Raw genomic sequence first — 115,343 nt, 5'->3', positions numbered from 1 at the left:
CAATGCACTTATAAACAAAAAAGAACGAGTCCTGAAAAGGAAATTCGTTCTTTTTTAAATATACTATTTGAAAATATTTATTGTACTTTTGCTTTTTTGAAACCATCATAAATATTAATAGCGGCAGTAATTATTAAAATAATAATTGCACCCCCTATTAGCCACATATTGAATTGCTCTTTCGTAATCGTAAACAGATTAGTTATATAAACAACGAATTCTTCGCTCAAAAAATTAGGCTTTATTAAAATATTAATGAAAACAATCGTTGAAATTACTTCAAGTACTGTATTTCCAATAGCCATTCTTTTTGTCCATTGTTCCTTCAATAACTTATAAAGAGCAAATGCAACTTCCAAACCAGCAATAATAAGAACGACTAATCCATATTGTTGTAAAACATCCTGATTTAATGCGGGCATTATAAATTCTAATCGATCGCCTCCCCCTTCATATACGCCGATAATCTGGTTAGCGTAAAAGTAAAGGGTCACCCAAATAGCCGTCCACATTAAACTTCCGAAAACCTCTAACTTAGAAATAGATTTTTTCTTAGAAATATATGCAACATTTTTCAGATCCTCTGCGGTCCATTTTTGCAGCCCTGAAGTTAATGGAAGTTGTTCCTTATCTTTATCAAATCTTTCTAATAAAGCAAAAGTGACTGTTACCCAGAAAAAGACTTGGATTCCTACTTCAATCATTGTCCCAATTCCTTCTCCGATAAGGGATAAAATGCTATTTAATAACGCCTCTTCACCACTGAAACCAATGAAATATTTTGTGATAATTGTTATTAATGAAACGACAGCTGCTATTGGTACAATCATTTTTAATAATGACAAATACACATCAAAATAGCGTGGGCCTATTAAATGCATCGGCTGGTCCTTATATCCGTTTGCCAATACCGCTGGATTACCTAGCTGATTAATCACATCTTTAACATCCTCCTCGTTATGATGGTTAGGCAGCATATCCTCAATCGTTGAACGTAATTCAAGCGCAATATCTGAACGCATTTTTTCAGGTAGCCTTCTAGTGACTTCTTGAATATAAACTTCAATTAAATTCGTTTTCATCCTCATCTCCCTCTCCCAATAAAGAATACAGTTCCTTAGAATTATTAATCCACTCTTCTTTCAATTCTAAAAAAATCTCCAAGCCAAATTCACTTAAAACATAATATTTTCGAGGTCTACTCTCTGATGTGTCCCAACTACTTGAAACGAGTTCTTGCTTTTCCAATCTACGTAGTAAAGGGTACAAAGTACTTTGATCAATGGAAATTCCGGCTCCTTCCAATGATTGAACTAATGAATATCCATACTGTGGAGTTCTTAATTGACTAAGGACCGCTAATGTCAAAGTCCCTCTTCTAAGCTCTATTTTTAAGGAATTTAATAAATTGCTCACTAATACACCTCACTCCATAATAATGTATGTCATACAGTATTATTATATACTATGTATCATACAGTATTATTGTGAATAACACTACTATAAATTGGTAATTAAACAAAATTAAACTCCTGTGGACTGGTTAAGGTCCACAGGAGTTTAATTTTGTTCTTATTCTTTGACTTTGTTTATTTCAAAATTATTCAGCAGTTCACGTACTTCATCCGTTGATTTTGTGTTCATTAATTGATTTCTTAACTCACCTGCACCACGGAAGCCTTTAACATAAATTTTGAAAAAGCGGTGTAAACCTGACATAGAACGTGGCAGCATTTCCTCATATTTATCCTGTAAATCAAGTTGAAGCTTTAAAAGATCAAGGTATTCCTCAGGGCTATGCTCTTTCGGCTCTTTTTCAAAAGCAAAAGGATTTTTGAAAATACCACGGCCGATCATTACCCCATCAATACCGTACTTTTCAGCGAGCTCTAAACCAACTTGTCGATCTGGAATATCACCATTGATTGTCAATAATGTTTGTGGCGCAATTTCATCTCTTAATTTTTTTATTTCCGGTATTAGCTCCCAGTGAGCATCAACCGCACTCATTTCTTTTCTCGTACGCAAATGAATCGATAGGTTAGCGATATCCTGTTTTAAAATATGTGTCAGCCATTCCTTCCATTCTTCTACATCTTTATAGCCAAGACGAGTCTTTACACTGACAGGTAATCCACCAGCTTTTGCTGCTTCAATCAGCTCTGCCGCAACATCGGGACGAAGAATCAGACCGCTTCCTTTCCCTCTTTGTGCAACGTTTGGTACAGGACATCCCATATTTAAATCAATACCTTTAAATCCTTTTTCGGCCATACCTATACTCATTTGACGGAAAAATTCTGGGTTATCTCCCCAAATATGTGCAACAAGGGGTTGTTCATCTTCCGTAAAATGCAAACGACCTCTTACACTTTTTTCTCCCTCTGGATGGCAGTAGCTATCAGAATTTGTAAACTCTGTGAAAAATACATCCGGTCTGCCTGCTTTCGCTACAACATGACGAAAAACAGTATCCGTCACGTCTTCCATAGGTGCAAGAACGAAAAACGGTTTCGGTAAATCGTTCCAAAAATTTTCTTTCATACTATTTCAAGTCCTCTCAAAATGGGATTTTGCTTTACTCATCCCTTAAGTTAAGCTCATTAATAGAGCATAATTGTCATCAGTTACTTTAAAACTATCGTAAGCCTCAAAAACACTTTTTTATTTTATACTTTTCAAACGTTTCCTTCTACAATATTGCCTATATATCTAAAGATTAAGGACAACATTTCACGTTTAAAACACTATCCACCTATTCTAATCTTCCCGTTCATCCTCTTTAGTGTTCCTAAAATACTCATAGCAGCTAAATAGCTCGTTTTTGGATTTTCCGGCAATGGATTATTTTTAATCGTAAATGTTGCTTCCCCAAACTCTCCTGTTATTTCAACATGATGAATGTTTTTATTAATATGTGGATCCGCAATTAAAGTTACTTTAGTATTTTCCATACCAATCCCGGCCAGTGCAAGGACAATGGAAACATTCATATTTTTAGGAAATCGCTCGATTGCATCTGCTGCTTTTCCTTCGAATACGACTTGAGCTTCCTCAATTTCCTCAGTAATTAACGAACTTGCTGGCTTACGAGTAGTGAGTGAAACATAAGTAACTTTACCGAGGGCATGTGCATTTTGTAAAATGTCCAAGCCCCCAATTGCTCCTGAAGGTAAATGAATATCATTATTATACTTGTTTGCAAGATGACCAATTTTGGTTACTAGTTCCATATCTGCAAATGCACCGACGCTGATTACCACAACATCTTTTTGAGTTATAATGTCTGGTACTAGATCTTTCACAGCATTTATATTCGCCGCTTCCACTACAACGTCAATACCCGAACTTAGAAAATCAGTGAGATCCGTAAATAATTCAACCTCGAATTGCGATGCAACTGTTTCATACTTTCTCTTATCCTTTACGAATACACTTTTAATTCGTAAATCATTATGGTCCTTTTGGTTAATTTCCTTTAATAAAAAATGAGCGATTGCACCCGCCCCAACTATACCAATATTCATTTTAAGTCTCCTTATTTGCTTTTATTACTTTCCACCATAACATATCTTCGTCCTACTTCATCCTTACAATTAGTTTCCTTTAAAATCTCCATTACTTTAGGTAGTATTAGTTTATAGTGAAAATAATAGGAGGGATAGGAATGGAACTGACAGTATATCTTGCAGGACAGATTCATGACAATTGGCGGGAAGAAGTAGCAGAAAAGGCAAAGGAAAATAATCTCCCACTACGCTTCGTAGCTCCACAAACAAACCATGATCGTTCTGATAATATTGGGGAAGAAATTTTAGGGGAGCAGCCTTCTAACTTCCATAAAGATAATGCAGCATCGGATATTAATAATTTCAGAACACAAGTATTAATGCAAAAAGCGGATATCGTCATTGCCTTATTCGGCGAAAAGTATAAACAGTGGAATACCGCAATGGATGCAAGTACGGCTATTGCTATGAACAAGCCAACTATTATTATTCGACCAGAGTCATTGATTCACCCTTTAAAGGAGCTTTCCAATAAAGCAAATGTAACCGTTGAAACTGTTGACCAAGCAATAGATGTAATTCGTTATATTTTTGATTAATGAAAAGTATATGTAATTCATCTATTTAGTTTTGAATGCACAAAAAGAGAGATTGCAGGTTGCAACCTCTCTTTTTTAGAATAAAAAATTAAATACGCTTTAATGCACCATTAGGATTTGGTAACTCTTGAGCTGATATTTTATTGATTTTGCAGAAGTAATCAAAAAATTGTTGTGCCAGCTCTTGTTCCTGTGGATCAGTTTTAAGCGATACTATGTCGCGTAAAATTTGTGCCATCCAAAGGTTATTGAAGTAACGGTGTTTACCTGTATTCCAAGTCATTTTATGAGTAAACTTTTCATTTACATAGTAATTCCAGAAGAGCATTTTATTCGCTTCCTCTTCTGTAAGTTTTAATCTGAACTTTGAATGGGCAGGAATATTACCATCTTGGCTAAGCTTTCCGATAAAATCTTCCTTCACCATATAAACACCTAAAATACGTCTTTCTTTTTCTGACGAGTTAGGATCTACTGCAGTTAATAAGACCGCACTATTTTCAAACAATCGTATCGGTTTATTTGGTTTCCCTTTGTTAACGCCACTTTTAGCAACCCCAGAGAAAACTTTCCACTCCGAAAATGCCGTACTTTGCTCTTCTTCATCACACCAAAAAACCATCTGGGATTCGGGATGAAGTTTATGGTTTTTCATAAGTTTTTCATGTTGTTGACGAAGATCCTGATTTTTACGCAAAAGTTTTAATTCTTCTTCTCTTTGCCATTCTTCTTCTCTTCGCTCTAGCTCTCTTTTTTCAATAATTTTTTCAAGTGAACTCGCATCACCTTTATCATGAAGTTTCAGGTGTTTTTCAAATACATCAGGGAAAACAAATTTTTTCTTTTCCGTTTCAAAATGTATTTCAATACTTGAATCATTATGTTTAACAACACTTCCCATACCAAACAGCTTATGGGTAACTTTCTTATTAATTAAATTCATTATTATAGTCCTCCTTCACATTTTTACAGGTAAATTTATTATTAAATTAAATAACTTCTAATAAACCACACACAATTGTTTAAATTTTTACCTTAATTTTGAAAAAGACTATTAAAAAACGTATTCCAAATTCTCTCTGCATTTACAGCAGAATTCGAAATACCACAATTGTAAGTCTATTATAACATTTCTTAAATAAAAATACAATTTATTTGTTGACAACGCATTTTAAGTTAGGTTAAAATGAAATATTTATTTTCTATAAGACTTTTTATTTTATAAACCAACACTTTAAAAGCCTACGTTAATCCATATAATTACTATATAAATAGACAGCCTTTACTTTTTTCCTCAAACAATTTTCGCAACCGTCAAAATCAATCCTTCAGCCGTAACAAATAATTAATCAACCATCATATACAGTATACCCATTGAATAGTAATATTATTTAGAAAATTGTAATTATAATGCATTTTGCCCTCAAAGAAGTAATTTCTATGGACATAAGTCCTATACGTATATATAATTTTATCCAGATAAACTTTCTACTTTTCGGTGTAAAAGTAAATATTTAGATAAAAGAAAGACGTGAAACAAGTGAATTTTTTTAAAAACCTTACATTAAAGGCGAAGTGGATGATGTATATATCTTTTGCTATCGTTTTAGCAGTCGGTATAACTGTAATTTTTAGCCAGTGGAATGTGCGTAACATTCTTGAGGAGGAAAATCATCAAACCTCTTCTGATAATGCAAAGAATGCAGTTAATCAAGTATCTTTAGGCTTACTGAATTATGAATCGGCTATTCTACAATTTAGTCAGGTAGTAGAAGCAATCTTAACAAATGATGAAAAAGATTATACCCAAATTGATAAAATTACAAAAACGCTTCAAGAACAGAATAGTGATTATTTAGCGGTGTATTTCATGGACTTTAAAACTGGCAATTTACATGTGACACCGGAAATTACATACGATTGGGATGTTCGTGACTCTCAAACATTCGCAAAGTTAAATAGTAATCCAAACCTACAATGGATGGATATCTATTTGGACACTGGCGTAAATCAATTAATGACTTCCGTTATTGCTCCAATATTTAATAGTGGTGAGTTAGTTGGTGCAGTCGGCTTTGATATTGACTTTTCAACAATCGGTTCAATACGAGAAAGCATTGAAGAAGGCACCTCTTCCAAATTGATGATTGTTGATCCAAACGGTCTTATTGTTTCTTCATTTATTGAAGATGGAGACGGAAAAAATATTAATGCTGATAATTCCGGTAAAGTTGAGGGTGTTTCCGATTTATTACCCCCTAGTGAATTAGCAACGGAATTTAGCTGGCTTTTAAATAATTCAAATACAAATAATCAAATTGAACAATTTAATTGGGCTGGTGTTGATTATTCGGGTGAAATACAGACAATAGAAAAAAACAATTGGAAGATTGTCTCTGTTATAGATAAAGATAATTTTGCTGAAAAATTAAAGGAGTTTACAATTAACGGTTGGATATCACTCATTATTGGATTAGTCATTGGTTGTTTATTCGCTTATTTCATGTCAATTAAACTAATTCAGATTTTTAGTAATTTAAAAAAAGTATTTGAAAGAACAGCAAGTGGTGATTTTATTTCTCGCTTTGAAACGAATTCTAATGATGAAATTGCTGATTTGGCAAACCATTACAATCAAATGCTGGATGGTGTTCATCATTTAGTTCTTCAAGTAAATGAAAATACTAATGCAATTCGTAATTCTTCTAACAGTTTAGCTATTATTGCTCAAGAAAATGAACAAGCATTAAATAATGTTTCAACTAGTATTGAAGAAATTGCTATGAGCAGTAGTAAACAGGCTGAAAAAATGCAAGATGGTTCTAATGCTCTCCATGTATTAGCAGAGGGTATTGAGACAATTGAATTACAATCAAAACAAGTAGCCGATGATGCGGCAGAAGCGCTCATTGAAGCTAATACAACTATTCATAAAGTTGATCAGTTGGAAGAAACATACACAAATTTAGAAAGAGCATTCCAGGAAGTAACGGTTGTAGCAAGCAATCTGGATGATAAAACAAAATCAATTTCACAAGTAACAAAATTAATTGCTCAAATTACAGAACAAACAAATTTACTTGCACTAAATGCATCCATTGAAGCTGCTAGAGCAGGCGAACATGGTAAAGGGTTTGCTGTTGTGGCTGATGAGGTAAGGAAATTAGCCGAGAATTCAAAAGCAGCAACTACGAACATTCAGGAAATTATTAAAAGTATATTGGAAGATACAGAGCAACTTGTTCAAGTAATGCAGCAAACAAATGAGATTAGCAATAATCAAAAAGTAGCTGTTGATACTGTTAATAATGCAATTAAACAGCTATCCGATACTTTGGAAAATATGAAAGAATCCATTACTAGAACAATGGAAGATGTATCGACAATGCAACAGCAAAAAAATGTTGTGCTATCTTCCATGTTAGTAGTCCATGAAATGACAACAGAGGTAACAGCTGAAACACAAGAAATTGCAAGTTCGATTGAAGAACAAACTTCGGCCACTACCGAAGTAACAATTCATGCCACTCATTTAAATGAGCAAGTCGAAAATTTATCGGATTCTGTTTCAAAATTCAAGTTATAATTAGCATAAGTTAAAACAGATGGACTTAGAGGTAGCTGTAAAGCACTTCTAAGTCCATCTGTTTTTCTAATCTATAGTCTGTTTACGTACTATAGTGACACCATTTACATCATTGACATATGTTGCGTATATAAAGAATTTTAATTTGTTGCTTTACATCAAGTGACCTAGCTCTATATTTCCATGAAATTTAAGGAGTGAATACATGGGTGCTATAAATGGAGAATTTTATATTAATCGACTAAATCAATTAAATAATGAAGTTTGGTTTGATGGGGAAAAGGTGGAAGGGTTACTTTCTGAACACCCCGCTTTCAAAGGTCTTATTAAAACAAAAGCTTCTCTTTATGACCTACAGCATAATCCTAAAATAAAAGATGAAATGACCTTTATCTCACCAAAATCAGGTGAACCTCTTGGACTTTCCTTTTTACAGCCAAAAACAAAAAACGATTTGTTGAAAAGAAGGAAAATGATTGAACATTGGGCTAGACATACTTATGGTGTTTTAGGAAGAAGCCCTGACTATTTGAACTCCGTTTTAATGAGCTTTGCCTCTTCAGTAAAAATATTGGAGGGACAGGAAAACTGTTTCCCTGAAAATATTCAGGCTTTTTTTGAATTAGTCAGAGAAAATGATTTATCACTTACGCATACATTCATTACACCACAAGTAAATCGGTCTCAAAGTTATTTCGAACGAACAAATGAGCCGATTTCCGCGAAGGTTGTAGAAGAAAATGAACAGGGTCTTGTAATAAAGGGTGCACGTTTATTGGCTACACAAGGTGGTTTGACCGATGAAGTGTTAGTATTTGGGGCCGGTAAAGCTGTATTCGCAGAAGATGAAGCTTTTGCTTTTGCCATTCCCTCTAATACGAAAGGTGTTAAATTTATTTGCCGAGATACATTTGTTGGAGGGGATTCCCCCTTTGATCATCCGCTAAGCTCCCGGTTTGAAGAGATCGATTCCCTTATAGTTTTTGATAATGTATTAGTGCCGTGGGAGCGAGTATTTTTTTATAATAATTTTGAAATTGCCGGAAAGTTTCTTATGGAAAGTTCATTTCATCACTTCGCTAAATATCAGGTGACGATAAGGCAGATTGTCAAAACAGAATTTATACTAGGTATTGCGGAGCTTCTTGTAGATACAATTAAAGTCCGTGAATATCAGCATATTCAAGAAAAGCTATCAGAAATCATCGTTGGGTTAGAAACAATGAAAGCCCTTTTGGAAAAATCGGAGAATAATGCAGTACTAGATGATTGGGGCTATTTACGCCCAGCAATTTTCCCATTGAAAATTGCCGGTAATATTTTTTCGAAACTTTACCCTCGCTACATCGAAATAATTCAGCTCATAGGCGCAAGTGGCATGATTACGCTACCTACCGAAAAAGCATTCCATTCTGATATAAGAGCAGATTTAGATCAGTATCTTCAAGGCGCTACTAAAACAGCAGAGGAACGCGTAAAAATATTCCGTTTAGCTTGGGATTTAACAATGAGCTCATTCGGTACGAGGCAAATGCAATATGAACGATTCTTTTTTGGCGATTCAATCCGCGCAGCGAGCGAATTATATTTTACTTATCCAAAGAAAGAGTATGTTGAAGTAGTCATTGATTTTCTTAAGCAGAAGGAAAATTTATAACTCAATCTGAATACTACCTTCACCCTTTTCAAAAGGACTGCAATATTTCCTTTCATAATTAGTCGACCTTTAGACAAACTAATCCTAAAAAGAAAAGAAGGTGATAGGATGCTTAATCTTACCGATGCTTCGTGCTTAATGCAGATTATCATCACTGAGGATAATCATGAATAAACCGTTTATGCCCCAGCTTGTTTATTTTGAACCGAATGCTTTAGATTATCCACTTGGAAAAGAGCTGAAAGAAAAATTTGAAGGATTAGGTATTGAAATTCGCTATACTACTTCACATAATCAGATTCGGGACCTTCCTGGAGACAATGATTTACAAAAGTACCGGATTGCAAAATCTACCCTCGTTGTAGGCATTCGTAAAACACTGAAGTTTGACACGTCTAAACCATCCGCTGAATATGCCATCCCTCTCGCTACCGGTTGTATGGGACATTGTCATTACTGCTATTTGCAAACAACTATGGGGAGTAAACCGTATATTCGGGTATATGTGAATGTCGATGAAATATTTGAAGCCGCTGATCATTATATAGAAGAACGCGCTCCTGAGATTACGCGTTTTGAAGCTGCTTGTACCTCTGATATTGTAGGGATCGACCACTTAACCCACTCATTAAAAAAAGCAATTGAACATTTTGGGCAAACAGAGTTAGGCAGATTACGGTTTGTGACTAAATTTCATCATGTTGATCATTTGCTTGATGTAAAACATAACGGCCATACAAGATTCCGATTTAGCATAAATGCCGACTATGTCATTAAAAATTTTGAACCCGGTACTTCTCCTCTTGCAAAACGTATTGAAGCTGCTGGTAAAGTCGCAAGGGCTGGTTATCCTCTTGGTTTTATTGTCGCACCAATTTATCTTCATGATGGATGGCAAGAAGGATACTATCATATGTTTGAGCGTCTTGATGCAGAATTACCGCGGGATGCTCGCGATGATATAACGTTTGAATTTATTCAGCACAGATTCACTAAGAAAGCTAAAAATGTCATTGAGAAAAATTATCCAAAAACTAAATTACAGCTGGATGAATCTACAAGACGTGTTAAATGGGGCAAGTATGGAATCGGTAAATTTATTTATCAAAAAGACGAAGAAGATGAAATGAAAGAGCAGTTATATAGCTATATGGAAAAGTTCTTTCCGAATGCAAAACTTGAATATTTCACGTAACGCAAAAGCAGCCGGTCTTAAAATCGGCTGCTTTTGTTTATGATTATGTCTTCATACCCCTCATTACCAAGCGGTCTATCCTTTTTTTAAGCAAACGGGTTGCTTTCTAATAAAATTTCACTTGTTTGATTGGTGGGCTACGGCAAGACAGCGCTAAAACCACGTGATACGTGTTTTTATCACTGCCTTTATTGCCGTTTGCGAGGCCCACCAATCCCAAAATTTCGCCCTCGTTATAAGGTGAAAAACAACCAATCAGCCGCTTGCGCTATCGCGAGGCGGCGGAGAGCGGAAAGGCTATGTTTTATAATCTTCATTTTTGCAGAAATTCACTTAATGCCAAAGCAGAGTGACGTGGAGCGAAGGGTGAGCCTCCAAAACACTTGCTTCAACGCGTTTTCCCCGTAGCGTAGCAGAACGGACTTAATTAGAAGATATTATTTTTCAATTTTGTCATCCCCAACTTATGGTGATGAACCAACTATTTTTAAAAAGAAAAAAACGAACCCTTTAACAAGGATTCGTTCGTATAAAGAATGAGTATTGATCAAATAACATATATTACGAAACGAGGTGCCAATTTTCCTCTTAAAGCCGGACAATAGGCATTGAACAACATCGGAATGAGCCGCCTGACTTGATGATTTCTGAAAAATCTACTTCCAATACATCATAACCATGCTGTCTCATCTGATAATTAACGTCTCGATTCATTGGTAAACTTAATACCCGCTTCTGACCAATAGATAATACATTTGTGCCCATTGTAAACTGCTCGCTTTCACTTACTTCGATTAAATTGTACATACTCGCTAAAAATTCTACAGTTTTCGGGTCGAACGCATCTGGATAAATTAATGCTTCTTCTGAGGAAAGAATATTGAATACACAGTCTAAATGTAAATATTTTGGGTTGAATTGAATTGGCAGTATTTTAAATTCAGGCAATTCTTTCTGTAAAGATTGAATTGCACTTTTACACGTTCGGTGACTGATTCCAATGAAGACGTGTTGGCCGTCGACAATGACATCGCCACCTTCTATCGAATCAGTTGAGAGCTTTTTATATGCAATATTATGCTTGTTCATCCAGTGGGCTAATACTTTCTCTTCACCTTGACGAATCGGATTCGCCATTTCAGAAATAAATAAACGATTTCCTAATGTAAAGCCAATATCTCTTGTAAAGACTTGCTCAGGGTGATCTTTACTAGGTTTTAGTTTAATCACTTCCACACCCGCAGATTTTAAAGTTTGTTCAAAATTACGGTGTTGTGCTATAGCTAGTTCTTGGTCAATATTCTCATGCTTATATTGTTTTTGGACATTATTAATTACTTCTCTAATCTCCATGTATTGCGGTTCACATAAAACTACTTTTTTTAGTGTTCCGTATTCATTTTCACAATTTATTTGATCACGTTTTGTAATTGTATCACCCATTAAGACATCCTCCAGATTCTTGATTCAACTCTCACTTATTATTTTCATTTCCTTCATTTACATTCAGTAAACATTTCTGAATTTTTAATCTATTTGGTTGCCATTGTTTCAAGAATTTTAGGATGGGGTAATGATTGGCTATATAGTAATAATTGGATAATGATAACGGAGGGGTTTGTATGATTACGAAAGGGCATACTTTATTAACAAAGGAAGATTTCCAAACTAGAACCGACTTGCCAAAATGGCTTTATAAAGAATACGAAACCTTTCATAACACGGTAACAGATAAAACGTTTCCATGTTTTTTCGGCATGAGTGGTGAGCTCAAAGGTGAGCTTCGCTATGCCTATATTAATCAGGATGACTGGAGCAATCTTCCTGCCGCAGTAGGACATTTCCTTGATTTATTTAAGCTACCTAACTACAAAAGACACGGACTGTTTGTCTTTGTGGAACCATTTGAGCAAGAGGGCTCTCTTGAAGATTACCGAAAACAATTTTGGGATATACTACAATACTTGCATAAAGAAGATGAAGTAGAATGGCCAGTAGATAGTCCTCGTGACCCTGAACATTATTTGTGGGATTTTCATTTTGCCGGAGAGCCAATTTTTGTATTCGGAAATGCACCTGCATATAAAAAGCGAAAAACACGTCATTTAGGAAATGCAATGGTTCTTGGATTTCAACCTCGGAAAATTTTCGAAGGGTTAGAAGGAACTGAAAAAGGCGGAATCATGTCTCGTGAAAAGGTCCGGAAACGTGTAGAGGTTTGGGATCAGCTACCTAAACATCCGGATATTGGTCATTACGGTGATCCAACTCATAATGAGTGGAAGCAATCATTTATTGGTGATGATATTGTACCAATTCAAGGCAAATGCCCTTTCCAACATAAGTCTCTAATATAAAACTAAATCTCGTGAAAAATAAACGGTTAAAAAAAGCTGTGCTAAAATTTTATTTTTAGCACAGCTTTTGATGTCTATGTTAATTTACCTTTTGGATTGAGTTTTATTTTTCTATCCCAGCTATCCCAAAGCCTCCTGGTCCTGCATGTGTAGAGATCATTGCACCAGCTTGCATCCATGTTACATGTTCAAATCCAAATTCCTTCGCGAGTTCTTCCATCTGCTCTTTAATACTTTCATCAAGCCCGATAGAATAAATTAAATACAGCTGTTTTCTATCAATATCGTATTCGTCTAAATAGTCTCGTAAAAGCTTTTCAGCAACGATATTCATTTTCCCTCGATATTTCCTTGTTGAAACAAGCTTCCCTTCCTTTAATTCGATGCATGGTTTAATTTTTAATAAAGCTCCTCCTATATAGGCCAGGTTACTTACCCTACCGCCCGCTTTCAGAAAATCCAAACTGCCGGGCAGGAAAGCGAGTCTTGTTTTAGGAACTACGGATTCTATTTTCTCTATTAAACGGACATGGTCAATGGAAGGTTCCTCCTCGAGCAATGAAGCTGCATACATAACTATAGCACCTAATCCACCAGTTACATTTAACGTATCAACTAAAAAAAGATTATCAAAATTCTCCGCTGCGATTAATGCACTTTGAAATGATGCCGATGCTTTAGACGTATAACCAATATGAATGATGATGCTGTCAGGATATTCTGTTCTAATTTTAGTAAACAAATCCTCATATTCGTGTATGTTTGTTGCTGCCGTGGAAGGAATTTTTTTTGTACGACTATGAAAATCAAAAACTTCTTCTACAGATAACTGACCATCTAAATAATCTTTCCCCTCCATAATAACATGCATCGGTACTACTTGAATTTGATGTTTCTCAACTAGATCTTTCGGTAAATCCGCTCCACTCTCAGTCGATAAAATTATCCTTTTCATTGTATACCCCTTCCAAATTACATTCAGGTTTTTATTTTTGATTTAATCTAAATATACACTAAGAGGTTAAATTATCCAGTAAATAATCAGAAAATTAAAACGTTCAGTCAAATGTATCCTCTATATAAAATGCCTGCTTAAACTCTTTAATCTGTAGCCAATGCCGTAATGACAGCCCCCAACGCTTGGATCCAAGAGCCAACTGCGTTTAACACTTCGCCTTCACTTGTATCTGGATCTGCAAAGACTTGTATTACATTTCCTATAAACTGAATGATATTTCCTGTATTTGCGATAGTTTGTAAAAGCGTCAATTCTCCTTCCGGATTTATCGTAATACCTACTCCCACCACTTGGAGTAAGGTACCTTGTTTTTCTAATAGTTGACCTGACTGTTCATTTTCAGATAGTATTCCAGCAACAACAGCCAAATTGCCTATAGCAGAAATTTGACCACCTACCACATCTAATAATGCTTCTTCCGCCTCGACCCCAATTGCGCTTCCGCCAGCCTGCAAAATATTACCGATAACATTGAAGTCAGTAAGTGTTTGCTGGGAAAAAATAGTTGATGGCGTACTTCCAATAGCAGATATAATTGTTCCTACAGCAGCAATCCAGTTCCCTGCCACAGCGGTAATATTTGATTCATTTGAGTTATTGTTCGTACTATTATTTTTCGAGATATTCTGTTTCCCACTTTTATAATGGAACATCAAATTATTCCATTTATCCATGGAGATACTTTGCTTCTTTTTATTATTGCGGTCATTTGGCTTATTATGATTCATCACTTTTCTCCACCTACTATTCATTAATAAGTAATGCCCTGTACCAAGAGAGGTTGTACATTCCTACCTCCAAAAATCTACATATTGTAGTTTATGAAAATATTAACTAATGAGTTGGACCTGAATTAACAAATAGTAAGGGGAGATAAAATAATAATAATAATAATAATAATAATAATAATAGTGGCTTTGAATATTGGAGCAGTTTTTTATTGTAAAGTGGGAGGAGATTCGTATGGACTTGTCTTAGAAAATTCAAGGGAAGCGAATCCAATGACTTCCCTCGAACTTATTAAAAATATTAAAAAGTTTTGGTTTTAGAATTATAATTGTTCCAGGCGTTCACTAAATTTGTTGCTGCTTGCTTTGGATTTTCAGCCTCCGTTACAGCTGAAACGACAAAGAAACCGTCTACACCAGTTTTTGCTAGGGTAGGAATATCCGCGAGTTTTACCCCCCCACCTACGACTACGGGAATTGAACTAAGCTCAGCAACTTTCGTAATATCGGCAATACTTCTCGTAATCACCTTTCCGTCTTCCCCAATTCCGCAATCAGGTTTTGTTGGGGTTTCATGCAACGGCCCTACACCAAAATAATCAAGTTGAGAGACATCCTCTGTTTTAATATAGTCAAATAATTGATCAGCTCGAGCAGATAAACCTATAATGAGGTCTTCCCCTAAATATTCACGACAAACTTTCACTGGAATATCTTTTTGGCCTACATGAATGCCATCCACTTTAATCCCTTGTGATCTAGCCGCTAAAACAACATCAAGACGGTCATTTACTAGGAGTGCAACCTCATCGGATTTTCCAGCCTCTTCAATGACCTCTGCTGCTTGACGTGTTAATTGAATCAATTCTCTTGCAGAAGCAACTTTGGAACGTATTTGGATGCAAGTAAAGCCCGCACTTACTGCCTCTTTAATAATCGTTGCGACTGGACGGCCTTTTGTATTTTCAGGACCTATAACTAAATAGGCTGAAATATCAAGCTTTTTGATATTACCCATATTACCCTCCTAAAATATCATTTATTTTATCTATTTTTGTATTAATCGTATTCGTATATCCCGGACGGATATCAGCTTTTAACACCACTTCTGTTCGAATTCCTTTTTCTGCAAGTATAAAAGTCGCTTCTTTTACTACTTTCATCACTTCATCCCATTCTCCCTCAATTTCTGTAAACATTGATGTAGTTCGACTCGGTAACCCCGAATCTCGAATGACTTTCACAACCTCGGCGATTTCCTGTCCCAATTCATCCCCTACACCAAAAGGCGCAATTGCTACTGCTATTAATGTATTCATAAATTAATCTCCTCCAAATCAAATGAGTTGTTTGCAATTTCTTCTGCTGTTGCTTTATATAATTCATCCAAAAACTGCGCTTGGAAACTTCCTGGACCATCTACTTTTAACTCAGCGCGTTTTCCAGCTACATTGTATACTGCACTAGCAGTGAGTGCTGCAATAAACGGGGTGGTCACCGTTGCATACACAGCGGCAACTCCGCCTAACGAGCAACCAGCTCCGGTAATCTTCTCCATAAAATGAGAGCCCCCATAAGAGATAGCTATAATAGAGCCATCTGTTATTAAATCCGTTTCTCCTGATACAGCAACTGCACCACCCGTCCACTTTGCAAGAGCAATCGCTGCTCTTTTAGCCTCATGTACAGAATCTGTAGCATCCACACCTCGTACCCTTGATTCCTCTGCTCCTCCATCTAATGCCCATAAACCTGCCAATGCTATAATTTCTGATGCATTTCCTCTAATAATGGTCGGTTTAAATGCCTTAAATTTCTGTAGCAGATCTGTCCTTAGTGAACCAATGCCTACAGCGACAGGGTCCAATACCCATGGTTTTCCTGTTTCATGCAATATCTTTGCTACATGAGGTAATGTCTCTTCATAAATGGGTAATAGCGTACCCACATTTATATAGGTTGCTCCCCCTGCCTTAGCCAAAAATTCTGCTTCATCTGGTAAATACACCATAGCGGCAGAACCTCCAACAGCAAGCTGTGCATTTGCAACGAAATTAATCGTGACAGTGTTTGTAATGGAACCTGCCATCGGATTCCCTTTCTTTACTGTTTCTACAGCCTGGATAATTCTATTTTGCATCTCCTGCTTAGTAGCCATTTCCATCACCTTTCCATAATCATTCTTCATATGAACGAATAGATTCACTAGACGGGTCTTACAAGTAGAAATTCACTTAGCCTAAACAAAAAAGTGCTCTCCCTAAATAAATGGGAAAGCACAATTCAAATTATTGCTTATAAATATAATGAATCGCTTCCCTACACCAGTGTTAACTGACAGGTTCAAAGAGTCAGGTTTTAACCTTCTCAACTCCAAAGAGTCCCCCCGCAATATATGCTATTTTGTTTGTTCCTTCATATTATCAACAGGTATGTTGAATGTCAAATTCATACATTTTGATCGCTCGTTCATTCTAAGCTACATCCACATTTTAAAGGTTCAATAATACATCGAATTAAAGTATGAATTGCATATTATTTGGAAAAAATAAAACAATAAACTTATTACATCATTTGAACAGGAGTTAAGAAAATGGTCCAATCTTCAAATGAAAAAAACAATAGTCGCCAATATCTCGATGGCCAATTAGATGAAAATATTGCAGTAATAAAAAAAATACTTGGAAATTCTGCAGATCTTATTATCCGAAAAAGCAGAATTGGCCGGTTGAACCATCCTTTTGCTTTAATTTATATAAAAGGGCTTATAAACGAGGATTTATTAAATAAAAATATATTAAAAATTCTTGAATTAAACAGAAAACATATTCACTCGAATTTGTTTGATCATGTCTATGAAGAAATAATTGCCATTGCTGAGATCAACAGATCAAAGGAAATGAAGCAGGTAATTAAGACGCTTTTAGCCGGCGATACAGTTTTCTTACTGGAAGGTGAAAGTGAAGCCGCTCTTATCGGAACGAGCGGAATGGAATATCGCGCGCTTGAGGAACCGCAATCTGAATCAGTAATTCGAGGGTCCAGAGTAGGGTTTATAGAGAATTTTAAAATTAACCTCTCGCTCATTCGCCAGGAAATCAAAGACCCCAATCTTCGAGTCGATATGATGGAAGTTGGCACACATTCCAACCAGAAAATTGCCATTTGTTATATTGATGGGGTTGTAAGAGAAGACCTTTTACAGGAAGTTTTGCGTCGCGTTAAAACAATTGATATTGATTTCGCACCGGATTCTGGATTTATTGAACAGTGGATTGAAGATAATCTTCTGTCACCCTTTCCACAAATTTTAGATACAGAAAGACCGGATAGGGTGGCTTTCAATATATTGAGAGGTAAAATAGCCATTATTGTTGAAGGGTCACCCTTTGCTCTCTTAATGCCTATCACTTTCGGGGATTCATTAAAGTCAATAGAAGACTATAACCAACGTTGGTTAATAAGTTCATTACTACGATTATTGCGCTTATTCTCTTTCTACATGACTATATTTTTACCAGCCCTATATGTTGCATTAATTTCATACCATCCAGAATTAATTCCGGCTCAGCTATTATTTACGATAACTGCCGCTAGGGAAGGGATTCCATTTCCGTCCTTAATTGAAGCTTTAATCCTCGTCTTTTTTTATGAAGTATTGCAGGAGGCTGGAACAAGACTCCCCTATAAAATCAGTCAAACAATTGGGATTGTAGGCGGTATAGTTATTGGTCAACTTGCCGTTATGGCGGGGATTGTAACTCCCATCATGGTTATAGTTATTTCTCTAACAGCCATTTGTGCATTCACAATACCCAATTACAGCTTTGCGATTGGCTTGCGAATAGTTCGTCTCGCTACTATATTTGCTGCTGCAATTTTAGGACTATACGGAATTATTTTAGTATTTATTATGATTTATGTTCATCTTGCCAACTTAAAAAGTATTGGTGTTCCATATACACAATCTTTTTCTCCCGGCAACTTATGGACCCTTGAAAATATTGTCGTAAGGGCTCCGATTACAGTATTGTCAAAACGCTCATTTCAGCCATTCCTGAAATCGAATAGAAAAAAGAAAGACGGAGGATCAGTGAAGTAATGAAACTTTATAAAAACAATCAATCGATTCAAGATAAAGACATTATGTTTGCTGTTGCTTCGAATACGATTAGTATTACAATTCTATTTTTGCCTCGGTATATAACCGAACATACTGTATCTTCTGATGGCTGGATGGCAATTTTATTCGGTGGGTTGATCGCGATTCTTTTAGGATGGATTTTAGCAAAAATAGCGGTATCCTTCCCAAATGAACCCTTTTTCTCTTTTGCTTCCTATTTAGTATCAAAACCAGTGGCAGTCATACTATGCTTTATTTTTGTTTTTCAATATATTATTATCTCTTCGTTTCAAATGAGGGAAATGGCTACCTTGTCTCAGGAGTACTTTTTTGATCGTACCCCATTGGAAGTTGTCTGTTTAGCGTTTATCCTTGTCGTTATATATGCAGTATCTGGCTCGAGGGTGGCCATTTTCAAATTAAACATTCTTTTTTTCCCTTTTGTTGTCGGCGGGTTAATTTTATTAATTATTGCTCCGATGTGGGCTATTAAGCTTGAAAATTTACTTCCTGTGTTTCAAACCGATTTTAAAGGACTTCAGTCTGGAACAATATCCAGTTTAAACGCATTTTTGGGATTTGGTATCGTGTTATTTTATATTTCACTTATTAAGAAACCCGAAAAAGCCCCAAAAATGACGGTCTTAGGCATATTATTTCCATTTACCTTCTATATCATTATTTTTATTATTTGTGTTGGCGTCTTTGGGAATGCAACGGTCAAAAATCTTTATTATCCTGTATTCGAGCTTTCAAAAATAATATCGATTCCAGGAATTTTCTTCGAACGCTTTGATTCGATTTTATTTATCATCTGGACAATTATTGTATTTACAACCTGCTTAATGGCATTTGATATTGCAGTAATGCTCATTAACCAGCTAATTCCTAAATTAGCCAAACAAACGATTATTTTTATTTTGTCACCCATCATTTTCTTTTTAGCCATGATACCTAAAAACTTTATTCAAATTAATAACATTGCAAAATATATGGCCTATTTAGAGATAGTTTATATGGTATTCGTCATATTTCTACTAGGAACTATGCTATTAATAAGAGGTAGGAAAACCCATGATTCCTTATAAAAAACTAATATTTTTAATTTGTTGTCTCCCATTTACAGCCGGTTGCTGGGATAATCTTGAAGTAGAAGATCGAAGTTTTGTAACAGGGATTGCGATAGACCTAGCTAATAATAAACCAGCTCCCTCAGAAGAGAGTGGGGCTGCTAGGGACTCACAAGGTCAACAGCAGCAGAACTCACAGCAGCAAAATAATCAACCATCATCAGGGCAAGAACGTATAAAACAAAATCAAAATGAATCTTCATTACAAACCGATGAAAGAGTTTTAAATTATGAAAAAGATGAGGATTATGAACAAAATGAAAATAATAAATTCAAATTAACACAACAGCTTTTAAATCCTTCTACCTTTAGCTCACAACAAAACACTACCAATTCAAACGCCACTTCATTTCGTAACCTATCACAAACAGGTGACACCATTATTGAAATGAACCGCGATATGATAAAACAGGCTGGAAGTAGGACAAACGTGACACATTTAAATATTGTCCTTTTTTCGGAAGCCCTTGCAAAAGAAGAGTATTTATTTGCTGATCTAATGGATATTTTCCTTCGAGAAAAAGAAATGTTACGGAGCGTGAAAATCGCCATTACGGAGGAGCAATCAAGCGATTATTTATCAATTCTCCCTGAAAACGAGAAAATACCAAGTAAATATTTATCCAAAGTTTTGGAAAATAAGTCGACCTTAGATATTGCCCAACCTTTAACTGTGGGAAATGTTCAATCCTATTTGTTAATGAATCGAAGTTTTATTATTCCTTTTATTAGTCAGGTAAATTCAACGACAGTTAATTATGATGGAGTTTCGGTATACAGCGGTATTAAGAATAAAGTTGTTGGTAATTTAATTGGAGATGAAGCAAAAGGAGTAAATTTTATTCAATCCAAAAATCAGACAGGGACGATTAACACAAAACTTGATGATCACGATGTCACCTTCGAAATCTTAAACATCCAAAGTAAAATATCACTGAAAGATAAGAAAATGCCATTAAAATTCAATATTAAAATCGACGTTACTAGCGGAGTTGCTGAACAGTATGGCCAACTTGATGTTATGAAGGAAGAAAATTACGAAAAGCTAAAAAGCATTTTAGAAAAAGAAATTAAAGAAATAACGGAACATACCATTTCTATTTTACAGAATGAGTTATATACAGACGTTATCGGATTAAACACTTATTTATATGAAAAGCATTACCCGCTTTGGAAATCCATTAAAGAAGAATGGGAAGAGGGTCAGCATTATTTCATGAAGAGTGATATACAAGTTGATGTCAACGCAACTATTGAAAAGCCAGGCAACATTATAAAATCACACTAAAGGTGGAATTTTTTTGTGGAATAGTCTTATGGAACATTTTACTGATATACCTACTATGCTTTGTACCTTCCTGTCATTTTTTATTCCATATACAGTTTCCAAAATATATAACAATTTTTCCCACCATACAAATCCTCCTTGGAAGAACGAAGAAAATTAGCATGCTCGTATCCTTTACAATACGAAAAACCATGAGTAGAATAAAGTTAGTTTTAGAATAATACTTGATTTATTTTTGGTGAAAAAGCACGATCCAGTTTGAGGATATCGATTTCTTTATTTCGCTATAATAAATCAATCTTATTTAAAGGAGCAAAAAAGATGCAAACAATTACAGGAAAAGTGGCATTAATCACTGGAGCAGGGCGTGGAATTGGAAAAGCAACAGCAATCGCTTTTGCTAAAGAAGGAATTCACGTAGGTCTTGTCGGACGTTCACTTGAAAATTTACAGCAAGTGGCAGAGGAACTTAAACAATATGACGTTAAGGTAGCTATTGCTTCGGCAAATGTGGCAGATTTAGACTCTATAACTACAGCAGTTGAGTCAATTCGAAGCGAACTTGGAGCAATCGATATTTTAGTAAATAATGCTGGTATTTCAAAATTCGGCGGTTTCATGGACTTAACACCTGAAGAATGGACAAATATCATCGATGTTAACGTAAAAGGTGTATACTATACAACACGTGCAGTATTACCCGAAATGATTGAGCGCAATACAGGCGATATCATCAATATCTCATCTACAGCTGGTCAAAAAGGGGCACCAGTTACAAGTGCATACTCAGCTTCTAAGGCTGCAGTAATCGGATTAAGTGAGTCGTTAATGCTTGAAGTACGTAAGAAAAATATTCGCGTTACAACTTTAACACCAAGTACGGTTGCAACTGACATGGCGGTTGAGCTGAACTTAACAGACGGCAACCCAGAAAAAGTTATGCAAGCAGAAGATTTAGCAGACTTAATGGTTGCACAATTAAAGCTTCATCCACGTGTTGTATTAAAGCATGCTGGACTTTGGTCAACTAACCCATAATAGAACCGATCAAAAATAAGGCGCTATCCAATGTATTTTGGATAGCGCCATTTATTTTTTAACATTTAAAAGCGTTCCATCGTAAGATCAGTATTTACGGAAACTGCAGCTTTATTACCCTTTGCTGCTGAAATCATTAGCGAGGAAGGTCTGTTTCTTTCAGTTTCTCCCGCAATATATATGTTCTTCTCACTTGTTCTGCCAACGCCATCTGTTTTAACTTTTCCGTCTTCATCCAACTCACAGCCAAGTTTTTCAGCAAATTGATTCGTGCGATAATAAATTGGTGCCACAAATCCACCTGACCTTAAAAGCGTTTCCCCGGTTTCAAACTCGATTTTCTGTAAATAACCATCTTCCCCTATTAAATTCTTTATTGGATCAGATATTATTTTGATATTACGTCTTTGTAACTCTGCAGCACCTTCTGGAGAGAGTGTTATTCCATTCGTTAAAACAACTAAATCCTCCGACCAATTATATATAACTTTAGTCAGATGGAGTGCATGCTTTTCTTTTTCAGCAATGACAACCAATGGCTTATCTCTTTGCTCCCAGCCATCGCAATACGGACAACTAAATAAGCTTTTCCCGTAAAATTCCCTTATCCCTTGTATAGAAAATACTTCTTGAATACCGGTAGCTAATATAATCTTTTCAGTAACATACTCCTGTCCATTGGATGCTTTGACAAAAAATTTCTCATTACCTTTATCCTTAATTATTTCAGTAACGGTTGCATGAGCGAACGAGACAGAAGGATATTTCTCCAGTTCTTTTAAACCCAGTTCTTTAAACTCTTGAGGCTTTATACCATCTCGAGTGATAAATCCATGCGATTCTTGCGTCATTGTATTCCTGTTTGTATCATCATCAAACAACATAATTTTTCTTCTAGCTCTACCTAAAATCAAACTTGCACTTAACCCCGATGGTCCACCGCCTATAACGATGCAATCTAGGACATTCATTTTTTACCTCCCCACTGAGCTGGTTATTATTTTAAACGGGATATTCCCATTAAAGATCAAATTCATTTATACCCTCTCTTGTTTATTTTGAACCAAAAGCCTTAGAGTATCCTTAAAAGTGAAATGTTTATAGCTTCTCCATTTCTATTTGGTGAACTCTTCCTGCAAACAAGAAAATTGTAGCTATTTAGAGGATTATCCGTAAATTTATCGAAGTTATTGTGTTATATCAAGGGGGAGAATTATAGATGAATAAACTAATTGCAAAGCAAATACCTCATACGTTTGAACTGCATGGAGACGTTCGGCATGATGAATATTATTGGATGAAGGATAAATCCAATCCTGAAGTAATCGCTTATTTAGAACAGGAAAACATGTATTATGATGAGGTTATGAAACCATTGGAGACTTTAACTTCTGAGCTTTATGAAGCAATGATAGCACGTATTCCTGCTTCAGAGAGCCAGGTACCTGTTCAAAAGGGACCTTACTTTTATTACTATCGTTCAGAAAAGGAAAAACAATATCCTATATATGCTCGTAAACGTGCAGAGAATCGTATGGCATTAGCATCTTCTGAAGAAGAAATTACAATAGATGAAAATGCTCTTGCTCACAATGATGACTATTTAAGTGTTACTGAGCAGCGTTATTCAACAGATCACCGCTATGTTGCCTATTTGGAAAATCGTGACGGAACAGATAGCTATACTCTATTTATAAAAGATTTACATACTGGTGATTTGCTAGAAGATAAAATTCCAAACGTTTATATTTACAGTAGTGTTGAATGGAGTAACTGTGGACAATACATTTTTTATGTGAAACTAAACGAATTACAAAGACCCTATCAAGTATGGCGTCATGAAATAGGTACTAAAAATACAGCGGATGTCCTTTTATTTGAAGAATCCAACGTAACATTTAATTTATACATTAACAAATCAAGAAGTAATCGCTTTATTTTTATTGTTTCGCAATCCACTACAACATCAGAAATACAATTAATTGATGGGGATTCGCCATTAGTAGCCCCACAATTATTTGAAGCACGCCGTGAAGGTATTGAATACGACTTGGAGCATTGGGAAGACGATCTTTTAGTACTAACGAATGAAAATGCTCTAAACTTCAAACTGCTTCGTTGTCCATTAGATAACTTTAATGAGCGTACCTCCGTTGTTCCTTATGATGAAAAGCGGTTTATGGAAAATATTTATCCATTTAAACGTCACGTATATGTAACAGGTCGTGAAAATGGTTTAAAGCAGGTTTGGCGTATCGAAGGGGATTCTCTTGTTCAGTTAGAATGGAAGGAAGATATTTATTCAGTATCGCTAGTTTCGGATCAAGACTACAAAGCTACGGAGGTGTTAGTTCAATACGAATCATTTTTAACTCCTAAGACGACAATCCGTATTGATATTGAATCGGGAGAAAGAGAAGTTTTACAAGAGGCGCCTGTTACAGGTGAATATGACCGAGAGCAATTTGTACAGCAGCAAGTTTGGGCAACAGCAGCTGATGGAGTAAAGGTTCCAATACTTCTTCATTATCGAAAAGATGTCCTTAACAACGGACCCGCACCGCTTATTTTAAATGCTTACGGTTCATATGGTTATAGTAGTGACCCGTTTTTCAGCGCCTATCGCCTGCCTATCCTTAATAAAGGGGTAATAATTGCAATTGCGCAAGTACGTGGTGGTTCAGAGCTAGGACGCACGTGGTACTTTAATGGCAAAATGCAGAAAAAGCGCAATAGTTTCACAGACTTTATCGATGCCGCAGACTCTTTAATCGAGCAAGAATTTACAACAACTGAACTTATCGCAGCTCGTGGCGGAAGTGCTGGTGGATTGTTAGTAGGAGCAGTAGCTAATATGGCAGGTAACAGATTTAAAGTCATTGTTCCGGAAGTACCGTTTGTCGATATTGTCACTACCATGCTTGACGATTCAATTCCATTAACGACTTTGGAGTGGGACGAATGGGGCAACCCGCAAAATGAAGACGATTATTTCTACATGAAATCTTATAGTCCGTACGACAATGTAGAAGCAAAACCTTACCCGCATATGTATATCACGACAGGATTAAATGACCCGCGCGTCGGTTATTGGGAGCCGGCCAAATGGGTAGCCCGTCTCCGTGAATTAAAAACAGATGACAATACCCTTGTTCTAAAAACAAACATGGGTGCTGGTCACTTTGGCGCATCCGGACGTTTCAACCAGCTACGTGAACTTGCTGAAGGATATTCGTTTATTTTGAGTAAGTTTGGATTTTAGACAAATTTGAATTCCATAACAAAACGCATCCTCTCAAATGAAGATGCGTTTTGTTTTACTTACCTTACTTAATTAAATTAATTACTATCACTAATTCCTACTTTTCACAATATTTTTAAAGCCTACATACGTTGCATAAAAGTATCCTCCGTATATTATGAGAAGTGCTGATATAATTATGAACATGGAACTTCCTATTATACTTTGGCTGTAAGTCTTGAAAACTTCGTTAACCATACTAATTCCGACGATGGAATGAATAATAGCTAACCCTAAAGGTATCGCAAAATAAATCAGGTTTTGAATTAAAATCGCTTTGTTAATTAATTTTTCTGTGACGCCAATTCTCCGTAAAGATTGATAGCGTTCCAAGCTGTCGCTAGCATCAGATAACTGTTGCAATGCCATTACTGCAGCACTCGATATTAGAAAGATAAGCCCTAAATAAATGCCCAGAAAAACAATTGTAGCTGATAATCCATGTACTCTTGTATTTACCTGGTCAATTGTATTCCCAAGCACTAAATAATTAATACCATCTACAGTACTATCATTCCAAAGACTAGTAAATAAATCAGTAAATTTTTCCTCTGACTTTTTAGGATCGATACCTTCAAACATTACATTAAAGCCTGTTTTATCTAATATCAGCTCACCGGAAAAATCGTCCGGAACGATGAGATAAAAGAAGGATAGAGCCGTGGCAGTAGTCAATATATTTTCTGCAATAGGTATATCATTTTTAATCGTATAGTCTTTGCCTTCAATGTTGATGATGTCTTCATTATCCATAAACTTATCCAATGCCTTATTCATATGGCCATAATTCGATACGATCAATACTTCGTTACCCTTTAACTCAATAGGCTTCTGCCCTTTAAGCTGGACACTGGAATTATAATCCGATATTTTAACAGCAGATAAGGCACCCATCATATAGTTTTTCTGAAAATCTAGCAGTTCCTGCTCACTCAAATAATTTGTTAACAGATCCTCTAAAGTAAGCGTTAGTTTATACTCACTAAAAAAAGTATGTTTTTCATCCGCTTGAAATTTAAAGTCAATTTTTTCTAAAAAGTTCTCTATCTCGTTCTCTTCTTCTTGATGTTTATCATTGGCAATGAGCACCGATGAAGCATCAAAAGAAGTATTTCCTTCGACCATTTTATCGTTGGTACTTTTAAAACTAAACATAGTAAATAAAAGGGTAATCGTTAAAAAAAGCATCAGACATATTACAGTCATTGAGACGAAGTTCGTATTAATTTTGTTATTGATCTGTCTTAAAATAAAGATATTTAAATCCTTTAAATATAATTTCTTATTCTTTTGTACAATATGAATCATGAAGTTGGATAGGCTGAAAAAGAATAGCAACGTTCCAATAACGCCCATCAAAAGAGCTGCTATCAATAAAATCCCTTCAGAATTCATCCCATTTTCTAGTATAAGTGCATATGCAATTGCCAAAACAATTAAAGATATAAGAAAGGTAAAAATGGAGACATATGCATTCTTTAGTTTTACTACTTCATTTTTCTTCGCTGCATTCAGCATGTCGATCAATTTATATTTCGAAATTGTCACTTGATTGAAGATCATGACAAGAAGATAAATAATGCCAAAATAAACAGCAGTTTTAATGACTGCTCCAAATGAAACAACAAATTTATATTGACTCATTTCAACGGCCAATAGTTGGGCTGTAATTACTGACAAGCCTTGTGAAACAATAATTCCAAGTGCAGTCCCTACTACTAGGGATATAAGACCAATCAATAAAGTTTCAAATATTAGGATTCTAGAAATTTTACCTTTTGACATTCCGAGGGTCATATATATGCCCAATTCTTTTTTTCGTTTTTTAATTAAGAAATTGTTGGCATAAGTAATCAATCCACCAAGAATAAAAGAGACAAATATTGATGTTCCAGCGATTAGTTTATTAAAAGTTAACATATATTCCGAGGTACTTTTGCCCATTTCCAGCATGGCTGTCTGTTCTTCAAAGGAATTGAAGCTGTAAAATATGCAGACGGCAATGGTTAATGTTAAAAAATAGATGGAATAATCCCGAAAGCTTCTTTTCACATTATTTAGCGCAATTTTATAAAACATTCCCCGCATCCCCTCCAAGTAAAGTTACAACTTCAATGATCTTATTGAAGAATTCCTTTCTCGTATCGTCTCCACGTATCAGTTCATTAAAAATACGTCCATCTTTAATAAAGAGAATTCGGTGAGCATAGCTAGCTGTAAAGGCGTCATGAGTAACCATAAGTATTGTAGACTCGAATTCTTTGTTCAGCTTTTCAAATGTATCTAAAAGCAGTCTTGCAGATTTAGAATCAAGAGCCCCTGTTGGTTCATCCGCCAAAATGAGTGAAGGCTCTGTAACTAATGCCCTTGCTGAGGCTACTCGCTGCTTTTGCCCTCCCGACAATTGGTAAGGAAACTTATTTAATAGCTCAGCAATTTCAAGTTTCTTAGCAACATCTTTAATCAAACGATCAATTTCTCTAGTCCCTCTATTTTGTATTGTAAGAGCTAATGCGATATTTTCGTAGGCAGTCAGTGTATCCAGCAGGTTGAAATCTTGGAAGATGAAACCTAACTCATCGCGTCTGAAATTTTCCAAAGCTTTTCGCTTAAGAACTGTAATATCCTTATTATTGATATTAATATGACCTGTTGTAATCGTATCAATAGTAGAAATACAATTTAAAAGGGTCGTCTTGCCACTACCTGACGGACCCATAATTCCTACAAACTCTCCCTTTTCTACTTGAAAGCTAATATTGTCGATTGCTTTTGTTACATTTCCTTTATGCCCAAAATATTTTTCGATTTTTTCAACGGTTAATATACTGTTCATTGCTTTCCCTCCACACTCCTGATTCATAAAGCACTCTATTTTTTCACGTAAAATTCAGCGGTAGTTTCGCTAATTGGGCTACCCTTTACAAATATCGTTACCATGTAACGGCCTTCTTTGGCATTATCGGGAATCGTTAGCTTAGCAGTAAAATACCCTGCATCATTTAAAACTATATTTTCTTCAACATGCAATCTATTTGATGTTTTGACTTGATCTTTATACCATATGACCTTTGCTTCTTTTATCCAAAATCGGTTAACTTCTGCAGAGAAATATACTGTATCTCCATGTGAAAATTTGTTTGTAAAATCTATTGGATTACCTTTTCCATCGACACTTCCTGAAGTAACACCATCTACAATTTTTGGACCATTATAGTAATTATACCCGTTATAAGTCCCTATCAATAAAACAGCAACGATTGCTATTACTGCAATAACCAATTTATTCATTTTAATTTCCTCCTGTTCACTTCTTGTCATTATCATAACAAGGTTACTTAGCGCTACATATCGGTTTATCTTTTAATAAAGTTACATTTTTGCAAGATTGGAAATAAAAAAACGGATGTCCGACTTATTAGTCAGGCATCCGTTTTTTTAATGATTCAATTCAGTAAATTTACACTTCCAATCGGAAAGACAATGCTAACCTTTGTTCCTTCACCTGCTTTAGAAGTTAAGGTAAGTCCTAAACCAAGCTGCTCTGAAAGTTTTTTGCATAAGTAAAGGCCAATCCCAGTAGACTGTCCATACTTTCGGCCATTCTCTCCTGTAAACCCTTTTTCGAAAACTCTATTTAAATCCTTATCTATAATACCAATACCATTATCCTCTATAGTAAGTATAATGTTATTTTCATTTTTAATTGTACTGATTGTTACTTTCCCATCCCGTCGCGCAATATATTTAGTTGCATTTCCAACCAGTTGGTTCACTATGAATTCCAGCCATTTGGCGTCACTGTATATCACACCATCTACCGCATTAATATCGAGGGCGATTCCTTTGCTAATAAAATCTCTCGAATTTCTCTTTATTACCCTTTTGACAAGATCAGGTAAAGACACCTCTTTAATTATATAATCCTTACTGACATTATTGCTTCTTGAATAATATAGAACCTGTTCAATGTATTCTTCAACCTTTTTTATTTCATCATGAATATTTCGGGTAGTGTCACTTGGATTGTTTTCTATTATTAAGCGAGTTGATGCAATCGGAGTTTTTATCTCATGTACCCATGTTTCTATATATTCTCTATACTCATTTTCCCGGTCTCTGTACTTCTTTACATGCTCATGCATATCCTTATTTGCCAGACGCAATATATCATATAGAAGTTTACCTTCAATGTTTTCTGGTTCGGTCATAATCTCGGACAACAAATATTTTTTATCCAAGGTGTCTATAATGCCGGTTAACTCGTTATATAACATTTTCTGTTTAATAAATTCTAAAATTATATAGGAAAGTATAGGGAAAAACCAAATACAGAAAGTCAATAATATGAGGTTCCAGCTACTGTTAATCAGTAGCATAATCCCACCTATTATGGTGAATAGTATAAAATTCAGCACCAAAAACAGCGTTCTCTCTTTTAAATATTCTTTAAATTTCATGGCAGAATATAACCTAATCCGCGTCTAGTTTCGATATTATCTTGCATCCCTATTCCTTCAAGCTTCTTCCTTAGTCTAGTCACATTAACAGATAAGTTATTATCATCGACAAAAATATCCGCATTCCACATAAAATCCATTAAATCATCCCTTGAAACAATTTTCCCCTTACTTTTAATTAAGCAGGAAAGTATTTTAAGTTCATTTTTCGTTAATTCTGCTGTATTTTCGTTATATGTCACAGATCCATTTAATAAGTTCAACTTTAGATCGTTATACGTAATAATATCCTGAATGTGGCTTCCATGAACTCTTCTTAATATCGATTCTATTCTTGCCAAGAGTATTTGAGTATTGAATGGCTTTGTTATAAAATCATCCGCACCTAAATTTATACTCATAAGTTCGTCCATTTCATAATCCCTGCTTGTCACTACAATTATTGGTACATCGGATTTTTTTCTTATTTCTCTGCATATATAGTATCCATCTGTCACAGGCAGATTGATGTCCAATAGTATAAGTTCTGGTTCTTCTGTTAGTGTATCATTTATGATATTTTCAAAGTTCGTTAAGGCAACTACTTCATAGCCATACCTAATTAAAAAGTTTTTTAGTTCTTCTCTTATCGTTTCGGTGTCTTCTATAATAATAATCTTTGCCATAGATTCACTCCCTTTATCGAAATTTTACACTCTATACATTTAATACTAGTAATTATAAAGAAATAGAATTACAGTTAATAAAAATACCGGGATCCCAATTACAAGTGACAGAACCGATATGGCACTATGCACCCGCTCTTTCGTTTTGAACATTACTTTTATTACTAGGTAAATACTAATCCCAATTAATCCACCCATTGTATTTAACAATAAATCATCAATATCACTTACTCCGCGCTTAAAAATGTATTGGAATACTTCAATTCCCAAGCTTGCGCCAATAACTACCCACATTGCTTTCCAGAAATTAAATTTTTTCAAAAAATTTGCAGCATAGAGACCTAGCGGAATAAACATAAGAATATTCCCCCATACATTTAATGTAAAGCCCTCGTCTGTTATCATATCAAATGGAACTAAATTAACGCTTCGTCTCGCATCCCGCGCAAAAAATACCGTTTCTATTAATAAATAAGCATAGAATAATAATACAATCCAAAATGCTACTTTTAAAATTTTTTTCATAAGCTTGCCTCCTAAAACTCCTTCATTTATCATAGCCTGTAAATCTTAAGATAAAACTATTAAAATTCTTAAGATTGCTCCTCCCTTTAAAAAGCAGAAAAAAAAGAGGCTGGGACATAAGTAGAAATTTCTTTGTAAAAGGGAAATACTCTTATGAAGAAATTGATATTATATGAATTGATTGGAGTGAAGGGGCGACTCCTGGGGGAACAGCGAAATTTATTTTGCGACGAGTAACCGCAGGAGCACCGACGCCTGAGACGTTCGTGTAAGGCCGTGCCCCCGGAAAGCGTCCCCGTAACGGAAATCAATTCTGGCAGAAGCAGAAAAACATCCATTTTTTTCTTGAAAAAATGGATGTTTTTCGTTTTGTCCCAGGCTCGAATAATTTTATTTATAGATCAGAAATCATACCGCCATCTACTACAAATTGACTTCCTGTCGAATAGCTTGAATCATCAGATGCAAGATATACAACTAAATTAGAAACTTCTACTACTTCTGCTCTTCTTCTTAAAGGAATATCCTTTTCAAGTTGCTTAAGATATTCTTCCACATCTGGTTGATCTGCCATAGGTGTTTTAATAATTCCCGGGTGTACAGAGTTTACACGAATGTTATATTGCCCAAGCTCTGCAGCCGCACCCTTCGTCATACCAGTTACAGCATGTTTAGAGGCACTGTACGCAATAGCTGTAGGCGCACTGACCAAGCCATCTACAGAGGAAATATTAATAATAGAACCGATGCCCGCTTTTTTCATAGAAGGAAGAACTTTTTGCATCCCTAAAAATACGCCAAGCTCATCTACTTTAAATGTTAATTCAAAATCTTTTACAGTTAGTTCTTCTAATGTTTTGAAAATCCCAATTCCCGCATTGTTAACTAACACGTTTATAGGACCGAATGTTTCTTCAGTTTTTGCTACAACCTCTATCCAATTTTCTTCACTTGCCACATCTAATTTAAGAGCGATTACATTTTCTCCTACTTCATCCGCTAGTTTTTTCGCACCGTCAAAGTTAAGGTCAGTAATTGCTACTTTTGCACCTTCCTCCACAAATTTTCGAACGTGCATGGCACCCATACCTTGTGCTGCTCCTGTTATTATCGCTACTTTACCATCTAATTTCCCCATATTTTCCTCCAATTTATAATAAAATTTTGCTTACTGTCTCACAATATTATTTGTAAATGTACTCTTTTTATCCATGTCAAAAAAAAGAAAAATGCTTAGTTCATATCTAAGCATTTTTCATATACCAATTTTCTTGCCAATTAATTATAAAAGTTACTCTTTGGGGAATCATAATGTCCAGGGATCGGCAGTAAATCTCCGTGGTACTCCTCTGGCCAAGGAAGCATAAGCTGCTTTTTCATAACATCTTCCCTTTTTACTTCTATAGGTACTAATTCTCGTTGCGTCATCTGAACTAATTGCATTTTTCCTAATTCAATAAGTCTTTTAGTCATTTCACCGCCAATTTTACCGTTCACTCTAGATGGCAGTTCACCTTTATCGATTAAATCGTAGTTATCAATTCCAAACTCGGCTGCTATTTCAAGTTTCATTTGTTCCAGTTTATTTTGTATCTGGGTCATTATCGCACCTCCCTTTTCCATTAATATAAGCAGGTTTTAAAATAATATCCTCAGCTAGTATATGAGATAAATGAGTAACTTTGGTAATGGGAATTTATAATCCATGCCTCATTTCAAGTTTTCCTAATCTTTGTAAATATATTACCCTTTTTTTATATTTCCCACTTTTAATCTTTAACCATAGTTGCTAACAATGTTCTCTCGATTAAATCTCAATCCTAACTCAGTCTTTTAAATTTACATTCATCAATTATTTATTTTAATTGACGTTAATTTAACATTTCAAAAGAATTATACATATGCTATTAGTCATATTATATTTAAAATATTAAAAAGTAGAATTAACTATAGTAAAATTCTCACTAAAATTAGGCATAAAAGATATAACCCACGAGTATAATATGGTAATTACTACTAATTTGAATTGTAGTATACAAATAATATTATTGGGGGAATTATTTAATGGGTTATTTTTCAGGGAAAGCACTAATTTTAGCAGGCACTTTACTTACATCAGCATCATTAACAGTTGTTGCGTATGATGGTTCTGAAACATTAAATGCAATTAAAAGCAAAATTTCTATTCAAACGGATCAAGTAGTAAAATACGATCAAAATCAACAAGCCTTAATCAATAAAGTTCAGGAACTTCAAAAGGATGCTAACGCTAAAATTAAAAAAGCTAATAATTTTATAGCTAGTCAGAAGGTTACTATTACCAATCTTAAAGGCGACGTTGTAAAGCTTAATGGCAAGATTTCCGAATTGCAAACAACAATTGATAAAAAAGATAAGCAAATATCTGGACTAGTGAAAAGTCTAGAAGAAGTTGGTAATAACTTCAAAGCTTTAGAGTTGAGTTACAATCAACTGCTTGCTTCTAATACAGCTACTTTAAAAGAGTTAGAAGATACTAAACTTAAACTTGATGAAGCTACTACATTTATAAAAGACTTGAAAGCTCGGATTGCAGAATTGGAAGCAGAATTAGATAAAGCTAACGCTGACCTTAAAGAAACTACAGAAAAGCTAAATCACACGCAAGCTCAACTTGAAGAACAAACTGCTAAGTATAATGAGGCTGTTAAACAAAGAGACCAGCTTCAAACTGAATTAGATGCAGCGGTAGCTAAAGCTAAAAAAGATGCAGCATTAATAGAAGATTTAAATAATACAGTCACAGAATTTAAAGATACTGTGTATGATTTAAAAGAAGAGGGAGATGAAGAAATTAACAAGGCTAATGGCGAAATTACTAAAGCTGAGGGAATAATTGAAACGGCTAATACTGAGTTAAAAGATGCTAATGATGCTCAGGATGCCGCGAACGCAGAAGTAAAGGAAGCTAATGCAGATGTAGAGAATTTTGGTAACGAAGTTAATGAAATTATGAATAAAGCTAAGGATTTAAAAGCAAAAGATATTCAAGATGTATTAAATCTTAAGATAGATGATGTAGTGACAAATGGTAAATTTGATTAATTATTAAAATCGATTCCTCTAGCTGAGGAATTTTCAGAACCCGGAATTTTTATAATTCCGGGTTTTTCTATTTTAATTGTTTATTTAATAAGTTTTAATTATCCAAAAATGAAAGTAATACTTTTACATTGAGATTGGAATGATCTTTTGTACCACACCTCATATCTTATTTTTATAAAATATTTAAAGTCGTAATATTAAACGCTCGAAATGGAAACGTTGTCTATAGAGATAATCTATTTTTCAAGTAAATATTGGAAGATTGAGGTGCGTACATGCTTGACTTTATAAAAGATATTCTTATTGTCTTGGCAAGAATACTAACTATTTTACCCTTGCTGTTGTTTACTACCCTATTCATGGGCAAACGGGCAATTGGGGAAATACCCGTATTTGATTTTTTGATTGTAATTATACTAGGAGCAGTCGTAGGAGCTGATATTGCTGACCCAAACATTGAACACGCACCAACTTTTATAGCAATCATTTTTATTGGACTATTTCAAAGAGTTGTGGCAAACTGGAAAATTTCAAATCGGAAAGTTGGTAAGCTTTTAACACTTGAACCTACTGTTGTGATACAAGATGGGAAATTTATTACGAATAACCTTAAGAGTATCCGATACTCAATTGATAACATTCTTCAAATGCTTAGAGAAAAGGATGTATTTGATATTAGTGAAGTTGAAACTGCTATTATAGAACCGAGTGGATCTTTAAGTGTATTAAAAAAGCCTGAGAAAACTACTGTGACTAGAGAAGATTTGAATTTAGGGTCATTTAAGTCCTCTATGGCCTTTCCAGTTATTATAGAAGGAACTATCTATTCGGAGGTTCTAAGAGAGATAAATCTTAACGAAGCATGGTTAATACAGCAATTATCCGAACAAGGGATTAATGAGCTAAGCGATGTATTTTTTGCCTCTATAAACCGTAATCTTGAACTGCACGTCTCTATAAAAGATGAATGGAATACAGCCCCACCAATAAAACACTGATGTGGTTAAATTGCTATTCAGAGTATTGAAAAACGACTTATCCTCTAGTAGGATAAGCCGTTTTTTCTATTTAGAAGAGACAAGGATTTTAATCTGATCTTTATCATTTACTAATGTTTCGAAGCCTTCCGTAACAACCTCGTCCAATGTAATTCGTTTTGTAACTAATTTGTCCGCCGGGAAGTAGCCTTTTGTCATCAGGTGCATAACAGCCGGGAAAATATCACGGTACGCGATAATCCCTTTTACGTTACGTTCTGATAATACGATGTTGTTTGGCTGAATAGATGCTTCTTTTTCCCAAATCGACACGATGATTGTTTCACCTTCGAATGAAGTGGAATCAATTGCTTGTTGCAATACGATTGGTACACCTGTAACCTCGAATGCTACGTCTGCGCCACCGTTTGTCAACTCCTGAATTTTACCTGCTACATCAGCTTCTTCAGCAGGATTAATAACGGCTGTTGCACCTAGTTCTAACGCTTTCGCTCCGCGCTCTTCCGATAATTCTACAGCATAAATTTCCGATGCACCCGCTACTTTCAATGCCTCAATTACCAATAAACCAATTGGACCTACACCAAAGACAACAGCTTTATCGCCTGCTTTTAATTTACTCATACGAATCGAGTGTAATGCGACTGCTGCCGGCTCTACTAAAGCACCCTGCTCTAAAGATAATCCTTCTGGCATTTTATGTACCCAGCGCTCATCAACCACTGTAAATTCGGATAAACCGCCTCCGCCACCCGATAAACCATGGAATCCTAAGTGTTTACAAACATTATATTTCCCTTTTAAACAGGCGGCACATTTGCCACATGCTAAAATCGGTTCAACTACAACTAAATCACCAATATTTACGCTTGTAACACCCTCCCCCACTTCTACAACTGTACCAGAAAATTCATGGCCCATGACAATTGGTGCCACTTCTTTACTTACTGCGTGTGGTGCATCTACTGGAACGAAAATTGGTCCTGCTACATATTCATGAAGATCACTACCGCAAATACCTGTCCATGCGACTTGAATTTTGACACGCCCTGCTGTCACCTGAGGCTCTTCAATCTGCTCAACCCGAATATCCTTTGCTTTATACCAACGTGCTGCTTTCATGATTATCACTCCATTAAAAGTAATTACTACGTGTGTAGTATTACTTCAAGTATACAGAGCCCAACGAATAAACTTTTTGAATATAATGTTAATTTTTGTTATTTATTGACACAGAATTGTTATAGATAGAACTGATTATTCATGTTGTCGGGACAATTATTAAGCACAATATAATATTCTAAAAGGATTAAAAAAGAACGAATTCCTTTTCTGGAGTTCGTTCTCTACCAAAAAACATTGTTAGTCATCCCCTAATAATTGAAGAATCCACTTTTTCACATCGACAAGGCGATTGGGTAGCGGAGATTCATTCGTACCTGTAACAATCATCGGAACAATAGAATCTGCTCTATGAAGAGAGCCATGTGCACCGCCACCTGCATGATCATGACTATGCTTTTCTATAAATTCATAGGAAGGTTTGGCATCCACGATAATGACACGCCCAAGTTGTGAGTGAAGCGCGCCATGTAGCCTTGCAAGCGCATCCGGATAATCTTGATACTGAATGTGTCCTTCATTAGTCAGCTGCAAATCCAGGATAGAAGTATTCCCGGCAATCTGCCATGATTGCTCATAGTCATCCACATACTTGCCATTTGGTGAAAATGTTAATTCCTCATCACTGACTGAGTTTACAACATAGTTTGTTTGATCATCTTTCCACGCAATAAAGCCAATACGTTCTTCACCTTTTAAATTTCTCACCACTTCTAAAATTTTGACCTGCGGATCTTTCACATAAATGTATGCCATCCGCTCATTAACTGCTATTGCTAATTGACCATCATTCTTTTTCCCTTCCCAAAAAGTATAATTGTTCAATAATTTATTTAAATCGATTAAAGAATGATCCTTATCTTTGCCCACGGAAGATTGGCCACTGTCCCCCAGTACAACCCATGTTGCCTTTTGAATAGCTTCCTCCCAGGACGGGAAGCTACTTAATATTTCTTGAAGTGCCTGATCTGCTTTTTCAATGCCCTTTAAATCCTCTGGTCCATGTTTATGGATAGAGGCATCCGCATCCGGTAAATAAGCAAGTGTAAAGGGTGGTAACTTCTTTTGTTCGATTAAGTATTTTACTTCCTGAGCTGTAAATTTGTTATTAACACCCAGGCGGTTCCATACATATTTATGACGGTTATTTTCTGGGCTATATTGTGAAAGTGCTCCAAGTGAAAATAAGGAGGGTCCATTTACTTTAACTTCTTTTGGTAAGAGTTTAGTCATTGTTATGAGCCTCGGAACGTTTAGTCGATGTTCAAAACTTCCACGGTATAATAGACCATTTATCGAAGCTGATGGCAGTTTACGAATTGCCATCTCTTCATGAATCGTTTGGACATTTTTACTTAAATGATTCTCATTGAGATGAATGACACTGTCCCGGACAACATTTCTTACCCCATTATTCCATATTTCACCGATTCCGCTTCCATAACTAATCATCCGATTTTCGTCTTCTTTGAACCAAATCAGCCCCGGTATGTTATGTTGGTCCGAATAAGTGCCTGTGAGTAATGTACTATCAATAGTGACCGACATCGTCGGGTAAGAGCTTATGATTTCCCGATTATAATGTCCATTGTTAATCAAAAATTCAAAGGCTGGTGCTTTTCCTTCTTGAATTGCTTTTTGTAACGGATCACTCATTAATGAATCTACAGCGATTAAAATAATGGGTTTATCGCTTGAGTTTACTGAAACATCATCCAAATCTTTGATAGGAGATACAGAAACTGCTAGTACAAGAACGGTACAGATAAACATTAAAAAAATTAACGTAATTATTATTTTACGTTTCATGAATTCACCTACAATTTAATTTATCAGTTTAGTATGGGTTGAATTATTTATTCCATTCAGAGGCAGGTTAGTTTATTTAATCAACCACCCCCTTCTTTTTCAAGCAAAAAAACACCCAAAATCGCATAAACGACTTTGGATGCTTCTTAAAAACTAACTTACTTTTATTCTGCTGCAGGAGGAGGAGTGATACCAGGAAGAAGGTCAGGAACTACTGATACAACGCCACCACCAGGCACGTTAATTTGTTGAACTTGTAATACTTTTAAAGTAAGGTCAAGTACAATTTTTTCACGCAATGTGTGGAAAGATCCATCATGATAAGTGGAGTGCGGTGAAAAATCAAGTTCAAAGAAGTTGGCAGCAAGTAACTCACCGTATGGTTGCTCATTGTATCTCACAAGGTTTTGGAAGAAGTATTTATCCAAACGAGCATCCATTTGAGTTTTTTCATTAACGAAATTAGATTCTGCATTTTCTGATACACCAAAGATAGGTGGATTTATGAAATCACCAGCTGTTAACTCTGCAAAACCTGAGAATCGAACATTTGCGATTCGATCTTGTAGTGGTGCATTGTAATCTGCTGAAGCATATTCAATATTTTTACGAATATGTCCTCCTACAAATAATTTCGCTCTTGTAACTGTGAAAAAGCCAGTTGTACCAATTGGTGCGAATTCTACTGGTACTAATTTAACTTGATCTAAAAATACATGTTTTTTAACTCTTTTAATCTCCGTAGCTGGCGGATAAAGTGAAATATCTGATTCTACGACAATTTGAAGAGTTCGCTCTGCAAGTACTACTGGAACTTTAAAAGTAGGTGTTGGTAGTGGAGATGTAACTAAAGTTACGTCGGAATCAGTTACAGGAATTTGTTGATTTGATTTGACCCCAAGATCCTCCCCTTTGCTTTGACCTTTTCCGTGTTTTGGATAGCTATCCTTCATTGGAAAGCCATCATTACTTGAATAATGTTGATCTGTCATTATCTAAACCCCTTTCAATTTTGTTAGAGTTATTCACTCTACATTCCTAACATATGAACGGATGATTTTAGGACGTAGGCCAGTCAAATAGTCAGATGATTCAATTTTGGAAAACTTTTAGTAATTCATTAAACTTAAGGTCAATCTTTTTCACTCTAATTTTGATTCTAGAAATAAGCTCTTATGGTCTGTAATGAATTATACTTAACTGAAATTCCAAGCTTTTAATGTGTCAAATTAACACATTTTTATGTAAAAAAAGCCTGTCCTCCTTCCCCCATAAAAAAAGCTACTCAATGTCATTTCGAGTAGCAATCCAGTTCTATATATTGTTCCTGCACAAAATCAATAGACAATTGAGCAACACCATTCACTTGAAGATGCTTATCTTTTGAATTTAATTCTTGGTGCCAAACAAAATCAGTTTGTTTTAAATGACTATGAATAGGTTCTGAAAATTTATGGTGAGATTCATAATGGAAACTGGATGTATGTTCATTATGAGATTGGAACTGAAATTCATTTTGGCTACTATGAGGGTAATCCGGGACGGCTAACCAATTAATACTTGATGTTTTGGACCATGGAATAGAGACTTTAATTGATTGTATTCTACTTCCCAATCCTTTGTTGCTAAATTCAATATCTGCGACGAATTCACCTTTTAGAAAGACTGTTTTTGAAGGTAATACAACTTTACAATCAAGAGATTGTATGGACCATTCAACTTTTCCTATATTTTCAATTGGCCTTAACAATTTAACTGTTTCGACAATATCTATTTCTGTTTCCAATCTAGACAGTAATACTTTCATCTTTACAGTTGCTGTATTTCTCTTATCAATATTATTAATAAAATGGATGTCCCTAAAATTTGATAAAGCTTCTTTTTCACCAGATTTTTTCTCTTCCAAGCTTGGAAATAAACTGTCTTGCTTTTCTTCTTGCAGCTCATCGCTTTCTGTAAGCATAGTAAAATATTCATCTTCAATAGTTTCAGTAGTTTCATTCAATTCACTAATATCTTCTTCATTCATTTGATTGTCTTGCTTTTTTTCAAGTAATTCATCGCTCTTTTTCCCCTGCAATTCATCACTTTCTGTAAGCATGGTGAGAAATTTTTCTTCAATAAGGTCGGCAGTTTCATTCAATTCATCAACCTCTTCTTCAAACATGGTGATGTCCTGATTTTCTTCCTGCAATTCATCATTTTCTGAAAGCATAGTTAGGAATTTTTCTTCAATAGGATCGGTAATTTCATTTAACGCATCCATATTTTCTTCATTCCTATCACTATACAAGTCTTCTTCTTGCATCTCATCATTTTCTAAAAACATGAGGAGCACTTTTTCATCAATAGTGTCTTTATTATTGAATGATTTATTATTCTCCTCTTCAGATATTAAATCATTGTTACGCTTATCTAGCATCGAATGAAATTCAGCAAATAGCATTCTGGAATTTTCGTTTTTTGTTTGAACACTGTTTTCAGTATCCGCATTATTGTTATCAACAGCTAATTTATTTTCAGGCATAGATGTGCTTTCCTGCGTAATTAATGCAGTATCATTATCAAATGGATTTTCCTGATTAGTTGTAAATTCTTCTTGTATAGAAGGATTATCTTCAAGCATATTAGAAAATTCCTCGAATAAATCGGAAACTACATCTTTCTTGTCCATTTTTTCATTTTCTGTTTTTTTATTTTGATTATTATTAACTATTAACTTATCTACAGGATCTTCATTTAAAGGGTTTTGTATGGAGTCAACTTTAGGTGGTGAAAACATAACCGGTTTTGGGTCCGTTATGCTTTCTAATTGATTATTTATATAGATGGCATTTTTTAGGATTTTATCAGCTTGTTTATTTTTTCGACTATGCTGGGTTTTCCGCTCTTCGAATTCTCCCTGATTGTTAAAAGAGAAATGAATGTCCTGGGGAATAGTTTGATTTTTATAATTATCATAAACCTTATTTTGAAATGAGTCGGGGTCTACATATGGATTTCGAAAATTATTCATCGCTTAATGGAAGGAATGCTCATAAACATTCCCTCCTTTCCCCTCCTTTAGAAAGACTAAAATCCCTTTTACTCCATTAAATATACAGTAGTGAAATTTAAAAATTCATATTGCTGGAGTAAGTGCTTAACAATAGTCATCACAATCATCGTTTGTTGTTGAGGACACCCGAATTTGCTGATTTTGAAGTACTTTTAACGTTATATCAACGACCATCTTTTCTTCAACTTGAGTAAAGACCCCTTCACCAATAGGAGCATTCTTTGGCAAGGGAGACCGATTAATTGCCTCATCCCATTCAATAATATTACTTGAAACTAACTCGCAAAATGGTAATTCATTGTAATATTGAGTGGAGTTTTGATGAAATTGAGATAAATCACTTGATAGAAATTCATCTTTTTCCGGAAAACCACTTGGCAATGAATCCGAAATCAAAAAGTCGAATTCACTCCGTTTGTTGACTGCAGGCTGAACAGGTTTTCTCAAATAATGTTTGATTTCAGTTACACAGCTAAAAGGAATATCCACCGTTAACGAATTTATACTGGAAGAAATCGATTTTAAATTACAATCCGGTTCTAAATTTGGGCTCGCGTATTGAATATTTTTTCGTACAAACCCTTTAACGAATAATTTATTCGTTGGTAAAAGTAACCTGCATTGTACTAATTTAATCTGTTTTTTAACATCTTTTATTTCCAAGACATGCGTAGGAAATTTAATACAGGCATCTAAATTTACTTGAAGAGTGAGTTCAGCTAATACAACAGGTACTTTCGTATATATTTTCCCTATACTTACATTGGGTTTATGAGGTTTATTATCACATTCACTTAAGTTTAATGGGAAATCACATACATCGTTTTTTTTATCTTCGTACATCTTGCCCCTCCTAAATTTCAATTAGTGCATCATATGCGGGCTAAATGCCCATCCTTTGGGCTATTGCCTAAAATCATATTAAGCATGAAATTAAATAGTACAGGCACGAATGGGCTATTGCTCTGCATACAATTGAAAGAGAGGTGAGTGAGAAAATGGACGGGAAAAACTTTCTTGCGGTTGATTGCGGGAATAGCTGGTATAAAGCTTTGTCATCCGATGACGGATATTATTTGGATTACCAGCTACCAAATGCAATCTCTTTATATGATGAAGGGTTCTATGAAAAACCTTATGATGAAGGAGATATAAAATTTGAGGAAAATCTTATCATTGAACTCAAAAGCCATGCCATTATCGACAAAAGGGAAATATACTATATTGGTAAGGCAGCCACTAAACAACGCGATGTAAGTTTAACCGGATTTAATAATCAAAAAGTGGACGAAGATCGTACTTATATTCTCTTATTTGGTCTAGCTGCATTTCACGCTATTTGCACAAATCCTAACGAAACTGAAATACACTATCACATTGATCAACTAGCCGTATCACTGCCAACTACTCAATATAAGGAAATGAAAGATAAATTTAGACAACGCTTAATCGGAACACATACAGTAATTTTTCATAAGGTACCAGGTATTGCAGAACCGAAAGAATTAACAGTCAAATTGTATGTGGAAGATGTCATTATCGGTGCGGAAGGTGCTTGTGCTTATCTTGGATTAACACGAGATCAAGAAACGCTGGTAATCAAAGATGATGATCTAGTGAAGGATTCACAGAAAGGGATTATTATTGGCGATCTAGGTGGAGATTCTGTTGATTTTGTTGGAATTAAGAATAATAAACCAGTTGCTTCTGTAGAAGGAGAAACATTTGGCATCAATCAATTTCTCGATAATATTATTCAAAAGGTAAGTAAAAATGAATTATATAAATTTGATTCACGTGCGGAATTAGAAGAAAAACTGGCTGCAGGACAATCAGAATGGTATGTGGAGCCTTTTGCAGGTGTTAGAAAAGATATAAGTAAATATATAATTCCACAGTTAAAATCCATGGCCATAAAGTACTTGGAATACTTTGATCGTGTTAGAAGCAGTTCAAGCGAGATTAAAGGAGCTACGCGATATATTGCAGTCGGGGGTGCAGCCAAACTAGCACAGAAGCAAATCCAGGAAGTTGCTGTTCGCTGGGCTGATAGAGGACGACCAATCCAATTAACATTCCCTGAAAATATGGAAAAATTAAATGTTCAAGGCTTAATGATTCTTGCAAAAATGAAGCAAATAAAAATAGAACAAGAAAATGAAAACCTCCTCTCCACGAGAAGTTAGAGGTGATGGAAATGGCTAAATTATATACAGATTACTTTAATCATACAGCACTAACAGTTCCATCACATTTTATTGATGTTAAAAATGGTGAGACAGTGGAAGTTTCAACAGAAATCTTCAATCAAATTGAATACCATACCGAAAATCAGACCCTCATTCATTTAGTATTATCTGCTCTTACTGAATATTTTCACCCAAATAAAAAAAGGGAATCAAATAAAGATATATTAATGGAATTAGCCGAAATCAAACAAATGTTGCAGGGTAATCAATTAAATAAAGCCTATGTAAGCAATCCAAAGAAAAGTGCACAGCCAAAAACAACCGAATTAGATTTAAAGGAAGTTGATGATATTCTGGAGGTTTTTGGAGGATAAATAATATAGGTGAACTTGAGGGGGGAGTTCACCTATTATAAGACCATAAAGGATTCTATAGTCGTACAGCAGGCAATGTTGAAATGGCACAGAAGCAGGATAAATCAACAGTGATGCAAATCCCTGTTTTCATTAGATCGTCAACATACTGATGATTGATTTGATCACAAGGGCTATGGATCTTTCCGCATCGGTCTCTTTTTGGTTTAAATGTTAGAAGTTCCAATTCAGCGCAATTGCCTTTTAACTCCCTAATTTTGAAAACAAAGCTAGTAATACATACGAACTTCTTATCCTTCAATCCTACCGGACAAGCAGCTACCCCTTCCGCTTTAAATGGCGAACATCCACAATACAAAATAAACGGGATTGTATTTTTATTAAACTTTTTAGGCTCTTCTAAAAGTTCTTCAAATGATTCATCACAGGAAGAACACTTCTTCTCATGTTCTTTCTCAACTTTTCTTTGCGCTTTTAAAATTGCTTCAAGAACTTCTTCGACACAAGCACCTTTATTTTTTCCGTTATGGCAGTTACCTTTGCAATGTCCTTCTTCTTTATGAGTTGGAAAATACTCCTCATCATAATGACTCTCTTTTTCAAGGTTATACATGTTCTTCACTCCTCATAAATTATCGTTATTCTTTTTATCATATGGAACGATAAAGCATTGTGCTTGAACACTTTGCCTATTAGAACGGAGCAAATTACACTATCACAAAATTACCTGCCAAACACATGACTTGTCAATCGTTGACCAATCAACTATAATGAATCCGATTCCAATTCTAACAAAAAGGGTGAAATATATGTTACAACAAAAAACAGCTTTAGAAAAATTAATGGAAGAACGTAAATCAGTACGTAAATATGAGCCTGGTGTTACAATTCCTCGCGAAAAAATTCAACATATTTTAGAACAGGCAACATCCGCTCCATCATCGAGTAACTTACAGCCTTGGCGCTTCCTAGTTATTGATGATCCAGAGCAAAAGAAAGAATTACGCACTGCCGGTTTTAATCAGGAGCAAATCGAAACATCATCAGCAATTATTGCGGTAATCGGCGATATTGAAATGTATAAAAACGCTAAGCAAATTAACGATTTAAATGTTGAGTTGGGATATATGCCACGTGAGATTGCCGATATGATGATTTCCAATTCTGAAGCGGCGTATAGCAATTTTTCTGATGCTGAACGCAGTAATATTGCCCATTTAGATTCAGGTCTAATTTCTATGCAAATTGTACTTTTAGCGAAGGATATGGGCTATGATACAGTAATAATGGGCGGCTTTGATAAAGCAGCCTTTGCTAAAAAATATGAACTGCCTGCTAATGAGCTGCCGATGATTTTAATTGCGATCGGAAAGGCTGCTATGCCAGCGCGTAATTCATCACGTTTACCATTCGAACAAATTATTCGTTTTTCTAGCTAAGGGTTTTTAGAGGGATTTTCAAAAGGCCTGTTACTGACCCGTATCTCAATAGCATTAAATTATGTAATCTACGTAAGTTTGAATTTTTTTATCCTTTATCCAAATGAACGGAAATGCTAACATATAGGCATCAGACAAAACGACCAAACTTGAGGAAACAAGAGCAATTGGTGTATATAATTAGATACCTAAATTCTTCTATATAAATCAAGTATTTGTGAGCGTAAAACGAAGAATATTCATTGTGAGGAGGGTTAGTATGGAAGTTTGTTTGGATGATAAAAAGCAAATGATTATGAGTTTAAAAAGATTGGACCGTCACGTAACGCAAATTTTTGAAAAAAGAACAGAAGTTAGTTTAACTAGATATGAAATTTTAGTTTCTTTAATTAAAAAGGGTAGTGTTACACAAAAGGTACTACAAGAGTCCTTAGCTATCGACCAATCGGCCATTACTCGTCATTTAAAGTTGCTTGAAGAACAGCAATATGTCGAACGCAAGCGTAATGAAAAAAACAACCGTGAAGTACTTGTAACGATTTCCGATAAAGGACGAGCATTATTGGAAGGTTGTACAATGTTTAACGATCAATTTCTGAATGATCTCTACGAGGATTTTTCAGACAGCGAATTACAGCAACTTAAGCAATTTCTTATGCGCTTAAATCATAATGTGGAGAAGCTCTAATGTTAGTTTTTATGTAGCTTCGATCCCGTACGTTTCAATAATGAAAGGCTTAGAGAATATATCTCTAAGCCTTTATTCATTCTAAACGGTATGCATATCCATTCCCCTCTGACTCTACTTAATATGTACAATTCCCTCGCCGATCTGGCCCAGTACTATAAAGAAAGGTTTTGAAGATGTATGGAAGCTGTATGTTAACAAACTTCTAAGAGATGATTTTTAGTAATTGGTTAGGCCTACATTTGTAGAACCTATCCTTCTTTAGTTTTCCCTAATTCTCACTTTGGAATGTTATTAGAATAATTTTTATATACTTTATAAATCATAATGCAAAGACTTAAGATGATGTTGTTTTTGATTTTGAAAATAAGATGTTAAACAAATACCCCATTTGGAGGGAATTTTAATGAAGGCGATCGTTTGTGAAAAATATGGTTCACCCGATGTACTTGAATTAAAGGAGGTTAAAAAACCTTGGCCTACCAAGGATCAAGTATTAGTTAAGGTTCAAGCAGCATCTTTAAACTTTGGTAATTTAGTTCTTTTGAAAGGCAAACCCTTTTTAGCCCGATTTGCCTTCGGATTAACCAAACCGAAATATTCAATTCCAGGGGGCGATATAGCTGGTACAGTGGAAGCTGTTGGTGAAAACATTCAGCATTTTAAAGTAGGTGATGAAGTATTTGGTGACCTATCTGGTTGTGGCTGGGGTGGTTTTGCTGAATATGTTACGGTTCCTGAAAATGCTTTAGCCTTAAAGCCAACCAATATCTCCTTTGATGAAGCAGCTGCGTCTCCTATGGCAGGCGTGACTGCCTTACAAGGACTACGTGATAAAGGTGAAATTAAATCGGGGCACAAAGTATTAATTTATGGCGCATCTGGAGGCGTTGGTACTTTTGCGGTACAAATTGCTAAATCATTTGGTGCTGAAGTAACTGGGGTATGTAGTACACGAAACGTTGAAATATTACGTTCTATAGGAGCAGATTATATCATTGATTACACAGAAGATGATCTCGCCCAACATAAGGAACGTTATGATTTGGTTCTTGGCGTGAACGGTTCTAATTCCATTTCAGTATATAGACATGTACTTAAACTAAATGGGAAATTTGTTCACGTAGGAGGTTCCGAGTCTCAACTTTATCAAACATTATTTCTTGGACCTTTTATTTCATTAACTGGGAATAAGAAAATAAGTAGCCTGTTACAAAGAGCAAACCAAAATGATTTAAATGTTGTAAAAGAGTTACTTGAGATTGGAAAAGTAAAACCAATAATTGATAAACGGTTTAAGTTAAGCGAAATAACGGAAGCATTCAAATATTTTCAAGAAGGTCACGCTCAAGGTAAAGTAGTGATTACTTTATAATGTGTGCCAACATACACATTGCATTATCTAATTTTTCACTTTCATATAAAAGTAACTCTTGGCACATCTTTATTTAATTTGAGCTAAATCAATGAGATTTTTAAAACAATAAAAAAACGAATGATGTAGTTGAATCACTCAGCTTAATTATAAAAGATTATTTTTAATCTGTATCTGATATTTTAATAGTAATTTTCTGATCAATTTCATTAATAAAAGAATTTAAAATATCAATTTGCTCTTCTAGTTTTTTCTTGTGCTGAATTAATATTGCTTGTGTATTAATCTCTTCCTGTTCTATATTCAGCGTTGATATATTTTCTCTTATATCCTCAATTGACATGCCTAGACTTCGAAAACATTTAATTAACTTTAAAAGTTCAATGGCTTGTTCATCAAAAATTCGATGCCCTTGTTCATTTCTTTTTATTGGTGGAATTAAATTTACTTTTTCATAGTATCGAATTGAACTTGCAGGTATTTCAATTAAGAGGCTCGCTTGTTGAATTGTATACACGAGGTGTCCTCCTTGACTTAAAGTATGGTTTAACCTATAAGCTTGATAGTATCAAACTTAAAGGAGATTGTATAATGAAAAAGATTTTATTAGTAGTAACGAATACCTCTAAGTATCCCAATTTAGAACGTGCAACAGGATTATGGTTAGGAGAAGCTGTTCACTTTGCAGCTGAAATAGAAAAAGCAGGGTATGAAATTGATTATGTGAGTCCAAAAGGCGGTTATACACCACTTGACCCGCACAGTTTGCAACCGGATCAAATGACCGAATTAGATTGGGAGTATTACACAAATACTAATTTCTTAAATAAGCTAAGCAATACTTTGCCTGCTGACTCTATTAACCCAAATGATTATGCTGCTATCTATTATGCAGGTGGTCATGGAGTTATGTGGGATTTCGCAGAAGATGAAAACTTGCAAAACATTGCAAGTGCTATTTACGCTAACGGTGGCGTTGTTTCTGCCGTTTGTCATGGAGTTGTAGCGTTATTAAACATTAAAAATGATGACGGTGAACTTCTAATTAAAGATACTAAAGTAACTGGCTTTACTAACACAGAAGAAATAGCTGTTGGACTAGATAAAGTCGTTCCATTTTTAGCTGAAGATGAACTTGTTCGTAAAGGGGCAAATTACGTAAAAGGTGATGATTGGTCAGTATTCACTGTAACTGATAATCGTATTGTTACAGGACAAAATCCCGCATCAGGTGGCGCAGTTGCCGAAGATGTAATTAAATTATTAAAATCACTTTAATCTTTACTTATGTAAAATTACGTTTAAGCATCTTCTTACAGGGGTTGTGGCAACACATTGGTGTTGGTCGTTTATGTAGTTGGCTAGGTCCTACAATTGTAGGACCTAGCCCTCTTTTGTTTTTTTAGAATTTTTTATTTTGAAATACTCATTGTTAAAAACCCTTTCCTACTGATGATTAAGTACATCAGTGCTATTGGGCTCTCCTTAAAAGCTGCAATCACACTCCAGAGTCATTTTATTTACTAAATTTAAAGCACAGAACGCCACTTTTGAAGATGGCCATTAACTGAGTATAGATTGTTTACTTCATCTAAATTATGAATCGGTGTTTGTTCAATTTTTGAATCTTCTGTTTCAATTCTTACTGGCCTTAACTGTTCTACAATATGCGCCTTTTCTTTATGCATCTGAGCTGTTTCAATAGTCATCTAATGAACTCCTAATAATATGATTTTTATGTATTTTCTAAATAATATATTAGAATAACAATTTTTACAACCTATTTTACTATTTATGAAATAAATCTTTAGAACCAAAAAAAGGTAATAACTAGTGATAGCAACGAGGCAATAGAATCCCATCGGTAACAAGCTATGTTTTCAATATCTATAAATGCCCTTTATAAATTATTCAATTTGCTCGGTCTGATTATTTTACAGTTTTTTATAACAATAAGAAAAAGCGAATTCCAAATACAGAATCCGCTCTTTATAAATTATTAAACTAACTCCAACCAAGCAACTGCTTCACAATGCGTCGTATGCGGGAACATGTCGACTGGCTGTACTTCCTGTGTTTTATAGCCGCCATCTTCTAAAATACGAAGATCACGGGCAAGTGTTGCAGGGTTACAAGACACATATACTACACGTTTAGGTTTTTGTTCGATAATCGTATTCAGCAGCGCCTCATCACAGCCTTTACGGGGTGGGTCTACTACTAATACATCAGCCTCTTTACCTTCTTTATACCAGCGAGGGATGACTTCCTCTGCAGGTCCTGCCTCAAAGTATGTGTTCGTAAAGCCATTCAATTCAGCATTTCGCTTAGCATCTTCAATTGCTTGCTCGACAATTTCAACACCCATTACATGTCCTGCCTTCTGTGCTAAAAACAGTGAGATTGAGCCGATTCCGCAATAAGCATCAATTACGCGCTCATCGCCTGTCAATTGTGCATAGTCCAACGCCTGTTTATACAGCACTTCTGTTTGTATCGGATTTACCTGATAAAACGAGCGTGCTGAAATTTCAAAACGGACATTGCCAATTGTATCTTCAATAGTATCCTTGCCCCAAAGCGTAAATGTTTCATTGCCGAAAATGACATTTGTTTTTTCGCTGTTTACGTTTTGAACAATTGATGTGACGTTTGATATAAGCTCAAGGATTTTTTCAATTACCACGCTTGCCTGTGGGAACTTTTTAGACTTCGTTACGAGTACAACCATTACTTCTCCAGTAGCTCGTCCTTTGCGAACGACAACGTGACGAAGCATTCCCTGATGGGATTTTTCATCATATGGACGAACACCTATAATTTCTAATTCGCGTTTTAAGTCAGCCATTACTGTATCTGCTTCCCCTGTTTGGATTAAACAGCGCTCCATATCCACGATTGAGTGTGACTTCGTTTTATAGAAGCCCGCCACCATTTCGCCCGCCTCATTTTGTGCGAATGGAATTTGGGATTTGTTGCGGTAATGCCAAGGATTATCCATTCCTTTTACTGGATGGACAGGTGCGTCAATTTTCCCTAAGCGTTTCATGACGTTTGCAACCATGTTTTGCTTCCACTTCAATTGGCCTTCGTATGAAAGGTGCTGTAACTGGCAACCGCCACACTGATCAAAATATACACATGGTGCTTCAACGCGGTCAGGAGATTTTTCAAGTAAGTTGACTACTTTAGCAAATCCGTAGTTTTTTAAAGTTTTTAAAACATGCACTTCTGCTGTTTCTCCCGGAAGTGCACCTTGGATAAATAATGGATAACCGTCAATTTTTGCGACGCCATTGCCATCATGTGTTAAATCTTCTATATAAAGCGTTGTACGATCATTCTTTTTAATTGGTGCTGACATATTCTATTCTTCCTCTCAATTCAATCTCTTTATTGTACCACGCACCTTATAAATTGCACTCATTATACTTTCGAACGATTTTCCTTATATTTCTTTTTGTTACTTTTGTTATAGAAATCGACAACCATTACCTATATAATTTAGCACATAGAAAGATTTAGAAATATAAACTATAAGGAGACCAAAATTATGTCAGTTCGAAAAAAACTCAATGTTGGCTTCATTATAATTGGAACTTTGCTGATTTTATCGATTGGTTTTGCTACCATTCAATTTTATAGAATTGGTAATGAAGTTTCGAAAGCGGTAGACGTACAAATGGCCCAGGTTCAACGTATTAATGAAATACAGCAGCACTTACTTTCCCAAGGGATATACGCCCGTGCCTATACTGTCGATCCTTCCCAAAAAAATCTAGACTTACTGACGGATCATACTTCACAATTAGGTCAATTAATTGACGAGGTACAAAGTGCAAATACATTACCTGAAGTTACTTCTATTATTACTAACATACAAAATCAGTCACAGACTAGTATACAGCAACTTGAACAGGTCACTTCTGCCGTACAGCAACGTGATATTTCAACTGCGCTTACAATAGTGAATGGAGACTATACATATTCTAGTACGTTTATTAGTGAGCAGGCAGAAAAGATCGAGCAAATTGAAGAAGCTGAATTAGATAAAATGGTGGACGGTACTCAAAATTTGATTTCTCTTTCGACTATTTTGTCAGTTATTTTTATATTTATAACAATTGTAGTAATTACAATTTATATGGTGTATATAAAACGCGGCATCACATTCCCTCTTCAAGTTATTACAAAAGATATAGAGGAAATCGCAAACGGCAACCTAAAAGTTACTCATAAATCTATTCAAACAAAAGATGAACTCGGAATGCTTTCACAAGCCTTTATATTGTTACAGCGTAATTTCGAAGAGCTATTAGTGAGCATTCAGCATAATTCCGATAAACTTAGTACTTCTGCTGATGCCCTAATGAAAAATAGTCATAGTATTTCATCAGAAACAGCACAAATTAATAAGCTGATTACACATACGGCTAAGACAGCGGAAACGATGACAGTTGGGGCAAGCGAAAGTGCACTCGCAGTTGATGAAACTTCCCAAGGTATTAATTCCATTGCTTCAGCTACTCAAGACCTTCATAGTGGTTCTGTCGCTTTAGCACAGGCAGCCTCTGATGGTGTGAAAATTATTGACGAAGCGACACAGCAAATGGAAACAGTATATGAATCTACTCAATCCATTTCAAAGCTTTCCAATGTACTAATCGAACAATCCGACCAAATTAGTACAATTACGAATGCGATTACTAATATTGCTGACCAGACGAATTTACTCGCACTAAATGCAGCAATTGAAGCAGCAAGAGCTGGCGAGCATGGTAAAGGTTTTGCGGTGGTGGCAGATGAGGTAAGAAAGCTTGCTGAGCAATCCAAAAATTCCGCTAGTAGTATAGCCGGTTTAATTGAGAACATTCAATTCAATACCCAAAATATGAGTGAAGCAGTAGAAAATAGCCTTCACTGTGCGAATGATGGTGTCATCGTTATTGATCGTGCTGGTCAGGCATTCCATTCAATTACAAATAATATTCATTCGATGTCAGCTCGTGTAGAACATATTTCTGCGACATCGCAACAAATTTCCGCAAGCTCAGAGGAGGTATCCGCATCGGTGGTAGAAATTTCTCAGGGTGCTGAAAAAACAACCGCTAATGTTGAACAAGTAGCAAATGCTACTAAACTTCAAGCAGAGGTCGTTTTACAAATGGAAGAGCTATCAAAACAGTTAGCAGAACAGGCTACACAGTTGCAGCACAGCATGGATAAATTTAAACTATAATAGAAGCCCTTCTCCTAACGGTGTAAGCTGTTAAGAGAAGGGTTATTTTTTATTAGGGACAGGTAATTATAACAACTAAACAACATAAAAAAACTTACAAGGGTATTTTACACATCCTTGTAAGTTTGGCTAAATTAGTTCTCTTTATTTATCGATTTCCCGTAAATCATCTATTGGCGCAAATACTTCAATATGACGTTTTAAGTTTTGGAATTTTGCAGGTGCATCTCCGCCGTACTCTCCATCTAAATTCAAGTGGACTTCCTGTTCAGAAGTTACGGAAACCCGACTCGCTTTTCGGTAGATGAGACGCTCGTCCGATAAATGTTCACCGCGTAAAGCAAGCGATGCAATTCGTATGAAATCTGCAATATTGCATTCCTTTAAAATCATTACTGTAAACAGACCATCATTGATTGATGCATCTGGGGCAATTTTCTCAAACCCGCCAACTGAATTCGTTAGTCCGCATAAGAACATCATGGCATTTCCTTCAAACACTTCTTCATCCATTTCAATTCTCATATGTGTAGCCTTAATTGAAGGAATCATTTCAATTGCTTTTAAATAATAAGCCATTTGTCCAAGCAGTGTCTTCATTTTACTCGGTACTTCATAAGTCAGTTCGGTAATACGACCACCTGCCGCAATATTAATGAAATAGCGGTCCTCATTTAAAATACCGACATCGACTGGGATAGTATCCCCGGCAATTATAATATCGAGCGCATCTTCTACATTTCGCGGTATATGGACCGCACGTGCAAAGTCATTGGTCGTCCCCATTGGTATTAATCCAAGCTTTGGACGTTTATCGCATTGGCTAATACCTGCCACTACCTCATTTAATGTTCCATCTCCACCCACTGCAATTACTACGTCAAATTCACGGCGTACTGCCTCTAATGCAGCTTCTCTGGCATCCCCTTCACAAGTTGTCGCATGACAGGAAGTTTCGTAGCCCGCTATCTCTAATTTTTCTAATACTTCAGGGAGGTGCTTTTTAAATGCCTCTCTACCAGAAGTTGGGTTATATATAATTCTTGCTCTTCTCATTTTGATCTCATCCTGATTAATTTAATTTTCATTCTGTTCAAAGTATACTTCTCAATGTTTTACAAAAGCAACCATAGTTATTCGCTTATCTCTTCAATAATACGTTTAAAATAGAAAAAAGTTCCTACTATAATTATATAGTAAGAACTCCCTTTTAACACAGAGATATTATAAAACTGTATTTACTTTCTTTTTGAAATCTTCGTACACATAGCTCCAAAGCTGTGAGTTTTCTACATATTGTTTGCGCATGTTTTCGTATAAGTCTTTTTGTGCATCTTCAAATGTTGGATCTTCCTTCTCCGGCAAAGTTGCACGCATATCCATTACAAGCTGTTGCAATTGTGGTGCACGTGGCCCCCAAGTTGTAATCACTTCCCCGGATTCATTTAAAATTAAATACATTGGAATAGCACGTCCACCATTTGTTAAATAGCGGTCAATTAAATCTGTATCAGCATCACGTAAAGCTGTGCGGATATCTATATTTGCGGCTTCTGCCACTTTGCGAATGATTGGGTTGTTAATCATAGCATCCCCGCACCAGTCTTCCGTTATCGCTAATATATGGAGGTTAGCATTTTTCACCTTCTCAATAAAATCTGTATCTCCTGGTAGTACAAAGCTGTCATAAATCATAAAGCTCTGTTCTTTTAACTGGGACATTTCATTCATATAATCTTTCATCGAAATACTTTCTTCAAAATATTGCTGTTCTGTTTTCATTAATAAACCACCTTTCCGATAATTACTCTTATTCTGCCTTTTTTTATAATAAAAAGAAAGTTTTATGAATCAGTATAAAAGAAATTATTCTATACAATAAACGCCTTCACGAGGCAATTGTGAAGGCGTTCTTACTATATTATAAGGGAATTTCCACTAACTAACCAATTTAATTAGAATGCTTCTGATGTTGTCTTTGCTTGCATGTGCAATGTTAAATAATCCGGGCCGCCTGCTTTTGAGTCAGTACCTGACATGTTGAAGCCGCCAAATGGTTGGTACCCAACGATTGCACCTGTACAGCCACGGTTAAAGTAAAGGTTTCCAACATGGAATTCCTCGCGGGCATATTCTAAATGCATGCGGTCATTTGTAATAACAGCACCTGTTAGACCGTATTCCGTATTGTTTGCGATATCAATTGCTTCTTCAAATGTTTCTGCTTTTGTAATTGCAACAACCGGACCAAAAATTTCTTCTTTCATAATTCTTGCTTCTGGATCCACATCAGCAAATACTGTTGGGTGAACGAAATAACCTACTGAATCGTCTGCCGTACCACCTGCTACTAAACGACCTTCTGTTTTTCCGATTTCAATATATTCACTGATTTTCTTGAATGCAGCTGAATCGATAACTGTCGCCATAAAGTTTGCATTATCTGACGGATCACCGATTGTTAAGGCATTCGTTAATTCTTCTACACGGTTTACGACTTGATCATATACATCCTTTACTATGACAACGCGAGAACATGCAGAACATTTCTGGCCTGAGAAACCGAATGCTGATTTCACAATTGATTGCGCCGCTAATTCTAAATCAGCATCTTTGTCGACAACAATTGTATCTTTACCGCCCATTTCGGCGATAACACGTTTAATCCACATTTGACCTGGGCTTAATTTAGACGCGCGCTCGTTAATTCGTAAGCCGACATCACGTGAACCTGTGAAACTAATGAAACGTGTTTTCGGATGGTCCACTAAATAGTCGCCAACTTCTGCACCGCTTCCAGGTACGAAGTTTACGACACCTTTTGGCAAGCCTGCTTCTTCAAGCACTTCAATAAATTTATACGCAACGACCGGTGTAGTTGAGGCTGGTTTTAATAATACTGTGTTTCCTGTTACAACAGCAGCCACCGTTGTACCAGCCATAATTGCGAACGGGAAGTTCCATGGTGAAATGACAATTCCGATACCTAGTGGAATATAGTCGTAACGGTTGTATTCATTTGGACGGCTTTCTACTTTGCGACCGTCTTTCATTTCTAGCATTTGGCGACCATAGTATTCTAGGAAATCGATTGCTTCTGCAGTATCTGCATCCGCTTCATTCCAAGGCTTACCTGCTTCTTTTGTTAACCAAGCAGAAAATTCATGCTTGCGTCGTCGGATAATAGTTGCCGCTTTAAATAATACATCTGCGCGAATTTCAGGTTTTACTTTTTTCCAACATTTAAATGCTTGATCTGCTTCTTGCATTGCTTTTTCCGCTAATTCCTTGGATGCCTTTGATACCGATCCAATGACTTCCGTTTTCTTCGCAGGATTATATGATACAATTTTATCTTCTGTAGTAATGCGTTCGCCACCAATAATTAATGGATAGTCTGCACCAAGCTGTGACTCTACCTTTTTTAAGGCATCTAAGTAAGCTTGCTTGTTTTCTTCTACCGAGAAATCTGTAAATGGTTCGTGTTTGTATTCAATCATTTATCATTACCTCCGATATTAAGTGCATTATTTTTTTGCATAAAATTATGTTTCTTATTTTGAATTATGCAATATAATAATGCTTAAATCAATTATTTTTTCGCAATTACGCAAATTATCTCAAAACAATGACCCATGTTAAAATAAAAAAGGGGTGACTACATATGAACCAGTTAGACCTTACAAGTATCTTTGAATTTATGATTGAAAAGATAGAAACCGGTCTTTGTGCCATCGATGAGAATGGACGTGTTATTGTATATAACAAAAAAATGCGTGAACTCACTGGAGAAACATTAGAACAAATTACACAGCGCTTTTTATCACAATCACTTGACTTCAATTTGGAGCAAAATATGCTACAAAAAGTATTAGACTCCGGACAAAGCTATAAACATATTAAACAAACCTTTTGGAATACCGTAGGAGAAGAAGTCACTATGATGAATGACTATTATCCCTATACTCTAGATGACGGTACGAAAATCGCCATACAATTTTCGCGTGATATTACACAGCAGGAATTTTTAATGGATCGTCCATTGAGTCGTTACGGTGCACCGTTAACTTTCGATATTATTACAGCAGTTTCAAAATCGATGCAGCAAGTTATCCAGCAGGCTAAAATTGCCGCACTCGGGCGTATCCCAGTTATGCTAATTGGGGAACCAGGAACAGGAAAAGATATGATTGCCGAAGGGATTCACCATGAGCTTGCGGAGAAGAACGAACGTTTTATTACCCTTATTTGCCGTCGTAATGAAAAAACTTTGTTGACGCAAATTGAAAAGTATATTGCGGAAGAAAAAAATTACACTTTTTTCGCTGAGAGAATTGAATTTTTATCGGATGAAGCGCAAAACCGTATTGTAGAGCTATTGGAAGAACATAGTGAACGCAATCATGTTTTTATCGCAAGTATTGGTGAAGATCCGATTGATTTAATACAACAAGGAAGTCTGGCTAAAAACTTGTATTATTTATTTTCAAACTTAACGATACAGGTGCCGGCTCTACGTGAACGCCGTGAAGATATAAAGCCATTCGTTGATGATTATTTTGCCCGCCGAAGAATGGCATATGGAATCTCTGTGAAGGGGTTAGCTCCTGAAGTCGAGGAAATTTTCATGAGTTATGATTGGCCTGGTAATTTAAAAGAACTTGAAGTTTTACTTGATGATTTGAGCGCGTTACTTACAACAGAAGAATATGTAGAGCATGCTCATATTCCGGCTTATTTCAAGTGGAAACTTAAACAAGCAGAACCTGTTACATCTGAACAGCAAACATTGTTCGATTTTTCTCAAAAGAATTTACAGCCCCTTGATGAATATATGCGTAAAGTTGAAGATCATTATATAGCGCATGCACTACAGCTGAACAACGGAAACATATCCCAAACAGCTAAAGCATTAGGTATTCATCGGCAAGGTCTTCAGTACCGACTGAAGCGTAAGTAGTGGCTGATTTGGAAAAATATTATATTTTTTACCATTTGAAAGACCTCATTAATAGGTCTTTATTTTTTGTTATTCAAAGTGCAATATATCATTGCACCAATTAAATCAGTGCATTTTGTAGCATAAAATAGCTAAAAAAAGATAATATAAGAAAGTTTTTTCGCACTAAATTCCATTGGTATTCCTCATTTCTTCATCTCCTTCACATTGAAATACTTAAAATCTATTTCCATTTTTAAATATTTTGTTTTATACTCAGCTCAATAACAATAAAATTACTTTTTTTGTCCGGGAGGTTTATTCAAAATGTCATTAAAGGATTTTTTTATCGCACTTTCTGAGAATCAAACATTAAATTCTGCTGCCCAAAAGTATGGCCTAAAGTTCGGGGCGCAAAATGTCGTTGCAGGTACAAATATTGACGAAGTAGTAGCAAGTATTAAATATTTGAATGCGCAAGGAATTTCGTGTACGGTAGATAACCTAGGAGAATTTGTGTTTGAAAAATCTGCTGCCCTTGCTGCAAAAGAGCAGATCATCGCAGTGATTGAACGCATTCACAGTGAAAATCTAGACGCACATATTTCGTTAAAGCCATCACAGTTAGGGTTAGATATTGAATACGAATTCTGCTATGAAAACTTAATAGAGATTGTATCCCTGGCAAATCAGTATGGTATTTTTGTTAACTTTGATATGGAAAACTATGTACGTTTACACCCCTCGTTCGAACTGTTAAAAAAGATCCATGCTCAATACGATAATGTCGGTACGGTTATTCAAGCATACTTTTTTGAATCAGATGCAAACGTAGAAAAATATAAAGATTACCGTTTACGCCTTGTAAAAGGTGCTTACAAAGAAGATGATTCTGTTGCCTATCAAAATAAAGCAGATATTGACCGAAAATTTATCGAGCAGATTGAGTATCATTTACTTCATGGAAAGTTCACTTCTATTGCAACTCATGACCATAATGTTATTAATCATGTGAAGCAGTTTGTCGCTCAGCATAATATCCCTTACGAAAAGTTTGAATTCCAAATGCTATACGGTTTCCGTAAAGAGATGCAATTCACCCTTGCAAAAGAGGGCTATAACTTCTGTACATACGTTCCATTTGGAAGTGATTGGTACGGCTATTTTATGCGTCGATTGGCAGAACGTCCGCAAAATCTATCGCTCGTTACAAAACAAGTATTTACTAAAAAGACAAATACTATTTTAGCAGTCGCTATTGGCGCTTTTATAGCTGGCCGCTTTACAAAAAGGAAGAAATAATCAGAAGTGACGCCCAATTATAATGCGTTGACGATATATTTTAGTGTTATATATGCTGAAATTATTAAAATTCATTAAAAAAAGGAGCTGTTTGTATGTCTGATTACACTTATCAATTATTAGCCATTATTATTTACATGATTGCCATGCTCGGAATAGGATGGTATGCATTCCGAAAAACAAGTAACTTAAACGATTACATGTTAGGAGGGCGCGGACTTGGCGCGACAGTTACGGCATTAAGTGCTGGTGCATCTGATATGTCAGGATGGCTATTAATGGGACTACCTGGTGCAATATATTTATCAGGACTTGTTGAAGCCTGGATTGCCATTGGTTTAACAATCGGTGCTTATTTAAACTGGTTGCTCGTAGCGCCCCGCTTACGCGTTTATACTCAAGTCACAAAGGATTCGATTACGATTCCTAGTTATTTAGATAACCGGTTACGCGATAATACGAAATTATTACGTATTGCTTCTGGTATTATTATTTTAGTATTCTTTACATTTTATGTATCTTCAGGAATGGTTTCTGGAGGTAAATTTTTCGAAAGTTCATTCGGAATGGATTATCATACAGGACTGATTGCTGTATCGGCAGTAGTAGTTGCCTATACTTTATTTGGTGGCTTTTTAGCTGTTAGTTACACAGATGTTATTCAAGGAATAATCATGCTTGTTACACTAATTGCTGTACCTGTAATCGGGATTTTCGTAACAGGCGGCATTGGCGAAACGATAGATTCGATTAAGGCAGTAGATCCGGAAATGCTAAGCCTTCTTCCTGCTACTGCATCAGCAGCAGCTATCATTTCATCCCTTGCATGGGGACTTGGCTATTTCGGTCAGCCACATATAATTGTTCGCTTTATGGCTATCTCATCGGTAAAAGAAACGAAAAGCGCCCGCCGAATCGGAGTTGGCTGGATGATTTTAAGTCTATTAGGAGGAATTGCAACTGCATTAGTTGGTGTTGCCTACTTCCAGCAGCAAACAGCGGAATTAAAGGAGGCCGAAACAGTATTTATCGTTCTGGGCCAAATTTTATTCCACCCGTTCATTGCGGGGATTGTGCTTGCAGCAATCTTAGCGGCAGTTATGAGTACAATATCGTCTCAATTGATTGTTACCTCTTCAGCACTAATTGAAGATATTTATAAAGCATTATTTAATAAATCCGCGACAGATAAGCATTACGTATTTTTAGGTCGGGCTTCCATATTATTGATTTCAATTTTTGCTGCAATTGTTGCATGGAATCCGGAAAATACAATACTAGGTCTAGTAGCATTTGCTTGGGCTGGTTTTGGATCAGCATTCGGTCCAATCATTTTACTTTCTTTATTCTGGCGTAAACTGACAAATTATGGTGCACTTTCAGGCATGATTGTCGGTGCTGCTGTTGCTTTCGTATGGGGACGTACAGAAAGCTTAACAAGTATGCTGTATGAAATCGTTCCAGGATTTTTCGCGTGTCTTGTTGTAGCGGTAGTTGTAAGTCTACTAACTTTTAAGCCAAATTCAGAAATTGAAGAAGAATTCAATGAAACTCAACGTATATTAAAAGAAGAACAAAAATAATGTAGAACGGTATGCACTTTGAAAGGTGCATGCCGTTTTTGATTTTCTGAGATCAACGAAACCTTTTATGATTTTCCTCGTATATGTAATTATTACAATTAAAGGAGTGCTTTTATGTTAGTAGTTACAACAAATACAATCGAAGGTAAAACAATTGAAACTTATCATGGCATTGTATCAGGTGAAGCAATTATGGGGGCAAACATTGTACGGGATATTTTCGCATCTGTTACAGATATCGTTGGTGGTCGTAGTGCCTCTTACGAAGATAAATTGGCAGAAGGCCGAAAAATTGCCATTCAAGAAATGACTGATCGTGCACGTAGTATGGGAGCTAACGCTATCGTAGCTGTAGACCTTGATTTTGAAACACTGCGTGAAGGCATGATGATGTGTGTCGCTACAGGTACCGCGGTAACGATTCGATAATTATTGATAAAGTGATACAATAAAAGCGTATTTAGTTATATTCTCTACTAAATTCGCTTTTTCTATGCTTAATTTTGTATAAAAGGAGGCTTTACTATGCAACTTGCACAATTATTTCCTTCCCTAAAAATACATCACATATATCCGTCACACCAAAATTTTGCAACGTCTACCTTCTATGATGCTACTAATACATGTTGGTATGAAATTGCTAAAAGTGAAATAACAGTACGGGATTCCCTATTCCTAAAACATTTTTACACTGAATGTACTGAGCAAGTTGACCCTTGGCTACTTTTATTGACGCAAGGGATAGTTCCTAAGGAGACCCCCTATTCTTCCGTTCGCATATTACAGTATCATGCAAAGAAAGATGCGCATCAATTAAAAGATGCGGTTGAGCTGTTCTTTATGCACGATGCTTACTTACTAGAAGTTTCTACCGATACATTTTGGATTATTTTATTTAAAGACTACTCTCTGGAAGAACTAGAAGGATTTCTAGCAATACTGGAAAATGATTTTTATTTGCATGGACAACTTTTTATCGGGCAAATACTTCCGGTTTCCGAAATGCTTCATTCATCCTTTAAATCGGAACAAACAATGTTCCAATCCATTCAAAATCTGCAATACCAAACGATTTATACATTTACGGAAAGCTTCCAAAGCTTGCTGCCAATTCATCTGAACCTGCCAATGCAGCAATATTTAAAACATACATTGCACAATAATTTACATGAAGAAATGATTACTACAATTACAACATTATTTATCCATAATGGAAACATGTCCTCGGCCGCTAAAGAATTACATATCCACCGCAATACATTATTATATCGAGTACAGCGTTATTCGGAGGAGACCGCTTTGGATTTGAGGCGCAATGAAGACTTGCTATTAGCCTATTTAGCCGCTCAACTGCAAAAATTAACGAAATATTCTTGAAAATATTAAGCACATTGCACAAAGGCAGTCCCCTTTTAATCTTTTATAATATGAAAAAAGGGGGACTGGTTTTTTATGTTAGATTTTGATCATCTTGTAAAGCGTTATCCAGATGGCTATGTTGCCGTTGAAAATTTTCATTTAAAAGTTGAGCCGGGTGAATTTCTAGTTCTTGTCGGCCCATCAGGATGCGGGAAATCTACAACATTGCGTATGGTTGCTGGTCTTGAAACAATATCAGATGGTGAGTTACGTATAGACGGCAAACGAGTCAATGAGGTAGAACCGAAAGATCGTGATATTGCGATGGTTTTCCAAAACTATGCGCTATACCCCCATATGAATGTTTACGACAATATGGCGTTTGGCTTAAAGCTGCGTAAATTTTCAAAAGAGCAAATCGATGTTAAAGTACGCGAAGCTGCTGCTATTTTAGGGTTATCTGACTTATTGGATAAAAAGCCAAAATCTCTTTCGGGTGGTCAACGGCAGCGTGTTGCATTAGGACGTGCCATTGTTCGTGATGCGAAGCTATTTTTAATGGATGAGCCATTGTCGAATCTCGATGCAAAACTACGTGTCCAAATGCGTTCTGAAATTACGAAGCTCCATTACCGTTTAAATACAACAACAATATATGTAACCCATGATCAGACAGAAGCGATGACGATGGCCTCACGTATTGTTGTCATGAAGGATGGTGTCATTCAGCAAATCGGTACACCGCGTGAAGTATATGATACACCTGAAAACGTATTTGTCGGCGGATTTATTGGTTCTCCAGCAATGAACTTCCTCCGTGGTAATGTAGTAGGTGACTACTTCGAAATCGCTAATGAGAAAGTCCGAATTCCGGACGAAAAGCTGAAAATATTGAAAGAGCAAAACTATGTAAATCACGAAATTATACTCGGTATTCGCCCAGAGGATATTAACGATGGCAATAAACAGGATTCAAGTACCCTTGTAACAACGAAAGTACAAGTTAGTGAATTAACCGGTGCAGAAATGATTGTTTATGCAACAATTGCCGATCAGCAATTTGTCGGTAAAATTCATGCAGATGCGAATGTTGCTATGGGACAGGAGCTTCCACTTAACTTCAACTTGGCAAAAGCCCATTTCTTCGATCCAGCAACAGAAATGCGTATTCGTTAAATAACAGAATCACCAAAAAGAAGCATTCGGATTTTCTGAATGCTTCTTCTATATTTTATAGCAATGCTGCACCAATTAATCCCGCATTGCCTTTATTTAAACTGGCTTGTACTCGACCCTTTTTATGTTCAAAAAACGGCAAACTAAAGTACTGATCGACTAAATGAGAAATTTCCTCCACAATTTGCGGATGATGATTCATAATACCGCCGCCAAGTACAATGACATGGGGATCTACTAAAAGGATAAAACTATGAATCTTTTGGGCAATTTCCCGCTGCCATTTATGAATTAGTGGCACAATAAGTTCATCCTGCTTGTAATAACGGGCAAAAAATTCTGGCAATGTTTTCTCTTCTTTAGTATGATGCTGTAAAATCTTCAATAATCCTGGTCCAGCACATACATCTTCAAAAAAGTCCCCCGTGCTTGATAGCGAAAAGCCGATTTCGCCTGGAACTCCGGCACCTCTCATAAAATGTCCATCATGTATCATACAGCAGGCAATTCCTGTACTCACGGTTAAGTAAATAAATGTTTCCTTTTCAAAACGGCGGATTTTATATTCACCGTTAGCTGCAGTCATCATGTCTGTTTCCATAAAAACTTGCGCGTGTGGATACACCTTTTGAAGTTTCTGAACGAGCGGAAAATTACGCCAAGGCAAATTTTGCTGATGTACTACAAGTCCCTGCTTTAAATCTAATATTCCTGGTAATCCAACCGCAACTTTGACAACGTCGCCCTCTTCCCCTTCCAATAGCTTATTAAAACCTGAAATCATAGCTTCAAATAAAGTATCGGATTGCTGAGGACTTTTCACTTCCATTTGCTTTATTAAGTACTCCGGCTGTTCTTGCCTTGATAAAGCAAGTGCTAATTTTGTTCCACCGATATCAACACTTAAAATCCACATTCAGTCCACCTTCTTTACAAAAATCCCGTAATTTTTCCAAACCGTATAACCTAGTTTTTCATAAAAGGCGATTAAATCTGTCCAATCAATAAAAAATGTCTTTTTACCGCGCTGTTGTAAATAAAATTCTGCTGCTTCGATTACAGCTCTTCCTAATCCATACTTTCTATAATCCTCATTTACCCCTAATGGACCAATACCGCCTAACTCGTCAAACTGCTCTGCCCAGTTATAGTTCGGCCCCTTCCAGGCACTATATTCGTCATTTATCCGACAGAAGCCAACAATCTTGCCTTCCCATTTCACAACGACATAATCTCTCCCCGTACCTCCCTGGGCAAAATAATCATGCGCTTCAAATGTCCATCGTCCCGGAAACGATTGTGCCATAAATTCTAATAACTGCTGTTGCTCATCCTTTTCTAATAATACAAATTCGACATTATCTTTTTCCGGAAGGGATAGTGGTTCAGTAATCGATTTTGTGAAGTCTACACTTTCAACAACTTGTTTAAAACCAAACATCTCTGCAAACGCCACACCTGCCTGCTGTGCAAGCGGGACGCCGCATAATAGATGTCCTAAATCCCCACCGATTTGTATTTTTTTCACACCGTTTTTCAAAAGTGCCTGTTCTGCAAATTTGTAAAGCTCCGTGCCAATTTTCTGCTGACGGTAGTCTGGGTGCACGAGCAACATTTGAATCCAACCATGTTCCTTATTTAAAGCAATTTCATGTGTTTCATGCCACATTTTTGCAATGACTACCCCAACAATTTTCCCATCCTGTTCCTTTATTGCGCTTCCTTCGTGTAAAACATACGGAGATTGCCATGTATTTTGTTCAAGCAAGCGATCTGTCAGCTTAAAATCAGGTAAGCACATATTCCATAAATTTATAATATCCTCGTGAAATTCCTGTGTTACTGGCTTTAACATTTTACTTCCCCCCAAATGTTTCTTCCATTCGACGTAGTGGGTCATCCACAAAGCTTTCGTCCCATTCCACAATGTGGCCTTGCTCTATTAGCTGTTGTTTTAATTGTTCATACGAAATGTCCTGTACTGGCTTACTTTCCCGTATTGCAGTAGCAACTGCAGTACCTGCCACTTGCCCGAGCATCATAAATATTGGCTCCATACGAATTGAACCATACGCAATATGAGAAGCACTCAGGCATACAGGAACAACTAAATTCACACAGTGTTCTTTTTTCGGTAAAAGTGCTCGTAAATCTATCATAAACGGCTTTACCGGTATTTGTATGTCCCCTTCATTCATTACACGACCATTTACAACAACTCGTCGACAATGGTGAGAATCCATATGAAATGATGCGACAGCAATTGGTTTTTCGCAAAATATACGCTGTAGCGCATGGTGTTCGGTCATCACATATTCGCCTATCATTCGCCGTGCTTCGCGAATATAAAGTTGCCGTGGCCAGTTGTCCGTATCGATGAATTCATCTGACGCCAATCCCCACTGCCTTACTTCTTCTTGAATAACAGACGGCACCTCTTCATCATTCGCCAGGAAGTACAGTAACCCCGCTACATATGTGACATGTTTCTGATACAGTTCTTCCCTTGTTTCATAATTCGCATCGGGGAATGCATAATTCATCCCGATAAAATCCGTTGAAAATGCCCCGTGGTTATTTAAATCCGTCTTTCCATTCATCAAAGGTGTATGTAACTTCATTGCATCCCAATGTCCTGCCTTTATATAGCGTAACAGTAGTGCATAATGGTTTCGCTCATATCCATTAGGTTTTGGGAAAGCTACTTTTTGATCCTTCGTTAAACAAATCCTGAAATTATAAGCTTGAATGCGATGATCGCCTGACCCATTATGCTCTGTCACATTATCTTCTGAAATCCCGTAGAGTAGTCCGCTTGATGGATTCCCCTCTTCTTTGTATGGATCAATAAAGCTTTCAAACTTATGGTGTTGTGTCCCAAATTGAACACCATTGTAAATTTCCTTATACACTGTGCCTGCTTCTCTTCCGACAATGTATTCAACACCTGCATGTGCTAACAAATCCCCTTCATAGCTTGCATCAATAAACTGCTTTGCTTCATAGGTAGTTCCATCTGTCATTCGGACTTGCTGAATACTTTGATTTTCCAATACAGCCGACTCAATAAATTGTTCTGTTTGAACATCAATCTCCTGCTCTTGTAGCCATGTTCTAAAAATACGCTCTGCTACATGCGGTTCAAAACGTACACATTTATCCATCCCATAATAGTTGGCTATCTCATTATAAAATTGCCTTGCTAAACCACCAATTGCCTGTTCCGCTCCTAAATCAGTTGCCCCCAAGCCGCTTGTCGTCATCCCCCCAATAAAGCGGCTGCATTCGGCAATACGCACACTATACCCGTTCTTTCTTAATGTGATTGCTGCTGTTATCCCGGCTGGTGTAGCACCGTATATTAGCACATCCTGATTAAAGTGTTGTTCTCTCTTTTCTTTTTTGCGGTAATAGTAAACCGATTCCCACATTTATAAAGCCTCCCAACGTAACTTTGTAGCATTTACCACTTGCTGTAATGCATCAACATATTTTTGAAGCGGTTCTTCAATTTGCTCCTGTTGCAGCAATTGTTCCATTGCGTTCAGTAAATCCAATACTTCACTTTTCGAGTTTGGATTTTTTGCCTCAACGACTCGATTAGGAAAGAAACTAGCATTATACTGACTATTTTGGGCAAAAAGCGCTTCGATTTTCGCGGCAAGCTCCTGCATGGATGACGACAGCAAATGAGGAACTGTTTCTACCCCTTCCCATAGAGAACGTGCAAATACGATATTATTCAATTGCTGATACTGTTGGTAATCATACTGCTCCATATGTGGTTGCGCCTTTGCTACTTTATGCAGTGGGACAACTAAATTGACCATCCCTTCACAGCCAATTTCCTTATAACGCTCTGTATCCATTTTTATTCGATTAAATAATAATGGGAAGAGCTCACTTAACATAAAATGATCACTGTAATATTCAAAAATGGTAACTTGTTTGTCTGTTGCCTTCCGCCAGTCCAGTAGGCTATCCCATGCACGCTGATCTCGCTGTGACTTAAAACTTTGTGCATAATTACGTCCCCAATACGCATATAGAACATTTGCAGAACTTACTTGATGCTCTTTGCGCTCAAGCATTTCCCAGCTTAGACCGGCATTATAAACAATATGCTCTACTTCTACTTGTAGATTTGCTGTTACTAAAGCTTGCTGAAGTTTTTCAGTAAATGCAATATATTGTGTTAAAAATAGTTTTGCCTCTTCACCTTTTGCCCCTACATCTTCCGGCCATAACGAAATCCTTCGTATAACAGGTTCAGTCTTGCAATAAGACACAATAACTTGAATAACAGCCTGCTGTGCTTTTTCATCTTGAAGAAAGTCATGGTTTTTAAGCGCATTGGCTGCTGTAAATTCCGTTTCCTCACCAATTAAATCATTTACCGCTCCATCTGTCGCTGACTTACCTGATACAGTAACACCATTAGCCTTTGCTACTAAATAGCGTAAACTGTGCCCGCCCAACGTGACATCAATACCGCGCTTTTTTATTTCAGGCAATAACGCTTCCTTAACCTCATCCCATAGAAAAAATGTAAAGAAGGCTTCATTTAAACCATTTTTAGTCCCCACATCCAGCATATTTTTTAAAAACGGGATATCATCAATTGTTTCGAATACATTTCCTCGGCGAGCAAACTTCGGCGTCCCTTCATAAGTACTTGAAAACCCTTCGGCAACTATTTTTTTTGGTTGATGTAAATCAAAAAATACAATGCCTTCTACTTTTTCGATAAATTTATACACTCCGTATAATAAGGAGCGGGGAGTATTCCCACGAAGTACATAACTTTCTTTAGTCTGAGTAATTTCAAATTCAATCCCATTTTTCGGTATATCAAAGTATTCAAAAATAACCGGAGTTTTACCTGTATAAAAGCGCTTTAGTTCCTCAAATGCAAATTGTTCAATTTCATTTTTATACGTCAGTTGCTGATTCATTTGCATCGATCCCTTCATCAATTACTTATTAGTTGAACAAAAGGATACCCAGTGCGAGTATCCTTTGAGGTTTTTATAGTATTACAGCTTGCTTTCTACTATTGGATTCATATGCAACTAATGCGATTTCTAGAGATTTCAAGCCATCATAACCGGAGATAAGTGGCTTTTCTCCATGCCTAATTGCTTTTAGAAAATCTACTATCAAATCAAAATCAGTATCATTTCCGCTATACAAATGTGTAAGCGACTTATTGCCCTTTCCGTAAAGTTGGAGCTTCTCATTAAACACATCCACTTTACGTGTTGCTTTCGTACCGATGATTTCAATCATCACGTCACCCCACGTCGGAAATTGCGGGAACCTTGACCAGCTAGCATCATGTGAAGCGATTACACCATTATCGAATACGATCGTCATAATTCCTGCATCATCTGTTTTAAGCTCGGTAAAATAATTGTTCGCAAATGCCGTTATTTCTTTTGCTTCACAATTCATATACCAGCGCATAATATCAACCATATGCACAGTATGATCCAATACTGCACCCCCACCTGCCAACTGCTCATCTACAAACCAGCCACCAGGATTTTGCCCCCTGTTAGTAGACCTTATTGCTATAATTTCGCCAAGCTCACCAGCTTCAATAGCAGCTTTTAAATCACGGATCGGTGCACTGTAACGAACTGGATAGGCTATTGAAAGATGCACACCGTTTTCCTCGCAAGCCTTGATCATCTCTTTTGCATCTTCAACATTCGTAGCAATTGGTTTCTCACATAAAATATGCTTTTTTGCCTTTGCAGCAGCAATCACCATCTCTTTATGAAGGACATTTTCACTGCAAATAAGAACTACATCAATATTTTCTGCCAAAAATAATTCCATATCGTCAAAAAACGGAACCTCATATTGCTTACTTGCTTCTTCGCCTCTTTTTGTATCTGTATCAAAAATAGCGGTTAACTTCGTATCTGGAATACGTTGAATTGCCGTCGCATAGCTCGTTGCATGGATGTGCGCAAAACTCATAATGCCAATGTTCATTATTGTTCACCTCTTTGTAGGAACTGCTGTATAGTACTAAGCTTTTTTTCGTACGATTCATTCCAATGAATAGCAAACTGAACAACTGCATCAATATTTTTAAAGAGGTTTCGATTATTATCCTTGTCACTGCTCATTTGCAAACTATCAAACTCTACAATATGCAGATGACTACTCCACTCAAATTCAATACGGTCATTACCTGATTGATATTCCAAATGAGCCATAATAGAATCCCCAAATTCGCACAGAACGATTGTATAATGCATTTCGCCGCCTTTATTCGAACGAACTGTCACATTTCGAACATCCCCAAACCATTCTGACAAGGCAAGGATATCTTCCTTTATATATGAAAAATTATTAGTTGTTCTCCGCAATCGAAGTACACCTTTTACAGTATCGTGCGCTTGCAATACTTGCTTTAGTTGAATGGCAAATGAATAGGACCATAAATCAAAATAGATGTTACCTTGTTTTTCTGATATTGAGAATGGTTGATATGCTTCTGCTGAAGGCTGCTGCAAAATTGTTACGACATTTGGTTCTTCACTATTCTCGGTTGTAAAGCGATACAGCGGAGAATGTGTTAGTAGCTGCTGATCTTTCTCCAATACTATCTTGACCATTATTATCACCTACAATTTGATTTCTTGGTTTGTTGCTGCTGATTCATAAATTGCCAACAACATTTTCGTTACTTCAACACCATCACTAACCGGTGAAATTGGCTGCACGTTATTAATACAGCAATCAACAAAGTGATTAATTTCATTTACAAAAGATCCGGCAAAATCAAAACTTAACAAATCAATTTGGGGAGTAATATTTAAAATCGTTTCATGTTGCTCCTTTATAATTGCCAACTCCGGCTCTACTTCTGCACCGCCATTCTCACCGTACAGCTTTACTGATATTTCATCCTGTTTGGCATGCAATGTAAAACTAACATCAACAAATAGAGAGGCACCATTTTCAAAGCGAATGAGTCCATTAGCTAAATCTTCAACGTCATTGTGCTCCGCATTATAGTCAGCCGCCTTATAAAAGGATAAATTTTCGATATGGGAGCGATTCCCCAGTTTCTTATACGTATTTCCTGATACGGACACCGGCTTCGGTTTACCCATTAAATACCAGCATAAATCAATCATATGCGTCCCTAAATCGATTAATGGTCCGCCACCTGATTTTGATATATCACTGAACCAGCCGCCCGGATTGCCTAAACGACGTAGGCATGAAGCTTTTGCATAATATATTTCTCCGAGTTCGCCTGCATCAATAAATTTTTTTAGGACTCCTACATTTGTTGCAAAGCGGCGTACATTGCCGACTTGTAGAATTTTTTTCGATTCTTTTACTGCAGCTTCCACTGCATAAGCCTCTTCCAGGTTCAGACTCAATGGTTTTTCAAGCAGTACATGCTTGTTTTTTTGAAGCGCCTGTATGGCAATATCTGCATGTGAATTATTCCATGTACAAATACTCACTGCATCAATTTGCTCATTCGCTAGAAATTCGCCTACTTCTGTATATAAATTTTCTACTAAATATTTTTTCCCTAAGCTATGCAGTCTTACTTCATTCGTATCACAGATTGCAACAATCTCTACATTGGGATTCTCAAAGTAAGGTCTTAAATGAAACTCCGAAATCGAGCCCCCGCCAATTACACCAACCTTTAACATTTTAATTCCCTCCTAAATATTCAATAATGGCTGTTAATGCCTCACTATTTTCCAACATGTTATATACATCCGCTGAATTTTTAAAAGGGATTTGCATTTGTACAAAGTCAGAAACATCTATCGCCTTTCGTTCCAGTAAACGAATATATGCTGCTAAATTACGTCCTTCTGTCCAACGAACATAATGATATGGGTAGTCCATTGCTTCTTTTTCATAGCGAGCATCATAACGACCTGGTCCGCCAGCTCTTGAAATCGTTACTATTGCTTCTTTTATAAACAATTGTTCTCGGTTGAATTGCGGTTCGACATCCCCAACAATTACAATCCTCCCCTGCTTTCGAACCCACTCCAGACTACGTGGAGTTGTTTCGGAATGCTTACCACCCGCGCATAAGAGTACAGCATCAACCCCATGCCCGTTTGTAAAGGTTGTAATATGTTGCTCCATCTTCATTAAATCTGAAAAAACTTCGATACCTGGTGTATGCTTTAACATTTCTGCTCGTTTTTCATTTGGCTCATAGCAAATCACGTCATAACTTGCTGCTGCACAAATTTTTGCAATCATTTGCCCAAGTACACCTAATCCAATAACTACAACCGATTCACCAAACTGCAGTTGCCCTTGCCGTATTGCGTGTATAGCAATTGTACCGTGTGCCGCAAACGCTGCATGTTGCGGTATTACATCTGCAGAACACTTAGCAACCAATGTTTCCGGAACTACAAGCTGCTCCATATGCCCAACATAAGGTGCACCGTAGCAAGCAACAACATCCCCTACTTGAATACCTTTGACACTTTGGCCAATTTGCTTTACCTTACCAACCGCGCTATAGCCGAGTTGACGTACTCCATCCTTGCTTCCTTCTATTAATAGTCGCTCCGTTCCTGGAGAAACAGCGGTATAGATGGTTTCAACTAATACTCCTGTTGCAAAAAGCTCGGGTGATTGTATTTCCACCAACTTTGCAACTCCATTATGTGCTTGTAAAGCTTTCACATTGCTCACCTGATTTCCACTCTGCTAAATTTTGTTTAACAAATGAGTCGTCGTGTAAATGCGGGTACATTTCATAAACACGCGTAATTTCTTCAGCCTGCCCTTCACTTAGCACTTCATGTTCTGCCAAACACCAATTACCTTTTAGCAAACCTTGTCTAGTTAATACTTCATTTATCCCTGCAATACTCCCTTTAAATGCATGTGCCGGGTCAAAGAATGCGGCATTTGCATCCGTTACCTCAATCGCCTTAGATAACCAGCTTGCATCTATTTGTGCGTTGTCCCTAATTGCTTTTATATCTTCAAAATATTGGACAGCTGTTTTTGTCCATACCGACCAATGCCCTAATAGACCACCAACAATTTGTTTTTTAACGCTTTCTCCATTTATATTAAATTCGTATTCTGTTAACAAATCGACGATGATATTATCATCATTACCTGTATAGAGCGCGATTTCATTTCGACGACTACTATTGCATACTGCACGAACAACATCGAGTGTTTGATAACGATTAAAAGGGGCCATCTTAATTGCAAAGACATTTTCAATATTTGCTAGTTCCCGCCAAAAATCATACGTTAATACACGTCCACCAACTGAAGGTTGTAAATAGAAGCCCACTACAGGTATAATTTTGGCTACTTCTCTCGTTCGCTCCAATAGTTGCTCTTCCGACTGATCCTGCAATCCTCCCATACTTAACAATGCTAAGTCATAGCCAAGTTTTTTTAATATAGCTGCTTCATTCAAAGCCTGTTCTACAGGACCACAAACACCGCCTATTTTAATGAAAGATTCAGGTACATTTGCTTTACTCATCTCGTCTATCGCTAAGGAAAGTACGCGCTCATATAAGTTGAATTGTGGATCGCGAATCTCAAACTGTGTTGTATGCACTCCTACAGCCAAGCCGCCAACACCTGCTGCAATATAATATTTCGTCAAAGCACGCTGACTTACTTCATCCAATGATTTGTCATCGTTCAATGCTAATGGGTGCGCTGGAATAAAGGCACCATCTAACAATGCTTTTCTTGCTGCCTCATTCATTTAAAACGCCCCTTTTCTCTCTTGGAAATGCGTTGGTTTATTTAATGTTGTTCCATCTAATTTTACCCAATTCGCAACTAGGTCCAGCATTTGCTCTATAGATACTTTTGGATAGCCGAATAATTTATGGGCATGGGCCGCTGTGTTTAATAGTGCTGTCTCCTGCTCAACACCGATTATTAAAGCTTCCTTATTAAAACGTGCTGCAAATTCTTTTGCTAACCAACGTACAGATAATGTTTCCGGCCCTGTAACATTCAGTATTTTCACAGGAGATTCACAATGCAGTAGTGAACGGATGGCATATTCGTTCGCGTCTCCTTGCCAAATTACATTGACACTACCCATCGTGACATCGACTGGCTCGTTATTGTAAACTGATTTTGCAATTTCCAATAGAACACCGTATCTTAAATCAATGGCATAATTTAGACGGAACATTAACATTTTCGTTTCGAAGCGATTGGAAAAGTTTGTGAAAATACGCTCTCTTCCCAAAGTGGACATTGCATATTCCCCAACCGGCACTGGTGTCACATCCTCTCCACAGTTGCCTGCTGCAACAGGAGTAAATGGATAGATGTTCCCGGAAGAAAATACAACAATATTAGAATCCTTATATTTATCTGCAACACGACCTGGTACGTATGTATTCATTGCCCATGTGAAGTGTTCATTATTTACTGTTCCAAACTTATTGCCTGCCATGAAAATAACATTAGGAATTTCCGGTAGCTGATCCAGTTGCTCTTCATCTAATAAGTCGCAAGTAATCGTTTCAATTCCTGCCGCTTCCAGTTCCTCCTTCATCTCTTTATTTGAGAATCTAGCTACGCCGATAATTCGCTTCTCAATACCGGCCTCTTGTGCCGCGCGCTTAGCCATTTTAGCCAAGGTTGGACCCATCTTTCCTGCTATTCCTAAAATCAGTATATCCCCATCAATTTTTTTAATATCCTCTACCAATGCTGCAGATGGTTTTGTCATAAATTCTTCCAATTGTTGAACCGTTTGCATAATGATCACCTCTTTTTAATTTGAATATTCTAACAAATTTCTGTAAAATTATTATACTATGGATTTTTGGAGGCCTAGACATAATGAATAATCACACAGCGTATACCTCACAAAGTTTAATAGGCATTATCGTTCCCGAAATTTTGTTGGATACTATAAAAGAAACATTACGTGGATTCCCAAATATCCAACCACATTATTTTATAATTCATGATTTTTCTATGACGGACGAATTACAGCGATTTATATATGAATATGAAATGTTGGTCGTCGCCGACCCTTATATTTTTCAGCAGCTAAAACTTTATGACTCAACACTACCTCTTTATCAAATTAATAGTAGAGCACTTCGTCTATACGAATTACTATTAACCCATCAATTACAAAATGTACAAAAGCAATATTGTTTCGACTTAATGCAGAAAAGTGACATATTATCGATTACACATCAATTACAGCAAGAAATTGATTTTGTTTACTCAATAGGCGAAACGATTGATGAAATAGTGGATGCACATACAAAACACGCTGAGCAAGGTGCCTTCCCTATTACTACCATTGCCTCCGTCTATATATCCTTATGTGAACGCAATATAGAGTGCCGCTATTTAATCCCGACAAAGCAAGAGATGATCGTTTCTTTTGAACGTGTGCTTTTAGCCTCCAAAGGACGACAAAATAAAGAAAGCCAGATTGTATATGGTATTATTCAATTTGAATCAATCACTAATCAAGTGCAATCCAAAGTAGAACAAATATTGCACTATTTTACACAGCAGTTGGATGGCCATTTAATAATGCTGAATCCACTGCAATATAGTTTTATTACAACTAGGGGACAGCTTGAGCGTGAAACACTCGGCTACAAGCATCTACCATTACTTTCTCGATTTAAAGAAGAGCTGCAAATCAATTGCACCATCGGAATTGGATTTGGTATTAATGCTTATGACTCCGGTCGTCATGCAAAACAGGCACTATACCAGGCAAATGAAAATGGACCAAATCTCTGCTATATTGTGCGCGAAGATAATAGTGTAATTGGGCCAATAGACACGACCGTTTTCATCAACTACGAACAATACCCTCTAGTAATTACAGACTTAAAATTACTGGAACGGGCTGAAAAAGCTGGAATGTCTGCTTCTTATATTTCCAAATTAATGGGTCGTATAATGAAGCATCAGAAACTTGTTTATACGGCAGATGAGCTTGCGCAAACACTGAATATTACTCTGCGCAGCGCCAACCGGATTTTACTTAAATGGTTGGATGCTGGACTAGTTGATATTATCGGCGAGGAAAAGGTAGCCCATCGCGGTCGTCCTAGGCGCATCTATTATATTCAGTTTTTGGAGGATATAAAAAATCAATAATTTTTGACCGCCGTCTTAGTCATCAACTCCAATATTCTAATAATCTCTAAAGTTTCTGCCTGATTTATTGGACTTTCCCGTAATTTAAAAAACTGTTCAATTGCTTCAATCAAGTAATCGTAAAACTGAAAATTACCTTCACCAATTTCAAACCATTCACTCTGTTGATGCGTGTGTGTCACAAATTGAAAAGTTTGACGACCTTGTAAGTAACCACGAATTGTAGACACTGTACCATCCATAAATGTAAGTGTGATAAAGTGCTGCTGTTCATTCGACCTTACAGCTATGTCTTCGATTCCCATTCCCTTTAATGCACTAATCATTTCGACTGCATGTATACCATAGTAGAAATAATCTACATCACCTAACATCGGCAGTGGGGTTATTATATCCACTGCCTTAATGTTCCTTTTGGATTTGGCTAGTTGGATTTCTTCTGCAAACCGTAAAGCTGAACAACTCATTATAGGAATCCCGTTTTTGTTGGCAAGCTCTATAATAGCCAAAGCCTGCTCATAATTTTGTGCCAATGGTTTATCTATGAAAACAGGCTTTTTTGCAGCTGACAACTCTTCAAATTGTTCAAAGTGCTGTGATGCATCAACTGATGTAATGATAAACGCATCACAAATCTGCACCAGTTCTTGTAAAGAATTGATAAATGGAATACCGTTTTCACATAATTGTTCCGAGATTCTTTCAATCCTTTTACTGCTTAGTTCAATTGAAGATCCACCTCGATAAGCAACTATTTCATGACCTTTATTTATTAATCGTTCACTAAAGGCAATAGCATGAGATGAGTCTGTTCCAATCATTCCTATCTTCATGACAGCCCCCTACTTAATACCTGACATCGTAATTCCTTCCGTAAAATAACGCTGGAAAAAGATAAATATTAAAAACGTCGGTATAAATGAAATTGTTGCCCCTGCCATTTCGACACCGAAGTTGCCTTCTTTTCCGAGCATTGAGGCAAGACCAACAGTAACAGGGAACATCTTCTCATTAGTCAAATAAATCAATGGCTGGAATAAGTCATTCCAGTTTGAAATAAAGGCAAAGGTACCGACTGTCGCAACAACCGGAAATGAGAGTGGTAAAATAATTTTGAAGAAAATCTGCCAGTCATTTGCCCCATCAATATAGGCTGCCTCCTCCAAATCCTTCGGTATACCTTGTAGAAATTGCCGTACTAAAAATACTCCCATGATTGCCCATAATTCAGGTACAATTAATGCCCAATATGTATTTATCCAACCGAAATCAGCGAACATAATATATTTGGGAATTATAAATAGCTGTTGAGGAATCATGATAACCGCCATAAAAATCCAAAAAATCGCTTCTTTTCCCCAAAATTGCTTTTTGGCAAATATATAACCTAGTAGTGCTGCAAAAAGCATTTGAGTCATAACCGGAATTACGGTAATAACGATAGAGTTCCAAATCCATCGTAAAAAAATGCCGTTTGAAAAAATCGTAATATAGTTTTGAATCGATGGATTGGTCGGTAGCCAAAACAGCGGATCAATTTGTGCTTGCTTTACTTCTTTTAACGATCCGAACACCATGATAATAAATGGCATAATAAAAACGATTGCTAATATTGCCAATGCTGTATAAGAGATTACTTTTTTCATTTATTTGCTCCTCCCCGCACCAGCTTAATAATAATTTGGGTCTTTCCCAATGTATTTACGTTGAATTAACGAGATAATTAAAATGATAAAGAATAACACATACGATAAAACAGCAGCATAGCTTAAATTCAGGCTTGTAAATCCTTGATGATATAGATAATACACAATTGTAGTCGTTGAATAGTTTGGTCCACCATTTGTTAATAGGAAGGCAGAATCAAAAATTTGAAACGAACCAATCGTTGTTGTAATTGCAACGTAAAAGTGTATCGGCTTTAACATCGGGAAGGTTACTTTCCAGAACATTTTCCATGAATTTGCACCATCAATTCGTGCTGCTTCATATAATTGGCGGTCGATGGATTGTAAGCCCGCATAGTAATAAATCATCGTTGTACCAGCTACTTTAAAAATACTTAATCCTGCCAAAACAAGAAGTGCCTGTGATGAACTAGATAAAAACAGCTGCGGGTCAATACCGACAAAACCGATTAAATAGTTAATAAAGCCATCTTCTGTCCCACGGAATAACCATCCCCAAATCCCTGCAATAATTACGAATGATGTAACAACCGGCAAGAAAAATAGCCCTTTAAAGAAGCCTGAAAACTTAATGCCCGAATTAATAATCAGTGCCAAAACTAGGCCAAGTGCCATTGTCGGCAGTATATAGTAGACGGAAAACTTAACAGTATTCCATATTGCTTTCCATGCGATTTCATCATCAAATAAATTTTTCCAATGCTTTAATCCAACAAACTCAGGGTCGCCAATTATTTTCCAATCATGAAAAGTTAAATAGAAGCTAAGAGCAAATGGATAAACTTGAAATATGATGAAGTGAATGATAACTGGAATGAGCACGATATAGACTAATAAATTTTTATTTAATTCTCTCTTTATTCGTGCACTAAGTGATTGTTTAGAAGTTGTAGAGGTCACATGCCTCACCCTTTCTGTACTTGAAGTAATGAGAGAGTTTGATCATTAAGACCAAACTCTCCTTTAAACTATTTGTTAATCAATTTATCAATCGCTTCAGCTGACTTATCCGCAGCTTCTTGAGGAGATTGTTTTCCTTCTAGCATTGCTTGAATTTCAGCTTGAACTAAAGGCATAATGTTACGGCCTTCAGGATGGATAATACCCGGCTTAGCATATTGAGTGTAGCCTGCTAATTGAGCCATGTATGGTTGTGAATCAAAAATATCCTTTGCATCGTCGCGTGTAGGGATATATTGTGTAATATTGTTAAACGTACGTTGATTTTCAGTGTTTGTTACATATTTCATGAACTCTGCTGCCGCTTCTGGATTTTTGGAAATTGCAGAGCCTACGAACATTCCAACAGTACCGTAAGTTAACTGCTCAGCATCTTTTAATGGCGGTGCAATAACAAATTCAAATGGTTTCTCAGCTAATAGACGGTTAACAGAAATACCTGAACCGTTTACTGCAAGTAACTTACCACCAAAGTATAATGAGTCATGATCAAGTGCTGTAATTGAATCTTGAGGGATCCAACCTTTTGAATACATTTCATTAATTAATTCAAATGACTTAACTGCTTCCGGCTTGTTAATTAAAATATTATTACTCTCATCAATTACGTTACCGCCAGCTTGCCATAAGAATGGATAAAGTGTGTTATTTAACGAACCGCCACCTGCATATGAGAATGCATAGTAGCCCGCTGCTTTTGCTTTTTCTGCTAAAGCTTTAAATTCATCCCAAGTTGTTGGAAGGCTGTTTTCATCAACGCCCAACTCAGCTAAAATTTCTTTATTATAAACTAAAGACTCAGCCGTTTGAAGAATTGGCATACCATACTGTTTGCCCTTCCAGCTAGTTGCTTCGATCGCTGTTGGTACAAATCCGCTTAATTCTTCATCTGTCACATATTGTGAAATATCTAAAATTAATTGTTGCTCTGCATATTGAGGCATTTGGTCAGGGATTACATAGAATACATCCGGACCTTGACCTGCTGCTAAAGCCGTCAGAATCTTTTGGTCACGGTTTGCCCATGGAATTTGTTCGAAGTTTACTTTTACCCCTGTTTCACTCTCAAAGTCAGCTGCGAAAGTCTTCCACATATCACCTTCACCTGTCGTACCATCTGTATATGGATGTGCCCACACTGTGATTTCTCCAGATAATCCTGTAGATTCCTCTGTCTCACTGTTAGCGCTTCCATTATCGGTAGTTGTGTTAGTATCAGTTGAATTAGTTTCATCCTCACTACAAGCAACCATTACAGCAGAAAGAACCAATACTAGAAATAATAGTCCAAACTTTTTAAAAATTGAAATACTCATACCCCATCCCCCTTTTTCTTTCTCATTTGTATAAAATAGCAAATTCGCTATTTTTTTCAGACTACAAAAAAAATCGAATTAACTCAAGTCCATTAAAAGTCCTAAATTTAAATTAAACGATTTTTCTGAATTTTTATCTTATAATAAGGGTAAGGGGGTATTTTAATGTCATTTTGGGACGGCTTTTATAGTTTTGGTGTAAAACTATTAAAAATAATATACTTGAATTTTTTATGGATATTTTTCTCTGCGATTGGACTTTTTGTTTTCGGGCTGTTTCCAGCAACGATTGCTTTATTTACAATTACACGTCAACTGCTGTTGGATATTGAGAAGCCGATTACGCAGACTTTTTGGGAAGTCTATAAAAATGAGTGGTTAAAAGGAAATGGCTATGCAGTCATTAGTTATATCGTTCTATTTATTTTAGCTATCGATTTTTATGCAATATATACTTTTGAGTCTTTATCCATTCTTCTTATACCAACTTTAATTATTACTTTCATTATTTTCGGCACTTTGTTTTTCTTTTTTCCAGTGTATGTACATTTTGATTTAGCATTTTTTGCAATGATTAAACAGGCGTTTTTATTCACCATTACTTCACCTTTTACCGTTGTATTGAATGTTTTAAGTATTATTTTTATATATTTTGTGTTTAATATTATGCCTGGTGCGATACCTTTATTTATCGGAAGTGTTCTTAGTCTATTAATCATGAAGTTTTCGCTTCGTTCCTTTAAAAAAATCGAACAAAGAAAGTTATCGGAGGCTGTATCAGTATGAGTGGGCTGCACCCTGAGTTAGTTGAAGTATTTAACAGTAAACTAAAAAATGCACGCACATTCCATCAACTCATAACAAATCGAGCATTCACCCATTTTTCCAAGCAAAATTTCCGCAAAGAAAATTGCATAGTGGAAGAAATGATGATTAATAATGTACGTGTTATTTGTATAAAACCGAAGCAGGCGTTACAAAATATGCCCTGTTTCGTTTGGTTTCATGGTGGTGGAATGGTATTTGGCAATCCAGATGATAGTATTCCTTATGTCATTGACTTTGTCCATAGTTTCCAAGCAGTGGTATTCCTCCCACAATATCGCCTTGCCCCAGAATACCCTTATCCTGCAGCTCTAGAGGATGGTTATGAAACTTTAACATGGATTAGTAAACATGCGAACGCTCTAAATATAGATCCGGGCAAAATAATAGTCAGCGGAGGCAGTGCAGGGGGGAACTTGGCATTGGCTGTAGCATTAAAGGCACGAGATGAAAAAGGACCGCAAATAGCAGCGATTTTGCCATTATATCCGATGCTTGATGCGAAAGAACGATCGTTTCATAAACAGTTTACTTCACCTGCTATTTGGAATGATGATAAAAACAGATACAGTTGGAAGGCCTATTTAGGCAATATGAAAACCATTCCGCAGTACGCATCGCCTTTATATGCCAACTTGGAAAAACTTCCGCCAACCTATACTTTCATAGGCACCCATGATCTTTTTTATGAGGAAGTTTGTGAGTTTGTTGATAAATTACGCGAAGCGCATATAGAAGTTCAACTGGATATTTATAAAGGCTGCATTCATGGATTTGATTTAGAGGATGTACCAATTGCCTATGAAGCAAAAAAGCGTCTTCTACACGTCACCGCAAATTTATTAGACGGACATACTAGTTTTGGCGATTTGCCCGACTAAACTTCTTAAATAGACCGTAAAACGGCTCATCACCATAACATGGGGTTGCTTTTCCAATAAAACCCCACTTGATTGGTGGGCTGCGGCAAGACAGCGCTAAAGCCACGTGATACGTGTCTTTAACACTGCCTTTATTGCCGTTTGCGAGGCCCCCCAATCCCAAAATTTTGCCTTCGTTATAGTGAAGTAAAAAACATCAAATAAAGCCGCTTGCGCTATCGCGAGGCGGCAATTTGTCATCCCCAACTTATTATGATGAATCCGCAAAATGGAGGTCCGGGTAACATTTTCCGGACCTCCATTTATTATGCTAAACCACTGTATGGATACAGTAAATTATTCGGATAGTCGATATCAATTTGATTTTTCACAAACATGGCTCCCTCATCTTTGAACATTTCCTGTACAACGGGAATTTTTAAATTATCCGGTGTAAAGCACAGTTTAACTTTCGAGGTTTTAATCGGTAGGCTTTCCAACACTTCCAACAAATCAAAAGGTTCTTTAGAAATTACATCAATTACTTCAACATGTTGAGCTGATTCTTTTAAAATGACATATACCTGGAACTTTGGAACATAGTAGATACAATCCCGATATTGCGTCAATGCATGGAACATAACAATACTTTCATTTTGAACCATACTCATTTTTTGGCTAATTGGTACACGGCTCATCGTCGTATCGTAAAATAGCCTTCTTTCGATATTATTATCCATGTTAATTTTGTTTATTTCCTTTTCATTGGATACAAGATCTTTTTTATCCAATGTAAAAGTAGATTGAGTACGCATTTCAAATCCAAACTTCGGATAAAAACCTAATACTGACTTATTTGCAAATAAGTAAAGTATATTGGCATTTGCTTGATCCTCCATTACTTTTTCCATTAGCCTCCGTGACAATCCCTTCCCTTGGAATTTTGGATTTGTCATGACAGTCCCTATTTGTACAGCTTTATACTGTTTGCCATCTAAAACCATCAATCCTGTACTTGTTGATACATTTGAAGCTATTTCACCATCCACTTCAAATGCATAGGGACAATATGTATCGTTCCAATAACCAAGCTCATCCCATTGTTCAAATTTAAGACTAAACGTTTCATCAGCTAAATTAAAAAAACTCCTTTTTAGCTGTAAGTCATTGCGTATAGCATTCCCTTTAATAAAATTCACTTGGACTCCCCCTTTAGGTTCTCAAAAATTACTTTCCCTTCTGAAACAGTCATTACAACATCCTCTTGTTCATTTACTATATAAAAATCAGCATCTTTACCAATTTCAATTGAACCTTTATGTTCATATAACCCTAACAGTTTTGCACTATTTGTTGCTGTCAGCTTAGCCAGCGTCAAGTCTGATAGTTCAAGCCATTCTTTCATGTTTTTCCTTGCCTTATTTAAATTAAGTGTGCTTCCTGCAAGCGCATCACTTTCCACCAGTTTACACAACCCATTCTCTACACGAACTTGCTGTCCACCTAAATCATAAATGCCATCCACCAATTCAGTTGCCCTCATACTATCTGATATTAATATCATCCGGTCTTCACCAATCGTCTCAAAAATAAAGCGGATCATGTCTGGAGCAAGATGTATTCCATCCGCAATAATCTCTAGCTTACTGTCACTTTGCAATAAAGCTACTTGCAGACCTGGCTCACGGTGATGGATTGACCTCATTCCATTGCAAAAATGAGTAGCATTTTGAATTAGCTGTTGCTCCAATAAGACCTTTGTTTCAGCATACTTCGCATTAGAATGTCCGATGGATGCTACAATGTCATTATTTTTCAAGTATGATGCAAGCTTTTTCCCTTCATCCAGTTCCGCTGCAAATGTTATGAGCTTTATTTGTTTTTGTGAAGATGAATTTAGTTTTTCAAAAATTTCAGCAGAGGGCTTTATAATATATTGATCAGACTGTGCACCCTTTTGAATCGGATTAATAAATGGACCTTCTAAATGAATACCTACTATTTTGGCACCCTCTATTGAACTTCCCGTATCGGCAATCGTTCGTAAAGCATGTTCGATTTGATTTAATGCGGCTGTCATTGTAGTTGCCAAAAAGCTCGTCACACCATGCTTAGCAAGTGCTTTACTAATCGTATTAAGACTACTTTCTGTTCCATCCATTACATCTGCACCTGACATTCCATGAATATGCTGGTCAATCATCCCTGGCATTAATTTATAGGTAGCCTTTGTTTCCACAAGATCAATCTGTTCAGGTAAGCCGGCTTTTTCACAAAGCTGGACAATTTTTGCGCCTTCAATAATCGCATAATGGTCTCTGGCTATGTGCTGTTCTCGTACAATTTGGATTGGTCCGACACCCCATGTCTTTCCCATAATAAACCCCTCCCTCTTTCCGCTATTTATAATTCCAATTATTAGCTTATGATTTCGATTTATCAAGTGAATTTCTAGGATAGAAACCAAAAGCACCATTTTTCTCTCAGAGAAGAATGGTGCTTTTTCTGTCAATAGATGCGTTAACAGGAATAAGTTGTTCAAACTTTCTTACCATATTTCTTGTTCATTAATATGATTGCTAGTCATATTAGCCTCACTTAATGTAAAGGAATTAATTAGTTGATTGGAGTGGAGGGACCGTGACTCCACCGGGAACAGCACGTGCGGAAGATCCACTAACTTGGGCCTGCCGTCGTAGGCACAAGTTAGTTAGCTGGAGCCGTGCCCGGGGAAAGCATCGGTCCCGGAACGGAAATCAACGATGTCTAGATTCAATTAATTTTAAAATAAAAAACTGTAAACAAACACTATTTAAGAGTTTGTCTACAGTCTGCACGACAGTCTATTTATAACAGACTGCCGCTCACACGAAGAAATTATCGTTTATTAATTTCTTCCATTAAAATTTGGTTTGTTAATTGAGGGTTTGCTTGTCCTTTAGATGCTTTCATAATTTGGCCTAAAAGTGCTTTAATCGCACGTTCGTTGCCGCCTAAGAAATCAGCTACCGATTTTGCATCGTTATCAAGAACAGTCGTTACGAAGCCACGGATTACTTCAGGATCAGAAATTTGCACTAAGCCTTTTTCCTTCACGATTTTCGCTGCGTCTCCACCATTAGTAACTAATTCAGTGAATACTTTTTTCGCGATTTTAGAAGAAATTGTGCCGTCAGAAATTAACTTCACCATACCAGCTAAGTTTTCTGGAGTTAAAGCAGTATCTTTCAACTCTTTTTGCTCTGAGTTTAAGTATGCAGAAACGTCACCCATTAACCAGTTTGCCGTTAATTTTGCATCAGCACCAGCCGTTACTGTTGCATCAAAGAAATCAGAAATCTCTTTATTAACAACAAGTACGTTTGCATCATAATCTGTTAAGCCTAATTCAGAAACGTAACGTGATTTACGAGCATCCGGTAATTCAGGAATTGACTGGCGAATACGCTCTACCCACTCATCAGAAATAGAAAGACGTACTAAGTCTGGCTCTGGGAAGTAACGGTAATCATCCGTACCTTCTTTTACACGCATTAAAATCGTTTTACCTGTCTTTTCATCGAATCGGCGCGTCTCTTGCTCAATAATGCCACCAGCCATTAGTACTTCTGCCTGACGAACTTCCTCATGCTCTAAACCACGGCGTACGAAGTTAAACGAGTTTAAGTTTTTAAGCTCTGTTTTTGTACCGAACTCTTCTTGACCATATGGACGGATCGAAATGTTCGCATCACAACGTAATGAACCTTCTTCCATACGTACATCTGATACACCTGAATATTGAATAATTGATTTCACTTTTTCAAGGTATGCGTAGGCTTCATCCGGAGTGCGGATATCTGGCTCAGATACAATCTCAACAAGAGGTGTTCCTTGACGATTTAAGTCTACTAAAGAATAACCATCAGCGTGTGTTAATTTACCTGCATCTTCTTCCATGTGAAGACGTGTAATACCGATTTTCTTTTTGTAGCCCGGCGTATCGCCTTTAGCAGGAATTTCAATTTCAACCCATCCATTTTTACCGATTGGCTTATCAAATTGTGAAATTTGGTAAGCTTTCGGATTGTCTGGATAGAAGTAGTTTTTGCGGTCGAATTTAGTTTCTTGTTCGATTTCCATATTTAATGCTAAAGAAGCACGAATTGCATAGTCCACTACTTGTTTATTTAATACTGGCAAAACACCTGGGTACCCAAGATCAATTACCGACGTATTTGTATTTGGCTCTGCACCGAAATGGTTTGGGGAAGCCGAGAAAATTTTAGAATTCGTTTTTAATTCAACGTGAATTTCTAAACCAATGACTGTTTCAAAGTTCATCTTATTTTACCTCCCATAGTGCTGGAGTTTTTGTGTTAAAGTCTGTATTTTGTTCGTAAGCATATGCTACGCGGTAAAGTGTTTCTTCATCGAAGTGTTTACCGATAATTTGTAACCCTAGTGGTAAGTCATTTTCAAAACCACATGGGATTGAAATTGCTGGTACACCCGCTAAGTTAATTGGAATTGTTAAAATATCGTTTGCGTACATTGTCATTGGATCATCAATGTTAGCACCGATTGCGAATGCAGGTGTTGGCGCAGTAGGTCCAATAATTACGTCATACTTTTCGAATACTTTGTCGTAATCTGCTTTAATTAATGTACGTGCTTGTTGCGCTTTTTTGTAGTAAGCATCATACGTACCTGCTGATAATGAATACGTACCAAGCATGATACGACGTTTTACTTCGTCGCCGAAACCTTCAGCACGAGATTGTTTGTATAGCTCTAATAAGTTTTTAGCGTTTTCTGAACGGTAACCGTAACGAATACCGTCAAAACGTGAAAGGTTAGAAGAAGCTTCAGATGATGAAAGAATGTAGTAAGCTGCTAACGCGTATTTAGAGTGCGGTAAAGATACCTCTTCTACTGTTGCGCCTAGACCTTTTAATACTTCCAGTGCATCAAGAACTGATTGTTTTGCTGCTTCGCCAACGCCTTCTCCAAGGAATTCTTTTGGTACAGCGATTTTTAAACCTTTAATGTTACCATCTAAACTTGCTGCATAATTCGGTACTGGCACATCAGCAGAAGTAGAATCCATTTCATCTACACCTGAGATTGCTTCAAGTAATAATGCGTTGTCTGTTACATTACGTGTAATTGGTCCGATTTGATCTAATGAAGATGCGAATGCAACTAAACCAAAGCGTGATACACGACCATATGTAGGTTTCATTCCTACAACACCACAGTAGGCTGCTGGTTGACGGATTGATCCACCTGTATCAGATCCAAGTGAGAATGGGACTTCGCCTGCTGCTACTGCTGCTGCAGATGCACCTGAAGAACCACCTGGTACGTGCGAAAGATTCCATGGATTTTTCGTTGTTTTATACGCCGAGTTTTCGTTTGAAGAACCCATTGCGAATTCGTCCATGTTTAATTTACCGACTGTTACCATACCGGCATCGCGTAATTTTTTCACGATTGTTGCATCGTAAATTGGCATAAAGCCTTCTAGGATTTTAGAAGCACAAGTTGTTTCTAAACCTTCTGTCACGATATTATCCTTAACTCCGATAGGCATACCGAATAATGGACCGCGCTCCTCAAAAGGAACTTTATCTAATTCTGCCGCTTTAGCAGTTGCTTGTTCTTTATTTAATGCTAAGAATGCTTGTACGTCGCCGTCTAACTTTTCAATGCGGTCAAATGCTTCTTTTGTTAATTCCGCAATTGTAAGTTCGCCCGACTTTAAGCTTTCTTGTAGTTGTGCTGATGTGCGCTCAAATACTGTCATGCGAGTGGTTCCTCCTATTACTCCATAATTGATGGTACTTTAATTTGACCTGCTTCTTGTTCTTTTACGTTTAGCATTACTTTTTCAAGAGGTAAGCCTTCTTTTGCTACGTCCTCACGAAGTACGTTCACTAAAGGTAAAACATGTGAAGTCGGCTCTACATTTGTTGTATCTAATTCATTTAACTGCTCTGCAAAATCAGTGATCTTTCCAAGTTGTTCAGCAAATTTCTCTGCTTCCTCTTCTGTGATTGCAAGGCGAGCTAAGTGCGCTACGTGTTTTACTTCTTCTTTTGATATTTTTGCCATTTATTACACCTCCAAAGTATCGAATCAAATATGCCTCGGCATATGTGTCAGAGTTTTTGAATACGTTCGAAAAACTAAAAATCTTGATTATCTGCCGGGGCTATATGTGGAGTCAGTGATTGTTTCGGACACCCGCTGATTCTACATAAACCATGCCCATAATGATACCATTTTTCCTAATAAAAATCACAGCTTTGCGAAAAAATCGAGCAAACAATCCATTCCTTTGGACGTTTTTCCGCCAAATTAACGCATTAAAGTGATAAAGTGGATTTTTTATAAAAAAATGAAAATACCACACTTTTAAAAGTATGGTATTCTTCGTTGAATTTTACTCATAAATATGAACAAATGGCTTATCATCATTTGGTTCTTTAATAATCAATACTTCCGGACCGTTTACTGAAGTAATACTTACCGAAATATACAGATCCAGCGGTAAATGCGTGAGCATTAAGCCGGTTAAATATTGGGTAAAGCCAGTAATTTCCGCTGTGCCGTAAAATTGAATCGGAATTTCGATATCAAGCTTCTGGACTTTTTTATTCTGATAAAAGCCGGTTGCAAATACACTCGTGAAATTAGAGAAGTATTTATCGACATCCTGTTTAAAGTCTTGGAATTTTTTGTTGAGGTCACGGTAAATGTCATCCGGTGAACTCATCGGGAACGTTACATACCTTTCATCGATTCCTTCCCAATCGCCCAGAGCAGTCGTACCTTTGTCGACAAAATTATAGTCTGTGTATGTGCCTGGTACAATCGCATTTCGCTCTGCCTGTTTAAATATGGCAATTACGATCGGCACATCAGCTAAATCTGTACGTGCACGCAAACGATTGACTACTTCCTGTGCAATCTTTTTACCTGCTGCTTCCAACTCATCATCCGGAATTTTCTGCTCAAAAAACTCACCGTACTGTTCCTTTTGATAATAGTAAATTGAATTGAGCGCTAAACCAATCGAAACACCGCCCAATTTCACTTTATTGTCATCTGTTTTTGTTAAATAATTTTGTTCGATAATATGTGCTAAATATACCGGTGCTTCTGTCGCTTTAACAGTAGGATCCATCTCCTTACCAGTTTCTTCATCAATACTTGAAGGGTTTAACCCTTGGTATTCAGGCCCTTTATCCTCTGTTTGGTTTGGTCGTGCCAACCAGTATTTCAACGTTGTTTCGTCTAAGTATTGTCCTTCTTGAAAATAGTAATTTTCCGTATCAAAGTGATTTTGTGAAATACGCATTAAACCTGTTTCGACTTCTTTCATGTCATATTTCGTATAAATATTTGAAACGACCAATCCTCGACTTGCGCTTTCCTTATAAGGAATTAATGTACGATAAAATTTATCGTTAATTTGCATATTCGGGATAATCGTTGTTTCAACAGCTTGATCCGAGTCTGATTCTTGTGTCAGCTCTGTATCAGGTGTAATGTTTGGCGCACACGCTGATAACAGGACCGTTGCAATTATCGCAGGTATCCAGCGATATCGTTTCATGAGAACAAGTCCCCTTTACTATATTAATTGTTCGATTAGGCGCACTTCATCCCAAATTTCTATGCCTAAGCTTTGAGCCTTTTCGAGCTTTGAGCCAGCATCTTCACCAACGATTACAAGATCTGTTTTTTTACTTACACTCCCTGCAACCGTTCCACCTAACTGTTCTATTTTCGCCTTTGCTTCGTTACGTGTCAATTGTTGAAGTTTTCCTGTAAGCACAATTGTTTTCCCAGCAAAAGGATTTGCCCCTGCTTCTACAACAACCTTCTTACCTTTATAGGACATATTAAGACCAAATTCCTTTAAGCGCTCGATTAGCTGTTGCACGGACTCATTCGCAAAATAGGCTACGATAGATTCGGCCATTTTATCACCAATTTCATGAATATCCTTCAATTCCTCTTCTTTGGCTTGCATTAAGGCGTCCATCGTTTCGAAATGTGCAGCTAAAATTTTTGCTGCCTTTTCTCCTACATGACGTATACCAAGACCAAACAGTAATCTCTCCAGGGAATTATCCTTCGACTGCAGTAGTGCCTCCACTAAATTCGTTGCAGATTTTTGCCCCATTCGCTCTAGCTGAATTAGTTGCTCGACTGTCAATTCATATAAACCAGCAACATCCTCAATATACCCTTCACGAAGCAACTGTTCTACAACTTTTTCGCCTAACCCGTCGATATTCATTGCATTACGGGAAACGAAATGCTTCACGCCTTCCGCGATTTGTGCCGGACATTGTGGATTCACGCAGCGCAATGCTACATCAGTATCAATGCGTACAACTTCTTCATCACACGCAGGGCAATGAGTCGGCATTTTATACGGTACAGCGTCATCTGGGCGCTGTTCTAGAACGACCCCTACAATTTGCGGAATGATATCTCCTGCTTTTCGTACGATAACCGTATCATCGATTCGAATGTCCTTTTCGCGGATTAAGTCTTCATTGTGCAATGATGCACGGCTTACAGTAGTTCCTGCAACAAGTACCGGTGTTAAAATCGCTGTCGGAGTAATGACACCTGTGCGACCTACCGTTAGTTCAATATCCAATAATTTTGTTACCACTTCTTCTGCCGGGAATTTATAAGCAATTGCCCAGCGTGGCGATTTTGCCGTAAAGCCAAGTTCATCTTGGTGGGCATAGCGATTCACTTTGATGACAATGCCATCAATTTCATATGATAAATTCGGGCGTGCTTCTGTCCACTTTTCTATAAACGCCAAAACGTCGTCAATAGTTTCACAATACTCACGCTCTTTATTTGATGGAAAACCTAGCTCCTCCAAATACTTGAGCATTTCCCAATGCCCGTCGATTCCATAGCTTTCTCCGTCCCCGCCAACTGCATATATAAAGGTCGACAAATTTCTGCTTGCTGCAATCTTCGGATCTAATTGACGTAACGAGCCTGCTGCCGCGTTTCGAGGATTTGCAAATAGCTCTTCTCCCTTTTCAGCACGACGTTTATTCAGGTTCTCAAAAGATTTTTTCGGCATATAAGCTTCGCCGCGCACTTCTAATGTTACTGGTTCATTTAAACGTAAAGGAATGGCACGGATTGTTTTTAGGTTGGCTGTAATATCTTCACCAACTGTCCCGTCACCACGTGTAGCGCCTTGTACAAATACCCCGTTTTCATAGCGCAGAGATATGGCCAAACCATCTATTTTCAGCTCACATACATAAGAATAATTTTTACCGATTGCCTGCTCAATCTTTCGGTCGAAATCACGTAAATCTTCTTCATTGAAAGCATTCGATAAACTAAGCATTGCTGTTTCATGGGTTACCTTTTTAAAGCCTTCCAATACCATGCCGCCAACACGCTGAGTAGGAGAATCAGGATAAATAAATTCCGGATTTGCTTCTTCTAAGGCGATAAGTTCATGTAAAAGCTGATCATATACACTATCTTCTACTACCGGTTTATCCAGTACATAATACGCATAGCCATACTCATGAAGAAGCGTGTTCAATTCCGCAATTCTTTGTTCTATTTCATTCATCAAATGTTCCTCCTAAGCTTTCGTAATCGGCGCAAATTTTGCAAGTAAACGCTTTATGCCAGTTGGTGCCGGGAACGCAATATCCAGCTCCATGCTGTCTCCCTCACCTTTTACGCTAACGACCATACCTACACCCCATTTACCGTGGGATGCTTTGTCTCCAACTTGCCAATTAAACTTATCGCCACCTGTAGAATTTAAGCGTGATGTTTGTGAAGCAGGTGCCTGCACACTTCCTAATGAACGCTTCGGCATACGGTCATAACGGTTCGATTTAAACGGTAATGAATCATCACGATATGATGTAGTATTTGCTTTTGAAACTTGCTCTAACACATTTTCATCAATTTCGCGTAAAAAACGTGACGGTGCATTGTAGCCTGTACGGCCGAATATCGTACGGGATCCTGCACAAGATAAGTAAAGGCGCTGTTCCGCCCGAGTCGCTCCAACATACATTAAACGTCTTTCCTCGGCCATTTCATCTTCACTTTCCAATGAGCGAGAGTGCGGGAATATATTTTCCTCCAACCCAATAATAAAGACAACGGGAAATTCCAACCCTTTTGCGGCATGCATCGTCATTAAAATAATCGTTCCTTTTGCCTTTTCTTCTTCATCTAAAGAATCAATATCAGCAATAAGTGCAAGATCCGTTAAAAATGCTACTAATGACTGATCTTCGCTGCGCGCCTCGAATGCCTGTGTTACGGTTAAAAACTCTTCAATATTTTCCAGTCGGCTTTCCGCTTCAATTGATTTTTCAGCCTTCAGCATTTGACGGTAACCTGATTTTTCAAGCACTTCTTCTACAATTTCCGTTACCGATAATTCTTGTTGACGTTTACTTAACGAACGTATCATATTATAGAAATTTTCAGCAGATGTGGCTGCCTTCCCTGAAAGCCCCATAAATACAAGCTCACCCATCGCATCGAAAATCGAACGATCGCGTTCCATCGCATAGACAAGCATTTTATCAAATGAAGTCGCACCAATCGCACGTTTTGGTTCATTAATAATTCTTGCCAGTGATAAGTCATCATCATTGTTTGCAATTAAACGTAAGTATGCCAGTAAATCTTTAATTTCTTTTCGATCATAGAACTTTGTACCGCCAACAATTTGATAGTTCATATTTGATTTTACGAGTACATCCTCCATAACACGTGATTGGGCATTTGTTCGGTATAAAATCGCAAAATCGTCCAGCTTATAATTCTCATCTTTCATGAGCTTTTGAATCGTTCGTACAACATATTGAGCCTCATCCTGCTCATTACCTGCTTTATACAGCTGAATTTTTTCACCTTCAGGATTATCTGTTCGCAGTACTTTTTTATAGCGGTCTTTATTTTTCTCAATAACGCTGTTTGCAGCTTGTAAAATATGCTTCGTCGAACGGTAATTTTGCTCAAGCATTATTACTTTAGCTTCTTTATAATCCTTTTCAAACGAAAGAATATTTGTAATATCCGCACCGCGCCAGCGATAAATCGATTGATCCGAATCCCCTACAACACAAATGTTACGGAACTTCTTAGCCAACATTTGAACCAACAAATATTGCGATTTGTTGGTATCCTGATACTCATCCACGTGAATGTACTGGAATTTATTTTGATAGAATTCCAGTACATCCGGCGCTTCTTTAAATAAACGAATCGTAAGCATGATTAAATCATCAAAGTCGAGGCTTTGATTTTGTTTTAAGCGTTTTTGATAGCCTTTGTACACTTGTGCAGCAATCTTTTCAAATGGATTATGCGGATTCATATTCGCTTCAAAACCATCTACTGTAATACATTCGTTTTTTGCCGAACTAATCGTATTTAATATTGCACGCGGATCGTACTTTTTCGGGTCGATATTATCTTGCTTCAATATATTTTTTATTACTGTCAGCTGATCAGAGCTATCTAAAATAGAGAAACTTTTTGAATAGCCAATACGGTCGATATTACGACGCAAAATACGCACACACATTGAGTGGAATGTTGATACCCACATACTTTCTGTCGTACCTGTCCCTAAAATCCCATCGATTCGATCACGCATTTCACGGGCTGCTTTATTCGTAAATGTAATGGCCAAAATTTTTGACGGATATACTTCACGCTCTACGACTAAATACGCGATACGATGTGTTAGGACACGTGTTTTTCCTGATCCTGCTCCTGCCATAATAAGGAGTGGACCTTCTGTTGTTTTCACCGCTTCTGCTTGTTGCGGATTCATACCAGCAATTAAATTTTTTGCTATGTGCTCCATATTGCACCTTCCTATCTAAAGAACATTTGTTCCTATTATATATTACTTCACGATGCTTTTCACTGCTTGTACAGTTTTTAATGCAGCTTTTAAGTCGTCATAAATAATGTTGCCAACAATAACCGTATGGGCATGCGCAGCCATTTCCTTCGCCTGCTCAACAGAGGTAATACCACCGCCATAAAATAGCTTTGTTTTATCTAAAACTTCTGCTGTAGCTTTTACCACTTCAATATCGCCATATGCTCCACTATATTCTAAATAGAAAATAGGTAATTTAAAGTAGTTTTCGGCCATTCTTGCATACGCCACTACATCTTCTACCGTTAAATCCGTTTTAGCATTTGTCACTTGTGCTACTTTACAATCTGGATTTAATACACAATAGCCCTCTGCAACAAGCTCTTCCCAAATTAAAACATCGCCGTATTCTTTAATAGCTTCATGATGTAAATCTTTCACCCATTTTGTATCACGACTATTTAAAACAGACGGGATGAAATAATAGTCATAGCCTGGACTAATACTATCAACATTTGAAATTTCAAGCGCAATCGGCACGGAAAAACGGCGGACACGTACTAATAAGTCCAGGACTCCATCAAGGGTCACCCCATCTGTACCGCCTACCAAAATTACATCTGTACCTGATTCGCAAATTAGCTCTAACGCCTCATCTGAAATTTCCTTCGCAGGGTCTAATTTAAACACGTGACGCCAATTTAAGTAATCCATTCTCTCTTCCACCTATTCTTTTAAATTCTTCTAATTTATATTTTAAGTCAGTTCTTATTATTTACGACTATCTAATAGTATAACGAATGTATAAAAAATAATAAAAGACTGAGTGAGAAAATCTACTCAGTCTTTAAGCTACTCATATTTAAACATTCATCTTAGCATAATCGAATTCAATGACAGAAGTTGTTCGTAAGCTTTATCACTTTGGTGTAAATGGCTTTTCATCCGGATAAAGACGTCCCAACATCTCATCATAAGTATCATTTCCATAGTCAAAGCAACGGCGTACACGGGAAATCGTTGCTGTCGAAGCACCTGTTTCCTTTTTAATTGTTTCATACGTCTTCTTTAAACGTAATAAATGTGCAACCTCGAAACGCTGTGCTAATGATTGGATTTCACTGATCGTGCATAAATCATCAAAAAACTTATAGCATTCCTCGATATCTTTTAATTCCAGGACCGCTTTAAATAGCTGTTCTGTTTGATGACCGCGAATTTTTTCAATTTGCATTTAGCCCATCATTTCCTTTCTACTCTGAATATATAACAGATGTTGCTAAACCTGGAGATGATGGTACGAAATGTACCCATGTCTTCCCTTGTACTAACTTTACTTCAGAGCCATCTTCCTCAATAGCGATTAACAAACCATCTGCGTTTTTCCACTTAACTTCCCGTACCATTCCCGCTTGGGCTAGGTACGCATTGCCTCCGCCAGTAATTGTAATATCACGTCTTCCTGCATTATCAATAATGCGGTGCGGCATTTCAAAAAATAATATATTAGCTAATTCGATAGATTCATTTGTTTCATAATCGATTGTTTCCGTATTTGCTGAATATCTCGTATACCGATTTGAGTCTGCATTATATACATACTGACTATTAAATGAACCACTATTATTATATTTCATCAATACTTCATTAGCCGTTGTTCCTATTTTAACATTATCTTCAGCTTCATAGAATGGATATGATACTTTTTTCTGATAAAGTAATGAAGCACCTACTTTTTCTGCTCCTGCACGAACGTTTTCACCGGATATATAAGAATTATGAGGTGCTTTGCGTGCAGAAGAACGTTTGAAATAAGTCCCATCATAATGCATTCCGTTAATATTTTCTACAACCTTACGTTCAAGCATTGATTTTGCTTCTGGACTGTAACCATGCGCAATATAAAAGGCATCTAATCCATTGGCAATATCAATGAAGTACGAACGGGCACTACGGATTGGTCCGATCGATTCAGGGATTTCGGATTGATAAAGCGCTAAAAAACGTGTCACATCCCCTTCTGCCAACATCTCGTACACAACATCTGCCTGCGCTAAGCCTGATTGTGGGCGTGCCTGCGGATGGTTATTAATCGTTGCAAGAATGGGGCGCATTGTAACTTCTTCCGCTACTCTTTCACCTGTAAATGGTGTTACAAAAGGCAGTACTTCTGCACCAGCCACAATAATATCTTCCTGCTCTTCTACTTCAACTACTGGCTCTTCCTCTGCCTGCTCTTTATTGGAACACCCTGTAATCACGGCCATACTTAACATCGCTAATATCAATATACTGCGCTTCATCCTGCAAACTCCCCTCATTTTATCTATCTCATCACAGCTGGTAACATGACCGTATTTTTCATGACATCAAAAATGCCACGCGTTGTAATTCGAATATATGGTAAATGCGTTGATTGTAAAAATAGTAACGTATAAATCGCATCTGAATGACTATAACCGCGTTTTTTTAATGCGCTTTTTAATGCAAGCTCAAGCGGAATCAAGTCTTCCACAGCGCCATCATACACAGCACCTGATAATTGTAGCGGTAATTTTGTTACAACTTGTCCATCTTCAACAAGTACTATACCGCCATCCATTTTCTTTAACTCATTAAATGCGTGCTGCATATCATGCATCGATTTTCCGATTAAGATAATATCCCCCGTATTAGAATAAGAGGAGGCAAAACCTTTTACATGTGTTGCAAAGCCTTTAATCATTGTATTAATGCGCCATTTCCCTTTACGGTCAACGAGCATTAAAAAGCTTTCATCATGCTCTGTAGTTAATGAAATATTATGTCCATGATTTTTTATACTATATGGCTTTGTAATTACATCATTGACCATTTCAATTCCTATAGGCATCGAAAACTGAAAATCAGACTCATGTAAGTCAAAATCTATTTTCAAACTCTCAAAAACGGACAAGTCCACGGATGGAAATGCCTTCATATCTTGATGATTACGCTTTAACCATACACCTTTTGAAAGTACCGATTCCGGTGTAGGTGAATATTCATCTGTTAGTACATTTAAACTTGCATAGCGTCCTGTAGCAATGAGTCCATGTAAATTCGTCATATTATAATAACGTGCTACATTATAACTTGCCATATTATATGCGTCTACCGGACGTACTCCTGCTTCAAGTGCCGCACGAATACATTTATCTATTACACCATCTTCATGAAAGCTTGGTGTAGAGCCGTCTGTCGTCATCATTAAATGATCAAATATTTCATAGCCTTTATCAACGACTGCTTTTAAAAGTTGAGGTAAATCCGGACGAATTGACGAATAGCGGAGTGTAACGGCATAGCCATGAAGTAAACGCGCTTCAATGTCTTCTATTGTCATTGATTCGTGATCACCATCTACACCGAATAATCTCATTTTTGCTAATGTTTTTTCTGAAGCACCCGGTAAATGTCCTTCAATCTTTTTCCCTTTATGCTTGGCATTTTGAATCCAGTAAAGCATTTGATTATCCCCGTGCATTACCCGAGGCCATCCCGTAAGTTCTCCACCAAGCACTACATCATGACGTTCTAGCCATTCCATTACCGAGGCATTCGAATAAAGCTCCCCTTCATTCTCAAGCTCTGTTTGTGAATCAAAGCGACTCCACCAATAAAAAGAGAACGGTAATTTTGCAAGCTCGTCCATCAAAGAAAACGCTTTCTTATTTTCAAATAAAGAGACAAATGTCATATTATCGGATATAAATGCTGTTGTTCCTGATTGTGCGCTAAATTCTGCAAAACTATGAGGATTATATAATTGAAATGGATGTACATGAGGCTCAATATAACCCGGTACAACAATCTTTCCTGTTAAATCTATAACTTCCGTTCCATTAAGGTTTGCAGGCATCTGATTTCCCACATAAACGATACGGTCATCACTAATCCAAATATTACCTGACACCCAAGTTTTAAGTATACTATGCAAATATTTTGCATTCCTTAAAACCAGGTTTGGAGCGTCATGCCCATCAATGATACCTACATGCTTTCGAATATTATTTAATTTCCAGTTTATTTCTGGCATTTTAAACACTCCCTCCAAAAATTTAGTATCTTTTTATTAGAAAAAACCATACTAAATCTATTATATTTTGCTTTATGTAGGCTTTTGCTACAATATTCCTTTTGTGAATTAATCGTATCATAGCACTTTTATAAAGCAAAGTGTTTCCAGAATAATTTTTTTAATTTTCTAATAAAAGGAGGAGCTATTAATGTTAAACCCTAATATTTCTGAAACGAATGCTTTTGTACGTATGATGTGTGGTGTAGCAATGACTGCATTTGGTGTCGGCAGAATTGCACGTAAGCCTCAATGTACAGTAGGACGTATGATGATTCTTGCTGGTTCGATGAAGGTTGCAGAAGGTTATTATCAATACTGTCCAGTAGTTGCAATGGCCAATTCCGAACAAATGAGTGAAATGATGCCAGTTAATGATTAATCCTTAAAATAAGTCCTAAAAAAGCTGTGTTAAAAGTCTATTTGACCATTAGCACAGCTCTATTATTATTTAAATGTTCTCCAACCAATATCTTGACGGAAGAAGAAGTGTGACCATTGCTTTTTCGCGAGCTCTGTATAGACTTTTTCCTGCGCTTCTTTTAATGTTGCGGCTTCAGCAGCAACTAAAAGCACTCGTCCGCCATTGCCAACAAATTGACCATCTTCAAATTTTGTACCTGCATGGAACACTGGCAAGACAATATCGGACAGCTCTGGTAATGCATTTCCTTTTTCTACATCACCCGGATAGCCTTCAGCAGCTATCACAACCCCTAACATCGCTTCATCTTTCCACTTTAACTCAAACGGCTTTTCATTCATTAAGCTAATCATAAATTCGCCAAAGTCAGATGCCATACGTGGAAGAACAACTTGTGTTTCCGGGTCACCAAAGCGTGCATTAAATTCGATAACCTTTGGGCCTTTTGCTGTTAAAATTAATCCTGCATACAAAATACCTGTAAACGATACACCTTCTGTCTCCATTGCTTGTACTGTCGGTTGAACGATTGTATCATAAGCAACCTTTACTACATCCTCAGATATTTGCGGGACCGGTGAATAAGCACCCATTCCCCCGGTATTCGGACCTCGGTCGCCATCATATGCACGTTTATGATCTTGTGCAATAACCATTGGATAAATTTGCCCTTTATGTACGAAGCTCATAAAGCTGAATTCTTCGCCATCCAGGTACTCTTCAATTACTACGCGAGATGATGAATCACCAAAGCGCTGGTTGCCGATCATATCCTCAACTGCTTCAATTGCTTCCTCTTCTTCCATCGCTACAATAACACCTTTACCAGCTGCTAAACCATCTGCTTTAATAACAATTGGGGCGCCTTGCTTTTTAATGTAGGCAACTGCTTTATCTGCTTCAGTAAATGTTTCGTGTGCAGCTGTCGGAATTTGATATTTGTTCATAATATCTTTTGCATAAGACTTAGAACCTTCAATTTTTGCTGCAGCCTTAGTTGGACCGAAAATAACTAAGCCTTGCTCATTAAAGTAATCGACAATTCCTTCTGCCAATGGCTGTTCCGGCCCTACAAAAGTTAGAGCGATATCGTTTTCTTTGGCGAATTGTGCAAGTGCCACAAAATTTAATGCATCAATTGCAATCACTTCTGCATCCGCCCTCATTCCATCATTACCTGGTGCTACGAAAACCTTTTCTACAGATGGTGCGTTGTTAAATTGTTTAGCGATTGCATGTTCACGACCGCCACTACCAATTACAAGAATGTTCATGATAAGCTCTCCTTTAAAATGAATAGTTTAGTATAACTAGTTGGTTTAATGTAGGCGGCCACTCCTGAAACTCTATGTTCAGGCTGTGCCCGTGGAAAGCATCCATCGAAATAGAAATCAATGGGCTTAAAGTTAAAAAATTATATAAAAAAACGCCCGCCAAATTTTAGGCGAGCGTTTTTCATTAATGGTCATTCGCACTGCGATACCCGACCAAAAGTAGTGCTGTGCTTATTACAATTAATGATCATTTTATTATTAACATACATCTCCCGACCAAAGTCGATGCATTATTAATAAGTTATTATACGATGAGGACCCGGCCAAGAATCGCTCAATCGTCTTATTCATCCCTCTCCCAGCCAGAAAGAAGAATAAATAAAGCATTTGCAAACGCTTCTGCTAACGTCCGGCCAGAACATTAGCGAAACTTTATTCTATTATAACGAAAATCCGCAGTTTTCTCTACTAAAATTAAAAGGAATATAATGTTTTTAACATTAAGACACTAATTAGTGTTTGAAATGACGTACACCTGTAAATACCATTGCGATACCATACTTGTTTGCCGCATCGATGGATTCTTGGTCTTTAATCGAGCCGCCTGGTTGAATGATTGCCTTGATGCCAGCTTTTGCTGCTGCTTCTACTGTATCTCCCATCGGGAAAAATGCGTCCGATGCCAATGCCGCGCCTTGTGCTTTTTCACCAGCTTGTTCAAATGCAATTTTAGCAGCTCCAACACGGTTCATTTGCCCCGCGCCTACACCTAACGTCATTTGCTTGTCCGTAACAACAATCGCATTGGATTTTACATGCTTTACTACTGACCATCCAAGCTTTAACGCTTCCCATTCTTCTTCTGTCGGTTCACGGTCTGTAACGACTTTAATATCTGCTTCTCCAAAGCCGAAACGGTCTGGTTCCTGAACGAGTAAACCACCTTCTACCGCTACAACATTGAATTGGTCCTGCTTCTCTTGTGCAAAATCAATTGTTACTAAGCGAATATTTTTCTTTTGCGTTAAAATATGTAGTGCTTCTTTAGAGAATGAAGGTGCAATAATGATTTCTAGGAAAATACCTGATAATTTTTCAGCAGTTGCTTCGTCCACTTCTTTATTCAATGCAATAATGCCACCGAAAATTGAAGTTGAATCTGCCTCATATGCTTTATTAAATGCTTCTTCGATTGTTTCACCTGTACCAACACCACATGGATTCATATGCTTCACAGCTACAGCAGCCGGCATCTCAAACTCTTTTACAATTTGAAGTGCAGCATTTGCGTCCTGAATATTGTTGTATGACAATTCTTTTCCGTGCAATTGTGTCGCGTAGGCAATCGAGAAATCCGAACCTAGGCGTTTTGCATAGAAAGCAGCCTTTTGGTGAGGGTTTTCACCATAGCGTAATGTTTGCTTTAGTTCATAAGTTAACGTTAAGTTTTCAGGGAATTCTTCCCCGATTGCTGTTGTTAAATGATTTGAAATGTACGAATCATATGCAGCAGTATGACGGAAAACTTTTGCCGCTAAACGACGACGTGTTTCTAATGTTGTTTTGCCATCTGCCTTTAATTCTTCAAGTACTGCGGCATAGTCGTTACTGTCTACGATTACTGTTACATAATCATGGTTTTTCGCTGCTGAACGAAGCATCGTTGGACCACCGATATCGATATTTTCAATCGCATCATCCCAAGAAACATCTGGCTTTGAAATCGTTTCTACGAATGGATAAAGATTTACACAAACGATTTCGATTGGTTCAATACCGTGCTCCTCCATTTGTGCAACATGACTTGGTTCATCAAATTTACCAAGAAGACCGCCGTGAATCATTGGGTTCAATGTTTTTACACGACCATCTAAAATCTCAGGGAATTTCGTAACCTCATCAACTGCTGTAACTGGTACATTGTTTTCTTGTAATAAGTTTTTTGTACCTCCAGTTGAAAGTACTTCATAGCCAAGTGCTACTAATTCTTTTGCAAATTCTAAAATACCATTTTTATCTGAAACACTAATAAGTGCACGTTTCGTCACGATTAGGTCCTCCAATTTTTCTTTTTTTTCGGTGAGCAGTGCCCTCACAGGAGCGGCCCATGCGAAATTACGATTTAAATAACTGCTGTAATGTTTTCGAATAAAGTTTATGTTCTAATTTATGGATACGATTTTCTGTTGCTTCGCGGTCACCCTCTACAACATCAACGGCACCCTGTGCAATAATTTTACCTGTATCCATTCCGGCATCTACGTAATGTACGGTAACGCCGGTAATTTTCACACCGTGCTCCATCGCTTGACCTATAGCATCTTTTCCTGGAAATGATGGCAGTAAGGATGGATGGATATTAATAATACGATTTTCATAAGCCGTTAAAAGCGTTTCACCGATCAGGCGCATATACCCCGCTAAAATGACCCATTCAATCTCTTTTTCTTTTAGTAATTCAACAATTTTTGCTTCATAGGCAGCTTTATCTTCAAAGCTTTTTGGTGCTAACTCTGCTACTGGAATATTTAAACTTTGAGCACGTTTTACAACGTAGGCACCAGGCTTGTCTGTCACAACAAGCCCGATTTCGGCATTAAGCTTTCCGTTAGCGATACTTTCAGCAAGCGCTTGAAAATTACTGCCACTTCCTGATGCAAAAACGGCAATTTTCGTTGTCATTACACTAAACTCCCGTCATGCTCACCGTTGAAAATAACGCCTTCCCCTTTTACAACATGACCGATTTTGTAAGCTTTTTCACCTTCTGCCTCTACTGCAGAGATTACTTTTTCTGCTTCACTTGCTGGTACCGCAATGACAAAACCAATCCCCATGTTAAACACGTTATATAAATCTTTGTCCGCTAATGCACCTTTTTCTTTCAAGAAATCAAAGATACGTAATACCGGCCAAGTACCTAAGTCAATTTGTGTTGCTAACCCTGCAGGCATCATACGTGGTAGGTTTTCATAGAAGCCTCCACCTGTAACATGTGCACAGCCATGTACATCTGCAGATTTAAGTGCCGCTAATACAGGCTTTGCATATAGCTTTGTAGGAACTAAAAGTGCTTCTCCGATTGGACCAAGATCTTCATAACCTTCAACAACAGCGTCTACCGCAAAATTATTATCTGCAAATACAATTTTACGTACTAATGAATAACCATTTGAATGTACACCACTGGAAGCTAGACCAATTAATACGTCACCTTCAGTAATTTTCTCGCCTGTAATGATATCTGCTTTTTCACAGGCACCTACAGCAAACCCTGCCAAGTCATATTCGTCCTCTTCATATAGACCTGGCATTTCAGCAGTCTCTCCACCGATTAAAGCTGCACCAGACTGAACACAACCGTCTGCTACCCCTTTAACAATTTGCTCAATTTTTTCTGGTACTGCTTTTCCTACAGCCACATAGTCGAGGAAATAAAGCGGCTCTGCACCTTGAGCTACAATATCATTTACACACATTGCCACACAGTCAACACCGATTGTATCGTGCTTATCAACCATGAATGCCAGCTTTAGCTTTGTCCCAACCCCGTCTGTCCCTGAAATAAGAACTGGTTCTTTTAAGTTCAGTGCAGATAAATCAAACATACCGCCAAAACCACCGAATGTCCCCATCACACCTAGACGATTCGTACGCTCAACATGTGACTTCATACGCTTAACTGCTTCATATCCTGCTTCTATATTAACGCCTGCTTGCTCATATGCTTTTGACATAATGCCATGTTCCTCCTTGATTTCTAACAGTCTTTTTCATGTGGCAATACTGTATCAGGGAAAATTTCTGTCGGATATTTCCCTGTAAAGCATGCTAAGCAAAGACCCCCATTTTCATCTTCAAACGGACGATTTGTTGCACGTACCATTCCTTCTAATGATAAAAACGTGAGTGAATCCGCCTCAATTGCTTCACGAATTTCCTCGACACTATGGTTCGATGCAATGAGCTCCTCATGAGTCGATGTATCAATACCGTAATAGCATGGATCTGTCATCGGCGGTGAAGAGATTACGACATGTACCTCAGCTGCGCCCGCTTCTTTTAACATGCGAACAATACGTTTAGACGTTGTACCGCGTACGATAGAATCGTCAACCATTATGACACGTTTTCCTTTAACAACTTGTACGACAGGTGAAAGTTTCATCTTTACACCGCGCTCACGTAACTCTTGAGTAGGCTGGATAAATGTACGTCCAACATATCTGTTCTTAATCAATCCAAGCTCATATGGAATGCCACTTTCTTCAGAAAAGCCAATTGCCGCTGAAATGGATGAATCAGGTACCCCTGTAATAACATCCGCTTCAATATGGGCACATTCTTTTGCAAGCTCTTTACCCATACGTTTACGTGCCATATGAACATTAACCTCATCAATATTAGAATCAGGACGTGCAAGATACACATATTCCATTGCACACATAGTTCGTTTATCTTTTTCAACATAGCTATCTACTTCAAGACCATTATTTGAAATAATCAACAATTCTCCCGGCTCTACTTCACGAATGAATTCCGCACCAATTAAGTCAAATGCGCAAGTTTCAGAAGCAACAACGTATGCATCGCCCAGCTTACCTAATGAAAGCGGACGTAACCCATTACGGTCTCTTGCCACAATCATCTGATCATTTGTCAGCAAAATTATTGAAAATGCTCCTTTTAATAAAGACAAAGCTTCTTTTACTTTCGCACGGAAAGGTGAATGCTTTGATTTTTTTATTAAATGTACAACTACTTCTGTATCAGATGTAGAATTAAAAATACTACCAGAGCGCTCTAAAAACTGCTTTAAATGTGTGGCATTCACCAAGTTACCATTATGTGCAATCGCTAGTGAGCCTGTTGAAGACCGGAACAATAATGGCTGAACATTTTCCAGCCCTTTCCCGCCTGCAGTTGCGTAACGTACATGCGCAATTGCTGCATGCCCTACAACCTTACGTAACTTATCTTCATTGAATACGTCATTTACAAGACCTTCACCACGTACAGCCTGAAGCTGATTACCGTCAGTTGTGACGATACCAGCTCCCTCCTGACCACGATGTTGCAATGCGTGTAAACCGTAATAACTTAAGTGGGCTGCATCTTGGTTGCCCCAAATGCCAAATACGCCACATTCTTCGTTTAAGCCTCTGATTTCAGCAAGCATGGGATTGCTCCTTTCCAAGCAGAACGGAATTCCTCCACAGTACCTTCAACAAGTAAGCCAGTTTCACCGTTAATTTTAATCATTGCGTCAGCTGTTACCGACCCAATTTTTGTTGCATCTTTTACAAATGCTTCAAATGCAGCTGTATTTCCCTCTTTTACCGTTAAAACAAAGCGAGATTGTGACTCTGCAAATAGAGCTGTCGTTGCAGAACCAGTCAAAGTAACATCCAAACCTAGACCATTAGCAGCAAACGTTTTTTCAGCTAAGGCAACGGCAACGCCACCTTCAGAAACGTCATGTGCAGATTGTACAAGTCCTGCTTGAATTGCCTCTAAAATTGCCTTTTGACGAACTGCTTCTACAGTTAAATCAATTGATGGTGCTTTACCTGAAATACCACCTTCAACTAACTTTTGTAGTTCCGACCCACCGAACTCAGTTTTCGTTTCACCAATTAAGTACACAACATCACCGGCAGCTTTCACTTCCTGTGTCGTTACATGTGCTAAATCCTTTACTAATCCGACCATACCGATTGTCGGTGTTGGGTAAACCGCTTCACCTGAACGTTCGTTATACATCGATACATTACCGCCGATAACCGGTGCATCAAGTGCTAAACAAGCTTCTGCGATTCCGTCTGCTGATTTTTGAATTTGCCAGAAAATTTCCGGTCTCTCCGGGTTACCAAAGTTCAGGCAGTCAGTAATTGCAAGTGGTTGTCCACCAGAACATACGATATTACGTGCTGCTTCAGCAACTGCGATTTTACCGCCCGTTGTTGGATCTAAATAGATGTAGCGGGAGTTACAGTCAGTCGTCATCGCTAAACCTTTGTTTGTACCACGTACACGTAATACTGCTGCATCCGATCCAGGTGCTACTACTGTATTTGTACGAACTTGATAGTCATATTGGTCATATACCCACTCTTTAGAAGCGATTGTTGGTGCTTTTAATAAAGCAGTTAATGTTTCCTTGTAATCTACTACTTTAGGTTCTACGTTTTCCATCCCTTGATACTCAGCAAAGTAAGCTGGTTCAGCATCTGGCATATTGTACACTGGTGCATCTTCAGCAAGTGCATCAGCAAGTACTTCCGCTACTACTTCACCGTTGTGGATAAGGCGCAGCATTTTATCGTCTGTTACACGACCTACCGCTACTGCATCTAAATCATATTTATCAAAGATTGCTTTAATTTCTTCTTCACGACCTGCCTTTACAACGATTAACATACGCTCTTGAGATTCAGATAACATCATTTCGTAAGCCGTCATGTTTGTTTCGCGTTGAGGAACTAAGTCCAGGTTCATCTCTACACCAGTACCAGCTTTAGAAGCCATTTCTGCTGAGGATGATGTAAGACCGGCTGCACCCATATCTTGAATACCTACTAATGCATCGGATTTAACAACTTCCAAGCACGCTTCAAGAAGTAATTTTTCCATGAATGGGTCCCCAACTTGTACTGCTGAACGACTTTCTTCAGTATCTTCTGTCAATTCTTCAGAAGAGAATGTTGCACCGTGAATACCGTCACGACCTGTTTTCGCACCAACGTACATTACAGTATTTCCTACACCTGCAGCAACGCCTTTTTGGATATCCTTATGGTCAATTAACCCTACACACATTGCGTTTACTAGCGGATTTCCTTCATAACAAGGATCAAAACCAATTTCGCCGCCTACAGTCGGAATACCGATACAGTTACCATAACCCGCGATACCTGCAACGACTTCTTCAAATAAATATTTACCGCGCGCTGACTTTAATTCACCAAAACGTAAAGAGTTCAGCATCGCAATCGGACGTGCACCCATTGAGAAAACGTCACGGATAATTCCGCCTACACCAGTTGCTGCGCCTTGGTATGGCTCAATTGCAGATGGGTGGTTATGTGATTCCATTTTGAATACTACCGCTTGTTCATCACCGATATCAACTATTCCTGCACCTTCACCAGGACCTTGTAAAACTTGAGGACCTTTTGTTGGGAATTTACGCAGTACAGGCTTTGATTTTTTATAAGAGCAATGTTCAGACCACATAACTGAGAAAAGACCTGTCTCTGTCCAGTTTGGAATGCGTCCTAATTTTTCGATCGCTAAGTCAAATTCTGCATCTGTCATACCCATGTCCGCATATAGACGTTGTTCTTTAATCTGCTCTGGTGATGGCTCAAATTTAGTTGTTGACATGTTGTTCCCTCCACTGCTTCACAATTGATTTAAATAATTTCAGACCGTCTGCGCCACCAACGATTTCGTTTGCTGCACGCTCTGGATGCGGCATCATCCCTAATACGTTGCCTTCTTTGTTAATGATTCCTGCGATATCCGCTAAAGAACCGTTTGGATTTTCACCTTCGTATGTGAATGCGATTTGGTTATTCGCTTTAAGTTCTGCCAAAGTTTCCTCGTCACAATAATAGTTTCCTTCACCATGTGCGATTGGAATATTAATTACTTCGCCAGCTTCATACTGGTTCGTAAATAATGAGTTGTTATTTTCAACTTTTAATTGTACGGTACGGCACATGAACTTCAGGTTCTTGTTTCGGATTAATGCCCCTGGTAAAAGACCCGCCTCCGTTAAAATCTGAAATCCGTTACAAACACCTAACACAGGTTTGCCTTGTCCTGCAAACTCCTTTAATGCTGTCATAATGTTTGATTGGTTTGCCATTGCACCACAACGTAAATAGTCTCCATATGAGAAGCCACCTGGAACGAGTACCCCATCATAACCGTCTAAACTTGTTGCTGTATGCCACACATATTCTACTTCTTCACCTAATTCGTCCTTGATCGCATGATACATATCGATATCACAGTTAGACCCCGGGAAAACGAGTACTGCAAATTTCATAGTATTATGCCTCCTCGATTTCGTAACGGTACTTCTCGATAACCGTATTTGTTAATACTTTTTCACACATTTCTTTTACGATTGTGTCAACGTCACGGTCAGTATCGCTAATTGTAACTTCCAAATATTTACCGATACGTACGTCTGATACTTCGTTGTAACCGATTTTTTGTAAGGAGCCTTGAACCGCAGAACCTTGTGGATCTAGAATACTTTCTTTTAATGTTACATATATTTTGACTTTCTTCATGAGTTAATTGCCTCCAAGTTTTTGTAAAATAATTTCGTACACTTCAGTAATACTGCCTAAATCACGGCGGAATACGTCTTTATCAAGCTTTTGATTTGTTTTAGTGTCCCATAAACGACAAGTGTCTGGTGAAATTTCATCGGCTAATAATACATTGCCGTGGTTATCACGACCGAATTCTAATTTGAAATCGACTAATGTTACACCAACTGTAGCGAAGATTGGACTCAGCACTTCATTGACATGCAGAGCTGCGTTATATAATTCTTCTACTTCCGCCAGTGTTGCAATGCCTAACACATCGATATGCTCCGTCGTAATAAGGGGGTCGCCTAACGTATCGTCTTTATAATAGAATTCAACGATAGGACGTTTAAGCGCCGTACCTTCTTCAAACCCCAGGCGTTTCGCCAGGCTTCCTGCAGCGATATTTCGTGTCACAACTTCAATTGGAATAATTTCTACTTTACGTACAAGCTGTTCGTTATCTGAAAGACGTTTAACGAAGTGTGACTCAATGCCGTTAGCTTGTAATTTCTCGAAAATTAGCGTCGTAATTTGGTTATTTAAATTTCCCTTACCAGCAATATCAGCTTTTTTCTCGCCATTAAATGCTGTCGCACTATCTTTATATTCAACGAAAAGAACTTCCGGGTTTTCTGTTTCATATAATCGTTTTGCTTTTCCTTCGTACAAAAGTTGACCTTTGTTCATGACGTATTCCCCCTGATTTATGGATTAGTTAGTTAAGACCTAAACGTTCGAAAATCATATCAACATTTTGAATATGGTAGTTGTAGTCAAAGCAATCTTCAATTTCAGATGCTGATAGATAAGAAGTGATTTTTTCACTTGCCTCTACAAGCGGACGGAATTGAGTTTGCTCATCCCAAGCACGTGCCGTTAATGGTTGTACCGTATCGTACGCTTCTTCACGCGATAAGCCTTTGTCAATTAAAGCTAGTAAAATACGTTGTGAGTAGATAAGACCAAATGTGCGTTCCATATTGCGTTTCATGTTTTCAGGGAATACTGTTAAGTTTTTAAGAATGTTACCGAAACGATTTAACATATAATTCAATGTGATTGTTGCATCAGGAATAATGACACGCTCCGCCGATGAGTGCGAAATATCACGTTCATGCCATAATGACACGTTTTCAAAAGCTGTTAACATATAGCCGCGCATTAGACGTGCCATACCTGTCATATTTTCAGAACCAATAGGATTACGTTTATGCGGCATTGCCGAAGAACCTTTTTGTCCCTTTGCAAAGCCTTCTTCAACTTCACGAGTCTCTGATTTTTGTAAGCCTCGAATTTCTGTTGCAAACTTTTCAATTGATGTTGCGATCAGTGCTAAAGTAGAAAAATATTGTGCATGACGGTCACGCTGCAATGTTTGTGTAGATATTGGTGCAGCAGCTAAACCTAAATGCTTACATACATAAGCTTCAACACGCGGATCAATATTGGCATATGTTCCTACCGCACCGCTCATTTTACCTGTTTCAATTACGTTTGCCGCTTCTTCAAAACGCACTAAATTACGGCGCATTTCTTCTAACCACAATGCAAGCTTTAAACCAAATGTTGTTGGTTCTGCATGCACCCCGTGTGTACGACCCATCATAACTGTATTTTTGTGCTCTTTTGCTTTTTCAGTAAGGATGGCAATGAAATTATGTAAATCCTTCCGTAAAATTTCATTTGCCTGTTTGATTAAATATGATAATGCTGTATCTACAACGTCCGTAGAAGTTAATCCGTAGTGAACCCATTTCTTTTCATCACCAAGTGCTGGCGTTTCTGAAACTGCACGTGTAAACGCCACAACATCATGACGTGTCTCCTGCTCGATTTCATAAATTCGCTCCATATTAAATGATGCATTTTCACGTAGTTTCACAACATCTTCTTTTGGAATTACACCAATTTCAGCCCATGCTTCACAAGCTAAAATTTCTACTTCCAACCATGCCTTAAACTTGTTCTCTTCAGTCCAAATGGCACCCATTTCGGGACGTGTATAGCGTTCTATCATATATTTTCTCCTTCTATTCCGGCCAAATACCGGAATCCTTAATTTGTTTTATTGTTGTATTGATATCATCTGTCATAATTGTTACGTGACCCATTTTGCGATTTACTTTTGCTTCTGATTTTCCGTAAAGATGTATAGACCAATCAGGATATTTCGAAATAGAGTTTGTTAATGAAACGACATGCTGACCGAGCACATTAACCATAATCGATGGTCCCCATAACTTTGGCTTCCTTAAAGGCCATCCACATACAGCACGGATATGCTGTGTAAATTGGGATATATTGCACGCCTCTATTGAGTAATGACCTGAATTATGAGGGCGCGGTGCACATTCGTTAATAACAATACTGCCATCTTCAAGCACAAACATTTCTACTGCCAATGTACCGACTAATTGTAAATGATCCGCAATATTCATTGCCGCCTTTTCTGCCAATTCAGCCGTTTTAGTATCAATCCTTGCAGGCACAATTGTCTCATGTAAAATGTGGTTCACATGTACGTTTTCACCTACTGGCAGGCAGTAGGTTTCACCTTGCCCATTGCGCTGAACAATAACGGAAATTTCTTTCGTAAATGGAACAAAGCCCTCTGCTATACATTGTGAATGTGCAAATAAATCTTTTGCTAGCGGTAAATCATCCACAGACTTCAACAATTGCTGACCTTTTCCATCATAACCGCCTCTTGCTGTTTTCACGATACATGGGAAGCCAATTTCTCCAATGCTTTCTTGAAGTTTTTCATATGTAGTAGCGACAATGTACGGTGCTACCGGACAACCCGCATCAACAATCATTTGTTTTTCTGTAATACGGTTTTGTGTAATGCGCACAAGTTCCGCGCCTTGTGGAACGTAAGCAATTTGTGTTAGACGCTTTAAACCATCGTAATCTATATTTTCAAATTCATAAGTAATTACATCACTTACTTCTGCTAGTTCTTCCAGTGCTCCCTCATCATCATAGGCGGCAACAATGCGAATATCTGCCACTTGTCCACAAGGTGAATCCATCGTAGGTTCAAGTACCGCGATTTTATAGCCGGCTTCTTTCGCCGCTACTGCCATCATGCGACCAAGTTGGCCACCGCCGATAATACCAATTGTTTGTCCAGGGTAAATCATTTTTGTCACGTCAAGTCACCTGTGCTTTCTAAAACCTGCGCTTTTGTCGCTTCACGTCGCGCTTCAAGCTTTGTAGCAAGGTCGTGATCAAAGGCACCTAATATTTGTGCTGCAAGCAATCCTGCATTTGTCGCACCTGCTTTACCAATTGCAACCGTTGCTACTGGTACTCCACCTGGCATTTGCACGATAGATAATAATGAATCAAGACCATTTAATGCACGGGATTGTACAGGCACACCAATTACAGGTAATGTCGTTTTCGCAGCTACCATGCCTGGTAAATGTGCTGCACCACCTGCCCCAGCAATAATTACTTGAATACCTCTACTACGTGCACCTTCTGCATATTCAAACATTAGATCTGGTGTACGGTGAGCAGATACCACTTGTTTTTCATAAGGTACTTGCAGTTCTTCCAAAACGTCACAAGCATGCTTCATCGTTTCCCAGTCACTTGAACTTCCCATTATAACGCCAACTTTTGGTTCCATGAGTTTCGCTCCTTTAAACATCTTCTCCACTTGCGTAATTATTAACGAAAAAAATCCTCAAATAAACTACTCTCTGCGCGCATGAGAAAGCAGTTTACTTGAGGACTGTTAATAAAATATGTAGATATATGCATTTGCAATCCACACCCTTTTTATAATCATACCAAAAGTTGCTTTCCCACATAGTCCGGTATTTACGGTGCCGGGTAGAGACACTAGAGCCATATTCTCTAGCATATATGAGGGATTAAATGTTTTTCCTTTTCACATTTTAACAAGGGTTGGTTATAAAATCAACGCCAAAATGCGAACAATGTTTTTTAAGCAAAACTAATTGTTCGTGTTTTTAACTAAATATTTGTCAATCATCCATTAATATACCTTTAAATCGGATTTTTTGACGTAAGTAAATTGGTTCTCCATTTACTTCTTCAAATACTGGCTCCTCTTTCCGCCCAAACGCCATATAACCATCTTTCTTCATTCTTTCTAGACATTGCTCGATTGTCTCATTTTCTTCTACTTCATACCAAACTTGCTTTTTAGCCAAATTAGACACCTTCCACATCTTAAATATCGCTCTAACTATACCATGTAAGTTTCAAACCTTCCTAATGGAAACAATTGCATTTGTGAACGATTTGTCACAATTAAAAAATAATTTAAAAATAAAAGTGATTTTAGGGCATACCCATAAAACGAAGGTGGGCACAATTAAATTCATTGTAAAGCACTCATACGACAAGTGAAAGTAAAAGGCTATGTTACAAGTCCATTTGACTTTTCACATAGCCTTTACTAATTATTATTCTGTTAGCTCCATTTGCTCTGTTAGTTCCAATACTTCCTCAAATGTTAACGCTGGGTTTTCAAAAATGATGTTGTAGCGTAAACCATTTTCATCCCATTGTAAAAGGCGGAAAACTTCCATATCCATTTTCGTTCCTTCTTGCCCGCGAACTTCGATACGCTCTTCCTCTTCACCGAATGGAGCTTGTGGCTTGAACACGGAAAGCGTGAATTGTGGCTCTTCATTTTTAAAATAGCGCAGCGCAATTTCATTAGTTTGTGGTACATTCAGATCTTCAATTGATTCTAACGTATAGCCTGTTGATTTCGGCGCAATTAAAAACGAACCTAACTTTTCTGTTGCTTCTTCTAATGTTAGCTGTTTTGGTAGTTCAACTTTTTCTTCTTGAATAATGGCATCTTCCGGTAAATCTGCTACAAATAATGCGTCATCAATTTTAGCATTCGGCTCGAACTTTTGGAATTCAATCGTTGTTTCTAAGCCGCCACTTTTTGAAACAGATTTCAATGTCATCCATGTTTTCTTATCCACCCATATTTCCATGTCGCCAATTAATGTATTTGGCTTTTTCGCTTTTGCGATTAAATGGTAAGTATCATGACCTGCAATCTTCTCATCCTGACCTACTGTAATATCATGGGAATTTTTAATTATTTCTAATATACGAAGTGCCTGCTCTTTTACTGAAATTTTTTCGAAGCCTTCCCCGAGATCACCTAATTCGAAGACAATTGCTGTATTATTAGATTTTGTATAAGAAATAAATGACGTTCCATCATTAATTGAAAAGTTTTCCTCACCATTTGTATCAGTAGTTTCTACACGTATTTTCCCGTTCTTTTCCCAATGCTTCGTTTCACCCGTTCCCTCATCTCCCATATCCACTGTATACTCTGCATAATATGAAGACAGTTCAGATGTCTCTTGCATTGCCGTCTCTAAAATTTCCTGTGGTGAATAGCTAACTTGATCATTACAAGCCGCTAATAATAGCGATAAAATAAGTGCACTTGAAAGTATTATTCTTTTCAATTTGACCTCTCCTTAGGTAGCCATATAACAATAGCTGTTTTATTTTGATCTGAAATTGCTTGAATCGTGCCGTGATGCTTTTCAATTATTTGCTTAGCAATACTTAAACCAAGACCTGCCCCTCGCTGACCTAAACTACTGCGTGCTTCATCTACCTGATATAACGGCTCAAACATTTTTTCACATTGCTGGTGTGAAATCGTTGCCCCGCTATTTTCAATAACGACGTATACACCTTCATTGATGCATGTTTCAGCCAATTCTTCATTGCACCATTCAGGTATGTTCGATGCTTCAAAAGCTGCGATATGAATGGATCCCCCCCTATTTGTATACACCCAGGCATTCGATAGAATATTATCCATTACACGCATAAATTGTTTTGGATGAACAAGATAATTATCTTGAACTTGAATCGTCGTTGTAGAATGGAAACCTTTTTCCTTACTAATGTGCTCATAGTCCCCTAAGAGCATTTCAAAAAATTCATTACCGTCCACTGATACGAGTTCAAGTTCATACGTAGGGGATTGTAGTAAAGTAAACATCATTAAATCATCAAGCAACTGTTTCATATAATCCGATTTAGAATGAATAACGTGTAAATATTCCTGTTGCTCATCTTTCGTAAGTTTCCCTGCAAGTAAACTTTCTGTATAAGCTTGAATGGACGTTAACGGTGTTTTTAAATCATGAGAAAGACTAGCAATCATAAAACCTTTTTGACGTTGTTCTTCCTCAAGATGTTTACGAGCTGCTTCGATTTCTTGCTGCATTGCCTGAAAGTTTGCTGTCAGTTCGCCAAGTTCGTCTTTTCCGATTGGCAACTGTTCCGTTTTTTCACCTTTCGCATACGCTCTCATCTTTTCAATTAATTGCTTCACTGGTCGATTCAATCGGATATTCAAAAAATATATAACGGCACTATACAAGACAATGAGTACTACCCCTAAGCCAGCTCCGACAATGATTGCTTTTTGATTTACTTGCTCCACCCACTCAGTGCGAGTAAGTGTTATTTTATAAACACCCTTTATTCCCCCACCTTCATAGACAGGCTCTTTATAAACAAACGTTTCATAATTTTGCTGAAACTCATATAGATTTTTATATAATCTATCTCTCATTTCAAAGCCCGTAGAATTTGTAAATGGATTGGAACTATAAAGTGTAGCTCCGTTTGCACTGTAGAGCGTAATCATTAATTGATCGGATGTTAACTTTTCAATCTCTTCAAAAGTATTTGTCCTGTTGTATAGCGATGTATCATTTAAAATCTCCTTTAAATCCGTAACCGTATTCCATTTTTCAAAGTACTCTTCTACATTTTTATCTTGGTAATATGCATTAATTGATACATATAATCCGTATACCGCAATAAGTGGAATAATCATAATAAGCAAATAGGTTATTAGTAACCATGACTTAATCTTCATACTTGTTCACCAATAAAACGATAGCCCTTCCCCCAAACAGTTTGTATAAAGTAAGGAGACTTCACAGGATCCTTTAATTTTTCACGCAATGCTTTTATGTGGACTGTTACAGTATGTGTCTGATCTAACTCTACTTGCTGCCAAACATGGGTATATAACGCTTCCTTTGTAAACAGCTCAAATGGATTTTGGGCAAGTACTTTTAATAAGGCAAACTCTTTTTGGGTTAAGTTGATTACATCATCCTCTAAATAGACACGTTCTTTTGGCCAATCAATTTTTAACCCATGCATAAATGTAATTACTTCATCGGCAGCCTGAACTTTGTTATATCGCTGCCATCGTCGTAATTGAGACCGGACTCGAGCTTTCAATTCTTCTAAGGAAAACGGCTTCGCTAAATAATCGTCTGCACCCTGTAACCCTTCAACTTTATCAGCATCATTATTTTTTGCGCTAATCATAATTATCGGAACATCGCTTTTTAGACGTATATGTTCGATCATTGATAAACCGTCCATTTCGGGCATCATCCAATCAACAAGGATTAAATCATAGTCGCCGGCAGAAAAATCCTCTAATCCTTCAATACCTGTCGTTGCCCATGTCACTCCATAATCTTCTTTCATCAATGTATCTTTAATAATGCGCGCAATTTCACGATCGTCTTCTACTAAAAGAATTTGTTGTTTCAATCCGTCCGCCTCCTATATAAACTATAACAAGTAATTTTTTGAACTTATGTAACTTTATAAATCCTTTATATTTTATCTTATATATGGGACTTTGTTTATAAAACAAGGATTATATTGTAGATAGTGCAGGCTGTTTATATAAAGAATTGTTCGAGCGTAGAAGGCAAGGAGGGGATTTCGGTTAATAACATTTTGCTGTTATTATTTCTTCGATAAAAAGGAACACTCTAAAAAAACTGTCCAAGTTGAATTGGTATCTCGAACAACTGGGCAGCCGTTCATTCATGTCTGAGGCACGTGTTGTAACTTACCTAATCGGTAACGGTGTAGCATGTGTAATGGGCATACAATCATAATAGGCTGCTTAGCACCGTTACAATACGGTCGCTAGCAGCCTATTATGATTGTATGTATATTTAAAGTATTAGCGTCGAAATCTAGCTTGTTACACTATTAAGCACAACTATTAAAATGCTTCTTCTATCAACAATACGATCTTCTCGCAATCATGAAGAACAAAGTATATTAAATTCAGAGCTTCAGCCTTAACAGAGGAATAATAAACCGAAATAAATGCACAAAAAAACCACTGACAAATCAGTGGTTTTTTTGTGCGAAGCGACGTCCTACTCTCACAGGGGGAAGCCCCCAACTACCATCGGCGCTAAAGAGCTTAACTTCCGTGTTCGGTATGGGAACGGGTGTGACCTCTTTGCCATCATCACTTCACTATTTTCGGCTTCCAATACACGGCGCTATCCTTCGTCAACTTCCCTCGCTCTTTCAGTCACGTACTTAAGTACGCTCCTTCAATCACTCAGTCGTTTCCTCGACTAGCTTGTGTCTTGAAACCCTTAGAAAAAATATTCATTCTTTCAAAACTGGATAAACGTTTCATTGAGTTGTGCAATAAAATGTGGTTAAGTCCTCGACCGATTAGTATTCGTCAGCTACATGCGTCACCGCACTTCCACCTCGA

The 115,343-nt window shown here is 37.2% G+C and carries 103 protein-coding genes, 1 rRNA gene and 2 riboswitches; of the genes, 29 read left to right on the top strand and 75 right to left on the bottom strand.

Annotation, left to right across the window (positions count from 1 at the left end):
- Positions 1 to 77: 77 nt before the first annotated feature.
- From H9635_RS14160 to nadX, 4 genes are all read right to left on the bottom strand, one after another.
- Positions 78 to 1,082, bottom strand: coding sequence for an HAAS signaling domain-containing protein (locus tag H9635_RS14160; protein WP_191700966.1), 1,005 nt, complete (start codon positions 1,080 to 1,082; stop codon positions 78 to 80).
- Entirely contained in the window at positions 1,063 to 1,416 is a 354-nt protein-coding gene (locus tag H9635_RS14155; protein WP_191700965.1) for a PadR family transcriptional regulator, read from the bottom strand. Before H9635_RS14155 ends, H9635_RS14160 begins: the two co-directional genes overlap by 20 nt.
- 156 nt (positions 1,417 to 1,572) lie before the next feature.
- Complete coding sequence (locus tag H9635_RS14150; RefSeq protein WP_191700964.1) at positions 1,573 to 2,544, bottom strand: tRNA dihydrouridine synthase; 972 nt, start codon at positions 2,542 to 2,544, stop codon at positions 1,573 to 1,575.
- A gap of 203 nt (positions 2,545 to 2,747) precedes the next feature.
- The gene (gene nadX / locus H9635_RS14145; protein ID WP_191700963.1) at positions 2,748 to 3,527 is read right to left on the bottom strand and encodes an aspartate dehydrogenase; all 780 of its coding nucleotides are present in this window, start codon (positions 3,525 to 3,527) and stop codon (positions 2,748 to 2,750) included.
- 140 nt (positions 3,528 to 3,667) lie between these two features.
- Here nadX and H9635_RS14140 point away from each other — a divergent pair, with 140 nt between their 5' ends.
- Positions 3,668 to 4,108: a YtoQ family protein gene (locus H9635_RS14140; protein WP_191700962.1), complete on the top strand. Its 441-nt coding sequence runs from the start codon at positions 3,668 to 3,670 to the stop codon at positions 4,106 to 4,108.
- A gap of 88 nt (positions 4,109 to 4,196) precedes the next feature.
- Here H9635_RS14140 and H9635_RS14135 read toward each other — a convergent pair whose 3' ends face one another.
- Positions 4,197 to 5,051, bottom strand: a complete 855-nt coding sequence (locus H9635_RS14135; RefSeq protein WP_191700961.1) for a malate synthase — start codon at positions 5,049 to 5,051, stop codon at positions 4,197 to 4,199.
- 597 nt (positions 5,052 to 5,648) lie between these two features.
- On the opposite strand from H9635_RS14135, the gene H9635_RS14130 reads away from it, so the two are divergent.
- From H9635_RS14130 to splB, 3 genes are all read left to right on the top strand, one after another.
- Positions 5,649 to 7,694 carry a methyl-accepting chemotaxis protein gene (locus H9635_RS14130; RefSeq protein WP_191700960.1) on the top strand — a complete coding sequence of 682 codons (2,046 nt, stop codon included), beginning with the start codon at positions 5,649 to 5,651 and terminating at the stop codon, positions 7,692 to 7,694.
- 205 nt (positions 7,695 to 7,899) lie between these two features.
- Positions 7,900 to 9,351 (top strand): 4-hydroxyphenylacetate 3-monooxygenase, oxygenase component, encoded by a 1,452-nt coding sequence (gene hpaB, locus H9635_RS14125; protein ID WP_191700959.1) that lies wholly within the window; start codon positions 7,900 to 7,902, stop codon positions 9,349 to 9,351.
- 166 nt (positions 9,352 to 9,517) lie between these two features.
- Positions 9,518 to 10,546 (top strand): spore photoproduct lyase, encoded by a 1,029-nt coding sequence (gene splB, locus H9635_RS14120; protein WP_191700958.1) that lies wholly within the window; start codon positions 9,518 to 9,520, stop codon positions 10,544 to 10,546.
- Positions 10,547 to 11,134: 588 nt separating this feature from the next.
- Here the strand turns inward: splB and H9635_RS14115 are convergent.
- Positions 11,135 to 11,989: a dimethylarginine dimethylaminohydrolase family protein gene (locus tag H9635_RS14115; RefSeq protein WP_191700957.1), complete on the bottom strand. Its 855-nt coding sequence runs from the start codon at positions 11,987 to 11,989 to the stop codon at positions 11,135 to 11,137.
- Positions 11,990 to 12,168: 179 nt separating this feature from the next.
- On the opposite strand from H9635_RS14115, the gene H9635_RS14110 reads away from it, so the two are divergent.
- Positions 12,169 to 12,903 carry a YqcI/YcgG family protein gene (locus H9635_RS14110; protein WP_191700956.1) on the top strand — a complete coding sequence of 245 codons (735 nt, stop codon included), beginning with the start codon at positions 12,169 to 12,171 and terminating at the stop codon, positions 12,901 to 12,903.
- Between the two features lie 103 nt (positions 12,904 to 13,006).
- On the opposite strand, the gene H9635_RS14105 is transcribed toward H9635_RS14110, so the two are convergent.
- The 5 genes from H9635_RS14105 to thiM all read right to left on the bottom strand — a co-directional run bounded on the left by H9635_RS14105 (position 13,007) and on the right by thiM (position 16,807).
- A complete protein-coding gene (locus H9635_RS14105) occupies positions 13,007 to 13,858 on the bottom strand; it encodes a DegV family protein (protein WP_191700955.1) in 852 nt (283 codons plus the stop codon).
- Between the two features lie 146 nt (positions 13,859 to 14,004).
- Complete coding sequence (locus tag H9635_RS14100; RefSeq protein WP_191700954.1) at positions 14,005 to 14,649, bottom strand: DUF6944 family repetitive protein; 645 nt, start codon at positions 14,647 to 14,649, stop codon at positions 14,005 to 14,007.
- A gap of 301 nt (positions 14,650 to 14,950) precedes the next feature.
- A complete protein-coding gene (locus H9635_RS14095) occupies positions 14,951 to 15,667 on the bottom strand; it encodes a thiamine phosphate synthase (RefSeq protein WP_191700953.1) in 717 nt (238 codons plus the stop codon).
- Position 15,668: 1 nt separating this feature from the next.
- On the bottom strand, positions 15,669 to 15,968 hold the full coding sequence (locus tag H9635_RS14090; protein ID WP_191700952.1) for a thiamine-binding protein: 300 nt from the start codon (positions 15,966 to 15,968) through the stop codon (positions 15,669 to 15,671).
- Entirely contained in the window at positions 15,965 to 16,807 is an 843-nt protein-coding gene (gene thiM, locus H9635_RS14085; RefSeq protein WP_191700951.1) for a hydroxyethylthiazole kinase, read from the bottom strand. Before thiM ends, H9635_RS14090 begins: the two co-directional genes overlap by 4 nt.
- A gap of 140 nt (positions 16,808 to 16,947) precedes the next feature.
- A riboswitch (TPP riboswitch) is annotated at positions 16,948 to 17,047 on the bottom strand.
- Between the two features lie 195 nt (positions 17,048 to 17,242).
- On the opposite strand from thiM, the gene H9635_RS14080 reads away from it, so the two are divergent.
- From H9635_RS14080 to H9635_RS14065, 4 genes are all read left to right on the top strand, one after another.
- On the top strand, positions 17,243 to 18,751 hold the full coding sequence (locus H9635_RS14080; protein ID WP_191700950.1) for a spore germination protein: 1,509 nt from the start codon (positions 17,243 to 17,245) through the stop codon (positions 18,749 to 18,751).
- Positions 18,751 to 19,860, top strand: a complete 1,110-nt coding sequence (locus H9635_RS14075) for a GerAB/ArcD/ProY family transporter (RefSeq protein ID WP_191700949.1) — start codon at positions 18,751 to 18,753, stop codon at positions 19,858 to 19,860. The genes H9635_RS14080 and H9635_RS14075 overlap by 1 nt, the downstream gene beginning before the upstream one ends.
- Positions 19,847 to 21,190 carry a Ger(x)C family spore germination protein gene (locus H9635_RS14070; RefSeq protein WP_191700948.1) on the top strand — a complete coding sequence of 448 codons (1,344 nt, stop codon included), beginning with the start codon at positions 19,847 to 19,849 and terminating at the stop codon, positions 21,188 to 21,190. Before H9635_RS14075 ends, H9635_RS14070 begins: the two co-directional genes overlap by 14 nt.
- 321 nt (positions 21,191 to 21,511) lie before the next feature.
- The gene (locus H9635_RS14065) at positions 21,512 to 22,228 is read left to right on the top strand and encodes a 3-ketoacyl-ACP reductase (protein ID WP_191700947.1); all 717 of its coding nucleotides are present in this window, start codon (positions 21,512 to 21,514) and stop codon (positions 22,226 to 22,228) included.
- A 65-nt stretch (positions 22,229 to 22,293) separates the two neighbouring features.
- On the opposite strand, the gene H9635_RS14060 is transcribed toward H9635_RS14065, so the two are convergent.
- A complete protein-coding gene (locus tag H9635_RS14060; protein WP_191700946.1) occupies positions 22,294 to 23,199 on the bottom strand; it encodes an NAD(P)/FAD-dependent oxidoreductase in 906 nt (301 codons plus the stop codon).
- A 248-nt stretch (positions 23,200 to 23,447) separates the two neighbouring features.
- Between H9635_RS14060 and H9635_RS14055 the strand changes: the two genes are divergently transcribed.
- Positions 23,448 to 25,490: a S9 family peptidase gene (locus tag H9635_RS14055; protein ID WP_191700945.1), complete on the top strand. Its 2,043-nt coding sequence runs from the start codon at positions 23,448 to 23,450 to the stop codon at positions 25,488 to 25,490.
- 90 nt (positions 25,491 to 25,580) lie between these two features.
- Here H9635_RS14055 and H9635_RS14050 read toward each other — a convergent pair whose 3' ends face one another.
- From H9635_RS14050 to H9635_RS19500, 8 genes are all read right to left on the bottom strand, one after another.
- Positions 25,581 to 27,608: an FtsX-like permease family protein gene (locus tag H9635_RS14050; RefSeq protein ID WP_191700944.1), complete on the bottom strand. Its 2,028-nt coding sequence runs from the start codon at positions 27,606 to 27,608 to the stop codon at positions 25,581 to 25,583.
- On the bottom strand, positions 27,598 to 28,365 hold the full coding sequence (locus H9635_RS14045) for an ABC transporter ATP-binding protein (RefSeq protein WP_191700943.1): 768 nt from the start codon (positions 28,363 to 28,365) through the stop codon (positions 27,598 to 27,600). The genes H9635_RS14050 and H9635_RS14045 overlap by 11 nt, the downstream gene beginning before the upstream one ends.
- 35 nt (positions 28,366 to 28,400) lie before the next feature.
- The gene (locus H9635_RS14040; protein WP_191700942.1) at positions 28,401 to 28,820 is read right to left on the bottom strand and encodes a hypothetical protein; all 420 of its coding nucleotides are present in this window, start codon (positions 28,818 to 28,820) and stop codon (positions 28,401 to 28,403) included.
- Positions 28,821 to 28,975: 155 nt separating this feature from the next.
- A complete protein-coding gene (locus tag H9635_RS14035; RefSeq protein ID WP_191700941.1) occupies positions 28,976 to 29,989 on the bottom strand; it encodes a sensor histidine kinase in 1,014 nt (337 codons plus the stop codon).
- Positions 29,986 to 30,654, bottom strand: a complete 669-nt coding sequence (locus H9635_RS14030) for a response regulator transcription factor (protein ID WP_191700940.1) — start codon at positions 30,652 to 30,654, stop codon at positions 29,986 to 29,988. Before H9635_RS14030 ends, H9635_RS14035 begins: the two co-directional genes overlap by 4 nt.
- Positions 30,655 to 30,699: 45 nt before the next feature.
- Complete coding sequence (locus tag H9635_RS14025; protein WP_191700939.1) at positions 30,700 to 31,179, bottom strand: VanZ family protein; 480 nt, start codon at positions 31,177 to 31,179, stop codon at positions 30,700 to 30,702.
- A 394-nt stretch (positions 31,180 to 31,573) separates the two neighbouring features.
- Entirely contained in the window at positions 31,574 to 32,317 is a 744-nt protein-coding gene (locus H9635_RS14020) for an SDR family NAD(P)-dependent oxidoreductase (RefSeq protein ID WP_191700938.1), read from the bottom strand.
- 140 nt (positions 32,318 to 32,457) lie between these two features.
- Positions 32,458 to 32,781 carry an alpha/beta-type small acid-soluble spore protein gene (locus H9635_RS19500; protein WP_318245219.1) on the bottom strand — a complete coding sequence of 108 codons (324 nt, stop codon included), beginning with the start codon at positions 32,779 to 32,781 and terminating at the stop codon, positions 32,458 to 32,460.
- A 462-nt stretch (positions 32,782 to 33,243) separates the two neighbouring features.
- On the opposite strand from H9635_RS19500, the gene H9635_RS14010 reads away from it, so the two are divergent.
- Both H9635_RS14010 and H9635_RS14005 read left to right on the top strand, forming a co-directional pair.
- Positions 33,244 to 34,263 carry a coiled-coil domain-containing protein gene (locus H9635_RS14010; protein WP_191700936.1) on the top strand — a complete coding sequence of 340 codons (1,020 nt, stop codon included), beginning with the start codon at positions 33,244 to 33,246 and terminating at the stop codon, positions 34,261 to 34,263.
- A 275-nt stretch (positions 34,264 to 34,538) separates the two neighbouring features.
- A complete protein-coding gene (locus tag H9635_RS14005) occupies positions 34,539 to 35,261 on the top strand; it encodes a DUF421 domain-containing protein (RefSeq protein ID WP_191700935.1) in 723 nt (240 codons plus the stop codon).
- Between the two features lie 66 nt (positions 35,262 to 35,327).
- Here the strand turns inward: H9635_RS14005 and H9635_RS14000 are convergent, their stop codons facing one another.
- From H9635_RS14000 to H9635_RS13980, 5 genes are all read right to left on the bottom strand, one after another.
- Complete coding sequence (locus H9635_RS14000; protein WP_191700934.1) at positions 35,328 to 36,383, bottom strand: 2,3-butanediol dehydrogenase; 1,056 nt, start codon at positions 36,381 to 36,383, stop codon at positions 35,328 to 35,330.
- Between the two features lie 240 nt (positions 36,384 to 36,623).
- On the bottom strand, positions 36,624 to 38,192 hold the full coding sequence (locus tag H9635_RS13995) for an alkaline phosphatase family protein (RefSeq protein ID WP_191700933.1): 1,569 nt from the start codon (positions 38,190 to 38,192) through the stop codon (positions 36,624 to 36,626).
- 164 nt (positions 38,193 to 38,356) lie between these two features.
- A complete protein-coding gene (locus H9635_RS13990) occupies positions 38,357 to 39,145 on the bottom strand; it encodes a CsxC family protein (protein ID WP_191701032.1) in 789 nt (262 codons plus the stop codon).
- 338 nt (positions 39,146 to 39,483) lie between these two features.
- The gene (locus tag H9635_RS13985; RefSeq protein WP_191700932.1) at positions 39,484 to 41,208 is read right to left on the bottom strand and encodes a hypothetical protein; all 1,725 of its coding nucleotides are present in this window, start codon (positions 41,206 to 41,208) and stop codon (positions 39,484 to 39,486) included.
- Positions 41,209 to 41,334: 126 nt separating this feature from the next.
- On the bottom strand, positions 41,335 to 42,093 hold the full coding sequence (locus H9635_RS13980) for a CsxC family protein (protein WP_191700931.1): 759 nt from the start codon (positions 42,091 to 42,093) through the stop codon (positions 41,335 to 41,337).
- 155 nt (positions 42,094 to 42,248) lie between these two features.
- Here H9635_RS13980 and H9635_RS13975 point away from each other — a divergent pair, with 155 nt between their 5' ends.
- Both H9635_RS13975 and H9635_RS13970 read left to right on the top strand, forming a co-directional pair.
- Positions 42,249 to 43,436: a ParM/StbA family protein gene (locus tag H9635_RS13975; protein WP_191701031.1), complete on the top strand. Its 1,188-nt coding sequence runs from the start codon at positions 42,249 to 42,251 to the stop codon at positions 43,434 to 43,436.
- 11 nt (positions 43,437 to 43,447) lie between these two features.
- Entirely contained in the window at positions 43,448 to 43,813 is a 366-nt protein-coding gene (locus H9635_RS13970; protein WP_191700930.1) for a dehydrogenase, read from the top strand.
- 55 nt (positions 43,814 to 43,868) lie between these two features.
- On the opposite strand, the gene H9635_RS13965 is transcribed toward H9635_RS13970, so the two are convergent.
- Positions 43,869 to 44,426, bottom strand: coding sequence for a CotY/CotZ family spore coat protein (locus tag H9635_RS13965; RefSeq protein WP_191700929.1), 558 nt, complete (start codon positions 44,424 to 44,426; stop codon positions 43,869 to 43,871).
- 196 nt (positions 44,427 to 44,622) lie between these two features.
- Here H9635_RS13965 and H9635_RS13960 point away from each other — a divergent pair, with 196 nt between their 5' ends.
- The 3 genes from H9635_RS13960 (at position 44,623) to H9635_RS13950 (ending at position 47,315) form a co-directional block, all read left to right on the top strand.
- On the top strand, positions 44,623 to 45,252 hold the full coding sequence (locus tag H9635_RS13960) for a nitroreductase family protein (RefSeq protein ID WP_191700928.1): 630 nt from the start codon (positions 44,623 to 44,625) through the stop codon (positions 45,250 to 45,252).
- 259 nt (positions 45,253 to 45,511) lie between these two features.
- A complete protein-coding gene (locus H9635_RS13955; protein ID WP_191700927.1) occupies positions 45,512 to 45,940 on the top strand; it encodes a MarR family winged helix-turn-helix transcriptional regulator in 429 nt (142 codons plus the stop codon).
- Positions 45,941 to 46,346: 406 nt separating this feature from the next.
- Positions 46,347 to 47,315, top strand: coding sequence for an NAD(P)-dependent alcohol dehydrogenase (locus H9635_RS13950; protein ID WP_191700926.1), 969 nt, complete (start codon positions 46,347 to 46,349; stop codon positions 47,313 to 47,315).
- 163 nt (positions 47,316 to 47,478) lie between these two features.
- Here the strand turns inward: H9635_RS13950 and H9635_RS13945 are convergent, their stop codons facing one another.
- Positions 47,479 to 47,832, bottom strand: a complete 354-nt coding sequence (locus tag H9635_RS13945) for a MerR family transcriptional regulator (RefSeq protein WP_191700925.1) — start codon at positions 47,830 to 47,832, stop codon at positions 47,479 to 47,481.
- Between the two features lie 74 nt (positions 47,833 to 47,906).
- Here H9635_RS13945 and H9635_RS13940 point away from each other — a divergent pair, with 74 nt between their 5' ends.
- Complete coding sequence (locus H9635_RS13940; protein WP_191700924.1) at positions 47,907 to 48,593, top strand: type 1 glutamine amidotransferase domain-containing protein; 687 nt, start codon at positions 47,907 to 47,909, stop codon at positions 48,591 to 48,593.
- Positions 48,594 to 48,844: 251 nt separating this feature from the next.
- Here the strand turns inward: H9635_RS13940 and H9635_RS13935 are convergent, their stop codons facing one another.
- The gene (locus tag H9635_RS13935; protein ID WP_191700923.1) at positions 48,845 to 49,024 is read right to left on the bottom strand and encodes a hypothetical protein; all 180 of its coding nucleotides are present in this window, start codon (positions 49,022 to 49,024) and stop codon (positions 48,845 to 48,847) included.
- A gap of 290 nt (positions 49,025 to 49,314) precedes the next feature.
- Positions 49,315 to 50,679 (bottom strand): 23S rRNA (uracil(1939)-C(5))-methyltransferase RlmD, encoded by a 1,365-nt coding sequence (rlmD, locus tag H9635_RS13930; RefSeq protein ID WP_191700922.1) that lies wholly within the window; start codon positions 50,677 to 50,679, stop codon positions 49,315 to 49,317.
- Positions 50,680 to 50,868: 189 nt separating this feature from the next.
- Here rlmD and H9635_RS13925 point away from each other — a divergent pair, with 189 nt between their 5' ends.
- Positions 50,869 to 52,554, top strand: a complete 1,686-nt coding sequence (locus H9635_RS13925) for a methyl-accepting chemotaxis protein (protein WP_191700921.1) — start codon at positions 50,869 to 50,871, stop codon at positions 52,552 to 52,554.
- Between the two features lie 144 nt (positions 52,555 to 52,698).
- Here the strand turns inward: H9635_RS13925 and H9635_RS13920 are convergent, their stop codons facing one another.
- The 3 genes from H9635_RS13920 to pruA all read right to left on the bottom strand — a co-directional run bounded on the left by H9635_RS13920 (position 52,699) and on the right by pruA (position 56,054).
- Positions 52,699 to 53,610, bottom strand: coding sequence for a diacylglycerol kinase (locus tag H9635_RS13920; RefSeq protein WP_191700920.1), 912 nt, complete (start codon positions 53,608 to 53,610; stop codon positions 52,699 to 52,701).
- A 168-nt stretch (positions 53,611 to 53,778) separates the two neighbouring features.
- Positions 53,779 to 54,336 (bottom strand): thioredoxin family protein, encoded by a 558-nt coding sequence (locus tag H9635_RS13915; protein ID WP_191700919.1) that lies wholly within the window; start codon positions 54,334 to 54,336, stop codon positions 53,779 to 53,781.
- Positions 54,337 to 54,509: 173 nt separating this feature from the next.
- A complete protein-coding gene (gene pruA / locus H9635_RS13910) occupies positions 54,510 to 56,054 on the bottom strand; it encodes an L-glutamate gamma-semialdehyde dehydrogenase (protein WP_191700918.1) in 1,545 nt (514 codons plus the stop codon).
- A 164-nt stretch (positions 56,055 to 56,218) separates the two neighbouring features.
- Between pruA and H9635_RS13905 the strand changes: the two genes are divergently transcribed.
- The 6 genes from H9635_RS13905 to H9635_RS13880 all read left to right on the top strand — a co-directional run bounded on the left by H9635_RS13905 (position 56,219) and on the right by H9635_RS13880 (position 62,913).
- Positions 56,219 to 57,514: a sigma 54-interacting transcriptional regulator gene (locus tag H9635_RS13905; protein WP_191700917.1), complete on the top strand. Its 1,296-nt coding sequence runs from the start codon at positions 56,219 to 56,221 to the stop codon at positions 57,512 to 57,514.
- 306 nt (positions 57,515 to 57,820) lie between these two features.
- Entirely contained in the window at positions 57,821 to 58,795 is a 975-nt protein-coding gene (locus H9635_RS13900; protein ID WP_191700916.1) for a proline dehydrogenase family protein, read from the top strand.
- Between the two features lie 95 nt (positions 58,796 to 58,890).
- Positions 58,891 to 60,378, top strand: coding sequence for a sodium/proline symporter PutP (gene putP / locus H9635_RS13895; RefSeq protein ID WP_191700915.1), 1,488 nt, complete (start codon positions 58,891 to 58,893; stop codon positions 60,376 to 60,378).
- A gap of 114 nt (positions 60,379 to 60,492) precedes the next feature.
- Positions 60,493 to 60,807: a YbjQ family protein gene (locus H9635_RS13890; RefSeq protein WP_191700914.1), complete on the top strand. Its 315-nt coding sequence runs from the start codon at positions 60,493 to 60,495 to the stop codon at positions 60,805 to 60,807.
- A gap of 96 nt (positions 60,808 to 60,903) precedes the next feature.
- Complete coding sequence (locus tag H9635_RS13885) at positions 60,904 to 61,755, top strand: PucR family transcriptional regulator (RefSeq protein WP_191700913.1); 852 nt, start codon at positions 60,904 to 60,906, stop codon at positions 61,753 to 61,755.
- Between the two features lie 75 nt (positions 61,756 to 61,830).
- On the top strand, positions 61,831 to 62,913 hold the full coding sequence (locus tag H9635_RS13880; RefSeq protein WP_191700912.1) for an ABC transporter ATP-binding protein: 1,083 nt from the start codon (positions 61,831 to 61,833) through the stop codon (positions 62,911 to 62,913).
- Between the two features lie 55 nt (positions 62,914 to 62,968).
- Here H9635_RS13880 and H9635_RS13875 read toward each other — a convergent pair whose 3' ends face one another.
- The 10 genes from H9635_RS13875 to H9635_RS13830 form a co-directional block, all read right to left on the bottom strand.
- Entirely contained in the window at positions 62,969 to 63,829 is an 861-nt protein-coding gene (locus H9635_RS13875) for an ROK family protein (RefSeq protein ID WP_191700911.1), read from the bottom strand.
- Positions 63,830 to 64,768, bottom strand: a complete 939-nt coding sequence (locus H9635_RS13870) for a GNAT family N-acetyltransferase (RefSeq protein ID WP_191700910.1) — start codon at positions 64,766 to 64,768, stop codon at positions 63,830 to 63,832.
- Position 64,769: 1 nt separating this feature from the next.
- Positions 64,770 to 66,344 carry an FAD-dependent oxidoreductase gene (locus H9635_RS13865; RefSeq protein WP_191700909.1) on the bottom strand — a complete coding sequence of 525 codons (1,575 nt, stop codon included), beginning with the start codon at positions 66,342 to 66,344 and terminating at the stop codon, positions 64,770 to 64,772.
- Positions 66,345 to 67,868 (bottom strand): hypothetical protein, encoded by a 1,524-nt coding sequence (locus H9635_RS13860; protein ID WP_191700908.1) that lies wholly within the window; start codon positions 67,866 to 67,868, stop codon positions 66,345 to 66,347. It lies immediately after the preceding gene.
- A 73-nt stretch (positions 67,869 to 67,941) separates the two neighbouring features.
- A complete protein-coding gene (locus H9635_RS13855) occupies positions 67,942 to 68,916 on the bottom strand; it encodes a Gfo/Idh/MocA family protein (RefSeq protein WP_191700907.1) in 975 nt (324 codons plus the stop codon).
- Complete coding sequence (locus tag H9635_RS13850) at positions 68,916 to 69,545, bottom strand: peptide ABC transporter substrate-binding protein (protein WP_191700906.1); 630 nt, start codon at positions 69,543 to 69,545, stop codon at positions 68,916 to 68,918. Before H9635_RS13850 ends, H9635_RS13855 begins: the two co-directional genes overlap by 1 nt.
- A 9-nt stretch (positions 69,546 to 69,554) precedes the next feature.
- Positions 69,555 to 70,607 carry a Gfo/Idh/MocA family protein gene (locus tag H9635_RS13845; protein ID WP_191700905.1) on the bottom strand — a complete coding sequence of 351 codons (1,053 nt, stop codon included), beginning with the start codon at positions 70,605 to 70,607 and terminating at the stop codon, positions 69,555 to 69,557.
- Position 70,608: 1 nt separating this feature from the next.
- Positions 70,609 to 71,613: a zinc-dependent alcohol dehydrogenase gene (locus H9635_RS13840; protein ID WP_191700904.1), complete on the bottom strand. Its 1,005-nt coding sequence runs from the start codon at positions 71,611 to 71,613 to the stop codon at positions 70,609 to 70,611.
- Positions 71,591 to 72,670, bottom strand: a complete 1,080-nt coding sequence (locus H9635_RS13835; protein ID WP_191700903.1) for a dihydrodipicolinate synthase family protein — start codon at positions 72,668 to 72,670, stop codon at positions 71,591 to 71,593. Before H9635_RS13835 ends, H9635_RS13840 begins: the two co-directional genes overlap by 23 nt.
- On the bottom strand, positions 72,671 to 73,687 hold the full coding sequence (locus H9635_RS13830; protein WP_191700902.1) for an NAD-dependent epimerase/dehydratase family protein: 1,017 nt from the start codon (positions 73,685 to 73,687) through the stop codon (positions 72,671 to 72,673). It abuts the gene before it with no gap.
- A gap of 83 nt (positions 73,688 to 73,770) precedes the next feature.
- On the opposite strand from H9635_RS13830, the gene H9635_RS13825 reads away from it, so the two are divergent.
- A complete protein-coding gene (locus H9635_RS13825; RefSeq protein WP_191700901.1) occupies positions 73,771 to 75,063 on the top strand; it encodes a helix-turn-helix domain-containing protein in 1,293 nt (430 codons plus the stop codon).
- Here H9635_RS13825 and H9635_RS13820 read toward each other — a convergent pair.
- The 4 genes from H9635_RS13820 to H9635_RS13805 all read right to left on the bottom strand — a co-directional run bounded on the left by H9635_RS13820 (position 75,057) and on the right by H9635_RS13805 (position 79,027).
- On the bottom strand, positions 75,057 to 75,884 hold the full coding sequence (locus tag H9635_RS13820; RefSeq protein WP_225231320.1) for a Gfo/Idh/MocA family protein: 828 nt from the start codon (positions 75,882 to 75,884) through the stop codon (positions 75,057 to 75,059). The two genes, H9635_RS13825 and H9635_RS13820, sit on opposite strands and share 7 nt — an antisense overlap.
- A 21-nt stretch (positions 75,885 to 75,905) precedes the next feature.
- A complete protein-coding gene (locus H9635_RS13815; RefSeq protein ID WP_191700899.1) occupies positions 75,906 to 76,709 on the bottom strand; it encodes a carbohydrate ABC transporter permease in 804 nt (267 codons plus the stop codon).
- A gap of 24 nt (positions 76,710 to 76,733) precedes the next feature.
- Positions 76,734 to 77,651: a carbohydrate ABC transporter permease gene (locus H9635_RS13810; protein WP_191700898.1), complete on the bottom strand. Its 918-nt coding sequence runs from the start codon at positions 77,649 to 77,651 to the stop codon at positions 76,734 to 76,736.
- A 68-nt stretch (positions 77,652 to 77,719) separates the two neighbouring features.
- Positions 77,720 to 79,027 (bottom strand): sugar ABC transporter substrate-binding protein, encoded by a 1,308-nt coding sequence (locus H9635_RS13805; RefSeq protein WP_191700897.1) that lies wholly within the window; start codon positions 79,025 to 79,027, stop codon positions 77,720 to 77,722.
- Positions 79,028 to 79,192: 165 nt separating this feature from the next.
- Between H9635_RS13805 and H9635_RS13800 the strand changes: the two genes are divergently transcribed.
- Together H9635_RS13800 and H9635_RS13795 are read left to right on the top strand one after the other, a co-directional pair.
- A complete protein-coding gene (locus H9635_RS13800) occupies positions 79,193 to 79,813 on the top strand; it encodes a YesL family protein (protein ID WP_191700896.1) in 621 nt (206 codons plus the stop codon).
- The gene (locus tag H9635_RS13795; protein ID WP_191700895.1) at positions 79,810 to 80,733 is read left to right on the top strand and encodes an alpha/beta hydrolase; all 924 of its coding nucleotides are present in this window, start codon (positions 79,810 to 79,812) and stop codon (positions 80,731 to 80,733) included. The genes H9635_RS13800 and H9635_RS13795 overlap by 4 nt, the downstream gene beginning before the upstream one ends.
- A 305-nt stretch (positions 80,734 to 81,038) precedes the next feature.
- Here the strand turns inward: H9635_RS13795 and H9635_RS13790 are convergent, their stop codons facing one another.
- The 12 genes from H9635_RS13790 to H9635_RS13735 all read right to left on the bottom strand — a co-directional run bounded on the left by H9635_RS13790 (position 81,039) and on the right by H9635_RS13735 (position 96,680).
- Complete coding sequence (locus tag H9635_RS13790; protein ID WP_191700894.1) at positions 81,039 to 81,911, bottom strand: GNAT family N-acetyltransferase; 873 nt, start codon at positions 81,909 to 81,911, stop codon at positions 81,039 to 81,041.
- Positions 81,908 to 83,089: an N-acetylglucosamine-6-phosphate deacetylase gene (nagA, locus tag H9635_RS13785; RefSeq protein WP_191700893.1), complete on the bottom strand. Its 1,182-nt coding sequence runs from the start codon at positions 83,087 to 83,089 to the stop codon at positions 81,908 to 81,910. Before nagA ends, H9635_RS13790 begins: the two co-directional genes overlap by 4 nt.
- A gap of 500 nt (positions 83,090 to 83,589) precedes the next feature.
- Entirely contained in the window at positions 83,590 to 85,035 is a 1,446-nt protein-coding gene (gene gatB / locus H9635_RS13780; RefSeq protein ID WP_191700892.1) for an Asp-tRNA(Asn)/Glu-tRNA(Gln) amidotransferase subunit GatB, read from the bottom strand.
- A 1-nt stretch (position 85,036) separates the two neighbouring features.
- On the bottom strand, positions 85,037 to 86,500 hold the full coding sequence (gene gatA, locus H9635_RS13775; RefSeq protein ID WP_191700891.1) for an Asp-tRNA(Asn)/Glu-tRNA(Gln) amidotransferase subunit GatA: 1,464 nt from the start codon (positions 86,498 to 86,500) through the stop codon (positions 85,037 to 85,039).
- Between the two features lie 17 nt (positions 86,501 to 86,517).
- Entirely contained in the window at positions 86,518 to 86,808 is a 291-nt protein-coding gene (gene gatC / locus H9635_RS13770; RefSeq protein ID WP_008408705.1) for an Asp-tRNA(Asn)/Glu-tRNA(Gln) amidotransferase subunit GatC, read from the bottom strand.
- A gap of 331 nt (positions 86,809 to 87,139) precedes the next feature.
- Positions 87,140 to 88,315, bottom strand: coding sequence for a CamS family sex pheromone protein (locus H9635_RS13765; RefSeq protein WP_191700890.1), 1,176 nt, complete (start codon positions 88,313 to 88,315; stop codon positions 87,140 to 87,142).
- An 18-nt stretch (positions 88,316 to 88,333) separates the two neighbouring features.
- Positions 88,334 to 90,331: an NAD-dependent DNA ligase LigA gene (gene ligA, locus H9635_RS13760; protein WP_191700889.1), complete on the bottom strand. Its 1,998-nt coding sequence runs from the start codon at positions 90,329 to 90,331 to the stop codon at positions 88,334 to 88,336.
- Positions 90,332 to 90,343: 12 nt separating this feature from the next.
- Positions 90,344 to 92,602: a DNA helicase PcrA gene (pcrA, locus tag H9635_RS13755; protein ID WP_191700888.1), complete on the bottom strand. Its 2,259-nt coding sequence runs from the start codon at positions 92,600 to 92,602 to the stop codon at positions 90,344 to 90,346.
- Between the two features lie 42 nt (positions 92,603 to 92,644).
- Positions 92,645 to 93,337 carry a heptaprenylglyceryl phosphate synthase gene (locus H9635_RS13750; RefSeq protein ID WP_191700887.1) on the bottom strand — a complete coding sequence of 231 codons (693 nt, stop codon included), beginning with the start codon at positions 93,335 to 93,337 and terminating at the stop codon, positions 92,645 to 92,647.
- Between the two features lie 205 nt (positions 93,338 to 93,542).
- A complete protein-coding gene (locus H9635_RS13745; protein WP_191700886.1) occupies positions 93,543 to 93,857 on the bottom strand; it encodes a YerC/YecD family TrpR-related protein in 315 nt (104 codons plus the stop codon).
- Positions 93,858 to 93,876: 19 nt separating this feature from the next.
- The gene (locus H9635_RS13740) at positions 93,877 to 94,926 is read right to left on the bottom strand and encodes a DUF3048 domain-containing protein (RefSeq protein WP_191700885.1); all 1,050 of its coding nucleotides are present in this window, start codon (positions 94,924 to 94,926) and stop codon (positions 93,877 to 93,879) included.
- A gap of 23 nt (positions 94,927 to 94,949) precedes the next feature.
- Positions 94,950 to 96,680 carry an adenine deaminase C-terminal domain-containing protein gene (locus tag H9635_RS13735; RefSeq protein WP_191700884.1) on the bottom strand — a complete coding sequence of 577 codons (1,731 nt, stop codon included), beginning with the start codon at positions 96,678 to 96,680 and terminating at the stop codon, positions 94,950 to 94,952.
- 190 nt (positions 96,681 to 96,870) lie between these two features.
- On the opposite strand from H9635_RS13735, the gene H9635_RS13730 reads away from it, so the two are divergent.
- Entirely contained in the window at positions 96,871 to 97,101 is a 231-nt protein-coding gene (locus tag H9635_RS13730; protein WP_191700883.1) for a YgaP-like transmembrane domain, read from the top strand.
- A 65-nt stretch (positions 97,102 to 97,166) separates the two neighbouring features.
- Here the strand turns inward: H9635_RS13730 and purD are convergent, their stop codons facing one another.
- The 17 genes from purD to rrf all read right to left on the bottom strand — a co-directional run bounded on the left by purD (position 97,167) and on the right by rrf (position 115,093).
- Positions 97,167 to 98,417: a phosphoribosylamine--glycine ligase gene (gene purD, locus H9635_RS13725; RefSeq protein WP_191700882.1), complete on the bottom strand. Its 1,251-nt coding sequence runs from the start codon at positions 98,415 to 98,417 to the stop codon at positions 97,167 to 97,169.
- Positions 98,418 to 98,929: 512 nt separating this feature from the next.
- Entirely contained in the window at positions 98,930 to 100,465 is a 1,536-nt protein-coding gene (gene purH / locus H9635_RS13720) for a bifunctional phosphoribosylaminoimidazolecarboxamide formyltransferase/IMP cyclohydrolase (protein WP_191700881.1), read from the bottom strand.
- Positions 100,466 to 100,532: 67 nt separating this feature from the next.
- Entirely contained in the window at positions 100,533 to 101,099 is a 567-nt protein-coding gene (gene purN, locus H9635_RS13715; RefSeq protein WP_191700880.1) for a phosphoribosylglycinamide formyltransferase, read from the bottom strand.
- On the bottom strand, positions 101,099 to 102,154 hold the full coding sequence (purM, locus tag H9635_RS13710; RefSeq protein ID WP_191700879.1) for a phosphoribosylformylglycinamidine cyclo-ligase: 1,056 nt from the start codon (positions 102,152 to 102,154) through the stop codon (positions 101,099 to 101,101). Before purM ends, purN begins: the two co-directional genes overlap by 1 nt.
- Positions 102,155 to 102,177: 23 nt before the next feature.
- Positions 102,178 to 103,596, bottom strand: coding sequence for an amidophosphoribosyltransferase (gene purF / locus H9635_RS13705; RefSeq protein WP_191700878.1), 1,419 nt, complete (start codon positions 103,594 to 103,596; stop codon positions 102,178 to 102,180).
- Positions 103,572 to 105,803: a phosphoribosylformylglycinamidine synthase subunit PurL gene (gene purL / locus H9635_RS13700; RefSeq protein WP_191700877.1), complete on the bottom strand. Its 2,232-nt coding sequence runs from the start codon at positions 105,801 to 105,803 to the stop codon at positions 103,572 to 103,574. The genes purF and purL overlap by 25 nt, the downstream gene beginning before the upstream one ends.
- On the bottom strand, positions 105,790 to 106,473 hold the full coding sequence (purQ, locus tag H9635_RS13695) for a phosphoribosylformylglycinamidine synthase subunit PurQ (RefSeq protein WP_191700876.1): 684 nt from the start codon (positions 106,471 to 106,473) through the stop codon (positions 105,790 to 105,792). The genes purL and purQ overlap by 14 nt, the downstream gene beginning before the upstream one ends.
- A gap of 4 nt (positions 106,474 to 106,477) precedes the next feature.
- Positions 106,478 to 106,723, bottom strand: coding sequence for a phosphoribosylformylglycinamidine synthase subunit PurS (gene purS / locus H9635_RS13690; RefSeq protein WP_191700875.1), 246 nt, complete (start codon positions 106,721 to 106,723; stop codon positions 106,478 to 106,480).
- Between the two features lie 3 nt (positions 106,724 to 106,726).
- Positions 106,727 to 107,437, bottom strand: a complete 711-nt coding sequence (gene purC, locus H9635_RS13685) for a phosphoribosylaminoimidazolesuccinocarboxamide synthase (protein WP_191700874.1) — start codon at positions 107,435 to 107,437, stop codon at positions 106,727 to 106,729.
- A gap of 28 nt (positions 107,438 to 107,465) precedes the next feature.
- Positions 107,466 to 108,767 (bottom strand): adenylosuccinate lyase, encoded by a 1,302-nt coding sequence (gene purB / locus H9635_RS13680; RefSeq protein WP_191700873.1) that lies wholly within the window; start codon positions 108,765 to 108,767, stop codon positions 107,466 to 107,468.
- Between the two features lie 13 nt (positions 108,768 to 108,780).
- Positions 108,781 to 109,905, bottom strand: coding sequence for a 5-(carboxyamino)imidazole ribonucleotide synthase (gene purK / locus H9635_RS13675; protein WP_191700872.1), 1,125 nt, complete (start codon positions 109,903 to 109,905; stop codon positions 108,781 to 108,783).
- Complete coding sequence (purE, locus tag H9635_RS13670; RefSeq protein ID WP_191700871.1) at positions 109,902 to 110,390, bottom strand: 5-(carboxyamino)imidazole ribonucleotide mutase; 489 nt, start codon at positions 110,388 to 110,390, stop codon at positions 109,902 to 109,904. The genes purK and purE overlap by 4 nt, the downstream gene beginning before the upstream one ends.
- Before the next feature lie 163 nt (positions 110,391 to 110,553).
- Positions 110,554 to 110,653: riboswitch (purine riboswitch) on the bottom strand.
- Positions 110,654 to 110,751: 98 nt separating this feature from the next.
- Complete coding sequence (locus H9635_RS13665) at positions 110,752 to 110,940, bottom strand: NETI motif-containing protein (protein WP_191700870.1); 189 nt, start codon at positions 110,938 to 110,940, stop codon at positions 110,752 to 110,754.
- Positions 110,941 to 111,195: 255 nt separating this feature from the next.
- A complete protein-coding gene (locus H9635_RS13660; protein ID WP_191700869.1) occupies positions 111,196 to 112,233 on the bottom strand; it encodes a LolA family protein in 1,038 nt (345 codons plus the stop codon).
- Positions 112,230 to 113,669, bottom strand: coding sequence for a sensor histidine kinase (locus H9635_RS13655; RefSeq protein ID WP_191700868.1), 1,440 nt, complete (start codon positions 113,667 to 113,669; stop codon positions 112,230 to 112,232). Before H9635_RS13655 ends, H9635_RS13660 begins: the two co-directional genes overlap by 4 nt.
- A complete protein-coding gene (locus tag H9635_RS13650; protein ID WP_191700867.1) occupies positions 113,666 to 114,364 on the bottom strand; it encodes a response regulator transcription factor in 699 nt (232 codons plus the stop codon). Before H9635_RS13650 ends, H9635_RS13655 begins: the two co-directional genes overlap by 4 nt.
- A gap of 613 nt (positions 114,365 to 114,977) precedes the next feature.
- Positions 114,978 to 115,093 (bottom strand): 5S ribosomal RNA (rrf, locus tag H9635_RS13645).
- Between the last annotated feature and the right edge of the window lie 250 nt (positions 115,094 to 115,343).

Origin of the sequence: Solibacillus faecavium, assembly GCF_014836905.1 — a bacterium.
Classification (GTDB): Bacteria; Bacillota; Bacilli; order Bacillales_A; family Planococcaceae; genus Solibacillus; species Solibacillus faecavium.
This window is presented reverse-complemented; position numbering and strand designations above follow the sequence as displayed.

Coding starts and splice junctions, on each gene's coding strand:
- H9635_RS14160 (WP_191700966.1), bottom strand. CDS start 1,082: ATGAAAACGAATTTAATTGAAGTTTATATTCAAGAAGTCACTAGAAGG.
- H9635_RS14150 (WP_191700964.1), bottom strand. CDS start 2,544: ATGAAAGAAAATTTTTGGAACGATTTACCGAAACCGTTTTTCGTTCTT.
- nadX (WP_191700963.1), bottom strand. CDS start 3,527: ATGAATATTGGTATAGTTGGGGCGGGTGCAATCGCTCATTTTTTATTA.
- H9635_RS14140 (WP_191700962.1), top strand. CDS start 3,668: ATGGAACTGACAGTATATCTTGCAGGACAGATTCATGACAATTGGCGG.
- H9635_RS14135 (WP_191700961.1), bottom strand. CDS start 5,051: ATGAATTTAATTAATAAGAAAGTTACCCATAAGCTGTTTGGTATGGGA.
- hpaB (WP_191700959.1), top strand. CDS start 7,900: ATGGGTGCTATAAATGGAGAATTTTATATTAATCGACTAAATCAATTA.
- splB (WP_191700958.1), top strand. CDS start 9,518: ATGAATAAACCGTTTATGCCCCAGCTTGTTTATTTTGAACCGAATGCT.
- H9635_RS14115 (WP_191700957.1), bottom strand. CDS start 11,989: ATGGGTGATACAATTACAAAACGTGATCAAATAAATTGTGAAAATGAA.
- H9635_RS14110 (WP_191700956.1), top strand. CDS start 12,169: ATGATTACGAAAGGGCATACTTTATTAACAAAGGAAGATTTCCAAACT.
- H9635_RS14105 (WP_191700955.1), bottom strand. CDS start 13,858: ATGAAAAGGATAATTTTATCGACTGAGAGTGGAGCGGATTTACCGAAA.
- H9635_RS14100 (WP_191700954.1), bottom strand. CDS start 14,649: ATGAATCATAATAAGCCAAATGACCGCAATAATAAAAAGAAGCAAAGT.
- H9635_RS14095 (WP_191700953.1), bottom strand. CDS start 15,667: ATGGGTAATATCAAAAAGCTTGATATTTCAGCCTATTTAGTTATAGGT.
- H9635_RS14090 (WP_191700952.1), bottom strand. CDS start 15,968: ATGAATACATTAATAGCAGTAGCAATTGCGCCTTTTGGTGTAGGGGAT.
- thiM (WP_191700951.1), bottom strand. CDS start 16,807: ATGGCTACTAAGCAGGAGATGCAAAATAGAATTATCCAGGCTGTAGAA.
- H9635_RS14080 (WP_191700950.1), top strand. CDS start 17,243: ATGGTCCAATCTTCAAATGAAAAAAACAATAGTCGCCAATATCTCGAT.
- H9635_RS14075 (WP_191700949.1), top strand. CDS start 18,751: ATGAAACTTTATAAAAACAATCAATCGATTCAAGATAAAGACATTATG.
- H9635_RS14070 (WP_191700948.1), top strand. CDS start 19,847: ATGATTCCTTATAAAAAACTAATATTTTTAATTTGTTGTCTCCCATTT.
- H9635_RS14065 (WP_191700947.1), top strand. CDS start 21,512: ATGCAAACAATTACAGGAAAAGTGGCATTAATCACTGGAGCAGGGCGT.
- H9635_RS14060 (WP_191700946.1), bottom strand. CDS start 23,199: ATGAATGTCCTAGATTGCATCGTTATAGGCGGTGGACCATCGGGGTTA.
- H9635_RS14055 (WP_191700945.1), top strand. CDS start 23,448: ATGAATAAACTAATTGCAAAGCAAATACCTCATACGTTTGAACTGCAT.
- H9635_RS14050 (WP_191700944.1), bottom strand. CDS start 27,608: ATGTTTTATAAAATTGCGCTAAATAATGTGAAAAGAAGCTTTCGGGAT.
- H9635_RS14045 (WP_191700943.1), bottom strand. CDS start 28,365: ATGAACAGTATATTAACCGTTGAAAAAATCGAAAAATATTTTGGGCAT.
- H9635_RS14040 (WP_191700942.1), bottom strand. CDS start 28,820: ATGAATAAATTGGTTATTGCAGTAATAGCAATCGTTGCTGTTTTATTG.
- H9635_RS14035 (WP_191700941.1), bottom strand. CDS start 29,989: ATGAAATTTAAAGAATATTTAAAAGAGAGAACGCTGTTTTTGGTGCTG.
- H9635_RS14030 (WP_191700940.1), bottom strand. CDS start 30,654: ATGGCAAAGATTATTATTATAGAAGACACCGAAACGATAAGAGAAGAA.
- H9635_RS14025 (WP_191700939.1), bottom strand. CDS start 31,179: ATGAAAAAAATTTTAAAAGTAGCATTTTGGATTGTATTATTATTCTAT.
- H9635_RS14020 (WP_191700938.1), bottom strand. CDS start 32,317: ATGGGGAAATTAGATGGTAAAGTAGCGATAATAACAGGAGCAGCACAA.
- H9635_RS19500 (WP_318245219.1), bottom strand. CDS start 32,781: ATGACCCAGATACAAAATAAACTGGAACAAATGAAACTTGAAATAGCA.
- H9635_RS14010 (WP_191700936.1), top strand. CDS start 33,244: ATGGGTTATTTTTCAGGGAAAGCACTAATTTTAGCAGGCACTTTACTT.
- H9635_RS14005 (WP_191700935.1), top strand. CDS start 34,539: ATGCTTGACTTTATAAAAGATATTCTTATTGTCTTGGCAAGAATACTA.
- H9635_RS14000 (WP_191700934.1), bottom strand. CDS start 36,383: ATGAAAGCAGCACGTTGGTATAAAGCAAAGGATATTCGGGTTGAGCAG.
- H9635_RS13995 (WP_191700933.1), bottom strand. CDS start 38,192: ATGAAACGTAAAATAATAATTACGTTAATTTTTTTAATGTTTATCTGT.
- H9635_RS13990 (WP_191701032.1), bottom strand. CDS start 39,145: ATGAAGGATAGCTATCCAAAACACGGAAAAGGTCAAAGCAAAGGGGAG.
- H9635_RS13985 (WP_191700932.1), bottom strand. CDS start 41,208: ATGAATAATTTTCGAAATCCATATGTAGACCCCGACTCATTTCAAAAT.
- H9635_RS13980 (WP_191700931.1), bottom strand. CDS start 42,093: ATGTACGAAGATAAAAAAAACGATGTATGTGATTTCCCATTAAACTTA.
- H9635_RS13975 (WP_191701031.1), top strand. CDS start 42,249: ATGGACGGGAAAAACTTTCTTGCGGTTGATTGCGGGAATAGCTGGTAT.
- H9635_RS13970 (WP_191700930.1), top strand. CDS start 43,448: ATGGCTAAATTATATACAGATTACTTTAATCATACAGCACTAACAGTT.
- H9635_RS13965 (WP_191700929.1), bottom strand. CDS start 44,426: ATGTATAACCTTGAAAAAGAGAGTCATTATGATGAGGAGTATTTTCCA.
- H9635_RS13960 (WP_191700928.1), top strand. CDS start 44,623: ATGTTACAACAAAAAACAGCTTTAGAAAAATTAATGGAAGAACGTAAA.
- H9635_RS13955 (WP_191700927.1), top strand. CDS start 45,512: ATGGAAGTTTGTTTGGATGATAAAAAGCAAATGATTATGAGTTTAAAA.
- H9635_RS13950 (WP_191700926.1), top strand. CDS start 46,347: ATGAAGGCGATCGTTTGTGAAAAATATGGTTCACCCGATGTACTTGAA.
- H9635_RS13940 (WP_191700924.1), top strand. CDS start 47,907: ATGAAAAAGATTTTATTAGTAGTAACGAATACCTCTAAGTATCCCAAT.
- H9635_RS13935 (WP_191700923.1), bottom strand. CDS start 49,024: ATGACTATTGAAACAGCTCAGATGCATAAAGAAAAGGCGCATATTGTA.
- rlmD (WP_191700922.1), bottom strand. CDS start 50,679: ATGTCAGCACCAATTAAAAAGAATGATCGTACAACGCTTTATATAGAA.
- H9635_RS13925 (WP_191700921.1), top strand. CDS start 50,869: ATGTCAGTTCGAAAAAAACTCAATGTTGGCTTCATTATAATTGGAACT.
- H9635_RS13920 (WP_191700920.1), bottom strand. CDS start 53,610: ATGAGAAGAGCAAGAATTATATATAACCCAACTTCTGGTAGAGAGGCA.
- H9635_RS13915 (WP_191700919.1), bottom strand. CDS start 54,336: ATGAAAACAGAACAGCAATATTTTGAAGAAAGTATTTCGATGAAAGAT.
- pruA (WP_191700918.1), bottom strand. CDS start 56,054: ATGATTGAATACAAACACGAACCATTTACAGATTTCTCGGTAGAAGAA.
- H9635_RS13905 (WP_191700917.1), top strand. CDS start 56,219: ATGAACCAGTTAGACCTTACAAGTATCTTTGAATTTATGATTGAAAAG.
- H9635_RS13900 (WP_191700916.1), top strand. CDS start 57,821: ATGTCATTAAAGGATTTTTTTATCGCACTTTCTGAGAATCAAACATTA.
- putP (WP_191700915.1), top strand. CDS start 58,891: ATGTCTGATTACACTTATCAATTATTAGCCATTATTATTTACATGATT.
- H9635_RS13890 (WP_191700914.1), top strand. CDS start 60,493: ATGTTAGTAGTTACAACAAATACAATCGAAGGTAAAACAATTGAAACT.
- H9635_RS13885 (WP_191700913.1), top strand. CDS start 60,904: ATGCAACTTGCACAATTATTTCCTTCCCTAAAAATACATCACATATAT.
- H9635_RS13880 (WP_191700912.1), top strand. CDS start 61,831: ATGTTAGATTTTGATCATCTTGTAAAGCGTTATCCAGATGGCTATGTT.
- H9635_RS13875 (WP_191700911.1), bottom strand. CDS start 63,829: ATGTGGATTTTAAGTGTTGATATCGGTGGAACAAAATTAGCACTTGCT.
- H9635_RS13870 (WP_191700910.1), bottom strand. CDS start 64,768: ATGTTAAAGCCAGTAACACAGGAATTTCACGAGGATATTATAAATTTA.
- H9635_RS13865 (WP_191700909.1), bottom strand. CDS start 66,344: ATGTGGGAATCGGTTTACTATTACCGCAAAAAAGAAAAGAGAGAACAA.
- H9635_RS13860 (WP_191700908.1), bottom strand. CDS start 67,868: ATGAATCAGCAACTGACGTATAAAAATGAAATTGAACAATTTGCATTT.
- H9635_RS13855 (WP_191700907.1), bottom strand. CDS start 68,916: ATGAACATTGGCATTATGAGTTTTGCGCACATCCATGCAACGAGCTAT.
- H9635_RS13850 (WP_191700906.1), bottom strand. CDS start 69,545: ATGGTCAAGATAGTATTGGAGAAAGATCAGCAGCTACTAACACATTCT.
- H9635_RS13845 (WP_191700905.1), bottom strand. CDS start 70,607: ATGTTAAAGGTTGGTGTAATTGGCGGGGGCTCGATTTCGGAGTTTCAT.
- H9635_RS13835 (WP_191700903.1), bottom strand. CDS start 72,670: ATGAATGAGGCAGCAAGAAAAGCATTGTTAGATGGTGCCTTTATTCCA.
- H9635_RS13830 (WP_191700902.1), bottom strand. CDS start 73,687: ATGCAAACGGTTCAACAATTGGAAGAATTTATGACAAAACCATCTGCA.
- H9635_RS13825 (WP_191700901.1), top strand. CDS start 73,771: ATGAATAATCACACAGCGTATACCTCACAAAGTTTAATAGGCATTATC.
- H9635_RS13820 (WP_225231320.1), bottom strand. CDS start 75,884: ATGATTGGAACAGACTCATCTCATGCTATTGCCTTTAGTGAACGATTA.
- H9635_RS13815 (WP_191700899.1), bottom strand. CDS start 76,709: ATGAAAAAAGTAATCTCTTATACAGCATTGGCAATATTAGCAATCGTT.
- H9635_RS13805 (WP_191700897.1), bottom strand. CDS start 79,027: ATGAGTATTTCAATTTTTAAAAAGTTTGGACTATTATTTCTAGTATTG.
- H9635_RS13800 (WP_191700896.1), top strand. CDS start 79,193: ATGTCATTTTGGGACGGCTTTTATAGTTTTGGTGTAAAACTATTAAAA.
- H9635_RS13795 (WP_191700895.1), top strand. CDS start 79,810: ATGAGTGGGCTGCACCCTGAGTTAGTTGAAGTATTTAACAGTAAACTA.
- nagA (WP_191700893.1), bottom strand. CDS start 83,089: ATGGGAAAGACATGGGGTGTCGGACCAATCCAAATTGTACGAGAACAG.
- gatB (WP_191700892.1), bottom strand. CDS start 85,035: ATGAACTTTGAAACAGTCATTGGTTTAGAAATTCACGTTGAATTAAAA.
- gatA (WP_191700891.1), bottom strand. CDS start 86,500: ATGACAGTATTTGAGCGCACATCAGCACAACTACAAGAAAGCTTAAAG.
- gatC (WP_008408705.1), bottom strand. CDS start 86,808: ATGGCAAAAATATCAAAAGAAGAAGTAAAACACGTAGCGCACTTAGCT.
- H9635_RS13765 (WP_191700890.1), bottom strand. CDS start 88,315: ATGAAACGATATCGCTGGATACCTGCGATAATTGCAACGGTCCTGTTA.
- ligA (WP_191700889.1), bottom strand. CDS start 90,331: ATGAATGAAATAGAACAAAGAATTGCGGAATTGAACACGCTTCTTCAT.
- pcrA (WP_191700888.1), bottom strand. CDS start 92,602: ATGGAGCACATAGCAAAAAATTTAATTGCTGGTATGAATCCGCAACAA.
- H9635_RS13750 (WP_191700887.1), bottom strand. CDS start 93,337: ATGGATTACTTAAATTGGCGTCACGTGTTTAAATTAGACCCTGCGAAG.
- H9635_RS13745 (WP_191700886.1), bottom strand. CDS start 93,857: ATGCAAATTGAAAAAATTCGCGGTCATCAAACAGAACAGCTATTTAAA.
- H9635_RS13740 (WP_191700885.1), bottom strand. CDS start 94,926: ATGAAGCGCAGTATATTGATATTAGCGATGTTAAGTATGGCCGTGATT.
- H9635_RS13735 (WP_191700884.1), bottom strand. CDS start 96,680: ATGCCAGAAATAAACTGGAAATTAAATAATATTCGAAAGCATGTAGGT.
- H9635_RS13730 (WP_191700883.1), top strand. CDS start 96,871: ATGTTAAACCCTAATATTTCTGAAACGAATGCTTTTGTACGTATGATG.
- purD (WP_191700882.1), bottom strand. CDS start 98,417: ATGAACATTCTTGTAATTGGTAGTGGCGGTCGTGAACATGCAATCGCT.
- purN (WP_191700880.1), bottom strand. CDS start 101,099: ATGACAACGAAAATTGCCGTTTTTGCATCAGGAAGTGGCAGTAATTTT.
- purM (WP_191700879.1), bottom strand. CDS start 102,154: ATGTCAAAAGCATATGAGCAAGCAGGCGTTAATATAGAAGCAGGATAT.
- purF (WP_191700878.1), bottom strand. CDS start 103,596: ATGCTTGCTGAAATCAGAGGCTTAAACGAAGAATGTGGCGTATTTGGC.
- purL (WP_191700877.1), bottom strand. CDS start 105,803: ATGTCAACAACTAAATTTGAGCCATCACCAGAGCAGATTAAAGAACAA.
- purQ (WP_191700876.1), bottom strand. CDS start 106,473: ATGAAATTTGCAGTACTCGTTTTCCCGGGGTCTAACTGTGATATCGAT.
- purS (WP_191700875.1), bottom strand. CDS start 106,723: ATGAAGAAAGTCAAAATATATGTAACATTAAAAGAAAGTATTCTAGAT.
- purC (WP_191700874.1), bottom strand. CDS start 107,437: ATGAACAAAGGTCAACTTTTGTACGAAGGAAAAGCAAAACGATTATAT.
- purB (WP_191700873.1), bottom strand. CDS start 108,767: ATGATAGAACGCTATACACGTCCCGAAATGGGTGCCATTTGGACTGAA.
- purE (WP_191700871.1), bottom strand. CDS start 110,390: ATGGAACCAAAAGTTGGCGTTATAATGGGAAGTTCAAGTGACTGGGAA.
- H9635_RS13655 (WP_191700868.1), bottom strand. CDS start 113,669: ATGAAGATTAAGTCATGGTTACTAATAACCTATTTGCTTATTATGATT.